This window comes from Kosakonia sp. YIM B13571 (assembly GCF_042788095.1).
Taxonomy (GTDB): domain Bacteria; phylum Pseudomonadota; class Gammaproteobacteria; order Enterobacterales; family Enterobacteriaceae; genus Kosakonia; species Kosakonia quasisacchari.
Genome location: NZ_JBHZPL010000017.1, coordinates 1 through 83,237 on the forward strand (window position 1 = coordinate 1; position 83,237 = coordinate 83,237).

Genomic DNA, 83,237 nt, shown 5'->3' on the forward strand with positions numbered 1-83,237 from the left:
CAGAAGTGAAACGCCGTAGCGCCGATGGTAGTGTGGGGTCTCCCCATGCGAGAGTAGGGAACTGCCAGGCATCAAATAAAGCAAAAGGCCCAGTCGAAAGACTGGGCCTTTTGCTTTTCTACTGCAACATCACACATGACAGTAGTACTCCAGTCATTTACTCCTTCGCCAGCAACCTTTTGAGCATGACGAAACGCTTAATGCACCACAGAACGTGAGAGTGGTGATCAAGGCGTTCTTCCAGACATCAAGCACACTAAATCAGAAGTGAAACGCCGTAGCGCCGATAATAGTGCGGGGACTGTGGGGTACGACAAGCACATGGGAAGTAAATAACCACCTGTATAGAAGGCGGCATTGTTTGGTGCGTCCAGGCATCCTTAAAAGGCGCGCTCAGCCAGTTCGGTGAGATTTATAGCCAAAAGAATAGGGTCAGAACCAAACTTTTTGATAAGCATACCTTCAGGACGTATTTTTGCGTCGGCAATAAAAAAGGCCACCCGCATGAGTGGCCTGTAATAAATCGCATAGAGATCAATGAATAACCTGCGACAAAAACGCGCGGGTACGTTCTGATTTTGGGTTCGCAAAGAACTCTTCCGGCGGTGCTTGCTCAACGATTTCACCCCGATCCATAAAGATCACGCGATCGGCAACGGTGCGCGCAAAACCCATTTCATGGGTGACGCACAACATCGTCATGCCGGACTGCGCCAGCCCAATCATGGTATCCAGCACCTCTTTTACCATCTCCGGATCCAGCGCTGAAGTGGGCTCATCAAACAGCATGATTTTAGGTTTCATACATAATGAACGGGCGATCGCCACACGTTGCTGCTGACCACCGGAAATCTGCCCCGGAAACTTATGCGCATGCTCGGCAATGCGCACACGCTCAAGATAATGCATTGCCAGCGCCTCGGCCTCTTTCTTGGGCATCTTACGCACCCAAATCGGGGCTAGCGTACAGTTTTGCAACACGGTCAGATGTGGGAATAAATTAAAGTGCTGGAACACCATTCCCACTTCCTGGCGGATTTTTTCGATATTGCGGATATCTTCATTTAACTCAATGCCATCAACGACAATACGCCCTTGTTGATGCTCTTCCAGATGGTTAATACAGCGGATCGTGGTCGACTTCCCGGATCCGGATGGGCCACAAAGCACAATGCGTTCGCCCTGTTTCACATTGAGATTAATATCTTTCAGTACATGGAACTGCCCGTACCACTTATTCACATTTTCGAGCGTAATCATCGCGTCGCCAGATTGCATAGTTGTATTACTCATGGGGATCCTCAGTGCGGTGTACGCCCGGTGTTAAAGCGCTTCTCCAGATGCTGGCTGTAGCGCGACATGCTAAAACAGAAAATCCAGTAAACTAAAGCAGCAAAAACATAGCCTTCGGTGGACATCCCAAGCCATGCCGGATCGACCGTAGCTTGTTGTACGCTGCTGAACAGATCAAACAGGCCGATGATGATCACCAGGCTCGTATCTTTGAACAGGGCAATAATGGTATTCACAAGCCCTGGGATCACCAGCTTCAGCGCTTGCGGTAAAATCACCAGCCCCTGTGTTTTCCAGTATCCCAGCGCCAGAGACTCCGCCGCTTCATATTGCCCCTTCGGAAGAGCCTGCAAACCGCCACGCACCACTTCCGCCACATAAGCGGACTGGAACAAGATTACGCCGACCAGCGCACGGATCAGCTTATCGATACTGGTGCCTTCCGACATGAATAGCGGCAGCATCACCGAGGACATAAACAGCACGGTGATTAATGGAACGCCACGCCAGAACTCAATGAAAATGACCGATAACACGCGAACCACCGGCATTTTCGAACGACGTCCCAGCGCCAGCAAAATCCCCAGTGGCAGTGCGCCAGCAATACCAACAGAGGCGATGATCAATGTCAGTGTCAAACCGCCCCACTGGCGGGTTTCAACGCGCTCCAGCCCAAGAAAGCCGCCAAAAATCAGCCACCACACGACAAGCGGATAGATAACCGCCCAGCAGGCAATATAACGCCCGCGGCGCGGCAGCGCCTTCCAGAACATCGGTGCGATAGAGAGCAGACCAACGAGCAGCGCCACATTAATACGCCAGCGTTGATCATGCGGGTAGAGGCCATACATAAACTGGCCAAAACGCTCGTGGATAAACACCCAGCACGCGCCTGCTTTCGTACAATCGGCACGCGTTGAACCAAGCCAGTTCGCCTGAAACAGCGCCCAATCCAGTAAAGGGGGAATCAACTCCCACATTAACCACAGGCACAGAAGTGTCAGCAGCGAGTTTGACCAGTTGGAGAACAAGTTTTTTCGTACCCACAACATCGCGCCATTGCTTCCTGCGGGTGTCTGGCGCGTGGAGGGAGACAGAATTGCTTTTGTCATCAAAGTTCCTTAGCGCTCAATCAGGGCAATGCGGCGATTATAGATGTTCATCAGCAACGAAATTGACAGGCTGATTAGCAAGTAAACCGACATGGTTATAGCGATAGTTTCAATCGCCTGGCCGGTCTGATTCAGCACCGTACCGGCAAATAGCGACACCATATCCGGATAGCCAATTGCCGCCGCCAGAGATGAGTTTTTGGCGATATTCAGATACTGGCTGGTCAATGGAGGAATAATCACGCGCAGCGCTTGCGGAATGATCACCTGACGCAATGTCACTGGATGAGGCAAGCCGAGAGAACGCGCGGCTTCGTGCTGTCCATGCGGCACAGACTGGATGCCTGAGCGAATAATCTCAGCGATAAACGTGGAGGTATAGACCGACAGTGCAATGGTGAGTGCGGCGAGTTCTGGAATCAACACCATACCGCCCTGGAAGTTGAAACCGCGCAGCTGCGGAACGTCCCAGTGCAGTGCGGCGCCAAACACCCAGTGCGCCACTAGCGGCAGCACAATAATCAACCCCAGTGCGACAGGCCATGTCCGACGTAGTTGCCCGGTTTTGATTTGATGGGTTTTATTAAAGCGAAACAAGCCGATGGAGATAACCCCCGCTACGACTATCGCACCTACGAACGCCAATACGCCCTCGCCCATTTGCGGGGAGGGGATATACAAACCTCGGTTGCTCAGAAACACCAGTTCCATCGCGTTGACCGCCTGGCGCGGGCCGGGCAGGTTACGCAGCACTGCGAAGTACCAGAAAAAGATCTGCAATAGCGGCGGGATATTACGGAACGTTTCGATATAAATGGTCGATAACTTCCGCAGTAGCCAGTTTTCCGACAGACGCGCGAGCCCAAGGAAAAAACCAAGGAATGAGGCGAACACAATACACAGCGCTGAAACCAGCAGCGTATTAAGCAAGCCCACAAGGAATACACGTCCGTAGGTATCACCTTGTTCATAATCAATAAGATGCTGAACAATGCCGAAACCGGCGGCGCGATCCAGAAAGGCAAAACCGGAGGTAATTCCGCGGTTATTCAGGTTAGTAACGGTGTTGTGTATCAAATAAATTGCGATAACGACCACAGCGACAATCGCAATGATTTGAAACAGCCAGGCACGAACCGCAGGATTAGAAAGGGAGATAGCGCCTTTCACGGTTGGGCGGCGATGGGACATAGGAAAAACCTCAGTAACCATGACTCTGGGCTGGGCGCCACGCAAGCGTAGCGCCCGTTACAGCACTTACGTATTAGCGCACTGGCGGAGCGTATTGAATACCGCCGTTATTCCAGAGGTTGTTCTGGCCGCGTTTGATTTTCAGCGGGCTTTCAGAACCAACGTTACGTTCAAAGACTTCTGAATAGTTACCGACTTTCTTAATGATGTTGTAGGCCCACTTGTTATCCAGCTTCAGATCTTTACCGAAGTCGCCTTCTTTACCTAACAGATGCGCCATGTCCGGCGTTGCTGGGTTAGCGGCTTTCTCGTCAACGTTTTTCGAGCTAACGCCCATCTCTTCTGCGTTGAGCATGGCGAACAGTGTCCAGCGAACAATCGCGAACCAGTCGTCATCGCCACGGCGAACAACTGGCCCCAGCGGCTCTTTGGAGATGACTTCCGGCAACACGATCCACTCTGCCGGGTTGCTCAGTTTGATGCGTAACGCATACAGCTGAGACTGGTCAGAAGCCAGCGTGTCGCAACGGCCTGATTCCAGTGCTTTCGCGGATTCATCGGAACGGTCGAAGGTCACCGGTGTATATTTCATTTTGTTGGATTTAAAGTAATCCGCCACGTTCAGCTCGGTATCAGTACCTGCCTGAATACAAACGGTTGCGCCGTCCAGCTCTTTAGCGCTTTTCAGGCCGGCTTTGTTGTGGGTCAGGAAGCCGATACCGTCGTAATAGGTTACGCCAGTGAATGACAGGCCCATACCGCCATCGCGGGAAGAGGTCCAGGTGGTATTACGGGAGAGCATATCCACTTCGCCAGATTGCAGTGCGGTGAAACGCTCTTTAGCAGTCAGCGGAGTATATTTAACTTTCGTGTCGTCACCGAATACGGCGGCGGCAACGCCGCGGCAAACGTCCACGTCGATACCGGTGAATTTACCGCTCGCGTCCGCGTAGGAAAAGCCAGGCAGACCGTCGCTGATACCGCATTGTACAAAACCTTTCTTTTTAACGGCATCCAGCGTTGCGCCCGCATGTGCCTGATTTGCGACAGCAAACAGTACACCGGCAGCGGCCAGGCTGGCGATCATCATCTTTTTCATAATGCATCCTGTGTGGCGAAAATTTATCGTTATATAAGGCGTTCGGGAAACGCCTGAACCTGTCTGTGGCGATGGCCATACTCTTTAAAGCAAAGGTAGTGCCAATTTTGCGCATGGCGTTATTTGGCTACCGCAGGCGCAATATTGAGAGTGTAGACAGGAAAAAATAAAACCATTGCCCCGTCGTGGTGCAAAAATACAACCTGCGCCACAAAACAGAGCAAAAAAGGAGTGCCGTTTAGAGGGTATTAACAGACAAGTTTCCTGCGTGAATATAAGCAATATATTGATCGGTATCGCTTTGTGAAATGGGTCACGCAAAAATAGATAAAAAGAGGAAAGAGTGAAAAACAGTCAGCTCAGATGAAAAGAAGTGCGTACTTATTTTTTTATTTTTGCCTGCTCATGGGGCTGAAAATTTACTTATGCAAAATGACCTGCACCTAAATAAAGCAAAAGCGCGGTGAACCGCGCTTTTTATAACTATTTGGTCAGCGCAACGATACCGAGCGTCAAACCGGCAATCGCTGCTGCACCGCCAGCAATTGCTCCGGCTGTTTCCCAGTTATCCTGAGTTGTGCCTTTCATACAGGTATTGGTATGTACCAGACGACCTTGATCATCATACACCGGTACACAAGGAGAATCGTGAGCACAGCCTGCCAGGAATGTCGCGAGTAATGCCACGGAAATGAATTTTTTCATAATATTACCTCGGAATAATCACGATTCCCGATATCAATAATAGCGATACCTGTCCAGAATCGATAAGTCATATTTTACCATTCGCCCGTGCAAATTCCCCGGTGCAATAATCTCAAATTATGTTCTTTGTAAAAAACATGGAGATAAAACCGCTTCGCAAGTTAAATAATGCAGAAAAAATGAAGGGGGGAATAAAAAATATTTTACCATGCGTAAGCTATTGATAACGTAACGATGTCTCATAGCGTTATTTTTTATAAGAATAATCTAATTTCCGGTATGCGTAAAACAAAAACGCCCGCAGGCGCTTTATTTAACTCAATCCGGTTTCAGGCAAATGTTTCGGGTGGAGGAAGCTCATTTCCATAAGCACTAATAGATTCAGGGCTCACCGGTTTGCCTAATAAATATCCTTGAAGCGTATTGCAGCCCATTTCGGTGAGCAGTTTTTGTTGCTCTTCCGTTTCCACACCTTCCGCGACGACTTTTAAACTCAGCGTCCTGGCTAACGCCACAATGGCGGAGACGATGGTGGCATCTTCGCCCTCCCGGCTTAACTCACGAACAAACGCCCGATCGATTTTTAATTCACAGGCCGGAAGCCGTTTCAGATACAGCAGGCTGGAGTAACCTGTACCAAAGTCATCAATTGAGGCTTGAACACCCGCGTCTGTCAGTTCCGTCAACACGCGCACACTCTCATCCGGGTTGCTCATTGCGGTGGTTTCTGTTACTTCCAGGATTAACTTTTGCGGCGGCACGTCATGCTTTTTCAGCGCCTCCATAATCGTTTGGACCAGCGTACTCTGTTCAAACTGGAGGGTTGAGAGATTCACCGCAACTGACCAGTCAAGGTACCCCATTTTGCGCCATTCGCTGAGCTGACGGCAGGCTTCATCCACTACCCAGTTACCAAGCGGTACGATCAGGCCGGTTTTCTCCGCCAGCGGCAAAAAAACGTCCGGTGTGAGCACGCCTTGATAGGGATGATGCCAGCGCAGCAGCGCCTCAAAGCCGATAACCGGCCCTGCAGGTGCTTTAAATTTGGGCTGATAAACCAGCCGGAATTGCTGGCGTTCAAGCGCAATCCACAGATCGTTGAGTAACTGCAGTTGTGTTTGCGCCAGCGTATTCATTGACGGCTGAAAGAAGTGGTAACCGTTACGGCCCATGTGTTTGGTGTGATACATCGCCGCATCAGCATTGAACATCAGTTCCCGCTCGTTCTTGCCATCGTGCGGATAAAGCGCAATACCGACGCTCAGCGTCACCATCACGTCATAGGGATCGATATTGAAGGGTTTATCAATCACGCGTACCAACGAACTGGCAAGCGTTGCCGCTTCATCTGGCGCGCTGACTTCCGCCAGTAAAACAAACTCGTCACCACCAATGCGCGCCAGCGTATATTGCCCTTTTAATTTTTGCGTCAGGCGATCGGTCACCGCGACCAGCAATTTATCGCCGACATCGTGACCCCAGGCATCGTTGACGGTTTTGAAACCATCAAGATCCATAAACATCAGTGCGAAGAACGAGCCTTCGCGTTTGGCTTTGTTGAGGGCCTGTTCAAGGCGGTCTTCCAGCAACACACGGTTAGGCAGACGCGTTAAGGTATCGTGCAATGCCAGCCGCGCCAGTTCGCGGTTAGCCGCCGCCAGTGAAGTCGCCAACAGCGAGGTACGCGCTTGCAGACGCGCATCGAACATCGACACCAGCAGCGTAATGCCCAGCACTGAGAAGGCCATCATGCCGACCAGTACCGCCAGCCAGTTATTGTTAAAACCGTTATGACCTATGGCATGTTGGTGAGGGATTTGAGCCGCCATCATGCCGGTGTAATGCATACCAGCAATAGCGATGCCCATTAGAATCGCCGCACCAAAACGCATCAGCGCAACATGGGCAGCTTCATGACGTAAATGGAAGGTGAGCCACAGTGCGGCGAAGGAGGCAACCAGTGCTATCACTAAAGAAAGCGCGACCCAATTCAGATTCCAGATGATCGCTGGGGAAACCTGAAGCGCCACCATGCCTGTGTAGTGCATCGCCGCAATCCCCAATCCCATGACCATTGCGCCAGGGATCAGGCGACGCAGATGCAGATGCGGGGCGCTCACCAGCCATAGCGCGAATAACGATGAACCGATCGCGATAACCATGGAGAGGGCGGTAAGCAACGGTTCGTAGCGCATGCTCATTGACATGTTCATTGCCAGCATGCCGATAAAGTGCATCGCCCAGATGCCTATCCCCATCGCTACGCCGCCGCCGCTGAGCCAAACCCATGATGCGCTCCCGCTGCTGGTGGAAACACGGCCTGCCATATTCAGGGCGGTATAAGAGGCCAAAATGGCTACGATAAAAGAAACAACAACAAGGATATAGTCGTATTGGCTATCCAACATGGTGTCATCAACTCATTCACTAAGGGCGTTACGCATGACTACGATCGGACTGGCGAAAAGGGCTGAGACATTAGCATCGTACGGAGATGGCTCAAAATGATTTAAATCCCTGCGTTAATCAGGGTGATGGCTGCACTTTCGCGAATTTTCGCTACAAGCAATCACTTACAGATTATTGCAGTTAACCAGTTTGAGCGGATTTACGGAGTTCATATTGCGGCACTTATCGATCTCGGTGGTCATATACTCAACCCAGTACATGATTAAGCTATCCAGCATGAGGATCGACAGGGCGAAAGCCACCAGCCACCAATATTTGCGAATCATTCCGTATCTCCCTTTCTTGCAACCATTTGTTGAAATATACACGAGTCCGCAACCCCGGAATGACAGGGAAAGCGGGGTTTTTAGCGCTATTTCAGGCAATAAAAAAGGCGCTTTCCCATGCCGGTTAGCGCCTTTTTATCAATACAACTCACTGATTAAAAATCAGTTCATGCCGTATTTTTTCAGTTTTTTACGCAGCGTACCGCGGTTGATGCCCATCATCAGCGCCGCGCGGGTCTGATTACCACGGGTGTACTGCATCACCATGTCCAACAGTGGCTGTTCTACTTCAGCCAGTACCAGCTCATACAGGTCATTAACATCCTGACCATTCAGTTGAGCAAAATAGTTCTTCAGTGCCTGTTTTACCGAGTCACGGAGCGGTTTTTGGGTTACCTGATCCTGAGAGTTAACGGTAGAAACGGTCAGTACGTCAGAATTTACGCGTTGTTCGAACATAGTTCTGTCAGCTCTTTATTTCTGTTTACGCAAAATTTTCGAAGTATGCCTCCAACGCCTCCAGCTGTTCGCTGGCGTTCTCAATGGCGTTGAATGTGCGCCGAAACTGGTCATTCGGAGCGTGCTCCTGGAGATACCAGGAGACGTGTTTACGTGCGATTCGGTAACCTTTCGCCTGACCGTAAAAGTCATGCAGTTCCCGAACGTGCGCGCAAAGCAAGCGCTTAACCTCTGCCAAAGGCAGCGGGGCCAGCAGCTCCCCAGTGTCCAGATAATGCTGGATTTCCCGGAAGATCCAGGGTCTTCCCTGAGCTGCGCGGCCTATCATCAGGGCATCCGCCCCTGTATAGTCGAGCACAGCTCTGGCTTTTAGCGGGTCAGTAATGTCGCCATTCGCGATAACCGGAATGGAAACTTTCTGCTTAACTGCCCGAATACTGTCGTACTCAGCGTCTCCGTTGAACAAACAGGCGCGGGTGCGTCCATGAATGGTCAGAGCCTGGATACCACACTCTTCAGCCAGTTGGGCAATTTCTACGCAGTTACGGTGTTCTGGAGCCCAACCCGTGCGAATCTTCAGAGTGACAGGAACATCCACTGCATTAACTACCGAGGTCAGGATCGACTTCACCAGATCCGGGTATTGCAGCAGGGCGGAACCTGCAAGCTTGCGATTCACTTTTTTAGCCGGGCAACCCATATTGATATCAATAATCTGGGCGCCGCTTTCCACGTTAATACGTGCGGCTTCCGCCATTTCATCCGGGTCGCTGCCCGCAATTTGCACGGTGCGAATACCGGGTTCATCAATGTGCACCATCCGCAGTCGGGACTTGTCGCTTTCCCACACTTGTGGGTTAGAAGACATCATCTCGGATACGGTTAAACCGGCTCCCATCTCGTAACACAACGTCCGGAATGGTCTGTCAGTAATGCCAGCCATGGGCGCTGCGATCAGGCGATTTCTGAGCTGGTGGTGTCCGATGCGCATGAGTTAAGAAATGACCATACTGTGACTGCAAGGCGGCGTATATTACGCATTTTTCGCACGAGATGAAAGGCCAAACTTTGAGCAATCCTCTGTTGTAGATCAAGGAATAGCCAGTCCACCGGGGCAATAAACGTATTAAATCATGTTTTTCATAGGGTTATGCAAAAGATAAAAATTTCACATAACGCATAAATTCGCACAAGTTATCGTTTTTTCACGGGTGATAAGCGGCTGAACTGCTGTTTTTTCAGACAAAAATGACGATTTTTGCGAAGCTGGTCGCAATTTTCTCATCGGCATTTTGGCTGCTTTTTTCGACAGTTCAGCGCGCTGGCTCCGCGAAACGTGGTCCGCAGACCACGTTCCGTTTTACCTTTTCTGTCCCGTAATACGGCACCACTCTTCTTTCTCGACCACCGGATCAAGAGTAAAGAGCTCTGTATAGGCTTCGCACACGCTATCTGCCTGGCTGGCAAGGATCCCAGAGAGCCCCAGCAAACCGCCCTCAACGGGCAATACGCTGATTAACGGCGCCAGTTCACGCAACGGGCCAGCCAGAATATTGGCGACCACCACATCGGCTTTCATGGCTTCTGGCTGGTCTTTCGGCAGGTACAACTCAAGACGCTCGGAAACGCCGTTGCGCTCGGCATTATCGCGGCTGGCCTGAATAGCTTGCGGATCGATATCAATACCGATCGCTTTCGCGGCACCCAGTTTCAGAGCGGCGATCGCAAGGATCCCGGAGCCGCAGCCAAAGTCGATCACTGTTTTGCCGACGAGATCCAGACCATCGAGCCATTGCAGGCACAAAGAGGTGGTTGGGTGGGTACCGGTGCCAAATGCCAGACCCGGATCGAGCATCACATTCACCGCATTAACGTCCGGAACGTCGCGCCAGCTCGGACAGATCCACAGGCGCTCGCCAAAGCGCATCGGGTGGAAGTTATCCATCCATTCGCGCTCCCAGTCTTTATCTTCCAGTTGCTCGATTTTGTGGGCGAAACCTTCGCCGAGTAGCGGGTGCAAAGCGAGCTGGGCAACGACGTCTGCCATCTCGGTTTCCGCGTCGAACAGGCCGATAACGTCGGTATCGCCCCACAGGCGGGTTTCACCCGGCAGGGGTTCAAACACGGGCGTGTCGTGGGTATCCTGGAAAGTAATGGACACCGCGCCCGCTTCCATCAGAGCATCGCTCAGATCTTCCGCATTCGCGCCGGTGGTGTTCAGTTTCAGTTGGATCCAAGGCATGGCGTAACTCTTTATTCATTAACAGAAATGGTCGGAGCCTGCGGCGCGGGTTGACCGAAACGGTTCCCGACGACAAAGGCCAGCAAACTTAACAGCAGTGAGGGCACAATCGGATGGAAGCCCAGATACTGAATATTAAAGGTGGCGAGCACGGCATACAGCGCACCGCCAACAATCATGGCGCTGAGCGCGCCGGTGGAATTAGCGCGATCCCAATAGAGACCCAACACCAATGGCCACAGGAATACCGCCTCAAGTCCGCCAAATGCCAACAAGTTCAGCCAGATGATCATCTCTGGCGGGCGCCATGCCGCCAGCATCATCAAAATGCCGAGTACCAGTGTTGTCACGGTGGAAATACGTTTTAAGCGTGGCTCATGACGAATTTTAGTCGGCTGCGCGCTTAACCACAGATCTTTGATAATCGTCGCGGAAGCCTGCAACAGATGCGCATTGACGTTGGACATGATGGCAGCCATCGGTGCTGCGAGGAACAACCCTGCGGCCCACGGCGGCAACACTTCGACCATCAGCGTGGGAATAACCTGATCCGGCACCGACAGATTCGGCAGCACAGCACGACCCAGCGCGCCCGCCAGGTGCATTCCCAGCATCAACAGCGCGATGACGATGGTGCCGATAATGATCCCACGGTGCACCGATTTGCTGTCTTTATACGAAATACAGCGCACGGCGGTGTGCGGCAGACCGATAACGCCAAAACACACCAGCACCCAAAACGAGGTCATGAACGCCGGGGAGAGAATATCGCTCGCGCCGTGCGGACTAACCAGTTTCGGATCGATATGCTGCAAAGTATCGACGGCGTTATGTAAACCGCCCGCAGCATGGATCACGCCGACCAGCAACACCAGCGTACCGATCAGCATCACCATGCCTTGCATGGTGTCGTTCAACACACTGGCGCGAAAACCGCCAAACGCAGTATACAGCGCAATGGTTACGCCGAAGATCAGCAGACCCGATTCGTATTTGATACCGGACGCTGTCTCCAGCAGACGTGCGCCACCGATAAACTGCACGGCAATCGCACCGACAAATGCCACCAGCAGGCTGACGCTGGCAATCCATACCACCGCGCGGCTTTGGTAGCGCGCCATCAGCATGTCGTTGAGCGTAATCGCATTGTAGCGACGCGCCAGAATCGCGAATTTCTTGCCGAGAATACCCAGCGATAGCCAAATAGTGGGGACCTGGATCATTGCCAGCAGCACCCAGCCAAGACCGAATTTGTATGCGGCTCCCGGCCCGCCAATAAACGAACTGGCGCTGACATACGTTGCTGTCAGCGTCATGGCCAGCACAAATCCGCCCATCGAACGGCTGCCGAGGAAGTACTCGCTCAGGAACGTACCGCTACTACGCTGGCGCATCGCATAGTAAGAGAGGCCGAAGACGACGATCAGATAGATTATCAGCACGGCGATAATTTCAGTTTGCATCATTATCCTCCAGAGAGATATCGCGGAAGATAAAACGCACCATCGCCCAGCAAAGTAAAACAAACACCAGCGGCGTGAGCAAACAGGCTAATTCAAACCAACGTGGCAGTCCGGTGAAACCCTGCTCTGTACCCGGTAGGTAAGCGCACACTAACCAGGCGGCAAGATAAAGAAGGGTCAGCCACAGCGCCCAGCGGGCTTCTTTGTGAGCCTGAACAAAGCGGTTGTCCATTTTTGTCCCTTGTAAATGAAGAAAGCGGGGATTGTACCCTATGGGCAAGTTGAGGGGAGAGAAAAACAAAAAAGGCCGGAAGATCCGGCCTTTTGCGCTGATTGCAGATTATTTTTCCTGCAAACCGAGTTTTTTCTCCAGATAGTGGATGTTGGTGCCACCATGCTGGAAATTCTCGTCGCTCATAATACGCATCTGCAGGTCAACGTTGGTTTTGATACCGTCGATAATCAGCTCCTGCAACGCATTCTTCATGCGTGCAATCGCCACATCGCGGCTCTCGCCGTAGCAGATAAGCTTGCCAATCATTGAATCGTAATACGGCGGTACGGTGTAACCGGCGTAAATATGCGATTCCCAGCGCACACCAAACCCACCAGGGGCATGGAAGCGGGTGATTTTGCCCGGGCTCGGCAGGAAGGTATTCGGGTCTTCGGCGTTAATACGGCATTCCACCGCATGGCCTTTCACCACAACTTCTTCTTGCTTAATGGACAGCGGCTGACCGGCTGCAATACGCAACTGCTCTTTGATCAGGTCAACGCCGGTAATCATTTCGGTAACCGGGTGTTCAACCTGAATACGGGTGTTCATCTCAATGAAGTAGAACTCGCCGTTTTCGAACAGGAACTCAAACGTACCGGCTCCGCGATAGCCGATATCGACACAGGCTTTCGCACAACGCTCGCCGATGTAGCGACGCAGTTCCGGGGTGATGCCCGGTGCCGGTGCTTCTTCGACCACTTTCTGGTGGCGGCGCTGCATGGAGCAGTCGCGCTCTGCCAGATAGATAGCGTTGCCCTGACCATCGGCCAGCACCTGGATCTCGACGTGGCGAGGATTTTCCAGGTATTTTTCCATGTACACCATGTCGTTGCTGAAAGCGGCTTTCGCTTCCGCACGCGTCATGCTGATGGACTGCGCCAGGTCGGCGTCTTTGCGCACAACGCGCATACCGCGACCGCCGCCGCCGCCGGAGGCTTTGATGATAACCGGGTAACCGATGCGTTTAGCATGGGCGCGGTTTGCATCCATATCGTCGCCCAGCGGGCCGTCTGAACCTGGTACGGTCGGTACGCCAGCTTTCTTCATGGCGGTGATCGCAGACACTTTGTCACCCATCAGGCGGATGGTGTCAGCTTTCGGGCCGATAAAGATAAAGCCAGAGCGCTCAACCTGTTCAGCAAAGTTGGCATTCTCAGAGAGGAAGCCGTAACCCGGGTGAATCGCCACTGCGCCGGTGATTTCGGCGGCGGAGATAATCGCCGGGATATTCAGATAGCTTTTTACTGATGGCGCAGGACCGATACACACCGTCTCGTCTGCCAGCAGTACGTGTTTTAAATCGCGATCCGCAGTGGAGTGCACAGCGACAGTCTTGATGCCCAGTTCTTTACAGGCACGAAGAATACGCAGTGCAATCTCGCCGCGGTTGGCGATAACAATTTTATCCAGCATGTGCGCCTCGTTTACTCGATGACGACCAGCGGCTCGTCAAATTCAACCGGTTGGCCACTTTCCACCAGAATGGCTTTCACCACGCCTGATTTATCGGCTTCGATCTGGTTCATCATTTTCATGGCTTCAACGATGCACAGGGTATCGCCCACATTGACTTTCTGGCCAATTTCGATAAACGCTTTTGCGTCCGGGCTCGGGGTGCGATAGAAGGTTCCGACCATCGGGGAACGTACGATGTGGCCACTGATTTCCGCTGCGGCTGCAGGGGCTTCCGGCGCTGCGGCAGGTGCGACAGCGTTAGACAGGGCTGGCTGCTGTTGCATCATCGGCGCAGCATATTGCTGCATAACCGGGAAGCCAGCATTCGGCGCGCTGCGGCTGATGCGCACAGACTCTTCGCCTTCAGAAATTTCCAGTTCGGAGATGCCTGATTCTTCAACCAGCTCGATCAGTTTCTTAATCTTACGAATATCCATGAGTGGGTTCCGTACTCTTGTTTAGTGTGATTGTGACAGGCGTTTTACTGCCGTCTGTAAAGCGTATGAATAACCTTCCGCACCCAGCCCGCAAATAACGCCTTCGGCGATATCTGACAGATACGAGTGGTGACGGAATGGCTCCCGCGCATGCACGTTGGTCAGGTGGATCTCGATAAACGGGATACCGACAGCCAACAGTGCGTCGCGGATAGCAACACTGGTGTGCGTAAACGCGGCCGGATTGATCAGGATGAAGTCCATAATGTCTTTAGCCTGATGAATACGGTCGATGATTGCGTACTCCGCGTTTGACTGAAAATGCGCCAGTTCCACATCAAGCGATGTCGCTTCGGCACTCAAACCGTTAACAATCTCGCTGAGCGTAAGCGTGCCGTACTTATCCGGCTCACGGGTGCCAAGCAGGTTTAGGTTCGGTCCGTTCAAAACCAATATGTGGAACTTGCCAGCCATTGTGCAGCTATCTCCTGCGATTCTCGGGTAAAAAACAAAATATACCTTCAATTCGCTATTGTCACCTTTTCAGAGGCTAAAAACCCCTGTCAGGAAAACCAAAGTCGCACATTATAACGATTTCGTAGCAATTGGCAGCTAAATACTGGTCTTATCAGGGAAGATTATCAACTGCCGCCCGGAATCTGGCGGCGAATGATAGTAGATCTGCGGAGAACTGCACACAATAAGCGTGTTAACGCCACCATTGGCGAAACTTCTTATAACGCCACGCTAACAGCGCAATCGCGGCGGCAGCATAGAGGATCGGCTGCGGTGACAAGATTTTTACCGACCAAAGGTAGTGAATCGGCGCGAGGATCGCCACCAGATAGACGAAATTATGTAATTGTTGCCAGCGTTTGCCCAATTTCCGCTGCGCCCATTGCGTTGAGGTCAACGCTAATGCCAGCAAAATCAGCCAACTTGCGGCTCCCAGCGTTAAATAAGGGCGCGTTATCAACTCTTGCCCTAATAATGAAAGATTATTAATGCCAAGCTCCAGTAAGGTGTAGCTGGTCAGATGCAGTGTCGCCCAGGCAAAGCACCACAGCCCCAGTAAGCGCCGGGTTCTGATTAATAGCGGTTGTTTCGCGTAGCGTGCGAGCGGTGCGACCAGCAAACTGGCGAGCAGGAATTTTAGCGCCATTCTGCCCGTAAAATGCTGGATGTCTTTCGCCGGATCGGCGCTGAAATAGCCCTGGTTCGCCGCCCAGAAAAGCCAAAGTAAAGGCAGCAGACCCGCCAGATGTAATGCGACTTTTAACCACGTCACCTGTTTTGCCGTTAAGCGCACTTAGAAATTCTCCCGCAGATCTAACCCGTGATAAAGCGAAGCCACTTCTTCAGCGTAGCCATTAAACAGCAGCGTTGGCTGACGTTTTACATCCAGCGCGCCGCCTGATCCAATAAAACGTTCCGTCGCTTGTGACCAGCGCGGGTGATCAACATGCGGGTTCACATTGGCGTAGAAGCCATATTCATCGGGTGCGGCAAGATTCCAGGTGGTTGGTGGTCGTTTACTGGTTAACTTGATACTGACAATTGATTTGATGCCTTTAAAACCATATTTCCACGGCACTGTCAGGCGGATCGGCGCGCCGTTTTGCGGTGGTAGCGCTTTGCCATACACACCGACAGTAAGCAGCGTAAGCGGGTGCATCGCTTCATCTATACGTAGCGCTTCAACATACGGGTATTTGAGGCCACCACCGATAAATCGGTCTTTTTGCCCCGGCATCTGATCCGGTGCGTAAAGGGTCTGGAACGCGACATATTTGGCGTTGCTGGTGGGTTCAACTAACGCCAGCAGTTTATGCAGCGGGAATCCGATCCACGGCACCACCATCGACCAGGCCTCAACGCAGCGCATGCGATAGATTCGTTCTTCCAGCGGGAAACGCGAGGTCAGCGCCGCGTGGTCGAGCGTTAACGGTTTTGCCACTTCACCATCAATGGTCAATGTCCAGGGATCGGTTTTCATTCCTCCGGCGTTGGCGGCAGGATCGGCTTTATCGAGGCCAAATTCATAGAAGTTGTTATAACCGGTGACTTTTTCTTCCGGCGTCAGCGGGAGAGAGGATTTCCACTGTGCAGGTTGCGTAAAATCGAGTGGTTTTCCTGATGGCGCTTTTGGCCGGTCATGGCCTTTAAACCAGTCCAATAAATCGGCCCGCGCGCCGGGTGCCAGGGTCAGTGCTGTGGCGCTAATTCCCAGCATTTTCAGCACCTGGCGGCGCTGTAACATAAAAACGGATTCCGCAGTGACATCGGCTTCGGTTAGTTTTTTCTTCATCACATCCTCCGTTAGTTTCTCGTCAAGCATGGTGTAAGCGCAGCGTGAGCGCGAGCCCGAGTGTGTTACCAAACATTGTAAATAGTCAGGTTAAGACATTTTTCAGGCTTATTGATTGTTGGCAAAAAATTTCTGAGGGCTATACTCGCTGATATGAAACGCGGTGCCAGTTTTTCCCTGCCGACTGCAAGCTATCCCGGGACGCGGGTAGACATCAAAGTTAGTACTTACTTCAATGACATTACCCTGAGCGGTATCGTTTCGTTCTTTATACAAGCGGAGTTAACACAAGGATGCGATTAACGACGAAATTTTCAGCTTTTGTGACGCTACTGACAGGGCTGGCGTTTTTCGTCACTCTGATTGGGTGTTCACTGAGCTTCTATAACGCGATTCAAAACAAGGTTGCCAATCGTGTCGAAGCGGTGGCGGCGATTGTCGATACGCGTTTGATCTCAACGCCGGTTTCCCGGCTGTTGCCGCAGCTCGATGAACTGATGGTGCCGGTAGATATTATCGCGATTGAGATTAAGCAAGGCCGGCGCACGGTACTCAGTTACACGCATAGCGGAAGTTATCGCCCGGCGGGCAGCAACTATCAATATCGGGAGCTGCATATTCCCTCCCTGAAAAATCCCGGCTTCACGTTCACGCTGATTTACCAGGATCCGATGGCGAACTATTTTCGCTCGTTGTCGAACACTGCGCCGCTGACGGTGGCGATTGGTTTTATGATTGTGATCCTCTTTCTCTCTGTTCGCTGGCTACGGCGACAGCTTTCCGGGCAGGAACTGCTGGAGACACGCGCGACGCGGATCCTCAACGGTGAGCGCGGGCCGCAGGTTCGTGGCAGCATTTATGAATGGCCATCACGTACCAGCAGTGCGCTGGATGTGCTACTGACCGACATTCAGTTCGCCAGCGATCAGCGTAGCCGCATGGATACGCTGATTCGTTCTTACGCGGCGCAGGACACGCGAACTGGCCTGAATAACCGCCTGTTTTTTGATAACCAGCTCGCCACGCTGCTGGAAGATCAGGAAAAAGTGGGTTCGCACGGCGTGGTGATGATGATCCGTTTGCCGGACTTTGATCTGCTGCGAGATAGCGGCGGAACCACCACCGAAGAGTATCTCTTTACGCTCATTAACCTGCTTTCTACCTTTATTATGCGTTATCCCGGCGCGTTACTGGCGCGCTACCATCGCAGCGACTTTGCCGTACTGCTGCCGCATCGCACCTTAAAGGAAGCGGAAAGCATTGCCGGGCTGATCCTGAAAGCGGTGGAAGGGTTACCGCCCAATAAAACGCTGACACGCGAAGATATTATGCATATTGGTATTTGCGCCTGGCGCAGTGGTCAGCCTGGTGTGCAAGTGATGGAACATGCTGAGGCCGCAGCGCGCAACGCGGTGTTACAGGGCGGAAACAGTTGGTCAGTTTATGACGACACATTGCCGGAACAAGGGCGTGGAAATGTGCGCTGGCGAACGCTGATTGAACAGATGCTGAGTCGCGGCGGGCCGCGCGTTTATCAGAAACCGGCAATTAACCGTGACGGGCACGTTCACCACCGCGAGCTGATGTGCCGCATTTTCGATGGCGAACAAGAAGTGATTGCCGAAGAGTATATGCCCATGGTGCAGCAGTTTGGTCTGGCTGAAGAATATGACCGCCTGCAAGTGACGCGCCTGATTCCGTTTATGGGTTTTTGGCCGGAAGAAAACCTGGCCATGCAAATAACAGTGGAATCATTGATCCGCCCCCGTTTTCAACGCTGGCTACGCGATATATTAATGCAGTGCGAAAAATCTCAACGTAAACGGATTATTTTTGAACTTGCTGAGGCGGATGTTTGTCAACATATCAGCCGGTTACAGTCGGTGGTGCGTTTAATCAACGCATTAGGCGCGCGCATAGCGGTAAATCAGGCGGGTCTGACGTTGGTGAGCACCAGTTGGATTAAAGCATTGGATGTTGAGTTATTAAAGCTGCATCCGGGGCTGGTCAGGAACATTGAAAAGCGCACCGAAAACCAGCTTCTGGTGCAGAGCCTCGTGGAAGCGTGCAAAGGCACGCGAACGCGAGTTTTCGCGACCGGTGTTCGCTCTCGTGGCGAATGGCAGACGCTGGTAGAACGGGGTGTTGTGGGTGGGCAGGGCGATTTCATCGCGGCTTCCCAACCGCTCGATACCAATGTGAAAAAATATTCGCAAAGATACTCGGTTTGAACTGCTGTTTGAGTCGTTTTCACGTAGAATAATGCGCGCTGCCATGTTTGGGGGTGTGCGTGCCTGCCCGCCGGATTATCGCAGTGAACAAAGCCGGTTTGTCCTTATGAAAAACTGCAAACGCAACAGACTGGAAAATGAGTTCTTTTCACTTCCTGGTGGATTCATGTCGTTTTGCAACAAAGGAAACAAACTGCACTAATTTTCACCGTAACAGATGATTCTTATGCCTTGTCGCTGCTACGTGTGGTTGGTAAAGTAAGCGGATTTTGTTTCCGCCCCAGCTTTCAGGATTATCCCTTAGTATGTTGAAAAAATTTCGTGGCATGTTTTCCAATGACCTGTCCATTGACCTGGGTACCGCGAATACCCTGATTTATGTAAAAGGACAAGGCATCGTACTGAATGAGCCTTCCGTGGTGGCCATTCGCCAGGATCGTGCCGGTTCACCGAAAAGTGTAGCCGCAGTCGGTCATGAAGCGAAACAGATGCTTGGCCGTACGCCGGGCAATATCGCTGCTATCCGCCCGATGAAAGACGGCGTAATTGCCGATTTCTTCGTGACCGAAAAAATGCTTCAGCACTTTATCAAACAAGTGCACAGCAACAGCTTTATGCGTCCGAGCCCGCGCGTTCTGGTTTGTGTGCCGGTTGGCGCAACTCAGGTTGAACGCCGTGCTATTCGTGAATCCGCGCAGGGCGCTGGTGCTCGTGAAGTGTTCCTGATTGAAGAGCCGATGGCGGCCGCAATCGGCGCTGGCTTACCGGTTTCTGAAGCGACCGGTTCAATGGTGGTGGATATCGGTGGTGGTACCACTGAAGTTGCCGTTATCTCCCTGAATGGCGTGGTTTACTCCTCTTCTGTTCGTATCGGCGGTGATCGCTTCGATGAAGCAATCATTAATTATGTTCGCCGTAACTACGGCTCACTGATTGGTGAAGCGACCGCAGAACGTATCAAACACGAAATTGGCTCTGCTTACCCGGGCGATGAAGTGCGTGAAATCGAAGTGCGTGGCCGTAACCTGGCTGAAGGTGTTCCACGTGGCTTCACGCTGAATTCCAACGAAATTCTGGAAGCGTTGCAGGAACCGCTGACCGGCATCGTTAGCGCAGTTATGGTTGCGCTGGAACAGTGCCCGCCGGAACTGGCTTCTGATATCTCCGAGCGCGGTATGGTATTGACCGGTGGTGGCGCGCTGCTGCGCAACCTTGACCGCCTGTTGATGGAAGAAACGGGTATTCCAGTTGTAGTTGCAGAAGATCCACTGACTTGCGTAGCGCGTGGCGGCGGCAAGGCGCTGGAAATGATCGACATGCACGGCGGCGACTTGTTCAGCGAAGAATAGTCCGCGTCAGATGCGAAGCGTATTGTCGCTTCGCATCTGTCTGGCCTGAGAATACGCAAAGCCTATGAAGCCAATTTTTAGCCGTGGCCCGTCACTGCAGATTCGCCTTTTTCTGGCGGTTTTGGTGGCGCTCGGAGTCATTATTGCCGACAGCCGCCTCGGTACGTTCAGCCAAATCAGAACGTACATGGATACTGCCGTCAGTCCTTTCTATTTTATTTCCAATGGTCCCCGCGAATTATTAGATAACGTTTCCCAAACGTTGGCGTCGCGTGACCAGCTTGAGCTTGAAAACCGGGCATTACGTCAGGAGCTGTTACTGAAAAACAGCGAGCTGTTGATGTTAGGACAGTACAAGCAGGAGAACGCTCGCCTGCGTGAACTGCTGGGCTCGCCGCTGCGTCAGGATGAGCAGAAAATGGTAACTCAGGTTATCTCGACAGTTAACGATCCTTACAGCGACCAGGTGGTTATCGACAAAGGTAGCGCGAACGGCGTGTATGAAGGCCAGCCGGTGATCAGCGATAAAGGCGTTGTCGGCCAGGTTGTTGCGGTGGCGAAACTGACCAGCCGCGTACTGCTGATTTGCGATGCCACACACGCGCTGCCGATTCAGGTGCTGCGTAACGATATCCGCGTGATTGCTGCCGGTAACGGCTGCACAGACGATCTGCAACTCGAACATTTACCGGCGAATACGGATATTCGCGTTGGTGATGTGTTGGTGACGTCAGGTCTGGGCGGGCGTTTCCCGGAAGGGTACCCTGTTGCAGTGGTTTCGTCGGTTAAGCTCGATACGCAGCGTGCCTACACCGTGATTCAGGCGCGCCCAACCGCAGGCCTGCAACGTTTGCGTTATCTGCTGCTGCTGTGGGGCGCGGATCGTAACGGCACTAACCCAAGAACACCGGAAGATGTGCATCGTGTGGCGAACGAACGTCTGCTGCAAATGATGCCGCAGGTGCTTCCTTCTCCTGATGCGATGGGGCCGCCTGCGCCAATGCCCGCTCCGGCGACTGGCATTACGCAGCCGCCGCCGCAAGTCTCTCCGGGAGGGCAATAGTGGCGAGTTATCGTAGCCAGGGGCGCTGGGTTATCTGGCTCTCGTTTTTAATTGCACTGTTGCTTCAAATCATGCCCTGGCCGGATGACATCATTGTCTACCGGCCAAACTGGGTATTGCTCATTTTGCTTTACTGGATCCTCGCGCTGCCGCACCGCGTAAATGTTGGCACAGGTTTCGCGATGGGTGCCATACTGGATCTGATTAGCGGATCCACCCTCGGTGTACGCGCGCTTTCGTTAAGTATTGTCGCCTATCTGGTCGCACTGAAATTTCAGCTGTTCCGTAATCTGGCGCTCTGGCAACAAGCGCTGGTGGTTATGCTGTTGTCGCTGGCGACAGAAGTCGTTGTCTTCTGGGCGGAGTTTCTGGTGATTAACGTTTCGTTTAAGCCAGAAATTTTCTGGAGCAGCCTGGTCAATGGGGTGCTCTGGCCGTGGCTTTTCTTGTTAATGCGTAAGATCCGCCAGCAGTTTGCGGTGCAATAAGGCGTTTATGATTGATATCTGGCTTGCTTCCGGTTCTCCTCGTCGCCAGGAGTTGCTCACACAACTGGGCGTCACTTTCGCGCGTATTGTTCCGGGGATTGAGGAACAACGCCAGGCGCAGGAGAGCGCCCGACAGTATGTGTTGCGGCTGGCTCGAGAAAAAGCGCAGGCCGGCGTGGCGATGGCTTCCAGCGATCTGCCAGTGCTGGGGGCGGACACGATCGTCATATTTAATGGTGAAGTGCTTGAAAAACCAAAAGACTCCTCGCATGCTGCCAGTATGTTGCGCCTGCTTTCCGGGCAAACACATCAGGTGATGACGGCGGTCGCGTTGGCAGATAGCCAGCATTTGCTCGATTGTCTGGTGGAAACCGAAGTGACTTTCAGAGTGCTATCGGAAAAGGATATCGCTGATTACGTCGCCAGCGGGGAACCGCTGGATAAAGCCGGTGCTTATGGCATTCAGGGGCTGGGTGGCTGTTTCGTGAGAAAAATAAACGGTAGTTATCATGCCGTTGTGGGTTTACCACTGGTGGAAACTTGGGAATTGCTGAGCAACTTTAATGCACTGCGCGAGGGAAAAGATAATCATGACGGCTGAATTGTTGGTCAACGTTACTCCATCGGAAACACGCGTCGCTTATATTGATGGCGGCATTCTGCAGGAAATTCACATCGAGCGCGAAGCACGGCGCGGGATAGTAGGCAATATCTACAAAGGTCGGGTCAGCCGGGTTTTGCCGGGCATGCAGGCGGCTTTTGTAGATATTGGTCTGGAAAAGGCGGCGTTCCTTCACGCCTCCGACATTATGCCGCACACCGAATGTGTCGCCGGGGAAGAGCAGAAAAACTTCACCGTGCGCGACATCTCCGAGCTTGTCCGTCAGGGGCAGGATTTAATGGTGCAAGTGGTAAAAGATCCGCTGGGTACTAAAGGCGCGCGCCTGACAACGGATATCACTCTGCCATCCCGTTACCTGGTCTTTATGCCAGGCGCTTCTCATGTTGGTGTTTCCCAGCGTATTGAGAGCGAAGCCGAGCGTGAGCGTCTTAAACAGGTCGTTGCGGCGTACTGTGACGAGCAGGGCGGTTTTATCATTCGCACTGCGGCAGAGGGCGTGTGCGAAGAGGATCTCGCTTCCGATGCGGCGTACCTCAAGCGCGTCTGGACCAAGGTGATGGAGCGTAAAAAACGCCAACAAAGCCGCTGCAAACTTTACGGCGAGTTGGCGCTGGCGCAGCGTGTGCTGCGTGATTTCGCCGATGCCCATCTGGATCGTATCCGTGTGGACTCGCGTCTGACTTTTGAAGCGCTGCTGGAGTTCACTGCGGAATACATTCCTGAAATGACCAGCAAGCTCGAACACTACAATGGTCGCCAGCCGATTTTCGATCTTTACGATGTCGAGAACGAGATCCAGCGCGCGCTGGAACGCAAAGTGGAGCTGAAGTCCGGCGGCTATCTGATCATCGATCAAACTGAAGCGATGACCACCGTTGATATCAACACCGGTGCGTTTGTCGGCCACCGCAATCTCGACGACACTATTTTCAACACCAACATCGAAGCTACGCAGGCCATTGCCCGCCAGCTGCGCTTACGCAATTTGGGCGGCATTATCATCATCGATTTTATCGATATGAGTAATGACGATCATCGCCGTCGCGTACTGCACTCGCTTGAGCAGGCGCTGAGTAAAGATCGGGTCAAGACCAGCATTAATGGTTTCTCACAGCTTGGTCTGGTGGAGATGACGCGCAAACGTACGCGCGAAAGTGTAGAACATGTCCTCTGTAATGAATGCCCCACCTGTCATGGCCGTGGCACCGTTAAAACGGTGGAAACAGTGTGTTATGAAATCATGCGCGAGATCGTTCGCGTGCATCATGCTTACGATTCCGATCGTTTTCTGGTTTACGCTTCCCCGGCGGTGGCGGAAGCCCTGAAAAGTGAAGAGTCGCACGCGCTGGCGGAGGTGGAAATCTTCGTTGGCAAGCAGGTAAAAGTGCAAATCGAGCCGCTCTATAATCAAGAGCAGTTTGACGTAGTAATGATGTAATTCGCAGCGTGCTGCGACACGAGCGAATCTGGGTTTGGTTGACAAGGAGAGAGGCGTGAGGCGACTGCCGGGGATATTGCTGCTTACAGGCGCGACGCTGATTGTTATCGCGGCGCTGCTGGTAAGTGGGCTGCGCCTTGTTCTGCCCCATCTGGATAGCTGGCGCGGGCAAATTCTGGCGCAAATCTCCTCGCAAACCGGCGTTCCGGTTTCGGCCAGCCAGATACAGGCGCGCTGGGAAAATTTCGGCCCTGAACTGGACGTGCGCGACATTAACGCGACGCTGCCCGATGGCGGCGAGCTGTCGGTCAAACGCGTGACGCTGGCGCTGGATGTCTGGCAAAGTATGCTCCACATGCGCTGGCAGTTTCGCAATCTCACCTTTTACCAACTGGTTGCCCATAGCAATACCCCGCTACAGCGCAATGACACCGGTGAACCTATCACTACGGATCGCATCAGCGATCTGTTTTTGCGTCAATTCGATCACTTTGATCTTCGCGACAGCCGCATCAGTTTCTTAACGCTCTCCGGGCAGCGCGCTGAGTTGGCTATCCCGCAACTTACCTGGCTTAACGGCAGCGATCGTCACCGTGCGGAGGGGCAAGTCAGCCTTTCGAGCCTGACTGGGCAGCACGGTATTATGCAAGTGCGTATGGATCTGCGTGACGACAACGGGCTGCTGAATAATGGCCGGGTGTGGTTGCAGGCGGACGATATTGATGTCAAGCCCTGGCTCGCCAAATGGATGCAGGATAAGGTCGCGCTGGATTCCGCGCGATTCAGCCTTGAAGGCTGGATGACATTAAGCAAAGGCGTAGTTGAAAGCGGCGATGTATGGCTGAAAAAAGGCGGCGCCAGCTGGCAGGGATATAACACGCAGCACCGCATGACGGTGGATAACCTTACCGCACATGTTTCCCGTCAGCAGCAGGGCTGGCAGTTTGATGTGCCGGTAACGCGTATCGCGATTGATGACCATCCGTGGCCGCAGGGCGCGCTGAGTTTTGCCTGGGTTCCGGCGCAGGAAGTGGGCGGTACCAGCAGTGTGCGCAGCGATGAACTGCGCGTACGTGCCAGTAACCTTGAGCTCAGTGGCTTAGAGGGACTGCTGCCGATTGCACAGAAAATCTCACCGGAACTGTACGACATCTGGCACACCATGCAGCCTCGCGGCAAGCTCAATCAACTGGCGCTGGATATTCCGTTGCAGGCGACCGAAAAAACGCGCTTCCATGCACAGTGGCAGGATATAGCCTGGCAACAGTGGGAATTGCTGCCCGGTGTTGAACATCTCAGTGGAACGCTTGCCGGCAGCATGGAGAATGGGCGCTTAACCGCCGATATCGCGCAGGCGAAGATGCCGTATAAGACGGTATTCCCCGAACCGCTGGAGATTGAAAAAGGCGTTGCCACGCTGAACTGGCAGAAAAACGAGCATGGCTTCCAGTTGGATGGACGCAATATCGACATTCAGGCCAATGCCCTGCGCGCGCGCGGTGATTTCCGCTATCTCCAGCCGCAAGGCGATGAGCCCTGGTTGGGTATCCTGGCTGGCATCAATGTGACGGATGCCGGACAGGCCTGGCGTTACTTCCCGGAAAATTTGATGGGCAAAGCGCTGGTGGCGTACCTGAGTTCGTCGATCAAAGGCGGGCAGACGCAAGATGCCACGCTGCTGTTTGGCGGTAACCCGAAGCTCTTCCCGTTTAAGCACAACGAAGGCCAGTTTGAAGTCGCGGTGCCGTTGCGCAATGCGACCTTTGCTTTCCAGCCTGACTGGCCTGCGTTACAAAACCTCGATATCGATCTTGATTTCCTCAACGACGGTTTGTGGATGAAAAGCAGTAAAGTGGCGCTGGGTGGTGTAACGGCCAGCAACCTGACAGCCAATATCCCGGATTACGTCAAAGAGAAGCTGCTGATTGACGCGGACATTAACGGGCCGGGCAAAGCTGTTGGTCCCTATTTCAAAGAGACGCCGCTACACGACACGCTGGGCAGCGCACTGGATGAGTTGCAAATCGATGGTGATGTAAGCGCTCGCTTACATCTTGATATTCCGCTGGATGGTGAGCAGACCGTCGCTAAAGGCGATGTGGTGCTGAACAACAACAGCCTGTTTATCAAACCGCTTAACAGCACACTGAAGAACCTCAATGGCAAATTCAGCTTCGAGAACGGCACGCTGAAAAGCGAGCCGTTGCAGGCAACCTGGTTTAATCAACCGGTAAATCTCGATTTCTCCACCACCGAAGGGGATAAGGCTTACCAGGTCGCGGTGAATCTCAACGGGAACTGGCAACCGGCAAAAACCGGCGTGTTACCTCCTCAACTTAATGATGCGCTGCGCGGCAGCATCGCATGGAAAGGTGATGTCGGCGTTGAGCTGCCGCACCGTGGCGGCACCACTTACAAGGTCAATCTTGATGGTGATTTGAGTAACCTTGCTAGTACGTTACCGCCACCGATGGATAAACCAGCGGGTAAAACATTGCCGTTGAAGGTGAAGGTAGAAGGGAACCTGCACAGTTTCGATTTAACCGGTAATGCCGGTGGTAACAACCATTTCAACACCCGCTGGCTGCTGAATAATAAGCTGGCGCTCGATCGTGGGATCTGGACGTCGGACAGCCGTACACTGCCGCCGCTGCCGGAGCAGGCCGGGCTTGAACTCAACTTGCCGCCAATGAACGGCGCGCAGTGGCTGGGCCTGTTCAGACAGGGCGTGGCAAACAATGTCAGCAGCGCAACCACTTTCCCACAGAGCATTACGCTGCGTACACCTGCCCTGACACTGGGCGGGCAGCAGTGGAATAACCTCAGCATTATTTCGCAGCCGCAAGATTCAGGTTCGACCATCGAAGCGCAGGGGCGCGAAATCAGCGGTACATTGACGATTCATGATAATGCGCCGTGGCAGGCAGCGATTCGCTACCTCTACTACAACCCGTCGAACGCGCCACCGGACGATAACGATATCTCTTCCCCTTCAACACTGCTGCGTGGCCAGACGCGGTTGGACTTTACCGGCTGGCCGGATTTGCAGCTGCGCTGTGCGGAGTGTTGGCTGTGGGGGCAAAAGTATGGTCGCATCGACGGTGATTTCGCCATTCAGGGCGATACGCTGACGCTGGCGAATGGGCTGGTGGACAGCGGCACCGCGCGGCTGACCGCTGACGGTGAATGGGTCAATCGTGAAGGCGCGGAGCGCACCTCGCTGAAAGGCGTGCTGCGCGGTGAGAAAATTGATTCAGCGATGGGCTTCTTTGGCGTACCGACGCCGGTGCGTGATTCGTCGTTTGATATTAATTATGACCTGCACTGGCGCAGCACACCGTGGCAACCGCAGGAAGAGTCGCTCAATGGCATCCTGCGTACGCGTCTTGGCAAAGGTAAAATTACCGATATCAGCACTGGTCATGCCGGGCAGTTGCTGCGCCTGTTCAGCGTCGACTCGCTGTGGCGTAAATTGCGTTTTGACTTCAGCGATACCTTCAGCAGTGAGGGGTTCTGGTTTGATTCCATTCGCAGCACCGCGTGGATCAAAGACGGTGTGCTGCATACCGACGATACACTGGTTGATGGCCTGGAAGCGGATATCGCGATGAAAGGTTCCGTGAATTTGGTGCGCCGCGAGCTGGATATGGAAGCGGTGGTAGCCCCGGAAATCTCCGCGACTGTCGGGGTGGCGGCGGCCTTCGCCGTAAACCCGATTGTCGGTGCTGCGGTGTTTGCCGCCAGCAAAGTGCTGGGGCCACTGTGGAACAAAGTCTCGATTCTGCGCTATCGCATTACCGGCCCGGTCGATCAGCCGCAAATCAACGAAGTCCTGCGCCAGCCGCGTACGGACAAAAAGCAATGATTTGACGGCATCAGCGAATTGCCTCAAGCTCCTTATATCGCAATTTTTATTGCCCGCAGTGGCGGCAACGACGAGAAAAAATGATGAGTCTTAATCTGGTAAGTGAACAACTTCTGGCAGCAAACGGCCTGAGCCATCAGGATCTGTTTGCTATTCTCGGTCAACTGACCGCGCGTCGTCTTGATTACGGCGATCTCTATTTCCAGTCGAGCTATCACGAATCCTGGGTTTTAGAAGACAGCATCATTAAAGATGGCTCTTACAATATCGACCAGGGCGTGGGCGTGCGCGCCGTCAGCGGCGAGAAAACCGGTTTTGCTTATGCGGACCAAATCAGCCTGCTGGCGCTGGAACAGAGCGCGCAGGCTGCGCGTACTATCGTGCGGGAAGACGGCGATGGCAAAGTGAAAACGCTGGGTGCGCTCGAACATCCAAGTCTTTATACCAGCCTCGATCCGCTGCAGAGCATGAGCCGTGAAGAGAAGCTCGATATTCTGCGCCGCGTAGATAAAGCGGCACGCGCAGCGGATAAACGCGTACAGGAAGTGACAGCCAGTCTGACCGGCGTTTACGAACTCATTCTGGTGGCGGCGACGGACGGTACGCTGGCGGCGGATGTGCGCCCGTTGGTGCGGCTTTCCGTGAGCGTACAGGTTGAAGACGACGGTAAACGCGAACGTGGTTCCAGCGGTGGCGGCGGTCGTTTTGGTTATGACTGGTTCTTGCAGGATGTGGATGGCGATGTTCGCGCGGATGCGTGGGCGAAAGAAGCCGTGCGCATGGCGCTGGTAAACCTTTCTGCCGTTGCCGCACCTGCGGGCACGCTGCCGGTGGTATTGGGCGCGGGCTGGCCTGGCGTGCTGCTGCACGAAGCGGTTGGACACGGGCTGGAAGGCGACTTCAACCGTCGCGGAACGTCTGTATTCAGCGGCCAGATGGGGCAACTGGTGGCCTCAGAACTGTGTACCGTTGTGGACGATGGCACCATCGCCGATCGCCGCGGTTCTGTGGCGATCGATGATGAAGGAACGCCGGGCCAGTACAACGTGCTTATCGAAAACGGCGTGTTGAAAGGTTATATGCAGGACAAGCTGAATGCGCGTCTTATGGGCGTTAAGCCGACCGGTAACGGACGTCGTGAATCTTATGCGCATCTGCCAATGCCGCGTATGACCAACACTTATATGCTGGCGGGGAAATCAACGCCGCAGGAGATTATCGAATCTGTCGACTACGGCATCTACGCACCGAATTTTGGCGGCGGCCAGGTCGATATCACTTCCGGGAAATTTGTCTTCTCCACTTCTGAAGCGTACCTGATTGAAAAAGGTAAGGTCACCAAAGCGGTGAAAGGCGCAACGCTGATTGGCTCCGGTATCGAAGCGATGCAGCAGATCTCCATGGTGGGTAACGATCTGAAGCTGGATAACGGCGTTGGCGTCTGCGGCAAAGAGGGGCAGAGCCTGCCGGTGGGTGTGGGCCAACCGACGTTGAAAGTCGATAACCTGACCGTCGGCGGTACGGCTTAAACCTTTTCTCACCCTCTTCGCACGAAGAGGGTGAATTCCTTACACTCTGCGTCCCTGCATGCCCTGATACACTTTCGCCACTTCAATAAAGTAATCCGTCAGATAATTAATGCACACCTGCACTTTCAGCGGCAGCTTATCTTTTTCGGTATAGAGCGCATAAACCGGGCGCGGATCCGACTGGTAACGCGGCAGCAGAATCTCAAGCTGGCCACTGTTGATCTCGTCGATCACCCACATTAACGGCACGAATGCGATCCCGGCACCGGCGGTCAGCCAGCGCGTTAGCGTCATTGGATCGTTGGTGACAAAACGCCCTTGTGGGATAAGCCGCGTGGCGATCCCTTCCGGAGCCACCAGCTCAAATTCGTTATCCGGACGCACGCTGTATTCAAGCCATGAGTGGTTCACCATATCCGCTGGCTTTTCAGGAATGCCGTACTGAGCAAGGTAGCTTTTAGCTGCGCAAACCACCATTGGCATCGCGCCAAGACGGCGGGAGAAGAGGCTGGAATCCTGCAACGCGCCGACGCGGATCACCAGATCCAGACCGTCAGCAATCAGATCCGGTGCCGGGATACCCGTGACGAGATTTACCGACAAACCCGGATGCTCTTTGAGCATATCGGCGGTCATTTTTGCCAGCACATTTTGCGCCATGGTTGAAGAACTGCCAATACGCAGCGTACCGATTGGTGTGTTGTTAAAGGCGTAAAGCTGTTCGTGAACGTCCTGCACTTCATGCAGCATCCGGCGGCAGCCCTGGTAGTAAATCTTCCCTGCTTCGGTGAGCCCCAGGCTGCGCGTGCTGCGGTTCAACAGCTTTACCTGCAACTCATCTTCCAGTTTGGCGACGGTCTGGCTGATGGAGGAAACACTCATTTGTAGCTGTCGGGCGGCGGCGGTAAACGAACCTAATTCCACCACTTTGGCAAACACCGACATGCGTTTTAGTCGTTCCATTATTCACTCTGAGTTAAAAGTGATTTAGATCACATAATATAGATAACAGCATAACAGTTACGTTAATATACTATCTATTAAGAATATTCACGTCACTCTCGCCTGGCTCTCCTTGCCCATACTCCTGCGGTGACGTTAGAACGAATTGTCACCTGCACGCTCTCTAATCAAGGTCAACATGAGTCTGTTTCCCGTCATCGTGGTGTTCGGTTTGTCGTTCCCACCGATTTTTTTCGAATTAATTTTGTCACTGGCGATCTTCTGGCTGGTGCGTCGGGTGCTGGTCCCCACCGGGATCTATGACTTTGTCTGGCATCCGGCATTGTTTAACACTGCGCTGTATTGCTGCCTTTTTTACCTGCTGTCGCGCCTGTTTGTCTGAGGTAGAAGTGAAAACACTAACAAGAAATATCTCTCGCACCGCTATCACTATGGTGCTGGTAATCCTGGCGTTCGTCGCGGTTTTCCGCGCCTGGGTTTATTACACCGAATCGCCCTGGACGCGCGACGCGCGCTTTAGTGCGGATGTTGTCGCTATCGCGCCGGATGTCACCGGGCTTGTCACCGCCGTTAATGTGCATGACAACCAACTGGTGAAAGAGGGCCAGGTGCTGTTTACCATCGATCAACCGCGTTACCAAAAAGCGCTGGCGGAAGATGAAGCCGATGTTGCCTATTACGAAGCGCTGGTGGCGGAAAAACGCCGCGAAGCCGGACGCCGTAACCAGTTGGGTATTCAGGCCATGTCGCGTGAAGAGATCGACCAGGCCAACAACACCCTGCAAACTGAGCTGCATCAGTTAGCCAAAGCTCAGGCGACCCGCGATCTGGCGAAGCTGGATCTGGCGCGCACCATCATTCGTGCGCCAGCCGATGGTTGGGTGACAAACCTTAACGTCTACGCCGGTGAGTTTATTACCCGTGGTTCCACCGCGGTGGCGTTGGTGAAACAACACACCTTCTATGTTCTGGCATATATGGAAGAGACCAAGCTGGAAGGCGTGCGTCCCGGTTATCGCGCGGAGATCACCCCGCTTGGCAGCAATCTGGTATTGAAAGGCACGGTGGATAGTATCGCCGCAGGCGTCACGAACGCCAGCAGCAGCAATGACAGCAAAGGTATGGCGACCATCGATTCCAACCTTGAATGGGTGCGGCTGGCGCAGCGTGTGCCAGTGCGTATTCGTCTCGACAAACAACAAGGCAACCTGTGGCCGGCGGGCACTACCGCGACGGTAGTGGTGACAGGTAAATCCGATCGTGATGAAAGCCAGGATTCCTTCTTTCGCAAAATGGCGCATCGACTGCGTGAGTTGGGGTAATCGCGATGGGGCTGTTATCCATTGCCAACCAGCATTTGCGTTTTGCTTTCAAGCTGGCCTTTGCCGTCGTGTTGGCACTGTTTGTTGGTTTTCACTTTCAGCTTGAAACCCCGCGCTGGGCGGTGTTGACCGCAGCCATTGTCGCGGCGGGCCCGGCGTTTGCCGCTGGTGGTGAGCCCTATTCCGGGGCGATTCGCTACCGGGGGATGTTGCGTATTGTCGGCACCTTTATCGGCTGTATCGCCGGGCTGGCCATCATCATCATGCTGATCCGCACCCCGCTTCTGATGTTAATGGTGTGCTGTATTTGGGCCGGATTTTGTACCTGGGTCTCGTCGCTGGTGCGTGTTGAAAACTCTTACGCCTGGGGGCTGGCGGGTTACACCGCGTTGATTATTGTCGTCACTATTCAGACGGAACCACTGCTGGCACCGCAATATGCCGTTGAGCGATGCAGTGAAATCGTGGTGGGTATTCTCTGCGCGATTGTCGCCGATCTGCTCTTTTCTCCGCGCTCCGTCAAACAGGAAATTGACCGCGAGCTCGATAGCCTGCTGCTGGCCCACTATCAACTGATGCAGTTGTGTATCAAGCATGGCGATAGCGAAGAGGTGGACAAAGCCTGGGCTGCGCTGGTGCGCCGTACCACTGCGCTGGAAGGGATGCGCAGTAACCTGAACATCGAATCTTCCCGCTGGGGGCGCGCTAACCGCCGCCTGAAAGTGATCAACACCTTGTCGCTGACGCTGATCACCCAGGCGTGTGAAACCTATCTGATCCAGAATACCCGTCCCGAGCTTGTTACCGACACATTTCGCGAGCTGTTTGCCGAGCCGGTCGATAACGTGCAGGAGATGCACAAGCAGTTAAAAAGAATGCGTCGAGTCATCGCCTGGACCGGTGAGCGGGAAACGCCTGTCACCATATATAGCTGGGTGGGTTCGGCGACCCGCTATCTGCTGCTGAAACGCGGTGTGATTGGCAACGCGAAAATCAGCGCCGTCGAAGAAGAGGTGTTGCAGGGCGAAGTGGTGGTGAAAGCGGAATCTGCCGAACGCCACCATGCGATGGTTAACTTCTGGCGCACCACGCTTTCTTGCATGCTCGGAACCTTGTTCTGGCTGTGGACCGGCTGGACATCTGGCAGCGGCTCAATGGTGATGATCGCAGTGGTCACCTCGCTGGCGATGCGTCTGCCGAACCCAAAAATGGTGGCGAAAGACTTTATCTACGGCATGCTGTGGGCGTTGCCGATTGGTTCGTTCTATTACCTGGTTATCCTGCCATCGACGCAACAAAGCATGCTGTTGCTGTGTATTAGCCTGGCGGTGCTGGCGTTCTTTATTGGTATTGAAGTGCAAAAGCGGCGGCTGGGTTCAATGGCGACGCTGGCGGGCACCATTAATATTCTGGTGCTGGATAACCCGATGACCTTTAAATTCAGCCAGTTTCTCGATAACGCGCTGGGGCAACTGGTTGGCGTGGTTCTGGCGATGGTTGTGCTTTTGCTGGTGCGCGATAACTCCCAGGCGCGCACCGGGCGTATGCTGCTGAACCAGTTTGTTTCCGCGGCCGTTTCGGCAATGACCACCAATACCGCGCGTCGCAAAGAGAACCACTTGCCCGCGCTGTATCAACAGCTTTTCTTGCTGCTGAATAAATTTCCCGGTGATGTCGCGAAGTTCCGCCTCGCGCTGACGCTGATTATTGCGCATCAGCGCCTGCGGGATGCGCCGGTGCCGATCAATGATGATCTCTCGGCGTTTCACCGCCAGTTACGGCGTACTGCGTCACAAGTTATTTCGGCGGGTAACGACACGAAACGCCGCCGTTACTTCACTCAGTTGCTGGAAGAGCTGGATATTTACCAGCACAAGCTACACCACTGGAACGCACCGCCGCAGGTTACTGAGCCGGTATACCGGCTAACGGGCATGTTGCATAAATACCAACATGCGCTGACCAGCAGTTAATGCCAAACCGACGCCAAAAGCGTCGGTTTTTTTATGGCTATACTTTCTAAGAGTTTTTATAAACCGCAGATCAGGAGGACAAATGACAACGCAGTCACTGCAGGACAATGCGCTTTTTCAGACCGGCTATCTGGTTGATGGTGTCTGGAAATCGCTGGATACCACATTTGACGTTCTGAATCCGGCGACGGGCGAAACTATCGCGAAAGTTGCCAAAGCAGGCAAGAAAGAGACAGAAGAAGCCATTGCCGCTGCGACACGCGCCTTTCCCGCATGGCGGGCGAAAACCGCGAAAGAGCGCTCGACCATTTTGTATCGCTGGTATGAATTGATCATTGAAAACAAAAGCTGGCTTGGCAGATTGATGACCACTGAGCAGGGCAAACCATTGAAAGAAGCAGAAGGTGAAGTGGAATATGCCGCCAGCTTTATTCAGTGGTTTGCCGAGCAGGCAAAACGCGCAAACGGTGAAATTATCCCGCCCATCAAGCCAGGCTCACGCATTCTGGCGACGCGAGAACCGATTGGTGTGGTGGCCGCGATTACACCGTGGAATTTCCCGATGGCGATGTTGACCCGCAAGCTTGGGCCCGCGCTGGCGGCAGGCTGTACCGGCGTTATCAAACCGGCAAATAACACACCGCTTAGCGCTTTTGCGTTGCTGGCGCTGGCGAAAAAAGCCGGTGTGCCGGACGGTGTGTTGAACGCTGTTGCCGGGAATACATCTGAAATCAGCGATGCGATTATGGCCAGCCATGAGGTGCGCAAAATCTCGTTTACCGGCTCGACGGCGGTGGGGAAAACGCTGGTGCGCAACGCAGCTGAAACCATGAAAAAAGTGTCGATGGAGCTGGGAGGAAATGCGCCTTATATCGTGTTTGAGGATGCCGACATTGATGCGGCGGTGCAGGGCGCTGTTGCCAATAAATTCCGTAATGCGGGGCAGGTGTGCGTCAGCGTTAACCGCTTCTACATTCATGAATCTGTCTACGATAGCTTTACACAAAAACTGACCGAGGCTGTTAATGCGCTAAAAGTGGGTAATGGCCTGGATGAGGGCGTGGTTGTAGGTCCGCTGATTGAACGCGCTGCGGTGGACAAAGTGCGCGAGCATGTCGACGATGCTGTCGTCAAAGGGGCGAAAGTATTAGCCGGTGGCAAACCGCACAGCCTTGGCGGTAACTTCTGGCAGCCAACGGTGCTGGGTGATTGCAGCGATGGTATGAAACTGGCGCAGGAAGAGACATTTGGCCCGGTTGCCGCCTGTTTCCGTTTCACCAGCGAAGAGGAGGTGGTGCAACGTGCCAATGCAACACCGTTTGGTCTGGCCGCTTATTTCTATACGCAGAACCTGCAGCGCGTATTCCGCGTTTCGCAGGCGATCGAAAGCGGCATGATCGGGATTAACGAGTGTGCGGTATCAACGGAGCTGGGGCCGTTTGGCGGGGTGAAAGAGTCCGGTCTTGGCCGGGAAGGTTCGGTGCTGGGGCTGGAAGAGTTTCTGGAAGTGAAAACTCTGCACCTTGGGGGATTGTAATCATGTGGGCGGCGTTTTGCTGCCCTGTTGGGCTGATGGCGGAAAATGAATATCTACACTTTCGATTTTAAAAATATCGCTGATCAAAGTGCTTTCTACCGCGAGTTTAGCCGCCTGTTCGCTATTGAGCGCGAGAAAGTCCACGATCTGGATTCCTTGTGGGACACGGTGATGGATGGCGCGCTGCCCTTACCGCTGGAAATTGAATTTATTCATCTACCGGAAAAACAGCGCCGCCGCTTTGGCGCGCTGATCCTGCTCTTTGATGAAGCGGAAGAGGAGCTGGAAGGCGAGCTACGTTTTAACGTGCGGTGAGCGAAGGCAAAAAAAAGCCCCTGACAGGCAGGGGCAAGTCGTCGGACAAGACGACGAGGGTTTATTTATACAGTTCAGCCGTAACGTGGGTGCTATCGCCCGTACGTGCTTCAATAATACGGTAGCTGCTCGCGCCAGCCTGATCGGCTTTAGCAGAGAGCTCCTGGCGAATGTCCATTGGGACGCCCGCTCTTTGGGAAATGGAAACACTGCCCATAGGTTGCAGGTTGTTGGCCTGATCGCTATTAACAAGCGTTGCGGCGCTCGCACCGAAAGAGATCAAGGATGCAAGGCCAAGGGATGCGATGATGAGATTACGTTTCATTGTCTGTCTCCTTAAAAGAGACTCAACGGCGAGAAGGGTTAAAGTGCTATTTTTGTGCCTGGTGCCGTTGAGTGACGGTTAGATAGGGTTATCGGTAAAACTTATTTATACAGCTCTGCGGTTGCGTGCCATTGGTCGCCGCTACGTGCTTCAATGATGCGGTAAGCTGAAGCACCTTGTTCTTCCGCTTTTTTACTCAGTTGCGCGTTCATGTCCATCGGAGACGCTGTGACAGAACCGATGGAAACGGTACCCAGTGACTGGCGAGATTGAGCTTGTTCCGCGTTGATGGAATCCGCCGCGAAAGCGCCAAATGACAGGGCTGAAAGGATACTCAGTGTTGCAACGGTTGATTTGATATTCATGTCTAATACCTCGTCGTATTCTTTTATTTAATTTTTCGGAGGGTCTTGTTTCGTGACCCTCATCACAAAATCAAGTATACACTAATCACGCAAATAATTAATACCAAGCTAATTATAACCATGATGAATGGGAATATGATTTGCGGTTTTATATTGCAGAAAAGCATAAAAAACAGTGTTCAGGTAAAAATTTAGTTAACGATAGTTAAGAAAATCATATGGATAGATGAATTTGATTTTTTGTGCGGTGGCATGCGCTGGGAAAGGGAAGCGAAACCATAAATCGCACTAACTGCTAAGTCTTTGATAGGGGAAAAGTCGAGTTGGGGAGCAAAAAGCCGAACATTCCCCCACAGCCGAAGCCGAGGGGAAGCGCTCATTACAATTCTTGTTCGAACAGCACCAGAATAGCTTCGAAGAGGTCTTTAACCGTAAAGCCTTTGGCTGGAGTCGTGAAAATGGTGTCATCCCCGGCAATAGTGCCAAGGATGCCCTCCGCTTTGCCCAGTGAATCCAGCAGACGCGCAATCAACTGTGCAGCGCCAGGGCTGGTGTGGATCACCACGACCGCATCGTTATAATCGATATCCAGCACCAGGTTTTTCAGTGGGCTGGAGGTGGTGGGAACACCCAGTTCTATCGGCAGGCAGTAGACCATTTCCATTTTCGCGTTGCGCGTACGCACCGCGCCGAATTTGGTCAGCATGCGAGAGACTTTAGATTGATTGATATTGTCGAAGCCCTCCTCTTGCAGAGCCTGAACAATTTCTCCTTGAGAACTGAATTTCTCTTCTTTAAGAAGCGCTTTAAACGCTTTAACTAATTCTTCTTGTTTTGCCGAGCTTCGCATAAGTCACCCGTAATATGGCCGTGAAAACAACATTATTATGCATATTGATGAATTTTTATGCAAATATTCTCGCGAGGAATTTCTGAAAACTGCTGAGAAGGCGCGAAGTTTATCAAATCCTGTAATGAAGCACAGCCACATGTGTCTTACGTCGCAAATAAGATTAAAAAGTAAATTAAATGTTATAAAGTTGATGTTATTTTGGTAGATATCGCAGCTATATTATAAACTCTCAGTGTTAGTTGCTTAGATTGCCGATCTGACGGTCATATCCATCCTTATATAAGATCTTAACAGTGGGCTGCGCCGCACTATTTTGGCGCGTTTATTGTCATAATTACCAGGGTGGATTAAGGTCGCCGCAACGGAGTAACAAAATATTTAGCTAACCATAATAAGGAGTTTAGGATGAAAGTCGCAGTCCTCGGCGCGGCCGGTGGTATCGGTCAAGCGCTTGCCCTACTACTGAAAACACAACTGCCTTCAGGTTCAGAACTCTCTCTGTATGATATTGCACCTGTCACCCCTGGGGTTGCCGTTGACCTCAGCCATATTCCTACCGCAGTAAACATTAAAGGCTTCTCCGGCGAAGATGCGACGCCAGCGCTGGAAGGCGCCGATATCGTGCTGATTTCGGCAGGTGTGGCGCGTAAACCGGGTATGGATCGTTCCGACCTGTTTAACGTCAACGCCGGTATCGTGAAAAACCTGGTCGCTCAGGTGGCGAAAACCGCGCCTAAAGCCTGTATTGGTATCATCACTAACCCGGTTAATACCACAGTTGCGATTGCTGCTGAAGTGCTGAAAAAAGCCGGTGTTTATGATAAGAACAAGCTGTTTGGCGTTACCACGCTGGACATTATTCGTTCCAACACTTTCGTGGCAGAGCTGAAAGGCAAACAGCCGACGGATATCGAAGTGCCGGTTATTGGCGGCCACTCTGGCGTGACAATCCTTCCGTTGCTATCGCAGATCCCGGGCGTGAACTTCAGCGAGCAGGAAGTCGCCGATCTGACAAAACGTATTCAGAACGCCGGTACTGAAGTGGTAGAGGCGAAAGCGGGTGGCGGTTCAGCGACGCTTTCTATGGGCCAGGCCGCCGCGCGTTTTGGTTTGTCGCTGGTGCGTGCGCTGCAAGGCGAGCAAGGCGTTGTTGAATGCGCCTATGTAGAAGGTGACGGCGAGCATGCGCGTTTCTTCTCACAGCCGCTGCTGCTGGGCAAAAACGGTATTGAGGAGCGTCATGCAATCGGTAAGCTCAGCGCGTTTGAACAGCAGTCGCTGGAAGGCATGCTGGATACGCTGAAAAAAGACATCCAGCTTGGCGTCGATTTCGTTAACCGTTAAGCCTTGTTGTCCTGCGAGCGCAGGAAGAAAAAACCGGAGCCTGTTGCTCCGGTTTTTTTATGGCGATCAATTGGTCGCCGGGTATTCCTGAATTGTGACCTTGAAGGTGAGCTTCTTGTCGTCGCGCATGACCTCGACGGGGATTTCAGAACCAGGGCGGATTTCCGCCACTTGATCCATGGTTTCGAGGGCGGAAACAGCTGGTTTTCCATTCACCGAGGTGATCACATCATTGACCTGAATCCCCGCGCGCGCCGCCGGGCCATCCGGTGAGACTTCATTGACAACGATCCCCTGGATCGGGTCGATGCCGCCGCCCTGAGTATGTAATGGCGCGATCTCCCGGCCGCCAATACCGATATAGCCACGGATCACGCGACCGTCGCGGATCAGCTTATCCATAATTTTAGTCGCCAACTGGAAGGGAATGGCGAATCCGATACCTTCCGGCGTTTCACCGTCATTACTTTTATCAAACGACAGGGTGTTAATACCCATCAGTTCGCCCAGTGAATTCACCAGTGCGCCGCCGGAGTTACCGTGGTTAATGGAAGCGTCTGTCTGCAAAAAGTTTTGCCGACCGCTGGGGTTCAGACCAATACGACCCGTGGCGCTGATAATCCCCTGGGTCGTCGTTTGACCAAGGTTATACGGGTTGCCGATCGCCAGCACCACATCGCCGATATGCGGCGTGCGCTTCGTGTTGATGGGGATCACCGGCAAGCCACCGTTAGCATTGATCTTCAACACCGCAAGATCGGTCAACGTATCCGAGCCCACCAGTAACGCTTCAAATACCCGACCATCCTGCAACGCGACAATGATTTGGTCGGCATCGTTGATTACGTGTTTGTTGGTAATGATATAGCCGCGTTGATCCATGATGACGCCGGAACCGAGCGTACGAATTTCGAGGCGATCATGGGTGGAGCTATTCAGGCTACGGTTATAGACGTTCACTACCGCAGGCGCTGCGCGACGAACTGCCGGGTTATAGCTGGCAGGCGTTTCATCGGCGCTGTCGATTTGCGGCGTCGCGAGCGGAATGTTTTTACGCAGCGAAGGCATGGCGGCGATGATCAGACCACCGACGACCAAACCGATTGCCACGGAACGTAAAAGCTTCACATACATGATGGGATAGTCATTAAAAGGAGAACGGCAGCAGCATAACATGAGTTATCCGGACATCACACGCAGGCGGTGATGTCCGGCGACAGAATTACTTAGCGCAGCAACAGATAGATACTGTCATTGCCCCGCACGATATGCAGCGCCATGACAGGTGGTTTCGCTTCCAGCACTTTGCGCATTTCAGCAATCGACTGCACACGATCCCGGTTAACGCCAATGATCACATCATCTTTGTGCAGGCCAGCCTGCGCGGCGGCGCTGCCTTTTTCCACATTACCGACGGTGATGCCTTTAGTGCCATCTTTAAGCTGACCATCGCTCAGCTCCGCGCCTTGCAGCGACGGGGAGATCAACTCGGCGCTGGCGGAAGATGAGGTGCTTTTATCAAGCGTCACTTCGACATCCAGTGGTTTGCCGTCGCGTAGCAGCCCCAACTTCACTTTTGCACCCGGTTCGGTGGTCGCGATGCGCGAACGCAGTTCGGCGAAGCTGCTCAACGGTTTGCCGTTCAGGCTCACAATCACATCACCTGATTTGATCCCCGCTTTCGCCGAACCCGAGTTCGGCAGCACTTCACTGACAAATGCGCCGCGCTGCACGTTCAGGTTAAAGGCTTTGGCAATATCTGCACTCATTTCGGTGCCTTTAATGCCCAACAGTCCGCGTTTGATTTCACCAAACTGAATCAACTGATGAGAGAGGGTTTGTGCCATGTTGCTTGGAATCGCAAAACCGATGCCAACGCTGCCGCCGCCCGGTGCGAGTATCGCCGTGTTAATACCGATAAGTTCGCCGTTCAGGTTGAGCAGCGCGCCGCCGGAATTGCCACGGTTAATGGAAGCATCGGTCTGGATAAAGTTTTCCAGCCCTTCAAGGTTCAGGCCGCTACGACCCAGCGCAGAAACAATCCCTGATGTGGCGGTTTGGCCAAGACCGAAGGGGTTACCCACGGCAATCACGAAATCGCCGACGCGCAGCTGATCGGAATCGGCGATGGCAATTTGCGTCAGGTTGCTCGCATTTTGTAATTGCAGTAGCGCGATGTCGCTCTGATCGTCCCCGCCAATCAATTTGGCTTCGAATTCGCGCCCATCATTCAACTGTACGTTGATTTTTTGTGCCTGGTTAATCACGTGGTTATTGGTCAGCACGTAACCTTTGGCGGCATCGATAATCACCCCGGAACCGAGGCCTTCAAACGGCTGCGGTTGCTGCTGTGGTTGATCTGGCATCTCTTCGCCGAAATATTTTTTCAATTCTTCAGGGACTTTCTGGCCTTGTACCGCTGTGCCTTCTACCTGCACGCTGACTACCGCCGGTAGAACCTTTTCCAGCACGGGGGCGAGGCTTGGTAACGCGCCCTGGCCTGGGATTTGTGATGGCATTGCCGCAAAGGTCTGAAAGGGTGCCGAGAGAGTTAACCCGACACTTAACGCAAATGCACTCAACAGCTGGGTTTGTTTCTTCATTGATGCTGGCTCTCGTAACCTGAAGTGGAAAGAATGACGCCCCAAAACAGTTTGATGTTATTGAAATTTCAACCGGGTAACAATGAGGTGAATGACTAAATAATAGCTGCGATGCGCAAGAAGGGACGGGCGCAAGGAGCGCGCCCGTAAATATTTAAGATGCGTTCGATTATTTACGGCTAGCGCCGCCGCGCAGCAGGCCGGATGCACCTTCAGAATAGTCGCGCGGGATCTGCACCGGCGCCTGATCGTTGCTGGCTTCGGATTCGGCCAGACGGTTGCGGAACGGGTTCTCTTCCGCGGACATTTCCGGCAGCAGGCTGGTCGAACTTTTCGCCATATGCTGATAAAGCTGGCGGTAATCGTCTGCCATGTTATCCAACAGCTCAGCGCTGCGGGCAAAGTGGCTCACCAGCTCTTCGCGGTAATCTTCGAGTTCCGCTTTGTTTTTTTCCAGTTCGTACTGCAAGGCCTGTTGTTGGCGCAATTTGCGGTTTCCGAAACGCATACCCACGGCACCAATAATAATGCCGACAACCAACCCAATTAGCGCATATTCCCAGGTCATGAACTTCTCCCGTTGTTTTTTGATTCCGTAGGGTGTGGGCTGCAAGCTCCTGCCTGCGCCTGATTGTGCCACTATAACCGCTAATCGTGCAGAAGTGGAATCCTGACGCAGCATCGCGTAGTGTAGAACGGCCTTTTTTTCGTCAACCCTGTGGGGGCGGATCGATTTTCAAGGAATAACAACAACACCATGCAGAGCCTTTCCCCAACATCGCGATATCTAAATGCCCTGAACGAGGGTAGCCATCAACCGGATGATGTGCAAAAAGAAGCTGTCTCGCGGCTGGATGTCATTTACCAGGCATTAATTAACCGCAGCGAACCCGCCGCGCCACAAAGTGGTGGCTTGCTGGCGACGTTTGGCAAGCTGTTCGGCAAACGTGAACTTAAAGAAGCCGCTCCCGTGCGTGGCCTCTATATGTGGGGCGGCGTCGGGCGGGGAAAAACCTGGCTGATGGATATGTTCTATCAAAGCCTGCCCGGCGAGCGTAAACAGCGTCTGCACTTTCACCGTTTTATGCTGCGCGTCCATGAAGAACTGACCTCGCTGCAAGGGCAAAGCGATCCGCTGGAAATCGTGGCCGACCGCTTTAAAGCCGAAACCGATGTACTGTGCTTTGACGAGTTTTTTGTGTCGGATATCACCGATGCCATGCTGCTTGGTGGGCTGATGAAAGCGCTGTTCGCACGCGGTATCACGCTGGTGGCGACATCGAATATTCCGCCGGATGAACTGTACCGCAATGGTTTACAGCGGGCGCGGTTTTTACCCGCCATCGAGGCAATTAAGCAGTTTTGCGACATCATGAATGTCGATGCGGGCGTGGATTATCGCCTGCGAACACTGACGCAGGCGCACCTGTGGTTAACGCCGTTAGATGCCAGTACCGCTCAGCAGATGGACAAACTGTGGTTGGCGTTGGCGGGTGCTGCACGACAAAACGCGCCGGAATTAGAGATTAATCACCGACCATTGCCAACGTTGGGTGTAGAAAACCAAACGCTGGCGGTGTCGTTTTCTACCCTTTGCGTGGATGCCCGCAGCCAACATGACTACATTGCACTGTCGCGGCTCTTCCATACAGTGATGTTATTTGATGTGCCAGTGATGACGCCGCTGATGGAGAGCGAAGCCCGGCGATTTATCGCGCTGGTGGACGAGTTCTACGAGCGCCATGTCAAGCTGGTGGTTAGCGCAGCGGCAGCGTTGCATGACATCTACCAGGGTGAGCGCCTGAAGTTTGAGTTCCAGCGCTGTTTATCTCGCTTGCAAGAGATGCAGAGCGAAGAGTATCTGAAACGCGCGCATATGCCCTGATGCGACCTTGCCCTCTTTATATTGCCAGCGGGCGACAAAACCTGCGTCAAATCACGAAAAGGGGTCGATCTTTGACCCCGACTTCTCTATAATCCTGCGACCCCACGTTACAAGAAGGTTTTTTTCCCGAAACTTTCTCTGCGCCGGCATAGGCTATTCGAAGGGGTAGGTTTGCTGGACAATGTCGTGTGAACCTCAACTGACTAAACGTTTGGGTGTTCACCAACGTGTAACTAATTATTTGGGTAAGCTTTTAATGAAAACTTTTACAGCTAAACCAGAAACCGTAAAACGCGACTGGTATGTTGTTGACGCGACCGGTAAAACTCTGGGCCGTCTGGCTTCCGAACTGGCTCGTCGCCTGCGCGGTAAGCATAAAGCGGAATACACTCCGCACGTTGATACGGGTGATTACATCATCGTTCTGAACGCAGAAAAAGTTGCTGTAACCGGCAACAAGCGCGAAGACAAAATGTACTACCACCACACCGGCCACATCGGTGGTATCAAAGAAGCGACCTTTGAAGAGATGATTGCTCGCCGTCCTGAGCGTGTGATTGAAATCGCGGTTAAAGGCATGCTGCCAAAAGGCCCGCTGGGTCGTGCTATGTACCGTAAACTGAAAGTTTACGCTGGCAACGAGCACAACCACGCGGCACAGCAACCGCAAGTTCTTGACATCTAATCGGGATTATAGGCAATGGCTGAAAATCAATACTACGGCACTGGTCGCCGCAAAAGCTCCGCCGCTCGCGTGTTTATCAAACCGGGCAACGGTAAAATCGTAATCAACCAGCGTTCGCTGGAACAGTACTTTGGTCGTGAAACTGCCCGCATGGTAGTTCGTCAGCCGCTGGAACTGGTCGACATGGTTGAAAAATTGGACCTGTACATCACCGTTAAAGGTGGTGGTATCTCCGGTCAGGCTGGTGCGATCCGTCACGGTATCACCCGCGCTCTGATGGAGTACGACGAGTCCCTGCGTTCCGAACTGCGTAAAGCTGGCTTCGTCACTCGTGACGCGCGTCAGGTTGAACGTAAAAAAGTCGGTCTGCGCAAAGCACGTCGTCGTCCGCAGTTCTCCAAACGTTAATTGGTTTCTGCTTCGGCAGAACGATTGGCGAAAAAACCCGGTGCGAACCGGGTTTTTTTATGGATAAAGATCGTGTTATCCACAGCAATCCGTTGATTATCTCTTCTTTTTCAGCATTTCCAGAATCCCCTCACCACAAAGCCCGCAAAATCTGGTAAACTATCATCCAATTTTCTGCCCAAATGGCTGGGATTGTTCATTTTTTGTTTGCCTTACAACGAGAGTGACAGTACGCGCGGGTAGTTAACTCAACATCTGACCGGTCGATTAAGTCCGGTAGCAGTAAATTCTGAATATATACCTGGAGGTTTTCATGGCTGTCGCTGCCAACAAACGTTCGGTAATGACGCTGTTTTCTGGTCCTGTGGACATCTATAGCCATCAGGTCCGTATCGTGCTGGCCGAAAAAGGTGTCAGCTTCGAAATTGAGCACGTGGAAAAGGATAATCCTCCTCAGGATCTGATTGACCTCAACCCGAATCAAAGCGTACCGACACTTGTAGATCGTGAACTCACCCTGTGGGAATCACGCATCATTATGGAATATCTGGACGAGCGTTTCCCGCACCCGCCGTTAATGCCGGTTTACCCGGTGGCGCGTGGTGAGAGCCGTCTGTACATGCATCGTATTGAAAAGGACTGGTATTCACTGATGAATACCATCCAGAACAGCAGTGGCGCTCAGGCGGACGCGGCGCGTAAACAGCTGCGTGAAGAGCTGTTGGCGATTGGTCCGCTGTTCACCCAGAAACCGTACTTCCTGAACGACGAGTTCAGTTTGGTTGACTGCTACCTCGCACCGCTGTTGTGGCGTTTGCCGGTACTGGGTATTGAACTGAGTGGCACCGGTGCAAAAGAGCTGAAAGGGTATATGACGCGCGTTTTCGAGCGTGATTCCTTCCTTGCCTCTCTGACAGAAGCCGAGCGCGAAATGCGCCTGGGCCGGGGTTAATTGAATGGATTTGTCGCAACTGTCTCCACGCCGTCCGTATTTACTGCGGGCCTTTTACGAATGGCTGCTGGATAACCAGCTTACGCCGCATCTGGTTGTTGATGTGACGTTGCCGGGCGTACGCGTGCCGATGGAGTATGCGCGTGACGGACAAATCGTGTTGAACATTGCGCCGCGCGCGGTCGGCAACCTGGAACTGGCGAATGACGAAGTGCGTTTCAACGCGCGCTTCGGCGGCGTTCCGCGTCAGGTTGAAGTACCCATGGCTGCCGTGTTGGCGGTTTATGCCCGTGAAAACGGTGCCGGTACGATGTTTGAACCGGAAGCCGCGTACGATGAAGATGTCGTCAGCCTGAACGATGACGACAACACTTCAGCGCAGGAAAGCGAGACGATGATGTCGGTTATTGACGGTGATAAACCCGACCACGAGGACGATCACGATAACAGCCCTGATGACGATCCGCCGCCGCGCGGTGGGCGTCCATCGCTGCGAGTGGTGAAGTAACCCAGAAAGCAGAACCCCCGCGGTTCTGCTTTTTTTTGTGTTGAAAATACGCATAAAAAAGGAGGCCGAAGCCTCCTTTTTGGTCGCTACATGGATATTACACTTCGAGGTAGTTCAGAATACCGTCTGCCGCTTTACGGCCTTCGGCAATCGCCGTTACTACCAAATCGGAGCCACGCACAATATCGCCGCCGGCAAAGATTTTTGGATTGCTGGTCTGGAACGCATTTTCGCTGCCTTCTGGCGCAATCACACGGCCCTGCGAATCCAGCTCAACGCTGTGTTTTGCCAGCCACTCCATGCTGTGTGGGCGGAAACCAAACGCCATGACAACAGCGTCTGCCGGAACCACATGTTCAGAACCGGCGACAATTTCCGCACGACGACGGCCTTTTGCATCCGGTGCGCCCATTTCGGTGCGTGCCATTTTCACGCCGCATACTTTACCGTTGGCATTGATTTCAACGCCCAGCGGCTGCACATTGAACTGGAATTCGACACCTTCTTCACGCGCGTTCTTCACTTCGCGTTTCGAACCCGGCATGTTCTCTTCGTCACGGCGATAGGCACAGATAACGTGCGTCGCACCCTGACGCACTGACGTACGCACACAGTCCATCGCGGTATCGCCACCGCCAAGCACCACAACACGTTTGCCTTCCATGCTTACATACGGTTCTTCTGGCGTTTCGCCAAAGCCCATCATCTGCTTGGTATTGGCGATGAGGAACGGCAATGCATCGAACACGCCGTTTGCATCTTCATTTTCCAGCCCGCCGCGCATCGATTGATAAGTCCCGACGCCAAGGAACACCGCATCGTAATCTTTCAACAACTCGTCAATCTGCACGTCGCGACCCACTTCGGTGTTGAGTTTGAACTCAATACCCATACCCGTGAAGATTTCACGACGGCGGGTCATCACCTCTTTTTCCAGCTTAAAGGCCGGAATACCAAAGGTCAGCAGGCCACCGATCTCCGGGTGACGATCGAACACCACCGCTTTGACGCCGTTGCGGGTCAGCACATCGGCGCAAGCCAGGCCCGCCGGGCCAGCACCGATAATTGCCACGCGTTTATCGGTCTGTTTCACACCGGTCAAATCCGGGCGCCAGCCCATTTCAAACGCTTTATCATTGATATAGCGCTCAATGTTGCCGATGGTTACAGCGCCAAACTCGTCGTTCAGCGTACAGGAACCTTCACACAGCCTGTCTTGTGGGCAAACGCGGCCGCATACTTCCGGCAGGGTGTTGGTCTGATGCGACAGCTCAGCCGCTTCAAAAATACGTCCCTCATTGGCCAGCTTCAGCCAGTTCGGGATGTAGTTATGGACCGGGCATTTCCACTCACAGTAAGGGTTGCCGCAGGAGAGGCAGCGGTCTGCCTGTGCTTTGGCCTGGCCTTCTGAAAACGGCTCATAGATTTCAACAAATTCAATTTTACGGATCTTCAGCGCTTTCTTCGGCGGATCAACGCGCTGCAAGTCGATAAACTGGTATACGTTCTGACTCATTGCTACCCCTTACTGCGCCTGCACACGCAGCTCTGCTGCGCTACGACTACGGTGACCCAACAGTGCTTTCACATCGCTGGACTTAGGCTTAACCAGCGCGAATTTGCTGGAGAAGGCTGGCCAGTTCGCCAGAATCTCTTCGCCGCGCTGCGAACCGGTATGCTGCACATGCTCGGTGATAAGGCCACGCAGGTGCTCTTCGTGGATAGCGAGGTCATCGACGCTCAGCACTTCCACCAGTTCCGGGTTCACGCGTTTACGGAATTCACCATCTTCATCCAGCACGTAGGCGAAGCCGCCTGTCATCCCCGCACCAAAGTTAACACCGGTTCTACCTAACACGCAGACGATGCCGCCTGTCATGTATTCACAGCCGTTATCACCGATACCTTCCACCACGGTGATCGCGCCAGAGTTACGTACCGCAAAACGCTCACCCGCACGGCCTGCGGCGTACAGACGACCGCCAGTTGCGCCATACAGACAGGTGTTACCGATAATGCTCGCTTCGTGGCTGCGGAAAGCAGAACCAACCGGTGGGCGTACCGCCAGCAAGCCGCCAGCCATACCTTTACCCACATAGTCGTTAGCGTCGCCAGTCAAATAAAGCTCAACGCCACCAGCGTTCCAGACGCCGAAGCTCTGGCCTGCTGTGCCGCTAAAGTGTGCTTTGATCGGATCGGCCGCCAGCCCCTGGTCGCCATGGGACTGCGCGATATAACCCGACAGCAACGCGCCGACAGAACGGTCAGTATTGCGAATATCGAACCAGAAGGTTTTACTCTGCTTCTCATCGACAAACGGTTTCGCCTGTTGCAGTAACTGCGCATTCAGTGCGCCATTATCAAACGGCGGGTTGTGCTCGGTGCAGTACAGCGCTTTGCCTGGGTGCGGTTCTGCCGTTTCCAGCAGTTTCGACAGATCCAGTTTTTGCTGCTTGGCGGTAAAGCCATCGAGCTCTTTGAGCAGATCGGTGCGACCAATCAGATCCACCAGACGTTTCACGCCCAGCTGCGCCATCAGCTCGCGAGTTTCACGGGCGATAAATTCAAAGTAGTTGGTCACTTTGAACGGCAGGCCGTGATAATGATTTTTACGCAGTTTCTCATCCTGGGTTGCAACACCGGTCGCGCAGTTGTTCAGGTGACAAATTCGCAGATATTTACAGCCCAGCGCCACCATCGGGCCGGTACCGAAACCAAAGCTTTCCGCACCCAGAATCGCTGCTTTGATGATGTCCTGGCCGGTTTTCAGACCGCCATCTACCTGCAAACGGATCTTATGACGCAGGCCGTTAGCCACCAGCGCTTGTTGGGTTTCCACCAGGCCAAGCTCCCACGGACAACCGGCATATTTCACCGAAGAGAGCGGGCTTGCACCGGTGCCGCCGTCATAACCGGCGATAGTGATAAGATCAGCGTAGGCTTTCGCCACGCCGGTCGCGATGGTACCAACGCCCGGTTCGGAAACCAGTTTGACGGAGATCATCGCTTTCGGGTTGACCTGTTTCAGGTCGAAAATCAGCTGCGCCAGATCCTCGATAGAGTAAATATCGTGGTGCGGCGGCGGGGAGATCAGCGTAACGCCAGGCACGGAATAACGCAGTTTGGCGATGTACGGCGTGACTTTATCACCCGGTAATTGACCGCCTTCGCCCGGTTTTGCGCCCTGAGCCACTTTGATCTGAATAACATCCGCGTTGACCAGGTACGCAGGCGTCACGCCGAAACGACCGGAAGCCACCTGTTTGATGCGCGACACTTTATTGGTGCCATAGCGCGCCGGATCTTCGCCGCCCTCGCCGGAGTTAGAGAACCCGCCGAGGCTGTTCATCGCTTCCGCCAGCGCTTCGTGCGCTTCCGGGCTCAGTGCGCCGATGGACATCGCTGCGGTATCGAAGCGTTTAAACAGCTCCGTTGCCGGTTCAACATCTTTCAAGCTCACCGCTTCGCCGTTTGGCGTAATCGCCAGCAAATCGCGCAGCGTTGCCGCCGGGCGCTCGTTCACCAGCTTCGCGTATTGTTGGTAATCGCTGTATTCGCCGCTCTGTACCGCTTGTTGCAACGTACGCACCACATCCGGGTTGTATGCATGATACTCGCCGCCGTGGACATACTTCAGCAAACCGCCTTGATCCAGCGGCTTACGCGCCAGCCATGCGCGTTTGGACAGGTTCAGCAGATCTTGCTGGAAATCAGTGAATCCGGCACCACCGATACGGCTAACCACGCCCTGGAAGCAGAGCCCGGAAACATCATCGTGCAGGCCGACGGCTTCAAACAGTTTCGAACAGCGGTAAGAGGCGATAGTCGAAATGCCCATTTTGGACATGATCTTGTACAGCCCTTTGTTGATGCCATTACGGTAGTTCAGCATCACTGTGCGGTAATTTTTCTCGATGGCTTTACTGTCTACCAGCTTCGCCAGCGTTTCATATGCCAGGTACGGGTAAATTGCCGTCGCGCCGAAGCCCAGCAGCACTGCGAAGTGGTGCGGATCACGCGCACTTGCGGTTTCGACAATAATGTTGGCGTCGCAGCGCAGGCTCTTATCTACCAGGCGGGTCTGAATCGCGCCAACGGCCATCGGTGCCGGAACCGGCAGACGGTTTTTGGCAATATTACGGTCGGAAAGTACCAGCAGAACCGTGCCGCTACGCACCATCTGCTCGGCCTTATCGCACAACGCTTTGATGGTCTTTTCCAGCGTGGTTTCGGTGACGTCGAAGGTGATATCGAGCGTGTCGGCGCGGTAGTGTTCCTCTTCCATCGTCGTCAGCTGTTTGAAATCAGAGAACAGCAGGATCGGCGATTTAAAGCTTAAACGGTGCGCCTGGCCTTCCGCTTCGCAGAAGACGTTCATCTCGCGGCCGATGCTGGTCGCCAGCGACATCACGTGCGCTTCACGCAGCGGATCGATTGGCGGGTTGGTGACCTGCGCGAACTGCTGGCGGAAGTAGTCATAAATGATGCGCGGCTGGCTGGAAAGCACAGCAAATGGCGTGTCATCGCCCATTGAGCCGACGGCTTCCTGGCCATTTTCGCCCAACACGCGGATCACTGAATCCAGCTCTTCGAAGCTGTAGTTAAATTGTTTTTGGTAGCTCGACAGCAGATCGTCGTCCATTTCGCGGGTGCCGACTTCTTCATCCGGCAGATCTTCGAATGGCACCAGGCGGCGGACGTTTTTCTCCATCCACTCTTTATACGGGTGGCGGCTTTTCAGATCGTCATCGGTTTCGGCAGAGTGCAGAATGCGCCCGCCACGGGTATCGATAACCATCAGTTCGCCAGGACCAACACGGCCTTTTTCGACCACTTCATCCGGCTGGTAATCCCAAATTCCCACTTCAGAAGCGCAGGTGATCAGCTTGTCTTTGGTGATCACATAGCGCGCCGGGCGCAGGCCGTTACGGTCGAGGTTACAGGCGGCGAAACGACCATCGGACATCACGATGCCCGCCGGACCGTCCCACGGCTCCATGTGCATGGAGTTAAAGTCAAAGAAGCTGCGCAGATCCGGATCCATCTCCGGGTTGTTTTGCCAGGCAGGCGGTACCAGCAAACGCATGGCGCGCACAATATCCATCCCGCCCGCTAACAGCAGTTCCAGCATGTTATCCATTGAACTGGAGTCGGAGCCGGTTTCATTGACGAATGGCGCCGCGTCATGCAGATCCGGGATCAGTGGCGTCTGGAATTTGTAAGTACGTGCACGCGCCCATTGGCGGTTACCGGTAATGGTGTTGATTTCGCCGTTGTGCGCCAGATAGCGGAACGGCTGCGCCAGCGGCCAGCGCGGTACGGTATTGGTGGAGAAGCGTTGGTGGAACAGGCAAATGGCTGATTCCAGACGCAGGTCCGCGAGATCCAGGTAGAAACGCGGCAGATCCGCCGGCATACACAGACCTTTATAGATGTTCACCAGATTCGAGAGACTACATACGTAGAACTCTTTATCTTCCAGCAGACGCTTTTCGATGCGGCGACGGGCGATAAACAGGCGGCGCTCCATATCGCGCGGACGCCATCCCGCAGGGGCGTTAACAAAAATTTGCTCAATACGAGGCAGCGAGGAGAGGGCGATTTCACCGAGTACCCCTTCGTTGGTTGGCACATCGCGCCAGCCGACAATTGACAGGGTTTCACGTTGAAGTTCTTCTTCTACTACACGGCGCGACGCGCTGGCTTTTTCGGGATCCTGGTTCAGGAATAACATGCCAACGGCGTAGTTTTTGGCTAAGCGCCAGCCGCGTTCTTCCGCAACGATACGGAAAAAACGATCGGGTTTTTGCAGCAGCAGGCCACAACCGTCACCGGTTTTACCATCGGCGAGAATCGCGCCGCGGTGCTGCATTCGGGCCAGTGCGTGAATAGCAGTACGCACTACCTTGTGGCTAGGTTCGCCTTCTATGTGGGCGATCAGGCCGAAACCACAGTTATCTCTCTCAAGAGATTTATCGTACAACATATCAGTGAACCTCCCCAGGCTCTACGAGAGCCCCTCCCGATCGTTACGCACAGGCACAAAAAGAGCATGGCGACGGGGCAATTGCCTCGCATGTCGCCCTCTTTAATTTCCTTTTCGCATCGATACACAAGTGTTGAGGACTTGCTTAAGAGGGAATCTCAATTACTGCATAAATATGATGAGCAGACTGCTCATCCAGAAAGCTTCCAGCGGATTCCCAAGTTATCGGGAATCCGTACACAGGTCAAATGCCGAGCTTATTTATACAAAAATGTGCTAAATAGTGTTTATATTGTTGATAATTAAGATTATTTAAGGATTTTTACATTCAATGAACGCGCTACTAAGCGGCAGCAGAGTGTGATCTGACTCACTATCTAAAAGCGCTGTTTCTGATGTTCTATTCTGAGTGGGGTTTTAATGGCAGATTTTTATTCTGCTATGCGCGTCAGAGTTGCATGAACACACTGTTTTTCACGCGTGATAGTATTTCTGCAAAATAACGCAGCGACATAAGGAAAAGTAATCGTCTTTGGGGTGAATGAAATTGCGATTATATTGACTGATTATGCAATGAATAAAAGCCTTCCAGGGCGATTGATCCAGGTCATCGCCGACGAAAGCTAAAAGTGGCAGGCTACGCCCTTTTATTTGGGCGGCCTCTCAGATTATGCAGTTACAGAAATTAGTCAATATGTTTGGTGGGGATCTTGCCCGCCGCTATGGTGAAAAAGTCCATAAACTGACATTACATGGCGGTTTTAGCTGCCCTAACCGCGATGGCACCATTGGTCGCGGCGGTTGCACTTTCTGTAATGTCGCCTCTTTTGCTGACGAAGCGCAGCAGCATCAATCCATTGCCGCACAGCTTGCTCACCAGGCGCAATTGGTGAACCGCGCCCGGCGTTATCTCGCCTATTTCCAGGCTTATACCAGTACCTGGGCGGAAGTGCAGGTGCTGCGCTCGATGTACCAGCAGGCAGTCAGCCAGGCGAATATTGTTGGCTTGTGTGTGGGGACACGCCCGGACTGTGTACCGGAAGCCGTGCTGGATTTATTGTGCGAATACCGCGAGCAGGGTTATGAAGTGTGGCTGGAGCTGGGTTTGCAGACCGCGCATGATAAAACGCTGCATCGTATCAATCGTGGGCACGACTTCGCCTGTTATCAAAAAACGACGCAGCAAGCGCGTGAACGTGGCCTGAAAGTCTGCACACATCTTATCGTCGGATTACCCGGCGAGCGCCACATGGACTGTCTGGAGACGATACAGCGTGTTGTAGAGACCGGCGTCGACGGCATCAAGTTACATCCTTTACATATCGTGAAAGGCAGCATTATGGCGAAGGCGTGGGAAGCGGGGCGCCTGAATGGAATAGGCCTGGAAGAGTACACCGTGATCGCCGGCGAAATGATTCGCCATACACCGCCGGAGGTGATTTTCCATCGTGTTTCCGCCAGCGCGCGTCGCCCGACGCTACTTGCCCCGCTGTGGTGTGAAAACCGCTGGACGGGAATGGTAGAGCTGGATCGCTACCTGAAAGAGCAGGGCGGGCAAGGTTCTGCGCTGGGTCGTTGCTGGCAACTACCTACCTGATCACATCGCAAAACGCTAATCACCCCTGCATTTTTTGCACAAGCTTCAACGCCTTGCTCAGAATTGAGTATTATTGAGCGGAATTGTTCGAGGAAATCTCTATGAAGCAAATCCGTTTACTGGCGCAATATTACGTCGACCTGATGATGAAGCTGGGTCTGGTGCGCTTTTCCATGCTGCTTGCTCTGGCGTTGGTGGTGCTGGCCATTGTGGTGCAGATGGCCGTTACCATGGTGTTGCAGGGGCAAGTGGAAAGCATTGATGTTATCCGCTCCATCTTTTTTGGCTTGCTGATCACACCATGGGCGGTCTATTTCTTATCGGTGGTGGTTGAGCAACTCGAAGAGTCGCGCCAGCGTTTGTCGCGCCTGGTCGAGAAACTGGAAGAGATGCGCGAGCGTGACCTGAAGCTCAATGTGCAGTTGAAGGACAATATTGCCAAGCTTAATCAGGAAATCAGCGACCGCGAGAAAGCGGAAGCCGAGCGTCAGGAAACCTTTGAAAAACTCAAAATAGAGATGCAGGAGCGTGAGCAGACGCAAATCCAGCTCGAACAGCAATCTTCTTTTCTGCGTTCCTTCCTCGACGCCTCGCCGGACCTGGTGTTCTATCGCAATGAAGATAAAGAGTTCTCCGGCTGTAACCGGGCGATGGAGCTGCTGACCGGCAAGAGCGAGAAACAGCTTATTCACCTCAAACCGCAGGACGTCTACTCGCCGGAAGCGGCAGAAAAAGTGATCGAGACCGACGAAAAAGTTTTCCGTCACAACGTCTCTTTAACCTACGAACAGTGGCTGGATTACCCGGATGGCCGCAAAGCCTGTTTCGAGATCCGCAAAGTTCCTTATTACGATCGCGTCGGTAAACGCCACGGGCTGATGGGCTTTGGTCGCGATATCACCGAGCGTAAGCGCTACCAGGACGCGCTGGAGCGCGCCAGCCGGGATAAGACCACCTTTATTTCCACCATTAGTCACGAGCTGCGTACGCCGCTGAATGGCATTGTTGGGTTAAGCCGTATTCTGCTGGATACCGATTTAACGCAAGAGCAGGAAAAATACCTTAAAACGATCCATGTCTCCGCCGTAACGCTCGGCAATATTTTCAACGATATTATCGACATGGATAAGATGGAGCGGCGCAAAGTCCAGTTGGATAATCAACCGCTTGATTTCACCAGCTTCCTGGCCGATCTGGAAAACCTCTCCGCCTTACAGGCGCACCAGAAAGGGTTGCGCTTCGTACTGGAACCCACGTTGCCGCTGCCGCATCAGGTGATTACAGACGGCACGCGTTTGCGTCAGATCCTGTGGAACCTTATTAGCAACGCCGTCAAATTCACCCGTGAAGGGCAGGTCGTGGTGCGTGTGCGTTACGACGAAGGCGATATCATGCACTTTGACGTGCAGGATTCCGGGATCGGTATTCCTCGCGATGAGCAGGATAAAATTTTCGCCATGTATTACCAGGTGAAAGATAGCCACGGCGGTAAACCTGCAACGGGTACCGGTATTGGCCTGGCCGTTTCACGCCGTCTGGCGAAGAACATGGGCGGCGACATTACCGTAAGCAGTGAACCAGGGGCGGGTTCGATATTTACGTTGACCATTCACGCACCGGCGGTGGCAGAAGAAGTTGAAGACGCGTTTGAAGATGATGATATGCCGCTGCCCGCGTTACATGTACTGCTGGTGGAGGATATCGAGCTGAACGTGATTGTCGCGCGCTCGGTGCTGGAAAAACTGGGTAGCAGCGTCGATGTCGCCATGACCGGCACTGCTGCGCTGGAGATGTTCACGCCGGGTGAATACGATTTGGTGTTGCTGGATATTCAGTTGCCAGATATGACCGGGCTGGATATTTCGCGAGAGTTGACCCGCCGTTACGCGCGTGAGGATTTACCGCCGCTGGTGGCGCTTACTGCCAACGTGCTGAAAGGTAAACAGGAATACCTCGATGCGGGCATGGATGATGTATTAAGCAAACCGCTGGCAGTCCCGGCATTAACTGCCATGATTAAAAAGTTCTGGGATGCGAGTGAAAGTGAGGAGGAGCCAGTGACAACCATGGACAACAGTAAAGTACAAACGCTGCTCGATACCGCCATGCTTGAGCAATATATCGAGCTGGTCGGGCCGAAATTGATTACCGACGGGTTGGATGTGTTTGAAAAAATGATGCCGGGCTATTTGAGCGTGCTTGAATCAAACCTGACCGCGCGTGACCAAAAAGGAATTGTGGAAGAGGGCCATAAAATTAAAGGCGCCGCAGGCTCTGTCGGGCTGCGCCATCTGCAACAGCTTGGCCAGCAGATTCAGTCTCCCGATCTTCCTGCCTGGTGGGATAACGTCGGTGATTGGGTGGAAGAGATGAAGCAGGAGTGGCGCAACGATGTTGCAGTGTTAAAAGCCTGGGTTGCGGACGCTGGAAAAAAATGACCCCGGATTAACCGGGGTGCGCGAATACTGCGCCAACACCAGGGAAATCGTGGCTGCGCCGTAATGAATTGTTTTTTTGCAAGGGCGTAGCCTGAAAAAATTCGACCACACGCACATAAGATAGCAAATCTTAAATGATTTGTTACATCAATCAGTGAAATGTGTGAAGCAAGGCTCCCTTATCAAAATTTTTAATTATCGTCAGTACGTTGCATAAAGGATGAGCAAAATGAAAAAAGTCGGCGTGATTTTCAGCGGCGCAGGCGTGTACGACGGTTCGGAGATTCATGAAGCGGTGATTACGCTTTTAACGATTGCCCGTCATGGTGCGCAGGCGGTCTGTTTCGCTCCCGATAAATGGCAAAGCGATGTGATAAACCATTTAACGGGCGAGACGCTGGCTGAGCGCCGTAATGTCCTGATTGAATCTGCCCGTATTGCCCGTGGAAATATACAGCCGCTGACCCAGGCATCAGCAAACGATCTGGATGCGCTGATTGTACCGGGTGGTTTTGGCGCGGCGAAAAATCTCAGTACTTTTGCCAGCCTCGGGAGTGAATGCACCATTGACAGCAGCCTGAAAAAATTGGTGCTGGAGATGTACGAAGCGGGTAAACCGCTCGGTTTTATGTGCATCGCACCGGCAATGTTGCCGAAAATTTTCGATTTTCCACTACGCCTGACGATCGGCACGGATATTGATACCGCTGAAGTGCTGGAAGAGATGGGGGCCGAGCATGTGCCTTGCCCAGTCGATGATATTGTTGTCGACGAAGAGTACAAAGTGGTGACGACGCCGGCGTACATGCTGGCAGATGACATCGCGCAGGCCGCCTCCGGTATCGAAAAACTGGTGGCGCGCGTACTGGTGCTGGCGGAATGAGGAAATGGTTTCGCGGCCCGCTGAAAGCCACCGTTAAACGCATTGCTCTGCGGGTGTTGTTCGTACTGGCGCTCTTCTGGGGTGGCGGCATTGTGTTGTTCAGCTTCCTGCCGGTGCCTTTTTCCGCCGTGATGGTGGAACGTCAACTGGGCGCGTGGTTTAGCGGTGACTTTGGCTATGTCGCGCATTCCGACTGGGTCGGTATGGATGACATTTCGCCGTGGATGGCGCTGGCCGTTGTAGCCGCTGAAGATCAGCGTTTTCCCGATCACTGGGGGCTGGATTTTAGTGCCATTGAGAAAGCGCTTTCGCATAACGAGCGGCATGAGAACCGCATTCGCGGCGCGTCGACGATTTCACAGCAGACGGTGAAAAACCTGCTGTTGTGGGATGGAAAAAGCTGGGTGCGTAAAGGGCTGGAAGCGGGGCTGACGCTAGGGATGGAAGCGGTGTGGACCAAGCGGAGGATCCTGACCGTTTACCTTAATATCGCTGAGTTCGGGGATGGAGTATTTGGTGTCGAGGAGGCCTCGCAGCGCTATTTCCACAAACCGGCAAGCCGCTTAACTATGTCGGAAGCGGCACTACTGGCCGCGGTATTGCCAAACCCGATTCGTTTTCAGGCCGCTGCGCCATCTGGCTATGTACGCAGCCGCCAAGCATGGATCCTGCGCCAGATGCGACAGTTGGGCGGGGAAGCGTTTTTACAGAGCAACAAGCTGTACTGAATTAATCTTCGTCAAATCCGGCGTTAAACAGCGCAATCACTGCCGCCAACGCTTCTTCTTCCTGTGGGCCGCTGGCCTCTACTTCAATTTGCCGACCTTTCGCAGAATCCAGCATCAGCAACGCAATCACGCTGCTGGCTTCTGCTTCGGTACCTTCATCGTTGCGTAGCAGCACTTCCGCATCGAAGCCCTGCACCAGTTCAAACAGTTTCATGGCCGGGCGCGCATGCATTCCCAGCTTATTGGTGATCTCAACGATTTGTTTTACGGTCATGTTTTGCGTTTTTCCAGCGTACGGTGACGGGATTGAACGTTCTTACCGCGCGAGCGGAAATAATCCGCCAGTTGTTCGGCGACGTAGACGGAGCGGTGTTTACCACCGGTACAACCGATAGCCACAGTCAGATAACTACGGTTGTTGGTCTCCAGCATCGGTAGCCACAACTCGAGATAACTCCGCGTTTGGTAGATAAAATTATGCACTTCCGTATGTCTGTCGAGGAACGCCGCAACGGGTTTGTCGAGGCCGGTCATCGGGCGCAATTTAGGATCCCAGTGCGGGTTCGGCAGGAAACGAACGTCGAAGACGTAATCTGCATCAATAGGAATACCGTGCTTGAAACCGAAGGATTCAAAAACCATGGTCAGTTCACGCTCGCGCTTACCTAACAGGCGTGTACGCAGCATTTCTGCCAGTTCATGCACCGACATTTCCGACGTGTCGACAATCAGATCCGCACGGGAACGCAGCGGTTCCAGCAAGTTACTCTCTTCGTCAATCGCGCTTTCTAGCGACAGGTTTTTGCTGGAAAGCGGATGTAGGCGACGCGTATCGCTGTAACGGCGGATTAACGTGTTGCGATCGGCATCGAGAAACAATAACTGCGGTGAAAAGGCATCCGGCAGATTGCTCATTGCCTGTTCAAAAATTTCCGGTGACTCCGGCATATTTCGCACATCGATACTGACGGCAGCGGAAGTTTGGCGCTCGGCAAGCGTCTGCGCCAGCTCGGGCAGCAGCACGACTGGCAGGTTGTCGACGCAATAAAAACCCATATCTTCCAGGGCGCGCAGAGCGACGGATTTCCCTGAACCCGAACGACCACTGACGATCATCAGGACCATGAACCATTTCTCCTCAGTACGACTGATAAAAAGGTTTCCTTCCCGTTACGCATCGTCGCTTTCACCTTCCGTCTGCGTGATGATTTGATACAGCTCTTCATCACTTTGCGCGCTACGCAGGCGCCGGCAGATGGTTTTGTCCGCCAGCCTTTTGGCGACCAGCGAGAGCGTATGCAGATGCGTTTTGGTTTGATCCGCTGGTACCAACAGGGCAAACAGCAGATCGACAGGCTGATTATCGATAGCGTCGAAGGCAATGGGCGTTTCGAGTTGCACAAAAACGCCAACGGCGCGAAGCGTGTCTTCTTCAAGCTTACCGTGAGGAATGGCGATACCGTTTCCAATGCCGGTGCTGCCCATTTTCTCGCGCGTAAGAATCGCTTCAAAGACGACTTGTGGCGGTAAGCCTAACTGTTTTGCCGCCAGTTCACTGATGATTTCCAGAGCACGTTTTTTACTTTGGCAGTGAACGCCGCTACGGGTACATTCCTGGTTAAGGACATTGCTCAATTGAAGAGCGGAATCGTTATTCATCATAATTTCACCTGAGCGATGCCAGAGCCAGCCACCCTACCGGGTTACGGTAGGGTGCAACGCACCAGACGGACGCTCGGACAATTAGTGTTGTTTCAGTTTATCTTTATGCTTCGTGAGCTGCCGCGCCAGTTTATCTATTAAACCGTCGATAGCAGCGTACATATCCTGCCCTTCCGCACTGGCATGCAACTCGCCGCCATTGACATGGAGCGTCGCATCCGAGGTGTGAGTCACTTTCTCCACTTTCAACACAATATAGACCTGATTAATCCTTTCGAAATACTGTTCAAGCTTGGCGAATTTATTGGTCACAAATTCACGCAGAGCATCAGTGATCTCGACGTTTTGTCCTGTGATGTTAAGCTGCATAGTGTCTTCCTTATCGGTTGGGTCAAACCAGCTGTTTACGCTGATTCGACGGCGGAATGGATAAAGATTCTCGATACTTCGCAACGGTACGCCGCGCCACCATAATTCCTTGATCGGAAAGCAGGGTCGTCAGCTTACTGTCGCTCAGCGGTTTTGCAGGGTTTTCTGCGGCGATCAATTTCTTCACCAGTGCGCGAATAGCGGTAGAGGAGGCTTCGCCACCACCTTCGGTATTTACATGGCTGGAGAAGAAATACTTCAGCTCGAAAATGCCGCGAGGACTGTGCAGGTACTTCTGGGTCGTTACACGAGAAATTGTCGACTCGTGCATCTCGACGGCCTGGGCGATATCGGCCAGCACCATCGGTTTCATAAATTCTTCGCCTTGTTCAAAGAAGGCCTGTTGCTGTTCAACAATGCAGCGGCTAACGCGCAACAGCGTGTCGTTGCGGCTCTCCAGGCTTTTGATCAACCACTTCGCTTCCTGCAAATTGCTACGGATGAACTGGTTGTCGGCATCGTTACGTGCGCCGCCGCCCATTGAGGCATAATGCTGGTTGATTTGCAGGCGCGGAATGCTGTCGGAGTTCAGCTCCACCGTCCAGCGACCGTTATGTTTGCGCACCAGCACATCTGGAATCACATATTCTGGTTCGCCGGTCTGGATCGACTGTCCTGGGCGCGGATCCAGAGACTGGATCAGGTTTACTGCCTCTTTCAGCACCTCTTCTTTCAGACGCGTCACGCGCATTAGGGTGCGGAAATCGTGATTGGCGAGGAGATCCAGATGATCGCTAATGATAAGCCGGGCTTCTTCGCACCACGGTGTCTCTTTGGCGAACTGCGAGAGTTGGATCAATAGGCAATCGCGCAGATCCCGCGCGGCAACGCCAACGGGATCAAAGCGTTGAATGCGTTTAAGCACCGCCTCGACCTCATCAAGCCCCACGTCATCATTGCCCATGCTCTCCAGCACCTCTTCCAGCGAAACGGTGAGATAGCCTGTTTCGTCAACGGCATCGACAATGGACGTTGCGATAGCACGATCGGTGTCAGAGAAGGGGGTCAGCCCTACCTGCCACATCAAGTAATCCTGCAGTGACTGCGTGGTTTCGCCCTGATAGATAGGCAATTCGTCGTCGATGTAGTCGTGGCTACTGCCGGAAGGAGTCCCGGCAGTGTAAAGTTCATCCCAGCTGGCATCCAGCGGCAACTCATCCGGCATCTCTTTTTGTTCGAGAGCGTCAACGGTATCCAGACCGTCATTTTCCTGAACCTGCTGGCTATCGACTTCCTCATGAAGGTCAGTTTGTTCCAGCAATGGATTACTCTCCAGCGCTTGCTGAAGTTCCTGCTGAAGTTCCAACGTGGACAACTGCAGCAGACGGATGGCCTGTTGCAGTTGTGGCGTCATGGCTAGCTGTTGGCTGAGCCTTAGTTGCAAACCTTGCTTCATATTCAGAGCAGCACTCTCCGACAAAAAATGTCAATAAACCCTACCCTATCAGAGTCTGAAGTCTTCCCCAAGATACACGCGCTTAACGTGTTCGTCTTCAAGGATTTGCTGCGGTGTTCCATGCGCAATGAGATGCCCCTGGCTGACGATATAAGCACGTTCACACACTGCCAGCGTTTCACGAACGTTATGGTCAGTAATCAGTACGCCCAACCCGCTATCACGCAGGTGCTCAATGATACGTTTGATATCGATAACGGAGATCGGGTCAACGCCGGCAAAGGGTTCATCCAGCAGGATAAATTTCGGATTCGCCGCCAGCGCGCGGGCAATCTCCACACGGCGACGTTCGCCGCCAGAGAGTGATTGGCCCATGTTGTCGCGCAGATGCTCAATGTGGAACTCTTCCATCAGCTCATTGGCGCGATCTTCGCGTTGCTCTGAGGTCAGGTCATCGCGGATTTGCAGGACGGCCATCAGGTTATCGTAGACGCTCAGGCGGCGAAAAATCGAGGCTTCCTGGGGAAGATAACCAATACCGCGGCGTGCACGCGCATGCAGCGGCAGCAGGCTGATATCTTCATCATCAATAATGATGTTGCCAGCGTCGCGCGACACAATACCCACCACCATATAGAAGGTCGTTGTTTTCCCTGCGCCGTTAGGGCCAAGCAGCCCGACGATTTCGCCAGAGTTGACGGTCAGACTGACATCCTCAACTACGCGGCGGCCTTTATAAGCTTTGGCGAGATTCTTTGCAGTTAATGTTGCCATAACGAATTAGTTACTCTTTTTTTGCGCCGGAGCCGGGGTTTGTTTGTTGCTCTTATCTTGCAACTGCGACGGTACCAGAACGGTGGTCACGCGTTTGCCTTTTTCGCTGAACGCCTGCATTTTCTGCTCTTTCACCAGATAGGTGATTTTGTCTCCGGTGATATTGCTATCCAGCTGTTCCAGATAGGCGTTACCGGTCAGCACCACGAAATCTTTTTCCAGCTCGTAATGCATCTGCGAGGAGTGGCCTTTAACGGGTTTGCCATTGTCCTGCATTTGGTAAAACGTCGCAGGGTTGCCGTAGCCGTCAATGATCTCTTTACCTTGCTGACCACCCGGACGGGTAACGACGACTTTGTCGGCATTAATTTTAATCGTCCCCTGGGTTACCACGACGTTGCCGGTGAAGGTCACAACGTTACCCTGCATATCCAGCGACTGCTGATCGGAGTCGATATGGATAGGTTGATCGGTATCCCCGGTCACGGCGAGCGCCGGAAGCGCGGCGGCCAAAAGCGTGGTGGCCAATACAAGATTAAGGCTGCGTTTGTTTGTTTTGAATTTCATAGGAGCTTCTAACCTTTTCAATCAGCTCGGCGTTTTTGCTGCGTAAATTGCCGCGCATTTTCAGGCCGGTGGAATTAAATGTTGTACCGTACAACGTGACCTGATCATTCGAGGTAACATCCTGCGTTACCAGGTTAATCTGGGCGTTATCCGTGGTGATTTTTCGCAGCTGGGCGTCCGCCGTCAGCGCATTGACTTCAACATGTCCATAAAGATAAAGCATTTTGTCATCGGTTAGCTTCGCTTTGTCTGACTTTATCGACCAGGTTGGAACCTTATCCTCGTCGAACGTTGTCAGTATTGGCTGCGCGAACCAACTCACACCTTCAGCAGAAAAGTATTCCACGTTCTGCGCGATAAGCCGGTAGTTAAGCGCCCCTTCCGGGCTATAAACCGCCGTATCCGTATGTTGGCTTTTATAAGTCGGGTCGGCATTGTTGGTGGCGACCGGATTCGGATCATCCTGAGTCGTCAGGTTGATCCCTATCAGGATCAGTGCGGCCAGCGCCAGCAGAATGATGACCCAACGTCTGGTTTTACTCATATCGATTGCCCTTTGGCCTCATCCAGCTTGCCCTGCGCCAGCAACAACAAATCACAGACTTCACGAACTGCGCCTCGGCCGCCATTAATGCGCGTAACGTAATCTACGCGTGAAAGCAGCAGCGGATGAGCATCAGCAACGGCAACGCTCAAACCAATTTCCGCCATCACTGGCCAGTCGATCAAATCATCGCCTACATAAGCCACTTGATCGGGGGTGAGCGCCAGTTTTGCCACCAGTTCGCGGTAAGCGAGCAGTTTATCCGACTGACCTTGATACAAGTGCTTAATCTTCAGGGTTTCGCAGCGATCTTCCACTAGTTTAGCTTTTCGCCCGGTAATTATGGCAACCTCAATGTCGGAAGTAAGTGCACAGCGGATCCCGTAACCATCGCGAACGTTGAACGCTTTCAGCTCTTCTCCGTTATTGCCCATATAGATGAGCCCATCGGATAACACGCCGTCCACATCCAGAATTAACAGGCGTATTTTTTCCGCTTTCGCCATAACTTGCGTGCTTACCGGCCCATAACAGGTCGCAAGCGACGCGCCAGCATTACTCATTCGTATGTCCTTCTTTACACTACGCCAGCGCGCAGTAAATCATGCATATGTAACACACCCAGCAACTGGTCGCCATCGGCCACCAGCACGGAGGTAATGTGACGGGATTGCATCAGATTCAGCGCATCCACTGCCAGCGTGTTAGGCCGTACTCGAACACCACCGGGCGTCATGACGTCGGCAATGCCCATGCTGCGGACATCGCCGCCCATATCGAACACGCGGCGTAAGTCACCGTCGGTAAAGATGCCTTCGATCTTCATCAGATCATCGCAGATAACCGTCATGCCCAGGTTTTTACGCGTGATTTCAAGCAGCGCATCGCGCAAGCTGGCGTTTTTGCTGACATGGGGAATTTCATCGCCGGTGTGCATGATGTCATTGACGCGCAGCAACAGTTTGCGGCCCAGCGCGCCGCCGGGATGAGATAAGGCGAAATCTTCCGCTGTAAAACCGCGCGCTTTCAGCAACGCAACTGCCAACGCATCGCCCATTACCAGTGCCGCCGTGGTGCTGGAGGTTGGAGCCAGACCCAGCGGACAGGCCTCTTTGGGAACCTTCACGCACAAATGAATATCTGCGGCGCGCGCCATGCTGCTTTCTGGTCGGCTGGTCATGCAAATCAGCGAAACTTTCAATCGCTTCAGCACCGGGATTAGCGCGAGGATCTCGTTCGACTCCCCTGAGTTTGACAGCGCAATGACCACATCTTGCGGGCTGACCATCCCCAAATCACCATGGGCCGCTTCGCCCGGATGCACAAAGAAAGAGGGGGTTCCGGTGCTGGCAAATGTGGCAGCCATTTTTCTACCGATATGGCCTGATTTGCCCATTCCCATCACCACCACTTTTCCGGCGCAATAGAACATTTTTTCGCACGCCTGCGTGAAATCGGCGTTGATGTACTGATCCAGCTCTGCGAGGCCTTCACGTTCAATTTCCAGGACGTCTTTACCTGCTTGTTGAAAGTCAAAACCCGGCTGCAAATCTATTTGCGACATAATGCGTATCCGATTATCCAGTCAAAAGCGGCGACAGCCAGTAGAGCAGCGCCAGCCATACGATAAACCCGCCGAACAACAGTGCACCGACACCTCTGCTGATTTGCTTACGTCGCCAGCAAATCAGGGCAAAAAGGGCACTGACCAGCAACATCACGCCATAATCACGCGTAAAGGCTATCGGGTTAAAGTCGCCCGGCGCAATCAGCGCGGGCAAACCCAGCACGAGAGCAATGTTAAAGATGTTTGAACCAATAATATTGCCAATGGCGATATCGTCTTCACCTTTGCGCGCACCGGCAATCGCTGTCGCCAGTTCAGGCAGGCCAGTACCGATAGCAATAACCGTCAGGCCAATGGTCAGCTCGCTGATAGCAAAGTAGTTCGCTACCACTGTTGCGTTATCCACCACCATACGCGTTGCCATCGGCATAATAATTAATGCTACGCCCAGCCAGAGGAACGCGACCGAAAGGCTGCCGTCTCTCGGCAACTCCGCCAACTGCTCTCGGGTGAGACTGTCGTTGCCCTGGCGCTCTGCCAGGCGGGCAATTTTAACAATGAACACCAGCCATAGCACGGCTAATAACAGTAAAATAATGCCGTCAAAGCGGCTGAGGTGCCCATTGTACAACACCACGCCTGCCAGCAGGCTGGCTACCAAGGTTAACGGCAATTCGCGACGCAGAATATCGGAATGTACGGTAAAAGGGTGTAAAAGAGCGGCGACGCCGAGGATTAACAAGATATTAGTGATGTTAGAGCCGATCGCAGTGCCGATAGCCAGATCCAACTGGCCATGCAGGGATGCGGCAACGGAGGTGATTATCTCGGGCAGAGAGGTACCGATGCTTACAACGGTCATGCCGATGATTAAAGGCGGTACGCCGAATGTGCGGCAAAGGATCGAAGCAGCGAACACCAGACGATCGGCACTGTAGACCACTAAGAGTAAACCAATTATCAATAGCGCTGTCGCTAAAAGCATCTAACATCCTTTCTTCAGGTATAATCCGCCGGCTCGCAGGCTGCCATGCCGGGTAAAACCGGGAGTTCCGCGTAGCGTAATGATTCCTAATTTTGACTTTATGCGGCTCAAAAGTAAAACAAATGCCAGCTTTCGCTAACCTCAGCAGGTAATATTCTGTAAAAATGTTGGGTTCGTGATGTTATCAAGCGTCATGCTTGTGGCCGACGAGGCTTATAAGGAAGAGGAAATGAGCCAGACTGTGGCGAATTTGGTCGATGTTCGTGGCGTCAGCTTCTCCCGCGGCAGCCGCCCAATCTTTGACAATATTTCACTGACGGTACCGCACGGTAAAATCACCGCCATTATGGGACCTTCAGGGATCGGCAAAACGACGCTCTTGCGTCTGATCGGTGGACAGATTCCGCCTGATGGCGGTGAGATTTTATTCGATGGCGAAAACGTGCCGGGGATGACCCGTTCGCGTCTGTTCACCGTACGCAAGAGAATGAGCATGCTGTTTCAGTCTGGCGCGTTGTTTACCGATATGAACGTTTTTGACAACGTTGCCTATCCTTTGCGTGAGCACACTCGGCTGCCCGAGCCGTTGCTGCGAAGCACGGTGATGATGAAGCTGGAAGCGGTAGGGCTGCGCGGTGCGGCGGACTTAATGCCATCAGAACTCTCCGGCGGTATGGCGCGACGCGCCGCACTGGCACGAGCAATTGCGCTGGAGCCGGACCTGATCATGTTCGATGAACCTTTTGTTGGCCAGGATCCTATTACGATGGGAGTGCTGGTGAAGTTGATCTCCGAGCTGAATAGCGCGCTGGGCGTCACCTGTATTGTGGTTTCCCATGATGTTCCTGAAGTGCTGAGTATTGCTGACTACGCCTATATTGTGGCTGACAGGAAAATTGTTGCCCACGGCAGTGCGCAGGGGCTGCAGGAGAACAGCGATCCGCGCGTGCGTCAGTTCCTGGATGGTATTGCCGATGGCCCGGTTCCGTTCCGCTACCCTGCGGGTGATTATCAGACCGATTTATTAGAAACAGGGAGTTAAGACGCTCATGCTGCTAAATGCACTGGCATCGCTTGGGCACCGCGGGATCAAAACGATCGCGACGTTCGGGCGCGCTGGTTTGATGCTCTTCAACGCGGTGGTGGGTAAACCCGAATTCCGCAAACACGCGCCGCTGCTAGTTCGCCAGCTTTATAATGTCGGCGTTTTGTCGATGCTCATTATTATTGTTTCCGGCGTGTTTATCGGTATGGTGCTTGGTCTGCAGGGTTACCTGGTGTTGACCACCTACAGCGCGGAAACCAGTCTTGGCATGCTGGTGGCGTTGTCGCTGCTGCGCGAGCTGGGGCCAGTTGTCGCCGCGCTGTTGTTTGCTGGCCGTGCGGGTTCTGCATTGACTGCTGAAATTGGTTTGATGCGTGCGACCGAGCAGCTTTCCAGCCTTGAAATGATGGCGGTTGACCCGCTGCGACGCGTGATTTCGCCGCGATTTTGGGCGGGAGTCATCTCGCTACCGCTGTTGACCATTATCTTTGTCGCCGTCGGTATTTGGGGCGGTTCGCTGGTTGGCGTTAACTGGAAAGGTATTGATACGGGCTTTTTCTGGACCGCGATGCAAAACGCCGTTGAATGGCGGATGGATCTGGTTAACTGTCTGATTAAAAGTGTGGTGTTTGCCATCACTGTGACCTGGATTGCGTTATTTAATGGTTATGATGCGATCCCGACTTCTGCCGGCATTAGCCGGGCGACAACACGCACCGTTGTGCACTCCTCGTTGGCCGTGCTTGGCCTTGATTTTGTGCTCACCGCACTGATGTTTGGGAATTGAGTTCATGCAAACGAAAAAAAGTGAAATTTGGGTCGGTGTTTTCCTTGTGCTAGCGCTGCTGGCAGGACTCTTTATCTGCTTAAAAGCGGCGGATGTCGCCTCAATGCGCACCGAACCGACTTACCGTGTCTATGCCACCTTTGACAATATTGGCGGTCTGAAAGCACATTCGCCGGTGAGAATTGGCGGTGTAGTGATCGGGCGCGTTGCGGATATCTCTCTCGATCCCAAAACCTATCTGCCGCGTGTCGCGCTTGATATTGAAGAGCGTTACAACCAGATCCCGGATACCAGCTCGCTGGCGATCCGCACTTCCGGGTTGTTAGGTGAGCAGTATCTGGCGCTGAATGTTGGCTTTGACGATCCGGAGATGGGAACTTCTATGCTTAAAGAAGGAAGCACCATTCAGGATACCAAGTCCGCCATCGTGCTTGAGGATCTTATCGGACAATTCCTTTACAACAGTAAAGGCGGTGACAATAAGAATTCAGGCGATGCGGCAGCCCACGATGCAAGGAATACTCAAGCCGCACCGTCTGCTGGCCAGACGAATTAACGAGGAGAATTGACGCATGTTTAAACGTCTATTAATGGTTGCCCTGCTGGTGATTGCACCGCTGGGTGCTGCGATGGCGGCCGATCAAGCTAACCCTTACGCCGCAATGAAAGATGCGGCACAGAAAACCTTCGATCGCCTCAAAAATGAGCAGCCAAAAATCCGTGCGAACCCGGACTACTTGCGCGATGTTGTCGATCAGGAACTGCTGCCCTACGTGCAGGTGAAATACGCTGGTGCGTTGGTGCTGGGTCGTTATTACAAAGAAGCGACGCCCGCGCAGCGCGAAGCCTATTTCGCTGCATTTCGCGAATACCTGAAACAGGCATACGGCCAGGCGCTGGCAATGTACCACGGCCAGACCTACCAGATTGCGCCGGAGCAGCCGTTGGGCGATGCGACGATTGTGCCGATCCGTGTGACCATCATCGATCCGAATGGTCGTCCGCCGGTGCGCCTGGATTTCCAGTGGCGTAAAAACACGCAGAGCGGCAACTGGCAGGCTTATGACATGATTGCCGAAGGGGTGAGTATGATCACGACCAAACAGAACGAGTGGAGCGATCTGCTACGCACCAAAGGCATCGACGGTTTAACCGCCGAACTGCAATCTATTTCCCGCCAGAAAATTACCCTGGACGAGAAAAAGCAATGACAGCCAGTCTAAGCTGGGCGCGCGACGGAGACTGCCTGAAACTGTTGGGCGAACTGGATCAGGACCTCTTAAACCCGCTGTGGGAAGCGCGCGTGGAGGCGATGAGAGGGGTAACCTGCATCGACTTACACGGCGTGTCACGCGTTGATACCGCTGGCGTCGCGCTGCTGGTACATCTGGTGGCTCAGGGCAAAAAACAGGGGAGCAATGTTGTGCTTGCCGGAGTGAGTGAGAATGTGTCCACCCTCGCTGCGCTCTATAATTTGCCGCAGGATGTATTGCCTCACTAATTTTTTCAATGCGTTACTACTTAAAGCCCCATCCTTTATATTGATGGGGCTTTTTGCTTGTTTAAGCCGACGCCACTTTCCTCTAAGATGTGTGACTGTTTTCACTATTAGATGATATTTACACCCATGGAAAATCATGAAATTCAGACGGTGCTGATGAACGCACTCTCTCTCCAGGAAGCCCACGTCACTGGCGATGGCAGTCACTTTCAGGTTGTTGCTGTGGGTGAGATTTTCGACGGCATGAGTCGGGTCAAGAAACAACAGACCATTTATGGCCCGCTGATGGAATACATCGCAGACAACCGTATCCATGCCCTGTCGATCAAGGCCTACACTCCAGCGGAGTGGGCGCGGGATCGCAAACTTAACGGCTTTTGAGCGTAGGGGATAAACCCACTGCGCGTGTGAATTCTTAACAGAGATCAGATGAATGGATAAGTTTCGTGTACAGGGGCCGACGCGTCTCCAGGGCGAAGTGACAATTTCAGGCGCGAAAAACGCCGCGCTGCCGATTCTTTTTGCCGCGTTGCTGGCGGAAGAGCCGGTTGAAATCCGTAACGTTCCGAAACTGAAAGATATCGATACCACCATGAAGCTGCTCAGCCAGTTGGGCACCAAGGTGGAACGTAATGGATCCGTGTGGATCGATGCGGGCGACGTCAATGTTTTCTGCGCACCGTACGAGCTGGTGAAAACAATGCGCGCATCTATTTGGGCGCTGGGGCCGTTGGTTGCGCGTTTTGGTCAGGGGCAGGTCTCTCTGCCTGGCGGTTGTGCGATTGGCGCGCGTCCGGTGGATCTGCACATTACCGGCCTGGAACAACTGGGCGCGGAGATCAAGCTGGAAGAGGGCTACGTCAAAGCTTCCGTTAATGGGCGTCTGAAAGGCGCACATATTGTGATGGATAAAGTAAGCGTTGGCGCGACAGTAACCATTATGTCTGCCGCGACGCTGGCGGAAGGTACGACTATTATCGAAAATGCCGCCCGTGAGCCGGAAATTGTTGATACGGCAAACTTCCTCAATACCCTCGGTGCAAAAATCACCGGTATGGGAACCGATCGCATCACCATCGAAGGGGTGAAACGTCTGGGTGGCGGAGTTTATCGCGTCCTGCCTGATCGTATCGAAACCGGGACTTTCCTGGTCGCGGCGGCGATCTCTGGCGGTAAAATTGTCTGCCGTAACGCCCAGCCCGATACGCTTGACGCGGTGCTGGCTAAGCTGCGTGATGCTGGCGCGGATATTGAGGTTGGCGAAGACTGGATTAGCCTTGATATGCATGGTAAGCGCCCGAAAGCAGTGAACGTGCGCACGGCTCCGCATCCGGGGTTCCCGACCGATATGCAGGCGCAATTCACGTTGCTGAACCTGGTGGCTGAAGGTACGGGAGTTATCACCGAGACTATCTTCGAAAACCGTTTCATGCATATCCCTGAGCTGATCCGTATGGGTGCTCATGCGGAAATAGAAAGCAATACAGCGATTTGCCACGGTGTAGAAAAGCTCTCCGGTGCGCAGGTCATGGCAACCGATTTACGCGCCTCTGCAAGTCTTGTGCTGGCGGGTTGTATTGCGGAAGGAACCACCATCGTTGATCGTATCTATCATATCGATCGTGGCTACGAGCGTATTGAAGATAAACTCAGTGCGCTTGGCGCGAATATTGAGCGCATCAAAGGCGAATAAGCCTGTCTGCTGAACGGTAAGAAGGGAGCCTTGGCTCCCTTTTTTTCTATCGCCTGTTCTGGCAAGCAAGGGGAGCTGCTACTTGCATGGCCGCTTATTTTTCCTCCCTTTTTTTCCTGATCAGCTTCGTCTTATCGATAAATTCATGGGTGACAGGATCATGGTAACGTGATGGCCAGATAACCCAGGGATCGGTATCCAGCGCACGCGCAATAATCAATTCCCCTTTTGGCCAGGAGCGGGTCAGAGCGTTAGCGAGGGTCGATGAGCTTAACCCGTTTTTACGGGATTCCGCAGCCAGCGATGTTCCTTTCTTACGCAGCCCGGCAATGATATCTGCCTGGTGCCAGTCCATTACTTTTGTTTCCATAACATCTCCCTGATAGAAAATAGGTGTCAATTATTTACGCCAACAACGCTACTTACTATACGCATATGGGAGCGTTTGTTCTGAAAAGCTCATGTAATATTTTGCGTTTTAGGATTATGACAAGGCTTGATATTACTGGTTATTTTTGGTTTTGACGTGGTTTAAAGAAACTTATTGGAACTTTCCCGCGGCAATGCGCGGGAACCTGGAAAGATTAACGATCGCGCTGAACGGCGATGTGGGCAAGACCGACCAACGCTTCGCGCCACGGTGAATCCGGCAGAACATGTAAAGCAGCAATCGCTTTATCCGCTTCTTCTTCCGCACGACGACGCGTCCACTCCAGTGAGCCGCAGGCCGCCATTGCTTCCAGAACAGGTTCCAGAAGGTGTCGGCCATTTCCTTGTTCGATAGCTTCGCGGATCATCTGTGCTTGTTCTGGTGTGCCGTTATGCATGGCATGTAACAACGGTAACGTCGGTTTGCCTTCATTCAGGTCATCGCCGGTGTTTTTGCCGAGCGTTTCACCGTCTGCACTGTAATCAAGCAAATCGTCGATGAGCTGAAAAGCCGTTCCCAGATAGCGACCGTAATCCTGCAACCCTTTTTCCTGCGCTTCCGTACAGCCAGCCAGCAAGCCGGAGCACTGAGCCGCCGCTTCAAACAGACGGGCGGTTTTGCTGTAAATGACGCGCATATAGTTTTCTTCAGTGATATTCGGGTCGTTGACGTTCATTAACTGCAGGACTTCGCCTTCAGCAATCACATTTACGGCTTCGGACATCACTTCCAGCACTTTCAACGAGCCGAGGCTGGTCATCATCTGGAAAGCGCGGGTGTAGATAAAATCGCCGACCAATACGCTCGCTGCGTTGCCAAAGGCCGCGTTAGCGGTGGCTTTGCCGCGGCGCATGTCGGACTCGTCCACGACATCGTCATGGAGAAGGGTCGCGGTGTGAATAAATTCGATTAATGCGGCAATAGTGACATGCAAATTGCCCTCATAGCCAACGGCTCGCGCCGCCAGCACGGCAATCATCGGACGGATGCGTTTGCCGCCGCCGCTTACGATGTAATAACCCAACTGGTTGATTAACTGAACATCCGAGTTGAGTTGTTGCAGAATCGTCGCGTTTACACCCGCCATATCGTGCGCGGTTAACTCATTGATTTTTTCTAAATTCATCGCAAAAGCCGGGCTTTCAGTCCTGTTTACCACATAGCAAAATGGGATAACAAAGGGTTACGGGTTAGAATAGTATTGTTGATTGTACTGAAAAAATGCGCCAGATAAACGTTACCTTACGTGTTGTGTTTTTTTTCTGCATGGAGTGACGATCACTCTTGTCAAAGGCTAGCAAGTTGCGTAATATTCGCGCCCTATTATGAATATTTTTAGCGCACTCTGAATTGATCAGAATATGTGCGCGGAAGCGGAGTTTTATATGTACGCGGTTTTCCAAAGTGGTGGTAAACAACACCGAGTAAGCGAAGGTCAGACCGTTCGCCTGGAAAAGCTGGACATCGCAACTGGCGAATCTGTTGAATTCGCTGAAGTTCTGATGATCGCTAACGGTGAAGAAGTCAAAATCGGCGTTCCTTTCGTTGATGGCGGCGTAATCAAAGCTGAAGTTGTTGCTCATGGTCGTGGCGAGAAAGTTAAAATCGTTAAGTTTCGTCGTCGTAAACACTACCGTAAGCAGCAGGGCCACCGTCAGTGGTTTACTGATGTGAAAATTACTGGCATCAGCGCCTAAGACCTGAGGAGTAGATTTAAATGGCACATAAAAAGGCTGGCGGCTCAACTCGTAACGGTCGCGATTCAGAAGCTAAACGTCTGGGCGTAAAACGCTTCGGCGGTGAAGCAGTACTGGCAGGTAGCATCATCGTTCGTCAACGTGGCACCAAATTCCACGCTGGTTCTAACGTAGGTTGCGGCCGTGACCACACTCTGTTCGCTTTGACTGACGGTAAAGTTAAGTTCGAAGTTAAAGGCCCGAAAAACCGTAAATTCATCAGCATCGTTGCTGAATAAGTTTTTCGCGTCCCGGTAACGGAAGAAAGCCCCGCAACACGTTGCGGGGCTTTTTACATTAGAAGTCCGGTAAATTCTGGCAGGGAATACGGGCATGAAACAGCAGGCAGGCATCGGCATTGCGCTGGCGCTCACAACCGCGATGTGCTGGGGTGCGTTACCCATCGCCATGAAGCAGGTGCTGGAAGTGATGGAACCGCCAACGGTGGTGTTTTATCGCTTTTTGATGGCGGGAATCGGCCTTGGCTTGATTCTCGGCTGGAAAAAAAAACTGCCTCCACTGCATCTTTTTCGCAAGCCGCGCTGGTTAGTTTTGCTGGCCATTGCCACTGGCGGGCTGTTCGGGAATTTCATCCTCTTCAGCTCTTCCCTGCAATACGTTAGCCCGACGGCTTCGCAGGTGATCGGTCAACTTTCGCCTGTGGGCATGATGATTGCCAGCGTTGTTATTCTCAAGGAGAAAATGCGCGGCACTCAGGTTATCGGCGCGCTGATGCTTATCTGTGGTCTGGTGTTGTTTTTTAATACCAGCCTGGCGGAGATTTTTACCCGCCTGACGGATTACACCTGGGGCGTAATTTTTGGCGTCGGGGCAGCCACGGTGTGGGTTAGTTACGGCGTCGCGCAAAAAGTGTTATTGCGGCGCCTGGCCTCCCAGCAGATCCTCTTTTTGCTGTACACTTTGTGTACAATTGCGTTGTTGCCGTTAGCAAAACCCGCCGTGCTGCTTCAGTTGAGTGACTGGCAACTGGCTTGCCTGGGGTTTTGTGGCCTCAATACGCTGGTGGGTTATGGCGCGCTGGCGGAAGCGATGGCTCGCTGGCAGGCGGCGCAGGTGAGCGCATTAATCACGCTGACACCGCTCTTTACGCTGTTTTTTTCAGATTTATTATCAATGGCCTGGCCCGATGTTTTCGCCAGACCGATGTTAAACCTTATCGGTTATCTCGGTGCGTTTGTCGTGGTTGCGGGCGCGATGTTTTCCGCTATTGGCCATCGTCTTTTGGGACGCAGGCTCAATCGCGAAGTGGTCGCCACTGTGCCCCGCTCAGGCGAATGAGTTACGGAGAGTAAAATGAAGTTTGTTGATGAAGCTACGATCCTTGTCGTGGCAGGTGATGGCGGTAACGGGTGTGTGAGCTTCCGCCGCGAAAAGTATATCCCGAGAGGCGGCCCTGATGGCGGCGACGGTGGTGATGGCGGCGATGTCTGGCTGGAAGCGGACGAAAACCTCAATACCCTGATTGATTACCGTTTTGAAAAATCTTTCCGTGCTGAACGCGGACAGAATGGTCAGAGTCGTGACTGTACGGGGAAACGCGGGAAAGATATTACGGTGAAAGTACCGGTAGGTACGCGTGTTATCGACCAGGGGACCGGCGAAACGATGGGCGATATGACTAAGCATGGTCAACGTCTGATGGTCGCAAAAGGTGGCTGGCATGGTCTGGGTAACACGCGGTTTAAATCCTCGGTTAACCGTTCGCCCCGTCAGAAAACCATGGGCACGCCGGGCGACAAGCGCGATCTGCAGCTGGAACTGATGCTGTTGGCCGACGTGGGTATGCTTGGTATGCCTAACGCAGGCAAATCGACATTTATTCGCGCGGTATCGGCCGCAAAACCAAAAGTGGCGGATTATCCGTTTACCACACTGGTGCCGAGCCTTGGCGTTGTCCGTATGGATAATGAAAAGAGCTTTGTGGTTGCCGATATTCCGGGATTGATTGAGGGCGCTGCTGATGGCGCAGGCCTCGGGATCCGCTTCCTGAAACATCTGGAACGCTGCCGCGTCCTGCTGCATTTGATCGATATCGATCCGATCGATGGTTCCGATCCGGCTGAAAATGCCCGTATCATCATCGGTGAACTGGAAAAATATAGCGAGAAACTGGCTGCCAAACCGCGTTGGTTGGTCTTCAACAAAATCGATCTGATGGATAAAGCGGAAGCAGAAGCGAAAGCAAAAGCCATCGCTGAGGCGCTGGGTTGGGAGGATAAATTTTATCTTATCTCAGCGGCCAGCCAGCAGGGCGTTAAAGACCTGTGCTGGGATGTGATGACCTTTATCATCGAAAACCCGATTACCCAGGCGCAGGAAGAGCAGCAGCCTGAGAAAGTCGAGTTTATGTGGGATGATTATCATCGCCAGCAGCTTGAAGAAGCAGAAGTGGTTGAAGAAGACGAAGAGTGGGATGACGACTGGGATGAAGACGACGAAGAAGGCGTTGAGTTCATCTACAAGCGCTAATCGCTGCGATTTTCCCGGTTAAACGGGGTGTTTCGCCAACAAAATGCCGGGTCAGCACACGCTCCCCGGCATTTTTGTTAATTGTTCTGGTAGATATCTTTGTACAGACGGCTTTCGAAACGCACCAGCGGAATGCGGCGATTACGTTGATCCGCAGGTTCAACCGCATAGCCGGAGAGATACTGCACGAAAGCCATCCGCTGACCGCTCGCGGTGGTGATAAAGCCCGCCAGGTTATACACGCCTTGCAAGGAACCTGTTTTGGCCGAAACTTTGCCGTCTACACCCGCTTCATGCAGGCCTGCTCGATACTGCAGGGAGCCATCATAGCCCGCCAGCGGCAGCATTGAGATGAAATTGAGCTCGGTGTCATGCTGCGCAATGTATTGCAGAACTTGCATCATTGTGGCTGGTGCCAGAAGGTTATGCCGCGACAAACCGGAACCATCAGCGATGATGGTGTTACCGAGATCGACGCCAGCTTGCTGGCGCAGGATCTGCCGTACTGCATCCGAGCCTGCTCGCCAGGTACCCGGTACACCAAAACGCGCATGACCAATCATACGAAACACTGTATCAGCGATCATATTGTCTGATTTTTTCAGCATCTGCTTTAGCAGATCGTGAAGCGGCACCGACTGTTTGCTGGCAATGACAGTGCCGGCCTCGTTCTCTTGCGTTTGACGCAGCAGTGTACCGGTATAAGTGATGCCGGCATCGTTTAATTCTGCTTTCAGAATCGCACCTGCGTAACTTGCACCGTCCTGAATAGCGAAAGCCAGCGGGAGCGGGTCGGCACGCTGCGGCAGGCATCCCGTTAGTGTAAAGCGATTTAAATCACCAGGGACGACATCCAGTTCGCAATACTGCGCCTCTGCGGAGCCGCGCGCGAGTGTACGCACTTGGCTGAACATATTCACCGGATAATAATTCGCGATGCGGATATAAGCCAAATCGCCCGGTTTTTGCGCGCTGTAGAGCGAAATCGAGAAGCAGTTACGATCGATAATCGCTGCAGCAGGTGGTGCGCTAAAGCACTGCGTCATGTCGTTCCACGGCCAGCCAGGCGCTTTATCATGGCTGGCAAAAATAGAGGTATCGACAAGCACATTACCTTGGATTTTCTGCACACCCGACTTTTTCAGCGCCGCGATCATATTACGAATATCCTGACGTTTTAGCGTCGGATCGCCGCCAAATCGCGCAATTAAATCGCCTTTTAGCGTACCGTTCTCGACAGAACCTTTGCTTTCCAGGGTGGTTGTAAAGCGAAAGTCCGGCCCAAGTTGCAACAGGGCGGCCAGGGCAGTGATGACCTTCTGTGTGCTGGCTGGCAGCGCCATTTGTTTACCGTGGTAATCAATTTCTGGCGCCTGAGCTCCGACTTTTTGCACCATCAGCGCCAGGTTTGCACCATCCGGCAATTGGTTTATGTATTCGTCTACATTCGCGGCCTGAACGTTCAGGGCTATACTTGTGGTCAATCCGATGATAAAGCTGGAAAATCGCATAATCTCGCGCTAGGAAGCAGTAAACAAGCCGTCATACTACGGCGCAACGACCCGGAAAGTAAACGATGACCCATAGTGAACTTCCGGGTAAAATACGTATCAAATTGAAAAATTGCGCTGACCTGGGGCTTTGTCCCCGGGTCAGTTTTCTTTTGCTCCTGCCCGACGGTATATGCCGGTGTACGGGGGAGGTAGATCAGATGGGGTGGGTTACCGCTCCCTACAGGAATGTTCAAGAGGTATAACAATGCAAGCTATTCCGATGACCTTACGTGGTGCCGAAAAATTGCGCGAAGAACTGGAGTTTCTGAAATCCGTTCGTCGCCCTGAAATTATCGCCGCCATCGCGGATGCCCGCGAACATGGCGATCTGAAAGAAAATGCGGAATATCACGCAGCGCGCGAGCAGCAGGGTTTCTGCGAAGGGCGAATTAAAGATATCGAAGCAAAACTGTCTAATGCGCAGGTAATAGACATTTCTAAAATGCCGAAAAGCGGTCGTGTCATTTTTGGTTCCACCGTCACGGTATTGAACCTCGATAATGACGAAGAGCAGACTTATCGCATTGTTGGCGATGATGAAGCCGACTTTAAACAGAACCTGATTTCAGTCAATTCACCTATTGCCCGCGGGCTGGTAGGTAAAGAACAAGACGATGTAGTGGTGATTCGCACGCCGGGCGGCGAAGTGGAATACGAAATTATCAAAGTGGAATATCTTTGATCGTTGCGTTCGTGTCGATTGTTGACGGATTGTAAAGAAAAGAAAAAGGCCGCACTGCGGCCTTTTATGAATTCCAGGAGCGTGGCATTTTGCACGTCTGCTGGCGGAAACCCCTCGTTTTACACAGATTTTGTGTTCAATTCAGGATATCCTTAGCGTGGCAGTGGAATTTTACGCTCTGCGGTTGGGCGATAAAGCACCAGCGTTTTACCGATGACCTGTACATTGCAGGCGCCGGTTTCGCGAACGATAGCTTCCACGATCAAGGTCTTAGTTTCTCTGTCTTCAGAGGCGATCTTCACCTTGATAAGTTCATGGTGCTCTAGCGCTTGTTCAATCTCGGCCAGTACCCCTTCGGTCAAACCATTATTGCCAAGCATAACTACTGGCTTGAGCGGATGTGCCAGACCTTTCAGGTGCTGTTTTTGTTTAGTACTCAGATTCATCGTATATTTTGCTTACGTTGGGATTGAAAACGGGTCATTCTACCGCCATCTCCACTATATCGCCAAATTGCGCGTCGAAATTTCTCGATGTCGACGATGAACCCAGATGGAAAGTTAAATGACAGGTAAAAAGCGTTCTGCCAGCTCGAGCCGCTGGCTTCAGGAACACTTTAGCGATAAATATGTTCAACAGGCGCAGAAAAAAGGGTTGCGTTCCCGTGCCTGGTTTAAACTTGATGAAATACAGCAAAGTGACAAACTTTTTAAGCCGGGTATGACGGTTGTCGATCTGGGCGCTGCCCCAGGTGGATGGTCGCAATATGCGGTCACACAGATTGGTGGTAACGGACGTATCATCGCTTGCGATCTTTTACCGATGGATCCAATCGTTGGTGTGGACTTCCTTCAGGGCGATTTTCGTGATGAATTAGTTCTGAAAGCGTTACTGGATCGCGTTGGCGACAGTAAAGTTCAGGTTGTCATGTCAGATATGGCACCGAATATGAGCGGCACGCCTGCTGTTGATATCCCCCGTTCCATGTATCTTGTGGAGCTGGCGCTGGAGATGTGCCGTGATGTGTTGGCGCCGGGCGGAAGTTTTTTAGTGAAGGTGTTCCAGGGCGAAGGTTTCGATGAGTATCTCACCGAAATTCGCTCCCTGTTTACGAAGGTTAAAGTACGTAAACCGGACTCTTCACGTGCGCGTTCACGTGAAGTGTATATTGTAGCGACCGGGCGAAAATGATACCCCGTCGATTTCGGCCTTTGGTTTGAAAGAGATGGGTTATGTTGTATCCTGACGCTGTTTTTAACACAGTTGTAATATGAGGTTAATCCCTTGAGTGACATGGCGAAAAACCTAATACTCTGGCTGGTCATTGCCGTCGTGCTGATGTCAGTATTCCAGAGCTTTGGGCCCAGCGAGTCGAATAGCCGTAAGGTGGACTATTCTACCTTCCTGCAAGAGGTCAACCAGGACCAGGTTCGCGAAGCGCGTATCAACGGACGTGAGATCAACGTTACCAAGAAAGATAGTAACCGTTACACGACTTACATCCCGGTTCAGGATCCGAAACTGCTCGACAACCTGGTGACGAAAAACGTCAAGGTTGTAGGTGAACCGCCTGAAGAGCAGAGCGTGCTGACGACTATCTTCATTTCCTGGTTCCCGATGCTGCTGCTGATTGGGGTCTGGATTTTCTTTATGCGTCAGATGCAGGGCGGCGGTGGCAAAGGTGCCATGTCGTTCGGCAAGAGCAAGGCGCGTATGCTTACGGAAGATCAGATCAAAACGACTTTCGCTGACGTTGCCGGTTGCGACGAAGCAAAAGAAGAAGTTGGCGAGCTGGTTGAATATCTGCGTGAGCCGAGCCGTTTCCAGAAACTGGGCGGTAAAATCCCGAAAGGCGTCCTGATGGTCGGTCCTCCGGGTACGGGTAAAACGCTGCTGGCGAAAGCGATCGCCGGTGAAGCGAAAGTGCCGTTCTTCACCATTTCCGGTTCTGACTTTGTAGAAATGTTCGTTGGTGTTGGTGCATCTCGTGTGCGTGACATGTTCGAGCAAGCGAAGAAAGCAGCACCGTGCATTATCTTCATCGATGAAATCGACGCCGTAGGCCGCCAGCGTGGCGCGGGTCTTGGCGGTGGTCATGATGAGCGTGAACAGACGCTGAACCAGATGCTGGTTGAGATGGATGGTTTCGAAGGCAACGAAGGTATTATCGTTATTGCCGCAACTAACCGTCCTGACGTACTCGACCCTGCTTTGTTGCGCCCGGGGCGTTTTGACCGCCAGGTTGTTGTCGGTCTGCCGGATGTTCGCGGTCGTGAACAGATCCTGAAAGTCCATATGCGCCGTGTGCCGCTGTCGCCGGATGTTGATGCTGCAATCATCGCGCGCGGGACGCCAGGCTTTTCCGGTGCCGATCTGGCGAACCTGGTCAACGAAGCGGCGCTGTTTGCCGCTCGTGGTAACAAACGCGTCGTGTCGATGGTCGAGTTTGAAAAAGCGAAAGACAAAATCATGATGGGTGCTGAACGCCGCTCCATGGTGATGACCGAAGCGCAGAAAGAGTCCACAGCATACCACGAAGCAGGCCATGCGATTATTGGTCGTCTGGTACCGGAACACGATCCGGTGCATAAAGTGACGATTATTCCGCGCGGCCGTGCACTGGGTGTGACGTTCTTCCTGCCGGAAGGTGATGCGATTAGCGCCAGCCGTCAGAAACTGGAAAGTCAGATTTCAACGCTGTACGGTGGTCGTCTGGCAGAAGAGATCATTTACGGTGTTGAACATGTTTCTACCGGTGCGTCGAACGATATTAAAGTCGCGACTAACCTGGCGCGTAACATGGTCACCCAGTGGGGCTTCTCCGACAAACTCGGTCCGTTGCTTTACGCGGAAGAGGAAGGCGAAGTTTTCCTGGGCCGTAGCGTTGCAAAAGCGAAACATATGTCCGATGAAACCGCACGAATCATCGACCAGGAAGTGAAATTGCTTATTGAACGTAACTACAATCGCGCACGTCAACTGCTCAATGAGAATATGGATATTCTGCATGCGATGAAAGATGCTCTGATGAAATATGAGACCATCGATGCACCGCAGATTGATGACTTGATGTCACGTCGTGATGTTCGTCCGCCAGCAGGTTGGGAAGAACCTGGTGCGAACAACTCTGACAATAATGGTACGCCGCGAGCGCCGCGTCCGGTTGATGAACCGCGTACGCCAAACCCGGGCAATACCATGTCAGAACAACTGGGCGACAAATAAGTATTTGCGCTGATGATCTGCTTTTAATGAAAACCCCGGGGCTTGCTCCGGGGTTTTTCTTTTAATTTCTAATCGCCACAACCTCAGGGATTTTTAGTCATGAAACTCCATGCTCAGGGCTCAACACTGGATTTGTCTCACCCCCATGTAATGGGCATCCTCAATGTAACGCCGGATTCTTTTTCTGATGGTGGTGCACATAACACATTGATCGAGGCGGTGAAGCACGCGAACCTGATGATCAATGCGGGGGCGACAATTGTGGATATCGGTGGGGAATCGACGCGTCCTGGGGCGGTCGATGTTAGCGTAGAAGAGGAACTTGAACGCGTAATCCCGGTCGTTGAAGCCATCGCACAGCGTTTTGAGGTATGGATTTCCGTCGACACATCTAAACCTGAAGTCATTCGCGAATCAGCGCGAGTAGGTGCACACATCATTAATGATATCCGCTCATTAACAGAACCGGGCGCGCTGGAAGCTGCTGCACAAACCGGACTGCCGGTTTGCCTGATGCATATGCAAGGCCAGCCAAAAACCATGCAGGAAGCGCCGAAATATGATGATGTGTTTGCCGATGTGAATCACTTTTTTATCGAGCATATAGCACGATGCGAACAGGCTGGGATCTCAAAAGAGAAATTGTTGCTCGACCCGGGATTCGGTTTCGGTAAAAATCTGTCCCACAATTATGAATTGCTTACCCGCCTGGCTGAGTTTCATCATTTTGGATTACCTCTGTTGGTCGGAATGTCGCGTAAATCGATGGTCGGCCAGCTACTTAATGTCGGCCCCTCCGAGCGGTTAAGCGGTAGTCTGGCTTGCGCAGTGATCGCGGCAATGCAAGGCGCACACATTATTCGTGTTCACGATGTAAAAGAAACAGTAGAAGCTATGCGGGTGGTGGAAGCCACGCTGTCAGCGAAGGAAAACAAACGCTATGAGTAATCGTAAATATTTTGGCACTGATGGTATTCGCGGCCGTGTGGGCGACGCACCGATCACCCCAGATTTTGTACTAAAGCTGGGCTGGGCTGCCGGGAAAGTACTGGCGCGCCATGGATCGCGTAAAATCATCATTGGTAAAGACACCCGCATTTCGGGTTACATGCTGGAATCCGCTCTGGAGGCCGGTCTTGCGGCGGCTGGTCTTTCCGCGTCCTTTACCGGACCAATGCCAACGCCGGCGGTAGCCTATCTCACGCGCACATTCCGAGCAGAAGCGGGAATCGTGATTTCGGCTTCGCATAATCCTTTCTATGACAATGGCATCAAATTCTTCTCTATTGACGGCACAAAACTGCCGGATGCAGTAGAAGAGGCGATTGAAGCCGAGATGGAAAAAGAGCTTACCTGCGTCGACTCCGCCGAGCTGGGTAAGGCCAGTCGTATTGTTGATGCCGCTGGACGTTATATTGAGTTTTGCAAGGCGACGTTTCCGAATGAACTGAGCCTGAATGGGTTAAAAATCGTGGTTGATTGCGCTAATGGTGCGACTTACCACATTGCACCGAGTGTTTTTCGCGAACTGGGAGCGAAGGTTATTGCTATCGGGTGTGATCCGGATGGCGTGAACATCAACGAAAAATGTGGCGCGACGGATGTGGCCGCGCTGCAGCAGCGCGTTCTGGTTGAGAAAGCCGATTTGGGCATTGCCTTTGATGGTGACGGTGACCGCGTCATCATGGTCGATCACGAAGGTAACAAGGTCGATGGCGATCAAATCATGTATATCATTGCCCGCGAGGGGCTGCGCCAGGGGCAGCTGCGCGGTGGCGCAGTTGGCACTCTCATGAGCAATATGGGGCTTGAACTGGCGCTTAAGCAACTGGGCATACCCTTTGCTCGCGCGAAAGTGGGCGACCGTTATGTGCTGGAAAAAATGCAGGAGAAGGGCTGGCGCATCGGTGCTGAAAACTCCGGCCATGTGATTTTGCTGGATAAAACGACGACCGGAGACGGTATCGTGGCCGGTTTGCAGGTGGTTGCTGCAATGGTACGTAACCACATGTCTTTGCATGATTTATGCAGCGGCATGAAGATGTTCCCGCAGGTGCTGGTGAATGTGCGTTTTACTGCAGGCATTGGCGATCCGCTGGAAGACGAGACGGTCAAAACGGTGACGGCAGAAGTGGAAGCGACACTGGCTGGCCGCGGTCGTGTGCTATTGCGTAAATCCGGTACTGAGCCGTTAATTCGCGTTATGGTAGAAGGGGAAGACGAGGCGCAAGTGACATCGCTCGCGAATCGCATTGCCGATGCAGTTAAGGCTGTAAAATAGCGCGATAAGTGCTTAAAAAGGCGGCCATTGCCTCTTTTTAGTAGCCAGAGATCGCAATTTTGCTGTTTTTTTCCGCACTTGATGAAATGCACTTAAATTGCCCTTGCGAAGGTCATTCGCTTTGGTTAGTATTCACACCCGCTTCAGTGGGAAAGCAATAAATATCCCACTTTTATTGGTTTGAAGCATTGGCTGCGGCAACCCCGCAAGGAACAGGTTGATTATGTACGAAGCTCTTTTAGTTATTTTCCTTATTGTGGCGCTGGCTCTTGTAGGCCTGATCATGCTGCAGCAAGGTAAAGGCGCTGACATGGGAGCCTCCTTTGGCGCTGGCGCGTCCGGTACGCTGTTTGGTTCAAGTGGTTCTGGTAACTTCATGACCCGTGCGACAGCTGTGCTGGCAACACTGTTCTTCATTATTAGCCTTGTGCTGGGCAACATAAACAGCAATAAAACCAATAAAGGAAGCGAGTGGGATAATTTGAGCGCACCGGCGAAGAGTGAACAAACTCAGCCTGTAGCTCCGGCACAGCCGAGCAGCGATATCCCGCACTAAGAAGTAAGTCGTGCCGAGGTGGTGGAATTGGTAGACACGCTACCTTGAGGTGGTAGTGCCCGATTGGGCTTACGGGTTCAAGTCCCGTCCTCGGTACCAATATTCCGGAAAAAGACATCGCAAGATGTCTTTTTTTTGCCTCGCATTTACTCCATTGATGATCATTGCCAAACCTTCAACCTTCAACCTTCAACCTTCAACCTTCAACCTTCAACCTCAAACCTTCAACCTCAAACCTCAAACCTCAAACCTCAAACCTCAAACCTCAAACCTCAAACCTCAAACCTCAAACCTCAAACCTCA

At 52.9% G+C, this 83,237-nt stretch carries 81 protein-coding genes and 1 tRNA gene; 41 read left to right on the forward strand and 41 right to left on the reverse strand.

What is annotated here, in order from left to right; translation table 11 throughout:
• Positions 1-534: 534 nt before the first annotated feature.
• The 17 genes from ACFX4O_RS23080 to msrP all read right to left on the reverse strand — a co-directional run bounded on the left by ACFX4O_RS23080 (position 535) and on the right by msrP (position 16,779).
• Positions 535-1,293 (reverse strand): amino acid ABC transporter ATP-binding protein, encoded by a 759-nt coding sequence (locus tag ACFX4O_RS23080; protein WP_044489506.1) that lies wholly within the window; start codon positions 1,291-1,293, stop codon positions 535-537.
• A gap of 8 nt (positions 1,294-1,301) precedes the next feature.
• Positions 1,302-2,405, reverse strand: a complete 1,104-nt coding sequence (locus tag ACFX4O_RS23085) for an amino acid ABC transporter permease (RefSeq protein WP_380211485.1) — start codon at positions 2,403-2,405, stop codon at positions 1,302-1,304.
• A gap of 9 nt (positions 2,406-2,414) precedes the next feature.
• Positions 2,415-3,596, reverse strand: a complete 1,182-nt coding sequence (locus ACFX4O_RS23090) for an amino acid ABC transporter permease (RefSeq protein ID WP_131407884.1) — start codon at positions 3,594-3,596, stop codon at positions 2,415-2,417.
• Between the two features lie 73 nt (positions 3,597-3,669).
• Entirely contained in the window at positions 3,670-4,695 is a 1,026-nt protein-coding gene (locus tag ACFX4O_RS23095; protein ID WP_131407882.1) for an amino acid ABC transporter substrate-binding protein, read from the reverse strand.
• Between the two features lie 483 nt (positions 4,696-5,178).
• Positions 5,179-5,400: a lipoprotein gene (locus ACFX4O_RS23100; RefSeq protein ID WP_017457276.1), complete on the reverse strand. Its 222-nt coding sequence runs from the start codon at positions 5,398-5,400 to the stop codon at positions 5,179-5,181.
• A 329-nt stretch (positions 5,401-5,729) separates the two neighbouring features.
• A complete protein-coding gene (locus ACFX4O_RS23105; RefSeq protein WP_380211487.1) occupies positions 5,730-7,808 on the reverse strand; it encodes a putative bifunctional diguanylate cyclase/phosphodiesterase in 2,079 nt (692 codons plus the stop codon).
• Positions 7,809-7,973: 165 nt separating this feature from the next.
• Positions 7,974-8,135 carry a DUF2556 family protein gene (locus ACFX4O_RS23110; RefSeq protein ID WP_020455476.1) on the reverse strand — a complete coding sequence of 54 codons (162 nt, stop codon included), beginning with the start codon at positions 8,133-8,135 and terminating at the stop codon, positions 7,974-7,976.
• A gap of 162 nt (positions 8,136-8,297) precedes the next feature.
• Positions 8,298-8,594, reverse strand: coding sequence for a DNA-binding transcriptional regulator Fis (fis, locus tag ACFX4O_RS23115; protein WP_000462905.1), 297 nt, complete (start codon positions 8,592-8,594; stop codon positions 8,298-8,300).
• A 25-nt stretch (positions 8,595-8,619) separates the two neighbouring features.
• Entirely contained in the window at positions 8,620-9,585 is a 966-nt protein-coding gene (dusB, locus tag ACFX4O_RS23120; protein ID WP_044489505.1) for a tRNA dihydrouridine synthase DusB, read from the reverse strand.
• Between the two features lie 369 nt (positions 9,586-9,954).
• Positions 9,955-10,836 (reverse strand): 50S ribosomal protein L11 methyltransferase, encoded by an 882-nt coding sequence (gene prmA, locus ACFX4O_RS23125; RefSeq protein ID WP_131407878.1) that lies wholly within the window; start codon positions 10,834-10,836, stop codon positions 9,955-9,957.
• Positions 10,837-10,847: 11 nt separating this feature from the next.
• The gene (gene panF / locus ACFX4O_RS23130) at positions 10,848-12,299 is read right to left on the reverse strand and encodes a sodium/pantothenate symporter (RefSeq protein WP_380211544.1); all 1,452 of its coding nucleotides are present in this window, start codon (positions 12,297-12,299) and stop codon (positions 10,848-10,850) included.
• Positions 12,289-12,531 carry a YhdT family protein gene (locus ACFX4O_RS23135; protein ID WP_017457282.1) on the reverse strand — a complete coding sequence of 81 codons (243 nt, stop codon included), beginning with the start codon at positions 12,529-12,531 and terminating at the stop codon, positions 12,289-12,291. Before ACFX4O_RS23135 ends, panF begins: the two co-directional genes overlap by 11 nt.
• 108 nt (positions 12,532-12,639) lie before the next feature.
• Complete coding sequence (gene accC / locus ACFX4O_RS23140) at positions 12,640-13,989, reverse strand: acetyl-CoA carboxylase biotin carboxylase subunit (protein WP_131407873.1); 1,350 nt, start codon at positions 13,987-13,989, stop codon at positions 12,640-12,642.
• Positions 13,990-14,000: 11 nt separating this feature from the next.
• Positions 14,001-14,468 carry an acetyl-CoA carboxylase biotin carboxyl carrier protein gene (gene accB, locus ACFX4O_RS23145; protein WP_131407871.1) on the reverse strand — a complete coding sequence of 156 codons (468 nt, stop codon included), beginning with the start codon at positions 14,466-14,468 and terminating at the stop codon, positions 14,001-14,003.
• A gap of 21 nt (positions 14,469-14,489) precedes the next feature.
• Complete coding sequence (aroQ, locus tag ACFX4O_RS23150; protein WP_131407869.1) at positions 14,490-14,942, reverse strand: type II 3-dehydroquinate dehydratase; 453 nt, start codon at positions 14,940-14,942, stop codon at positions 14,490-14,492.
• A 235-nt stretch (positions 14,943-15,177) separates the two neighbouring features.
• A complete protein-coding gene (gene msrQ / locus ACFX4O_RS23155) occupies positions 15,178-15,777 on the reverse strand; it encodes a protein-methionine-sulfoxide reductase heme-binding subunit MsrQ (RefSeq protein ID WP_131407867.1) in 600 nt (199 codons plus the stop codon).
• Positions 15,778-16,779 carry a protein-methionine-sulfoxide reductase catalytic subunit MsrP gene (gene msrP / locus ACFX4O_RS23160; RefSeq protein ID WP_380211491.1) on the reverse strand — a complete coding sequence of 334 codons (1,002 nt, stop codon included), beginning with the start codon at positions 16,777-16,779 and terminating at the stop codon, positions 15,778-15,780.
• A gap of 290 nt (positions 16,780-17,069) precedes the next feature.
• Between msrP and csrD the strand changes: the two genes are divergently transcribed.
• The 8 genes from csrD (at position 17,070) to tldD (ending at position 29,361) form a co-directional block, all read left to right on the forward strand.
• Positions 17,070-19,007, forward strand: a complete 1,938-nt coding sequence (csrD, locus tag ACFX4O_RS23165) for an RNase E specificity factor CsrD (RefSeq protein ID WP_131407863.1) — start codon at positions 17,070-17,072, stop codon at positions 19,005-19,007.
• A gap of 305 nt (positions 19,008-19,312) precedes the next feature.
• Positions 19,313-20,356 carry a rod shape-determining protein MreB gene (gene mreB / locus ACFX4O_RS23170; protein WP_006818047.1) on the forward strand — a complete coding sequence of 348 codons (1,044 nt, stop codon included), beginning with the start codon at positions 19,313-19,315 and terminating at the stop codon, positions 20,354-20,356.
• 64 nt (positions 20,357-20,420) lie between these two features.
• Positions 20,421-21,419, forward strand: a complete 999-nt coding sequence (mreC, locus tag ACFX4O_RS23175) for a rod shape-determining protein MreC (protein ID WP_131407861.1) — start codon at positions 20,421-20,423, stop codon at positions 21,417-21,419.
• Entirely contained in the window at positions 21,419-21,907 is a 489-nt protein-coding gene (gene mreD, locus ACFX4O_RS23180; RefSeq protein WP_380211494.1) for a rod shape-determining protein MreD, read from the forward strand. Before mreC ends, mreD begins: the two co-directional genes overlap by 1 nt.
• Before the next feature lie 7 nt (positions 21,908-21,914).
• Entirely contained in the window at positions 21,915-22,508 is a 594-nt protein-coding gene (locus ACFX4O_RS23185) for a nucleoside triphosphate pyrophosphatase (protein WP_131407859.1), read from the forward strand.
• Positions 22,498-23,967, forward strand: coding sequence for a ribonuclease G (gene rng, locus ACFX4O_RS23190; RefSeq protein ID WP_131407857.1), 1,470 nt, complete (start codon positions 22,498-22,500; stop codon positions 23,965-23,967). The genes ACFX4O_RS23185 and rng overlap by 11 nt, the downstream gene beginning before the upstream one ends.
• Positions 23,968-24,022: 55 nt before the next feature.
• Positions 24,023-27,832, forward strand: a complete 3,810-nt coding sequence (gene yhdP / locus ACFX4O_RS23195) for an AsmA2 domain-containing protein YhdP (RefSeq protein ID WP_380211497.1) — start codon at positions 24,023-24,025, stop codon at positions 27,830-27,832.
• A gap of 83 nt (positions 27,833-27,915) precedes the next feature.
• Complete coding sequence (tldD, locus tag ACFX4O_RS23200; RefSeq protein ID WP_131407915.1) at positions 27,916-29,361, forward strand: metalloprotease TldD; 1,446 nt, start codon at positions 27,916-27,918, stop codon at positions 29,359-29,361.
• 39 nt (positions 29,362-29,400) lie between these two features.
• Here tldD and aaeR read toward each other — a convergent pair whose 3' ends face one another.
• Positions 29,401-30,324 carry an HTH-type transcriptional activator AaeR gene (gene aaeR, locus ACFX4O_RS23205; RefSeq protein ID WP_380211499.1) on the reverse strand — a complete coding sequence of 308 codons (924 nt, stop codon included), beginning with the start codon at positions 30,322-30,324 and terminating at the stop codon, positions 29,401-29,403.
• A gap of 178 nt (positions 30,325-30,502) precedes the next feature.
• Here aaeR and aaeX point away from each other — a divergent pair, with 178 nt between their 5' ends.
• From aaeX to ACFX4O_RS23230, 5 genes are all read left to right on the forward strand, one after another.
• Positions 30,503-30,706: a p-hydroxybenzoic acid efflux pump operon protein AaeX gene (gene aaeX / locus ACFX4O_RS23210; RefSeq protein ID WP_061492969.1), complete on the forward strand. Its 204-nt coding sequence runs from the start codon at positions 30,503-30,505 to the stop codon at positions 30,704-30,706.
• 7 nt (positions 30,707-30,713) lie between these two features.
• Positions 30,714-31,646, forward strand: a complete 933-nt coding sequence (gene aaeA, locus ACFX4O_RS23215) for a p-hydroxybenzoic acid efflux pump subunit AaeA (protein WP_380211501.1) — start codon at positions 30,714-30,716, stop codon at positions 31,644-31,646.
• Between the two features lie 5 nt (positions 31,647-31,651).
• A complete protein-coding gene (aaeB, locus tag ACFX4O_RS23220) occupies positions 31,652-33,619 on the forward strand; it encodes a p-hydroxybenzoic acid efflux pump subunit AaeB (RefSeq protein WP_380211502.1) in 1,968 nt (655 codons plus the stop codon).
• A gap of 82 nt (positions 33,620-33,701) precedes the next feature.
• Positions 33,702-35,156: an NAD-dependent succinate-semialdehyde dehydrogenase gene (locus ACFX4O_RS23225; protein WP_380211504.1), complete on the forward strand. Its 1,455-nt coding sequence runs from the start codon at positions 33,702-33,704 to the stop codon at positions 35,154-35,156.
• Between the two features lie 45 nt (positions 35,157-35,201).
• On the forward strand, positions 35,202-35,471 hold the full coding sequence (locus ACFX4O_RS23230) for a hypothetical protein (RefSeq protein ID WP_131407845.1): 270 nt from the start codon (positions 35,202-35,204) through the stop codon (positions 35,469-35,471).
• A gap of 61 nt (positions 35,472-35,532) precedes the next feature.
• Here ACFX4O_RS23230 and yhcN (ACFX4O_RS23235) read toward each other — a convergent pair whose 3' ends face one another.
• The 3 genes from yhcN (ACFX4O_RS23235) to argR all read right to left on the reverse strand — a co-directional run bounded on the left by yhcN (ACFX4O_RS23235) (position 35,533) and on the right by argR (position 37,011).
• Complete coding sequence (gene yhcN, locus ACFX4O_RS23235; RefSeq protein WP_131407843.1) at positions 35,533-35,796, reverse strand: peroxide/acid stress response protein YhcN; 264 nt, start codon at positions 35,794-35,796, stop codon at positions 35,533-35,535.
• Between the two features lie 101 nt (positions 35,797-35,897).
• Complete coding sequence (gene yhcN / locus ACFX4O_RS23240) at positions 35,898-36,161, reverse strand: peroxide/acid stress response protein YhcN (RefSeq protein ID WP_017457302.1); 264 nt, start codon at positions 36,159-36,161, stop codon at positions 35,898-35,900.
• A 379-nt stretch (positions 36,162-36,540) separates the two neighbouring features.
• Complete coding sequence (gene argR / locus ACFX4O_RS23245; RefSeq protein ID WP_131407841.1) at positions 36,541-37,011, reverse strand: transcriptional regulator ArgR; 471 nt, start codon at positions 37,009-37,011, stop codon at positions 36,541-36,543.
• Positions 37,012-37,419: 408 nt separating this feature from the next.
• Between argR and mdh the strand changes: the two genes are divergently transcribed.
• Positions 37,420-38,358 (forward strand): malate dehydrogenase, encoded by a 939-nt coding sequence (gene mdh / locus ACFX4O_RS23250; RefSeq protein WP_131407839.1) that lies wholly within the window; start codon positions 37,420-37,422, stop codon positions 38,356-38,358.
• Positions 38,359-38,424: 66 nt separating this feature from the next.
• On the opposite strand, the gene degS is transcribed toward mdh, so the two are convergent.
• The 3 genes from degS to zapG all read right to left on the reverse strand — a co-directional run bounded on the left by degS (position 38,425) and on the right by zapG (position 41,529).
• A complete protein-coding gene (gene degS / locus ACFX4O_RS23255; protein ID WP_020455456.1) occupies positions 38,425-39,492 on the reverse strand; it encodes an outer membrane-stress sensor serine endopeptidase DegS in 1,068 nt (355 codons plus the stop codon).
• 92 nt (positions 39,493-39,584) lie between these two features.
• Positions 39,585-40,961, reverse strand: a complete 1,377-nt coding sequence (gene degQ, locus ACFX4O_RS23260) for a serine endoprotease DegQ (RefSeq protein WP_131407837.1) — start codon at positions 40,959-40,961, stop codon at positions 39,585-39,587.
• Positions 40,962-41,130: 169 nt separating this feature from the next.
• Positions 41,131-41,529 (reverse strand): Z-ring associated protein ZapG, encoded by a 399-nt coding sequence (zapG, locus tag ACFX4O_RS23265; protein WP_131407835.1) that lies wholly within the window; start codon positions 41,527-41,529, stop codon positions 41,131-41,133.
• Positions 41,530-41,718: 189 nt separating this feature from the next.
• Between zapG and zapE the strand changes: the two genes are divergently transcribed.
• The 5 genes from zapE to sspB all read left to right on the forward strand — a co-directional run bounded on the left by zapE (position 41,719) and on the right by sspB (position 45,399).
• A complete protein-coding gene (gene zapE / locus ACFX4O_RS23270; protein ID WP_380211509.1) occupies positions 41,719-42,846 on the forward strand; it encodes a cell division protein ZapE in 1,128 nt (375 codons plus the stop codon).
• A gap of 256 nt (positions 42,847-43,102) precedes the next feature.
• Entirely contained in the window at positions 43,103-43,531 is a 429-nt protein-coding gene (rplM, locus tag ACFX4O_RS23275; protein ID WP_004868222.1) for a 50S ribosomal protein L13, read from the forward strand.
• 15 nt (positions 43,532-43,546) lie between these two features.
• Complete coding sequence (gene rpsI / locus ACFX4O_RS23280) at positions 43,547-43,939, forward strand: 30S ribosomal protein S9 (protein WP_000829818.1); 393 nt, start codon at positions 43,547-43,549, stop codon at positions 43,937-43,939.
• A 313-nt stretch (positions 43,940-44,252) separates the two neighbouring features.
• Positions 44,253-44,891: a stringent starvation protein SspA gene (sspA, locus tag ACFX4O_RS23285; RefSeq protein ID WP_045512693.1), complete on the forward strand. Its 639-nt coding sequence runs from the start codon at positions 44,253-44,255 to the stop codon at positions 44,889-44,891.
• A 4-nt stretch (positions 44,892-44,895) separates the two neighbouring features.
• Positions 44,896-45,399 (forward strand): ClpXP protease specificity-enhancing factor, encoded by a 504-nt coding sequence (gene sspB / locus ACFX4O_RS23290; RefSeq protein ID WP_380211511.1) that lies wholly within the window; start codon positions 44,896-44,898, stop codon positions 45,397-45,399.
• A 97-nt stretch (positions 45,400-45,496) separates the two neighbouring features.
• Here sspB and ACFX4O_RS23295 read toward each other — a convergent pair whose 3' ends face one another.
• Positions 45,497-46,915: a glutamate synthase small subunit gene (locus ACFX4O_RS23295; protein WP_380211513.1), complete on the reverse strand. Its 1,419-nt coding sequence runs from the start codon at positions 46,913-46,915 to the stop codon at positions 45,497-45,499.
• A gap of 9 nt (positions 46,916-46,924) precedes the next feature.
• The gene (gltB, locus tag ACFX4O_RS23300; RefSeq protein ID WP_380211515.1) at positions 46,925-51,385 is read right to left on the reverse strand and encodes a glutamate synthase large subunit; all 4,461 of its coding nucleotides are present in this window, start codon (positions 51,383-51,385) and stop codon (positions 46,925-46,927) included.
• Positions 51,386-52,055: 670 nt separating this feature from the next.
• Here gltB and ACFX4O_RS23305 point away from each other — a divergent pair.
• From ACFX4O_RS23305 to mtgA, 4 genes are all read left to right on the forward strand, one after another.
• Positions 52,056-52,982, forward strand: coding sequence for a TIGR01212 family radical SAM protein (locus ACFX4O_RS23305; RefSeq protein WP_380211517.1), 927 nt, complete (start codon positions 52,056-52,058; stop codon positions 52,980-52,982).
• A gap of 101 nt (positions 52,983-53,083) precedes the next feature.
• Entirely contained in the window at positions 53,084-55,420 is a 2,337-nt protein-coding gene (arcB, locus tag ACFX4O_RS23310) for an aerobic respiration two-component sensor histidine kinase ArcB (protein ID WP_380211519.1), read from the forward strand.
• A gap of 229 nt (positions 55,421-55,649) precedes the next feature.
• On the forward strand, positions 55,650-56,303 hold the full coding sequence (gene elbB, locus ACFX4O_RS23315) for an isoprenoid biosynthesis glyoxalase ElbB (protein WP_380211521.1): 654 nt from the start codon (positions 55,650-55,652) through the stop codon (positions 56,301-56,303).
• The gene (mtgA, locus tag ACFX4O_RS23320; RefSeq protein WP_131407819.1) at positions 56,300-57,031 is read left to right on the forward strand and encodes a monofunctional biosynthetic peptidoglycan transglycosylase; all 732 of its coding nucleotides are present in this window, start codon (positions 56,300-56,302) and stop codon (positions 57,029-57,031) included. The genes elbB and mtgA overlap by 4 nt, the downstream gene beginning before the upstream one ends.
• A gap of 1 nt (position 57,032) precedes the next feature.
• Here mtgA and npr read toward each other — a convergent pair whose 3' ends face one another.
• The 11 genes from npr to ACFX4O_RS23375 form a co-directional block, all read right to left on the reverse strand.
• Positions 57,033-57,305 carry a PTS phosphocarrier protein NPr gene (gene npr, locus ACFX4O_RS23325; RefSeq protein ID WP_090121644.1) on the reverse strand — a complete coding sequence of 91 codons (273 nt, stop codon included), beginning with the start codon at positions 57,303-57,305 and terminating at the stop codon, positions 57,033-57,035.
• A complete protein-coding gene (rapZ, locus tag ACFX4O_RS23330) occupies positions 57,302-58,156 on the reverse strand; it encodes an RNase adapter RapZ (RefSeq protein ID WP_017457318.1) in 855 nt (284 codons plus the stop codon). The genes npr and rapZ overlap by 4 nt, the downstream gene beginning before the upstream one ends.
• Before the next feature lie 45 nt (positions 58,157-58,201).
• A complete protein-coding gene (ptsN, locus tag ACFX4O_RS23335) occupies positions 58,202-58,693 on the reverse strand; it encodes a PTS IIA-like nitrogen regulatory protein PtsN (protein ID WP_017457319.1) in 492 nt (163 codons plus the stop codon).
• Positions 58,694-58,774: 81 nt separating this feature from the next.
• Entirely contained in the window at positions 58,775-59,062 is a 288-nt protein-coding gene (hpf, locus tag ACFX4O_RS23340; protein ID WP_020455445.1) for a ribosome hibernation promoting factor, read from the reverse strand.
• 22 nt (positions 59,063-59,084) lie between these two features.
• Positions 59,085-60,518, reverse strand: a complete 1,434-nt coding sequence (gene rpoN, locus ACFX4O_RS23345) for an RNA polymerase factor sigma-54 (protein WP_131407817.1) — start codon at positions 60,516-60,518, stop codon at positions 59,085-59,087.
• 48 nt (positions 60,519-60,566) lie between these two features.
• The gene (gene lptB / locus ACFX4O_RS23350) at positions 60,567-61,292 is read right to left on the reverse strand and encodes an LPS export ABC transporter ATP-binding protein (protein WP_017457322.1); all 726 of its coding nucleotides are present in this window, start codon (positions 61,290-61,292) and stop codon (positions 60,567-60,569) included.
• A 6-nt stretch (positions 61,293-61,298) separates the two neighbouring features.
• On the reverse strand, positions 61,299-61,859 hold the full coding sequence (gene lptA, locus ACFX4O_RS23355) for a lipopolysaccharide ABC transporter substrate-binding protein LptA (RefSeq protein ID WP_131407815.1): 561 nt from the start codon (positions 61,857-61,859) through the stop codon (positions 61,299-61,301).
• A complete protein-coding gene (gene lptC / locus ACFX4O_RS23360) occupies positions 61,828-62,403 on the reverse strand; it encodes an LPS export ABC transporter periplasmic protein LptC (protein WP_380211525.1) in 576 nt (191 codons plus the stop codon). Before lptC ends, lptA begins: the two co-directional genes overlap by 32 nt.
• A complete protein-coding gene (kdsC, locus tag ACFX4O_RS23365; RefSeq protein ID WP_131407811.1) occupies positions 62,400-62,966 on the reverse strand; it encodes a 3-deoxy-manno-octulosonate-8-phosphatase KdsC in 567 nt (188 codons plus the stop codon). Before kdsC ends, lptC begins: the two co-directional genes overlap by 4 nt.
• A gap of 14 nt (positions 62,967-62,980) precedes the next feature.
• A complete protein-coding gene (gene kdsD / locus ACFX4O_RS23370; protein WP_017457326.1) occupies positions 62,981-63,967 on the reverse strand; it encodes an arabinose-5-phosphate isomerase KdsD in 987 nt (328 codons plus the stop codon).
• Between the two features lie 13 nt (positions 63,968-63,980).
• On the reverse strand, positions 63,981-64,955 hold the full coding sequence (locus tag ACFX4O_RS23375) for a calcium/sodium antiporter (RefSeq protein ID WP_131407807.1): 975 nt from the start codon (positions 64,953-64,955) through the stop codon (positions 63,981-63,983).
• 229 nt (positions 64,956-65,184) lie between these two features.
• Here ACFX4O_RS23375 and mlaF point away from each other — a divergent pair, with 229 nt between their 5' ends.
• The 7 genes from mlaF to murA all read left to right on the forward strand — a co-directional run bounded on the left by mlaF (position 65,185) and on the right by murA (position 69,981).
• Positions 65,185-65,997 carry a phospholipid ABC transporter ATP-binding protein MlaF gene (gene mlaF, locus ACFX4O_RS23380; RefSeq protein WP_131407805.1) on the forward strand — a complete coding sequence of 271 codons (813 nt, stop codon included), beginning with the start codon at positions 65,185-65,187 and terminating at the stop codon, positions 65,995-65,997.
• A gap of 7 nt (positions 65,998-66,004) precedes the next feature.
• Positions 66,005-66,787, forward strand: coding sequence for a lipid asymmetry maintenance ABC transporter permease subunit MlaE (gene mlaE, locus ACFX4O_RS23385; protein ID WP_017457329.1), 783 nt, complete (start codon positions 66,005-66,007; stop codon positions 66,785-66,787).
• A gap of 4 nt (positions 66,788-66,791) precedes the next feature.
• Positions 66,792-67,343 (forward strand): outer membrane lipid asymmetry maintenance protein MlaD, encoded by a 552-nt coding sequence (mlaD, locus tag ACFX4O_RS23390; RefSeq protein WP_380211529.1) that lies wholly within the window; start codon positions 66,792-66,794, stop codon positions 67,341-67,343.
• Between the two features lie 16 nt (positions 67,344-67,359).
• The gene (mlaC, locus tag ACFX4O_RS23395; RefSeq protein ID WP_020455437.1) at positions 67,360-67,998 is read left to right on the forward strand and encodes a phospholipid-binding protein MlaC; all 639 of its coding nucleotides are present in this window, start codon (positions 67,360-67,362) and stop codon (positions 67,996-67,998) included.
• Entirely contained in the window at positions 67,995-68,288 is a 294-nt protein-coding gene (gene mlaB / locus ACFX4O_RS23400) for a lipid asymmetry maintenance protein MlaB (protein ID WP_380211531.1), read from the forward strand. Before mlaC ends, mlaB begins: the two co-directional genes overlap by 4 nt.
• Positions 68,289-68,414: 126 nt before the next feature.
• Positions 68,415-68,669, forward strand: coding sequence for a BolA family iron metabolism protein IbaG (ibaG, locus tag ACFX4O_RS23405; protein WP_017457333.1), 255 nt, complete (start codon positions 68,415-68,417; stop codon positions 68,667-68,669).
• 52 nt (positions 68,670-68,721) lie between these two features.
• Entirely contained in the window at positions 68,722-69,981 is a 1,260-nt protein-coding gene (gene murA / locus ACFX4O_RS23410) for a UDP-N-acetylglucosamine 1-carboxyvinyltransferase (RefSeq protein ID WP_380211534.1), read from the forward strand.
• A 94-nt stretch (positions 69,982-70,075) separates the two neighbouring features.
• Here the strand turns inward: murA and sfsB are convergent, their stop codons facing one another.
• Together sfsB and ispB are read right to left on the reverse strand one after the other, a co-directional pair.
• The gene (gene sfsB / locus ACFX4O_RS23415) at positions 70,076-70,351 is read right to left on the reverse strand and encodes a DNA-binding transcriptional regulator SfsB (RefSeq protein WP_131407799.1); all 276 of its coding nucleotides are present in this window, start codon (positions 70,349-70,351) and stop codon (positions 70,076-70,078) included.
• 214 nt (positions 70,352-70,565) lie between these two features.
• Positions 70,566-71,537 carry an octaprenyl diphosphate synthase gene (gene ispB, locus ACFX4O_RS23420; RefSeq protein WP_131407797.1) on the reverse strand — a complete coding sequence of 324 codons (972 nt, stop codon included), beginning with the start codon at positions 71,535-71,537 and terminating at the stop codon, positions 70,566-70,568.
• 259 nt (positions 71,538-71,796) lie between these two features.
• Between ispB and rplU the strand changes: the two genes are divergently transcribed.
• From rplU to cgtA, 4 genes are all read left to right on the forward strand, one after another.
• Complete coding sequence (rplU, locus tag ACFX4O_RS23425) at positions 71,797-72,108, forward strand: 50S ribosomal protein L21 (protein ID WP_003025032.1); 312 nt, start codon at positions 71,797-71,799, stop codon at positions 72,106-72,108.
• Between the two features lie 20 nt (positions 72,109-72,128).
• Positions 72,129-72,386 (forward strand): 50S ribosomal protein L27, encoded by a 258-nt coding sequence (gene rpmA, locus ACFX4O_RS23430; protein ID WP_017457338.1) that lies wholly within the window; start codon positions 72,129-72,131, stop codon positions 72,384-72,386.
• A 94-nt stretch (positions 72,387-72,480) separates the two neighbouring features.
• Positions 72,481-73,446, forward strand: coding sequence for a DMT family transporter (locus ACFX4O_RS23435; RefSeq protein WP_380211537.1), 966 nt, complete (start codon positions 72,481-72,483; stop codon positions 73,444-73,446).
• A 15-nt stretch (positions 73,447-73,461) separates the two neighbouring features.
• Complete coding sequence (gene cgtA, locus ACFX4O_RS23440; RefSeq protein ID WP_131407793.1) at positions 73,462-74,637, forward strand: Obg family GTPase CgtA; 1,176 nt, start codon at positions 73,462-73,464, stop codon at positions 74,635-74,637.
• A 77-nt stretch (positions 74,638-74,714) separates the two neighbouring features.
• On the opposite strand, the gene dacB is transcribed toward cgtA, so the two are convergent.
• Positions 74,715-76,148, reverse strand: a complete 1,434-nt coding sequence (gene dacB, locus ACFX4O_RS23445; protein ID WP_380211540.1) for a serine-type D-Ala-D-Ala carboxypeptidase — start codon at positions 76,146-76,148, stop codon at positions 74,715-74,717.
• Positions 76,149-76,395: 247 nt separating this feature from the next.
• Between dacB and greA the strand changes: the two genes are divergently transcribed.
• The gene (gene greA / locus ACFX4O_RS23450; protein ID WP_131407789.1) at positions 76,396-76,872 is read left to right on the forward strand and encodes a transcription elongation factor GreA; all 477 of its coding nucleotides are present in this window, start codon (positions 76,396-76,398) and stop codon (positions 76,870-76,872) included.
• A 152-nt stretch (positions 76,873-77,024) separates the two neighbouring features.
• Here the strand turns inward: greA and yhbY are convergent, their stop codons facing one another.
• On the reverse strand, positions 77,025-77,318 hold the full coding sequence (gene yhbY, locus ACFX4O_RS23455) for a ribosome assembly RNA-binding protein YhbY (protein ID WP_131407787.1): 294 nt from the start codon (positions 77,316-77,318) through the stop codon (positions 77,025-77,027).
• A gap of 118 nt (positions 77,319-77,436) precedes the next feature.
• Between yhbY and rlmE the strand changes: the two genes are divergently transcribed.
• From rlmE to ACFX4O_RS23485, 6 genes are all read left to right on the forward strand, one after another.
• Entirely contained in the window at positions 77,437-78,063 is a 627-nt protein-coding gene (gene rlmE / locus ACFX4O_RS23460) for a 23S rRNA (uridine(2552)-2'-O)-methyltransferase RlmE (protein WP_020455430.1), read from the forward strand.
• A 102-nt stretch (positions 78,064-78,165) separates the two neighbouring features.
• Positions 78,166-80,097, forward strand: a complete 1,932-nt coding sequence (ftsH, locus tag ACFX4O_RS23465) for an ATP-dependent zinc metalloprotease FtsH (protein ID WP_131407785.1) — start codon at positions 78,166-78,168, stop codon at positions 80,095-80,097.
• Positions 80,098-80,196: 99 nt separating this feature from the next.
• Positions 80,197-81,045, forward strand: coding sequence for a dihydropteroate synthase (gene folP / locus ACFX4O_RS23470; protein ID WP_131407783.1), 849 nt, complete (start codon positions 80,197-80,199; stop codon positions 81,043-81,045).
• Positions 81,038-82,378: a phosphoglucosamine mutase gene (gene glmM / locus ACFX4O_RS23475; RefSeq protein WP_131407781.1), complete on the forward strand. Its 1,341-nt coding sequence runs from the start codon at positions 81,038-81,040 to the stop codon at positions 82,376-82,378. The genes folP and glmM overlap by 8 nt, the downstream gene beginning before the upstream one ends.
• A 223-nt stretch (positions 82,379-82,601) precedes the next feature.
• The gene (gene secG, locus ACFX4O_RS23480) at positions 82,602-82,934 is read left to right on the forward strand and encodes a preprotein translocase subunit SecG (protein WP_131407913.1); all 333 of its coding nucleotides are present in this window, start codon (positions 82,602-82,604) and stop codon (positions 82,932-82,934) included.
• Positions 82,935-82,946: 12 nt separating this feature from the next.
• Positions 82,947-83,033: transfer RNA gene (locus ACFX4O_RS23485), tRNA-Leu, on the forward strand.
• Positions 83,034-83,237: the final 204 nt, after the last annotated feature.

What these genes read in the sequence shown, in the direction of transcription:
- ACFX4O_RS23080 (WP_044489506.1), bottom strand. Translation starts at nt 1,293, where the DNA reads ATGAGTAATACAACTATGCAATCTGGCGACGCGATGATTACGCTCGAA.
- ACFX4O_RS23085 (WP_380211485.1), bottom strand. Translation starts at nt 2,405, where the DNA reads ATGACAAAAGCAATTCTGTCTCCCTCCACGCGCCAGACACCCGCAGGA.
- ACFX4O_RS23090 (WP_131407884.1), bottom strand. Translation starts at nt 3,596, where the DNA reads ATGTCCCATCGCCGCCCAACCGTGAAAGGCGCTATCTCCCTTTCTAAT.
- ACFX4O_RS23095 (WP_131407882.1), bottom strand. Translation starts at nt 4,695, where the DNA reads ATGAAAAAGATGATGATCGCCAGCCTGGCCGCTGCCGGTGTACTGTTT.
- ACFX4O_RS23100 (WP_017457276.1), bottom strand. Translation starts at nt 5,400, where the DNA reads ATGAAAAAATTCATTTCCGTGGCATTACTCGCGACATTCCTGGCAGGC.
- ACFX4O_RS23105 (WP_380211487.1), bottom strand. Translation starts at nt 7,808, where the DNA reads ATGTTGGATAGCCAATACGACTATATCCTTGTTGTTGTTTCTTTTATC.
- ACFX4O_RS23110 (WP_020455476.1), bottom strand. Translation starts at nt 8,135, where the DNA reads ATGATTCGCAAATATTGGTGGCTGGTGGCTTTCGCCCTGTCGATCCTC.
- fis (WP_000462905.1), bottom strand. Translation starts at nt 8,594, where the DNA reads ATGTTCGAACAACGCGTAAATTCTGACGTACTGACCGTTTCTACCGTT.
- dusB (WP_044489505.1), bottom strand. Translation starts at nt 9,585, where the DNA reads ATGCGCATCGGACACCACCAGCTCAGAAATCGCCTGATCGCAGCGCCC.
- prmA (WP_131407878.1), bottom strand. Translation starts at nt 10,836, where the DNA reads ATGCCTTGGATCCAACTGAAACTGAACACCACCGGCGCGAATGCGGAA.
- panF (WP_380211544.1), bottom strand. Translation starts at nt 12,299, where the DNA reads ATGCAAACTGAAATTATCGCCGTGCTGATAATCTATCTGATCGTCGTC.
- ACFX4O_RS23135 (WP_017457282.1), bottom strand. Translation starts at nt 12,531, where the DNA reads ATGGACAACCGCTTTGTTCAGGCTCACAAAGAAGCCCGCTGGGCGCTG.
- accC (WP_131407873.1), bottom strand. Translation starts at nt 13,989, where the DNA reads ATGCTGGATAAAATTGTTATCGCCAACCGCGGCGAGATTGCACTGCGT.
- accB (WP_131407871.1), bottom strand. Translation starts at nt 14,468, where the DNA reads ATGGATATTCGTAAGATTAAGAAACTGATCGAGCTGGTTGAAGAATCA.
- aroQ (WP_131407869.1), bottom strand. Translation starts at nt 14,942, where the DNA reads ATGGCTGGCAAGTTCCACATATTGGTTTTGAACGGACCGAACCTAAAC.
- csrD (WP_131407863.1), top strand. Translation starts at nt 17,070, where the DNA reads ATGCGATTAACGACGAAATTTTCAGCTTTTGTGACGCTACTGACAGGG.
- mreB (WP_006818047.1), top strand. Translation starts at nt 19,313, where the DNA reads ATGTTGAAAAAATTTCGTGGCATGTTTTCCAATGACCTGTCCATTGAC.
- mreC (WP_131407861.1), top strand. Translation starts at nt 20,421, where the DNA reads ATGAAGCCAATTTTTAGCCGTGGCCCGTCACTGCAGATTCGCCTTTTT.
- ACFX4O_RS23185 (WP_131407859.1), top strand. Translation starts at nt 21,915, where the DNA reads ATGATTGATATCTGGCTTGCTTCCGGTTCTCCTCGTCGCCAGGAGTTG.
- rng (WP_131407857.1), top strand. Translation starts at nt 22,498, where the DNA reads ATGACGGCTGAATTGTTGGTCAACGTTACTCCATCGGAAACACGCGTC.
- tldD (WP_131407915.1), top strand. Translation starts at nt 27,916, where the DNA reads ATGAGTCTTAATCTGGTAAGTGAACAACTTCTGGCAGCAAACGGCCTG.
- aaeR (WP_380211499.1), bottom strand. Translation starts at nt 30,324, where the DNA reads ATGGAACGACTAAAACGCATGTCGGTGTTTGCCAAAGTGGTGGAATTA.
- aaeX (WP_061492969.1), top strand. Translation starts at nt 30,503, where the DNA reads ATGAGTCTGTTTCCCGTCATCGTGGTGTTCGGTTTGTCGTTCCCACCG.
- aaeB (WP_380211502.1), top strand. Translation starts at nt 31,652, where the DNA reads ATGGGGCTGTTATCCATTGCCAACCAGCATTTGCGTTTTGCTTTCAAG.
- ACFX4O_RS23225 (WP_380211504.1), top strand. Translation starts at nt 33,702, where the DNA reads ATGACAACGCAGTCACTGCAGGACAATGCGCTTTTTCAGACCGGCTAT.
- ACFX4O_RS23230 (WP_131407845.1), top strand. Translation starts at nt 35,202, where the DNA reads ATGAATATCTACACTTTCGATTTTAAAAATATCGCTGATCAAAGTGCT.
- yhcN (WP_131407843.1), bottom strand. Translation starts at nt 35,796, where the DNA reads ATGAAACGTAATCTCATCATCGCATCCCTTGGCCTTGCATCCTTGATC.
- yhcN (WP_017457302.1), bottom strand. Translation starts at nt 36,161, where the DNA reads ATGAATATCAAATCAACCGTTGCAACACTGAGTATCCTTTCAGCCCTG.
- argR (WP_131407841.1), bottom strand. Translation starts at nt 37,011, where the DNA reads ATGCGAAGCTCGGCAAAACAAGAAGAATTAGTTAAAGCGTTTAAAGCG.
- mdh (WP_131407839.1), top strand. Translation starts at nt 37,420, where the DNA reads ATGAAAGTCGCAGTCCTCGGCGCGGCCGGTGGTATCGGTCAAGCGCTT.
- degS (WP_020455456.1), bottom strand. Translation starts at nt 39,492, where the DNA reads ATGTATGTGAAGCTTTTACGTTCCGTGGCAATCGGTTTGGTCGTCGGT.
- degQ (WP_131407837.1), bottom strand. Translation starts at nt 40,961, where the DNA reads ATGAAGAAACAAACCCAGCTGTTGAGTGCATTTGCGTTAAGTGTCGGG.
- zapG (WP_131407835.1), bottom strand. Translation starts at nt 41,529, where the DNA reads ATGACCTGGGAATATGCGCTAATTGGGTTGGTTGTCGGCATTATTATT.
- zapE (WP_380211509.1), top strand. Translation starts at nt 41,719, where the DNA reads ATGCAGAGCCTTTCCCCAACATCGCGATATCTAAATGCCCTGAACGAG.
- rplM (WP_004868222.1), top strand. Translation starts at nt 43,103, where the DNA reads ATGAAAACTTTTACAGCTAAACCAGAAACCGTAAAACGCGACTGGTAT.
- rpsI (WP_000829818.1), top strand. Translation starts at nt 43,547, where the DNA reads ATGGCTGAAAATCAATACTACGGCACTGGTCGCCGCAAAAGCTCCGCC.
- sspA (WP_045512693.1), top strand. Translation starts at nt 44,253, where the DNA reads ATGGCTGTCGCTGCCAACAAACGTTCGGTAATGACGCTGTTTTCTGGT.
- sspB (WP_380211511.1), top strand. Translation starts at nt 44,896, where the DNA reads ATGGATTTGTCGCAACTGTCTCCACGCCGTCCGTATTTACTGCGGGCC.
- ACFX4O_RS23295 (WP_380211513.1), bottom strand. Translation starts at nt 46,915, where the DNA reads ATGAGTCAGAACGTATACCAGTTTATCGACTTGCAGCGCGTTGATCCG.
- gltB (WP_380211515.1), bottom strand. Translation starts at nt 51,385, where the DNA reads ATGTTGTACGATAAATCTCTTGAGAGAGATAACTGTGGTTTCGGCCTG.
- ACFX4O_RS23305 (WP_380211517.1), top strand. Translation starts at nt 52,056, where the DNA reads ATGCAGTTACAGAAATTAGTCAATATGTTTGGTGGGGATCTTGCCCGC.
- arcB (WP_380211519.1), top strand. Translation starts at nt 53,084, where the DNA reads ATGAAGCAAATCCGTTTACTGGCGCAATATTACGTCGACCTGATGATG.
- elbB (WP_380211521.1), top strand. Translation starts at nt 55,650, where the DNA reads ATGAAAAAAGTCGGCGTGATTTTCAGCGGCGCAGGCGTGTACGACGGT.
- mtgA (WP_131407819.1), top strand. Translation starts at nt 56,300, where the DNA reads ATGAGGAAATGGTTTCGCGGCCCGCTGAAAGCCACCGTTAAACGCATT.
- npr (WP_090121644.1), bottom strand. Translation starts at nt 57,305, where the DNA reads ATGACCGTAAAACAAATCGTTGAGATCACCAATAAGCTGGGAATGCAT.
- rapZ (WP_017457318.1), bottom strand. Translation starts at nt 58,156, where the DNA reads ATGGTCCTGATGATCGTCAGTGGTCGTTCGGGTTCAGGGAAATCCGTC.
- ptsN (WP_017457319.1), bottom strand. Translation starts at nt 58,693, where the DNA reads ATGATGAATAACGATTCCGCTCTTCAATTGAGCAATGTCCTTAACCAG.
- hpf (WP_020455445.1), bottom strand. Translation starts at nt 59,062, where the DNA reads ATGCAGCTTAACATCACAGGACAAAACGTCGAGATCACTGATGCTCTG.
- rpoN (WP_131407817.1), bottom strand. Translation starts at nt 60,518, where the DNA reads ATGAAGCAAGGTTTGCAACTAAGGCTCAGCCAACAGCTAGCCATGACG.
- lptB (WP_017457322.1), bottom strand. Translation starts at nt 61,292, where the DNA reads ATGGCAACATTAACTGCAAAGAATCTCGCCAAAGCTTATAAAGGCCGC.
- lptA (WP_131407815.1), bottom strand. Translation starts at nt 61,859, where the DNA reads ATGAAATTCAAAACAAACAAACGCAGCCTTAATCTTGTATTGGCCACC.
- lptC (WP_380211525.1), bottom strand. Translation starts at nt 62,403, where the DNA reads ATGAGTAAAACCAGACGTTGGGTCATCATTCTGCTGGCGCTGGCCGCA.
- kdsC (WP_131407811.1), bottom strand. Translation starts at nt 62,966, where the DNA reads ATGAGTAATGCTGGCGCGTCGCTTGCGACCTGTTATGGGCCGGTAAGC.
- kdsD (WP_017457326.1), bottom strand. Translation starts at nt 63,967, where the DNA reads ATGTCGCAAATAGATTTGCAGCCGGGTTTTGACTTTCAACAAGCAGGT.
- ACFX4O_RS23375 (WP_131407807.1), bottom strand. Translation starts at nt 64,955, where the DNA reads ATGCTTTTAGCGACAGCGCTATTGATAATTGGTTTACTCTTAGTGGTC.
- mlaF (WP_131407805.1), top strand. Translation starts at nt 65,185, where the DNA reads ATGAGCCAGACTGTGGCGAATTTGGTCGATGTTCGTGGCGTCAGCTTC.
- mlaE (WP_017457329.1), top strand. Translation starts at nt 66,005, where the DNA reads ATGCTGCTAAATGCACTGGCATCGCTTGGGCACCGCGGGATCAAAACG.
- mlaD (WP_380211529.1), top strand. Translation starts at nt 66,792, where the DNA reads ATGCAAACGAAAAAAAGTGAAATTTGGGTCGGTGTTTTCCTTGTGCTA.
- mlaC (WP_020455437.1), top strand. Translation starts at nt 67,360, where the DNA reads ATGTTTAAACGTCTATTAATGGTTGCCCTGCTGGTGATTGCACCGCTG.
- mlaB (WP_380211531.1), top strand. Translation starts at nt 67,995, where the DNA reads ATGACAGCCAGTCTAAGCTGGGCGCGCGACGGAGACTGCCTGAAACTG.
- ibaG (WP_017457333.1), top strand. Translation starts at nt 68,415, where the DNA reads ATGGAAAATCATGAAATTCAGACGGTGCTGATGAACGCACTCTCTCTC.
- murA (WP_380211534.1), top strand. Translation starts at nt 68,722, where the DNA reads ATGGATAAGTTTCGTGTACAGGGGCCGACGCGTCTCCAGGGCGAAGTG.
- sfsB (WP_131407799.1), bottom strand. Translation starts at nt 70,351, where the DNA reads ATGGAAACAAAAGTAATGGACTGGCACCAGGCAGATATCATTGCCGGG.
- ispB (WP_131407797.1), bottom strand. Translation starts at nt 71,537, where the DNA reads ATGAATTTAGAAAAAATCAATGAGTTAACCGCGCACGATATGGCGGGT.
- rplU (WP_003025032.1), top strand. Translation starts at nt 71,797, where the DNA reads ATGTACGCGGTTTTCCAAAGTGGTGGTAAACAACACCGAGTAAGCGAA.
- rpmA (WP_017457338.1), top strand. Translation starts at nt 72,129, where the DNA reads ATGGCACATAAAAAGGCTGGCGGCTCAACTCGTAACGGTCGCGATTCA.
- ACFX4O_RS23435 (WP_380211537.1), top strand. Translation starts at nt 72,481, where the DNA reads ATGAAACAGCAGGCAGGCATCGGCATTGCGCTGGCGCTCACAACCGCG.
- cgtA (WP_131407793.1), top strand. Translation starts at nt 73,462, where the DNA reads ATGAAGTTTGTTGATGAAGCTACGATCCTTGTCGTGGCAGGTGATGGC.
- dacB (WP_380211540.1), bottom strand. Translation starts at nt 76,148, where the DNA reads ATGCGATTTTCCAGCTTTATCATCGGATTGACCACAAGTATAGCCCTG.
- greA (WP_131407789.1), top strand. Translation starts at nt 76,396, where the DNA reads ATGCAAGCTATTCCGATGACCTTACGTGGTGCCGAAAAATTGCGCGAA.
- yhbY (WP_131407787.1), bottom strand. Translation starts at nt 77,318, where the DNA reads ATGAATCTGAGTACTAAACAAAAACAGCACCTGAAAGGTCTGGCACAT.
- rlmE (WP_020455430.1), top strand. Translation starts at nt 77,437, where the DNA reads ATGACAGGTAAAAAGCGTTCTGCCAGCTCGAGCCGCTGGCTTCAGGAA.
- ftsH (WP_131407785.1), top strand. Translation starts at nt 78,166, where the DNA reads ATGGCGAAAAACCTAATACTCTGGCTGGTCATTGCCGTCGTGCTGATG.
- folP (WP_131407783.1), top strand. Translation starts at nt 80,197, where the DNA reads ATGAAACTCCATGCTCAGGGCTCAACACTGGATTTGTCTCACCCCCAT.
- glmM (WP_131407781.1), top strand. Translation starts at nt 81,038, where the DNA reads ATGAGTAATCGTAAATATTTTGGCACTGATGGTATTCGCGGCCGTGTG.
- secG (WP_131407913.1), top strand. Translation starts at nt 82,602, where the DNA reads ATGTACGAAGCTCTTTTAGTTATTTTCCTTATTGTGGCGCTGGCTCTT.